The organism is Paenibacillus anaericanus (assembly GCF_003994475.1).
Taxonomy (GTDB): domain Bacteria; phylum Bacillota; class Bacilli; order Paenibacillales; family Paenibacillaceae; genus Fontibacillus; species Fontibacillus anaericanus.
In genome coordinates, this window is record NZ_RZNY01000009.1 from 1 (window position 1) to 115,343 (window position 115,343).

Sequence of the window (115,343 nt, forward strand, 5' to 3'; positions counted from 1 at the left end):
TTATATACCATGGTGGCGATCATCTCAAGATGCGCGAATTCCTCTGTGCCTATGTCGTTAAGTAGTCCGATAACTTTGTCCGGAATTGTATACCTTTGATTGAGATACCGCAATGCCGCAGCTAACTCCCCATCGGCACCGCCATACTGCTCAAGCAATAATTTGGCCATTGGGATGTCACATTTACCTACACGAACTGGATATTGTAGCTTCTTCTCATAGACCCACATTACTTTACGTTCCCCTCCTTTGGCTTGCTTGGAAAATTACAAACAAACACTACACCTGCCAAGGCCACGGGACTTTTGACCATTCCCACGGAAACTTCGAATAGGCACGGCCGAAGTTCTGCAGGGGACCATACAGTTGTTGAAAATGATTGGCAAGATTGGTCCGTTCAAAAGTTAACTGATTGAATTGTTCAATGGCTTGTAAATCATCCGGGTGAGTGTCGAGATAAAGATTAAGTTCAACTAGAACAAAGTCCAGGGCCTGCAATTTCTCAAGCATTTCATAAAACTCTGGATCACACTGCGGTTTCGATGTCATTTCATCACCGTCCTTTTCCCCATCTGGATTCATAGGGACTGTATAGAGCCGGCCATAACGTGCCATGTCTCAAGGCTTCCTGCGGACTGAACTGCGGTAAATTCATCGGTTGAAAACACATAAACAACTGCGGAGGTGTACTGTACGTCTTGCATAGTATCGGTGGGCAGGGATCGAACGGGCCGATATATGGGGCCCATGATTGCTCTTGGGGATGACTCAAACCAAGTTCCTCCTTTTTATCATCTGACAATTTCCTCATCATTAACATATGACGTTCGCCCAGAAAATGAACCTAAAATCTGGGCAAAATAAAGACGATATATCCCCTACCTGTACCAAAGGGACCTATCGTCTTTGTCCATAAAATGGAGCTCAACTCACTATTTTGACTCTCTCACACCTTGATCGCGGATCTTCTGCAAATTAGCATTAATACCTTTTCGCATAAACGTATTGAATATCCACATTTTAAGCTTTAATCTGTTATTCGAATATTGCTGAAACAATTCATCCGGCGAATTAAAGGTTCCTAAATGATCCACTACCGATGCAACTTGTATAAATGTAGACTTTCCGTTGAAGCAGGTATTGAATCCATCTCCTTTTTTGACGGAAACGCCATACCCAATTAATTTATCTCCTTGATCACTTAGATGATTCTTGGTTTGGGCAAGTAATTTATCGTCAATAATGACTCCCTCTAGTGCAAGCCATTCATGATTAACCCATATTTCCGTATAGGCGTGGATAATTTTTTGGGGTGCCAAGGTATATGTGATCCCAGTCAATGCACCTTTTTGCATTTTTTTATCAATAGTGAATCCCTGAACTCTGCAAGGTACGCCGACACCTCTTAATAGAGCCATAAGCAGTATACTTTTCGTATTACATTGCCCTAAGCCATCCTCCAGAATTTCACTTGCAGTCAGGTCATCTCCCCGGTTATAACCAAATTTGATCTCATTTCTGACAAAATTATAGACTGCTGAAATTTGCTCTTGCAGTGAATCTATCTCTCTCCATTGATGCGATTCAATCAACTCTTCAATCATCCGATGTCTGTAATTTAGTAATTGAGTTTCATTTAGATATACATCCATATTCTCAACTCCTTTAACTACAGCTTAACGTTACTTAGAGTCGATGACTTTCAAATTTATGCTATCTTTCGTTATTTGCGTTAGCGACATGCCCAGAGTCTTCTTGGCAACTGCCGCCAAATGGGCAGAATGACTGAAGCCCGCTTCATGAGCAGAACGAGTTAGTGAATATCCCTTATGTATAAAGATAAAGGCACTTCTCAATTTAAGTAAAATGATATAACTACTATAAGCAACACCATACTTTTCTGAGAACAATCGGGAGAAATGGCTCGGTGAATAGTTTAAACGGGAAGCCATCTCGGTTTGGGAATAAAACTTGCCTGTGCGACGCATTTCAGTTATAGCTTCATCCATATGTTCACCTTGCTCCAGGGACATGAGCTCAACGCTCTTCGACTTTATGTTTACTAATCCTTGAATAACTTCATATAGTTGATCGGAAGATTCAATATTATAATTGGACCAGTCGGAATCTATACAAACATGCCGCTGTTGCTTTAACAAGTCAGTATAAATATATGTATATAAAACGGAGCTGGGATCAACCAGCACATTGTGCGTAGCTGTTCCATATGAGTTTACCTTATGTACAACATTAGTATCGATAATAACAAACTTTGTATGGAAGCTACCCTCTCCAATCGTTATTTCAATAGGCTCTACCACCGCATAAATGATTTGCAGCATATGATGACGGTGTTCTTCAGCATTTAGAGAATCTATGGAGAATAATACCGCTTCTTCTTTAAATAATATATTTAGCATCGCTGTTTTTCCCTTCCAAGAAACTCTGGTTAATACATAAATGACCCACAAAAGGGCAACTTTTTGCAAAGTGTCCTTCTTGTGGGTCACATTATAGTTAGCTCCGGACAGGAGTCCCTATCTTCAATAGATAAATTAATTAGTTCTCTTGCTCAACCTCTTCAAGCACTTTGACTTTCCGTTTGGTAATTTTCACACGTGTAATACGTAATCTTGCCGATTCAGCGACTTCAAATAGAGCACCACCGAACTCTTTCTTCCTTCCTTTAACCGGAGCACCTTCTAGCTCTTTAAACAGCCAGCCTCCGATGGAGTCCACCTCATCATCTTCAATGCTAATTCCGATTAAATCATTAACCTCTTCAATCAATAAACGGCCGTCTACAGAATAAACTCCGTCTGCAAGCTTTTCTACTTCAGGAAGTTCATCCTCAAATTCATCATGCAAATCGCCAACGATCTCTTCGATAATTTCCTCAGCAGTTAATAATCCCGCCGTTCCACCGTACTCATCAACCACGAGCGTCATTTGCACATGTTTCTTCTGCATATTTCGTAACACTTGGCTAACTTCCATCGATTCCGGTACATTTAGAATAGGACGTACCATTTGAGTCAAGTCAAGGTCTTTGCCTGGTTCAGGCAATAAAAGATCAGTGATATGCACAAATCCAATAATCTGATCCTTATCCTCCACAGCTACTGGATAGCGTGAATGCTTCGTTTCACTAACAATCTTCATGTTCTCTTCCCATGATAAATGAGTATATAAGCAATCCATATCCGTACGTGGAAGCATAACTTCTCTTGCTAGCATATCGGAAAAGTCAAAAAGATTATCCATCAGTTTCATTTCATCTTTATCAATAACCCCACTCTTCGCGCTTTGATTCATCAGAATACGAATCTCTTCTTCCGAATGCGCTGCTTCTCCTTCACCTGCTGGTTCAATACCGACAAGACGAAGCATCCCATTGGCAGCTGAATTCAAAAGCCATATCACGGGTAAAAAGAGTCTGTAAAAGTAAAGAAGTGGCGCCGACAACCACAGAGATGTTTCCTCGGACTTCTGGATCGCCAGTGATTTCGGAGCAAGCTCTCCAATGACAATATGCAAAAATGTAATAATCGCAAACCCGATCGCTACTGATACCGTTGAAATCAATGTTGTATCCGTAACACCCATTTTGTACATGATTGGCTCAATCAAGAGTTCCGAAATGGCTGGCTCACCTACCCAACCTAGTCCAAGAGATGCCAAGGTAATTCCCAACTGAGTTGCAGATAGATAAGAATCTAACTTCTTATTCACCTTAAGCGCAAACGTCGCACGTTTGTTCCCTTCACTAACTAGCTGAGTCAGCCTAGACTGGCGAACCTTAACGAGTGAGAATTCGGCAGCAACGAAGAATCCATTCAATATCACGAGAATAAAGACAAGCAATAAATTAAAAGCAAGCTTACTAAATTCTATATGTCCGTCGGGCATGTTAGCGCCTCTTTCCTATGAAATGATAGCTTTGCGGGATTTGAAATCAATGTCTTTATAGTACATATCTGCCACGAGCAAATTCGGTCCGCAGCAACTTGCATAATCACAATGACAATTCACCTTTTGATTCAATGGATGGCCATTCAGCCATTTCCCAAAAATATCGTCCAGTTTTCCTTTATTTATATTACCAAATGCCGGAATAGCTGCAAAGTCTGTCACATAGACATCTCCTGTGAACATATTGACATTCACACGATTCCTACCGTCTGGATCATTTCGTACGGTGACATTTGGCTCTTGACGAAGACGACGTAACAACTTAGCGTCTTCTTCACTGCTATTACAAGCAAAGAACGGAAGTGTTCCAAACAACATCCATAAGTCCTGATCACGTTGATCAAGTAAAGAATGAATGGCCATTCGCATATCTTCCAATGATAATACAGGTAAACCCTCTGCGAAGTCAGCCGCATACATCGGATGAACTTCATGACGACGGCAGCCCATTTCCACGATCATCTTATGAATCTCTGGTAATTTATCAAATGTGCGGTAATTAATCATGGTTTCCGCCGAGACGAACATTCCCGCTTCACTAAGTCGCTTCGTATTTTCAATCATCTTATGATACATCTTGAAGGCAACTTCTGGTTTAACAGAATGTCCACTACGGGCGAATCCAACCTCATGAAAGTCTGTCTCATCTGTATAGTTAAACGATATATGCATAACGTCGAGATAAGGTAGTAATTTCTCGTAACGTTCATAGTCCAGCGTTAAGTTCGAATTAATTTGAGTGCGAATACCACGCTCTTTAGCATATTTAAGCAGTGGTACGATTTTCTCATCCACCGTTTGGCGTCTAAATGTTGGTTCTCCTCCAGTTATACTAATCGTACGAAGATGCTCCACTTCATCTAAAGCCTTTAGCATAAGAGAAAGCGGTATTTGTTCTGGTTCCTTCATCACTAGGCTATCGCCGACAGCACAGTGCTCACAGCGCATATTACACAAATTGGTAACTGTCATTTCTACACTAGTCAGTACATGACGACCAAATTCCCGAAGCGAAACAATCGGATCCCAGGGATCATAACTCGGACTTATAGTAGAAATTCTGTCTGTGTCTGTATTGTTGTTCATTATCATTATGTTTACTCACCTTATCTTTATAATTATCTAAGTTTGCTTGGTCCATATTAACTTCACCTGACTAACCAACGTTCCCATTAAGCCCCATACCATCTACTTCAGTAACAACAACGGATAATTGCGTAGACAAATCCACATCATACGGAGACTTTACTTCCACACCGAATTCATCGTTTAATATGCGAATAACAGGACGATTTGGAATGAGACCGTGAATCTTGGCGACAACTCCTCGCTCCCCTGTACTAAGTTTCACCATCATCCCTAATGGATAAATCGCAACTCGGTCCCTAAATACCTCCAGCTTCGATTTATCGTACCAGTGGCCGCATCCGGTATACAATACTTCCAAAGCTTGATGAGGAAGCATCGCTGATCGATATACCCGGTGGGTCGTCATGGCATCGAACGCATCAGCAATGGCAATCCATTGGGCGAATTCATGAATCTCATTCCCTTTAATTCCTCGAGGATAACCGTTACCATCCAAACGCTCGTGATGTTGATAAGCACAGTGAGCTGCGATAAGAGGGATTCCTGGCTCATCCTTAAGTATTTTGAATCCTATATCCGTATGGGTCTTCATTAGTTTGTATTCCTCATCACTCAAACTCGCAGGTTTATTGAGCAGAGAAAGAGGTATTTTAGTCTTTCCTATATCATGCAGCAATGCACCTAGGCCCAGCGTTGTCAGTTCATCTTTACTATATCCATGGATTTGGCCCAATAGGACTGTATAGATACACACGTTCAACGAATGACGGTAGAGATATTGATCCATGCTGTTTATGTTCATAAGCATAATCATCGCGTCTTCCCTTGCAGCAAGGTCATCCATAATGGTCTCAACTAGATTAGAGAACACTTTACCCAAATATGGGTAGACTAAACCTTTCGTTACTGGAGCCATCAATTGATGGTAATTTGCCCGGATCTCACCAAGTGCACGTAGACGAGTCTCGTCTTCTATCATATCATGGATCACGATATCATCAGTCCGAGGGTCGGAAATATACACCAATTCCAGACCATGTAACTTTAATCGTCGGATAATCGTATCGTTCAATTCCGCATTCTCAGATAGTAAGACTATACCGTCCTCACTATATATTTTCTTACCAAGTTTCATTCCAGGTAACAAGGAGTCAATAGATACTAACCGCATAACTCCACTCCGTCCCAAATAAAAATAAATAATGTGTTGTCTAACATAAAACTCATCCTATCCATTTATAGAAGTTACGATATATATCGGGAAAAATATAAAAACATTATAACTTTGTTTCCTTATTCCATCTGGAAAGAAAACAATTTGCTACTGCCCCGGGCGTCTGTAACTCTATTCTAAGCAGATCACGTAAAAAGTCAGGAAGCATAAACTCCTTATCCCTTCCACACTTCAATCGTTCATAACCGATACCGAATGTAAACATATCCAGCGTTCCAACAACATAAATTTTATCACGAGCAATCGGCACACCACTAACACTGGCCTGAAGAATTTTATTATAAGGCAATCCCACCTTATTGTATATAATTTCCATGCCATCCACACAAATCCCACCTAGTACCTTCCCCCGAAATCCGAAGCCATAAATAACTCGGTCACTTTCTTCAGGAAGTAACGATTGCTCCAAGGTATAGAGAATATCTTCCCCCGTAAGACTCATCCTGCACGGATTAATAGGGGATGGACACCGTTCATGCAGCATTCCTTCAGTAATCTCACCAGCCGGAAGATCAGCTAATAATTGTCCGCTATTCACTATCGATAGATCGCTATCGGTATATCTCCTAACCGCTTGCGCAAGTAAATTACCAAACGGTGATTCAGAGCGGTAGTCTATAGTTATATCCTCTTCAATAACTGCAACGGTTCGCTGCATTCGGATTTCGGCTTGCTCTTTGTGAATCGCAATTGCATTCAGAATCCTGTGATCCTCTGGACCATCTTCAACTGGAAGGCATCTCGCTTCCCTCACAACAAGCTTCCCTAGCTCACGATCTCGCTCAAACACGAATTTCCCGAGATAACGTCCGAATTTCCCAGCCGCAGTAATCGCTGTTCTACCTATATATAGCGGTTCCTCAAGTAAATGATGTGTATGCCCTCCAATGATCAGATCGATATCAGGGACCACTTCGGCAAGTTCTTTATCAAAAGGAAGCCCGAGATGAGACATCACAACAATGAGATCAACCTGAGGACGTAGCCGCTCTACGGATTTCATGATGGTCGTCTTCGGATCCAGAGCCTCTAGTCCAAGTAATTCATAGAAATCAGCATATGCCACCGTCGCACCAACAAGTCCAATCGTGAATGGACCCTTATGAACAATCAGATCCTCCTTCATCCATACTGGAGGCTTTCCTTGGCCTATCTCCAAGATATTACCGCATACAACGGGGCAGACCAATCCTGCATAAGCTTGATTTAACAATTCTGGAGTAAATGTTAGACCTTCATTGTTACCGATCGTGATGGCATCATATCCCGTCAAATTAAGAACATCTACGTTAGCTTGTCCCATTGTCCCTTCCGTTTCCGGCGCTGCCCGGTCCATATGATCTCCGATATCAAGGAGGAGCGTACAAGCTTCATTTTGACCCCTCTGCTCCTTCACCATGGCGGAAATACGTCCCATGGCACCAAAGTGGCTGTGTAAATCATTAGTATACAGTATCGTTAATATATCCTGATCCGTATCCTGCAAGATGGCATTCCCTCCTTGGTTTATCCTTGTATATCTGGCCTTACCTAGCTCATTATCCTTATAATATTATATACCTCATTTTAAATCATTGTCTCCTCATATATGATATATTATAGGTGTCTACCAACCATACCGAGGTGAATATATATGGAAATAATAATCGCTCTATTTGCCGGGCTGGCCGATCGAATTGGCACATCTCGACTTACATTCACAACAACAGAAGCTAGTGTAACAGTTGATCAGTTAAAAGAAATTCTTACTGAGAACTACCCTGCAGCAGCTTCCTTGATTGCTGTTTCTTTTGTAGCCGTTAACCAAGAATATGCACGTGGGGAAGTCCTCATCACATCAACAGATGAAGTTGCTTTGATACCACCTGTTTCGGGAGGCTAGCATGAAGCCGAAAAATACAACTATTCCCTCCGATGACGACAGGTATACCATTACTGAAAAACCTTTATGTATTGAATCCATTACACAAAAGGTTATTACCGCCAACCATGGTGCAACGCTAACTTTCATTGGTACGACCCGGGAGATGACTGGAGAACAACGTACCCTTCACTTAGAATATGAAGCTTATATCCCTATGGCGTTGACTAAATTACGTCAAATCGGGAGCGAAGTGGAGCAACAGTGGCCTGGAACTCTTTGCGCCATTAGTCACCGAATCGGTACAGTAGAAATAACTGAGAGCAGTGTCGTTATCGCTGTATCTTCGCCGCATCGTGCTCATTGTTACGAGTCTAGTCGTTATGCAATTGAAAGACTCAAACAAATTGTACCTATATGGAAGAAAGAGATCTGGGACGATGGAACCGAGTGGAAAGGTCATGGACAAGGACCTTGGGACCCCACTGCACCGGGACAACTCTCTTAAACTAGCAACTAAAGGCACAAATCATGATTGTCAATCCATATATTACCTGATATTATTAAGGAAAAATCGCATTTATAATGAGGTGCCAATATCCTTGAAAATACATATTATGGATCTAAGTCCAGGTGATCGTCTTAAAGGTGACGTCTTTAACAATTATGGCGTATTGGTTCTCCAAAAAGAATCGTCTTTATCCAGTGATGCGATTGTGAAACTCATGCAACATGGTATTGATTACGTAGAAATCGAACCTCACACAGTTGAACATTATTTCCAGCCAAACAATTCAACCTCAGATACCATCCAAAAGATAAAACCGTTCTTCGACGAAGCTGTTGATGGATTTGAGGACATTTTTCTGTCAGCACTATCAAATGGTACATACGACGATGCTAAAGTCGATGATCTGCTACAACCTATGGTTAACAATTTGGGCGGCCAGAAGGATGTTGTCTCTCTCCTTCTGTTACTGTCTGATAGTGGCAATGACAATTACACGTACAATCACTCCTTACAAGTTGGAATGCTCTCCTATTATATCGCTTCTTGGCTCGGTTATTCAAAGCTAGAGGCTTATGAGGTCAGTAAAGCTGGTTATTTAATCGATATCGGTAAATGTAAGCTGGATCAGGATGTTCTATCCAAGCCCGGTAAACTTACGCCTGAGGAATTTGAAGAAGTGAAACGTCATACTATCTATGGCCATGACATCATCCTCAATTCCACGGACGATGAGATTTCAGCAATAGTCGCTTTACAGCATCATGAACGTGATGATGGAAGCGGATATCCGCAAGGCCTGCTGGACAAGCAGATCCATCCTTATGCCAAGATCACGGCCGTAGCTGATGTATATACCGCTATGACTTCAAATCGGGTATATCAGTCCAAGCATGAATTCCTGGCTGTACTTCGCGAATTGAATTCCCTTAGTTTTGGTAAGCTTAGCCCCGAGCCTACTCAGGCCCTCATCAAACATTTACTACCTAACTTTATCGGTAAGAACGTGCTTCTCTCTTCCGGTGAAATCGGCTCCATCATCATGACGAATCAGACCGATTTCTTTCGCCCTTTAGTACGAACTGACTCTGGATTCGTGGACTTATCCAAGGAGCGAGAGATATCTATATCCGAAGTGTATATGTAGTACATAAATAGTAAGACTCCCGCGGTCTGATTATTAGGAGCTGTTCATTTTGGAAATTGTCAGTAAGATCGAAATTCTCCGGTTGGAATTGAATAAACTATGTGCCAATAAACGCCTTGCCGACCAAGAAGTTATCGAGACAAGTCAACAACTTGACGCCGTACTTAACGAATACAATCTATTGCGAATGCAGAGACGCGTCCCATTTTTAAAGAAGGCCTAGCCCTAACAGGTTAGGTCTAATTTTATACCCTCTAATTGGAGTGCTAACGCAAATTAAAATACGTGTCCGTGAGACTTGAACACAGGGAGTGTACAAGTCACAACGGGACACGTATTTTTACGTATGGCGAGATTTATGATTAATCAAATTAACCAATGGAACCTTCCATTTCGAACTTGATAAGTCTATTCATCTCAACCGCGTATTCCATTGGAAGTTCTTTAGTGAACGGTTCAATGAAACCCATTACGATCATTTGTGTTGCTTCCGCTTCAGTAAGGCCGCGGCTCATCAGATAGAACAGCTGCTCTTCCGATACCTTCGACACCGTCGCTTCGTGCTCAAGCATAATGTTATCGTTCATGATTTCATTGTAAGGGATTGTATCTGAAGTGGATTCGTTATCCATAATCAAAGTATCACACTTAATGTTGGATTTCGCACCTTCCGCATTACGACCAAAGGAAGCCAACCCACGATAGGTTACTTTACCTCCATGCTTACTGATCGATTTCGAAATGATGGTGGACGTTGTATCTGGAGCCAGATGGATCATTTTGGCACCAGCATCCTGATGTTGGCCTTTACCCGCAACAGCGATGGAAAGTACGCTCCCCTTCGCCCCACGTCCTTTAAGAATAACAGCTGGATATTTCATCGTCAGTTTGGAACCAATGTTTCCATCGACCCATTCCATCGTTGCATTCTCTTCAGCTACCGCACGTTTGGTTACGAGATTATAGATATTTGGTGCCCAGTTCTGAATCGTCGTATAACGTACACGTGCGTTCTTCTTGCAGACGATTTCTACAACAGCACTGTGTAGGGAGTTCGTACTGTAGATTGGAGCCGTACATCCTTCTACATAGTGCACAAAGCTGTCTTCATCGGCAATAATGAGCGTACGTTCAAACTGTCCCATGTTCTCCGAATTGATTCGGAAGTAGGCTTGTAATGGAACTTCACATTTTACGCCCTTCGGCACATAAATGAAGCTACCCCCAGACCATACCGCACTATTCAATGCTGCAAACTTATTATCTGCTGGAGGGATTACAGTTGCAAAGTACTCACGCAAAAGCTCTGGGTACTCACGTAACGCCGTATCCGTATCTGTAAAGATAACACCTTGATCTTCCAGTTCTTTTTGCATGCTATGATAAACTACCTCGGATTCATACTGTGCCGACACACCCGCTAGAAACTTCTGTTCCGCTTCTGGAATTCCAAGCTTATCAAATGTTTCTTTGATTTCAGTAGGAACCTCTTCCCACGTCTTCCCTTGTTTCTCCGATGGTCTTACGTAGTATTGGATATCCTCGAAATCAAGTCCTTCGAGCTCTCCGCCCCATGTAGGAAGAGGCATCTTCTCGAATTGTGCTAGTGACTTCAGACGGAAGTCCAGCATCCACTCAGGTTCATTCTTAATCTTGGAGATTTCCATGACAACTTCACGGGTTAATCCTTTGCCCGTTTGGAAAATTGATTTATGTTCATCTCTAAAGCCATATTGGTACTCTTCCATATCAGGCGCTTTCTTAGCCATAGCTGATACCCCCTTATTGTTTGGACTCTTCGTTAATACCCTTCTTCAGCGCGTTCCACGCAAGCGTGGCACACTTGATTCGGGCAGGAAATTTATTAACTCCAGATAAAGCTTCTATATCTTCATAATCATCAAATTCCGCCGGTTCACCTTTCATCAGACAGGAGAATCGGTCAGCCAAATCCATTGCTTCAGCAAAAGTACGACCTTTAACTGCCTCTGTCATCATGGACGCAGAAGACATACTGATGGAACAACCATCACCCGTAAAACGGGCATCTTTCACAATATCGTCCTCAATAACAAGATGAAGGGAAATACGATCCCCACAGGTAGGGTTATTCAACTCCACCGTCAAAGTCTCGTTATCAAATTTACCACGATTTCGTGGAGTTTTATAATGATCCATAATTACGCGGCGGTACAAATCGTCAAGTTGCATTATCCAAAATACTCCTTTGTTTGGATTAAAGCCTTCGCCAGTGCATCGATGTCTTGCTCTGTATTGTATAAATACAAGCTGGCTCTCACCGTAGAGTTAACTTGAAGCCAACGCATCAAAGGTTGGCAGCAATGATGCCCCGCCCGAACGGCAATGCCAGATGCATCCAGTACAGTCGCTACATCATGCGGATGAACGTCCATCAAATTGAATGTGATCAACCCAACCTCGCGATCGCGGGGTCCATACAGTGTAATCCCTTCAATTTCAGACAAGCGATCCATCGCATACATGGCCAGCTTCGTTTCATGCCGATGAATTTCATCCATGCCGATAGCTTCTAAGAAATCAATCGCAGCCCCTAGTCCAACGGCTCCAGCAATGATCGGAGTACCTCCTTCAAACTTATAAGGAAGCTCCTTCCACGTGGATTCATAAAGACCAACGTCATTGATCATTTCTCCGCCGAATTCTACCGGTTCCATGGACTCTAATAAATGCTTCTTACCATATAATACTCCAATACCTGTCGGTGCACACATTTTATGACCAGAAAAAGTATAGAAATCACAATCCAAATCTTGCATATTCACTTTCATATGCGGTGTACTTTGTGCACCGTCTACTACGATGACCGCTCCGTGCCGGTGTGCGATTTCGGCAATTTGTTTCACCGGATTCACTACACCGAGCACATTCGATACATAAGCGATTGCTACAATTTTGGTTCGACTTGTAATTGTCTTCTCAACATCCTGGGGTGCGACATTTCCATCAGACTGAAGAGGGATATATTTCAGTACGGCCTTAGTTCTCAGTGCAAGTTGTTGCCAAGGAATCAGATTACTATGATGTTCCATCTGTGTTATGACGATTTCATCGCCTTCTTGTAGAACCGCAGGACCATATGATGAAGCCACGATGTTCAGAGCTGTCGTCGTTCCTCTTGTGAAAATGATCTCCTCCGTGTGGGATGCCCCGATAAACCGAGCCACCTTCTCACGTGCACCTTCATAATCATCCGTTGCCCGGCTACCGAGCGTATGAACACCACGATGCACATTAGCGTTATCCCACTCGTAATAATGCTTCAGAGCATCTAATACGACTTTGGGCTTTTGAGAACTCGCCGCACTGTCTAGATAGACAAGAGGATGACCGTTAATCTCCTGATGTAGAATAGGAAATTGCTCTTTGATCAGTTCGGCATTCATTGACCCAACTTCCTTTCGATCAATTCCTGCAGTTGATGTTGCAATTGCTCAAGTGGAATATCTGACACAACTGGAGCCAAAAATCCGTAAATAACCAAACGTTCTGCTACTTCACGAGAAATTCCCCGAGACATCAAATAATAGATCTGCTCTGGATTGACTTGACCTACTGATGCAGCGTGACCTGCTGTTACATCATCTTCATCAATCAGAAGAATCGGATTTGCATCCCCACGGGCTTTAGGACTAAGCATTAATACTTTTTCCGTCTGTTCTCCGTTTGCCTTGGTAGCGCCCTTTTCAATCTTTGTGATCCCATTAATAATGGCCGTTGATTTTTCGCGCATAACAGCACGGGTAATCATCTGGCTATCTGAACTCTTGCCGAAATGAACGGCTTTTGTTGTAAGATTTAATTTCTGTGATCCAGAACCTACAGCGATGACTTTAGCATCAGATAGAGATCCATTACCTTTAAGCACAGACAAAGTCTCACTCATGGAATCGCCATTGTTCATTTCTCCGATGATCCATTCAATGCTACCATCGTTCTCTACCACCGAACGGCGATAAATTAAGTCCGTCGTGTTTTCGTTCAATTCATGAATCGTAGCAAATTGTACTTTAGCCCCAGACTTCACGAACACTTCAGCAGCACCATTATGCACGATCTTATCGCTAAACTCTCCAGATATATAGTTATCAACGTATGTCACACGGCTATTGGATTCTGCCACAATGAGTACGTGAGGTGAGAATACAGTTGTTGTATCGTCCAGCAGGAAAATACTTTGCAGAGGTGTTTCAATTACTACATTCTTTGGAACGTAGAGGAACACGCCTCCATTCCAAAGTGCTGCATGTAGCGCTGTAAGTCGGTTTTCATCCGATTTTACTGCTGTGTGCAAGTAAGACTTCACTAGATCCGCATGATCCCGAACCGCAGTTTCCAGATCAGTGAAAATCACACCTTTAGCAGCTAATTCAGGGGATATACGAGAAAATACAACATCACCATTTCGTTGTACAATCAGGTTACTTTGATCTCCAAGTTCAACAAGCGATGCAACACTCTCTGGAAGTTGCTGCGATATTTCTTGTCGATTTTGACGTAAGGCACCGAAATCTTGAATATTCCAGCGTTCAATTTTCATTTTTTCCAGTTTCGGCAGATCCAGTTCAGCAGCAAGCCCAAGTGCATTCACACGGCTCTCAGTCAACCAAGCTGGCTCTCCATTGCTTAGTGAAGCTTTCTTAAGCTGGTCTGATTCCACCGGAAGAAGTATTTGTGTAGTCATCTCTATTCCTCCTTCCAATTAGGCTTCTTGACCGACAGTCTCGTCCTCAATACCAAGTTCCTCTTTGATCCAATCGTAACCGTCTTGTTCTAGACGTTCTGCCAATTCTGGACCACCAGATTTAACGATACGTCCTTGCATCATAACGTGTACGAAATCCGGCTTAACATAGTTAAGCAAGCGTTGATAGTGGGTAATAATTAGGAAGCCACGCTCTTCGCTACGCATAGCATTCACACCATTTGCTACGATCCGTAGGGCATCGATATCAAGACCCGAATCGATCTCGTCCAACACAACGATCTTTGGATCTAGCAACATCATTTGTAGAATTTCATTACGTTTCTTCTCTCCACCAGAGAAGCCCTCATTTAAATAACGGTGTGCAAACTCAGGATTCATTTCGAGTTCCTTCATTTTGCCTTCCATTTGACGAATGAATTTGATTAGTGATACTTCATTACCTTCGCCACGACGCGAGTTGATTGCACTGCGAAGAAAGTCGGAGTTGGTTACTCCTGCAATTTCACTTGGATACTGCATCGCCAAAAATAGACCTGCGCGAGCGCGTTCATCGACTGCCATTTCCAGAACATCTTCCCCGTCCAGGGTTACGTTACCTTCAGTCACTTCATATTTAGGATGGCCCATCAGTGCGGAAGCAAGTGTACTTTTACCTGTTCCGTTTGGACCCATAATCGCGTGAATTTCGCCGCCCTTTATTTCAATATCGATCCCCTTGAGAATTTGTTTCCCCTCAATTGTCGCTTTAAGACCTTCAATCACGAAATGTGTAGCCATATTTATAGCTCCTTCCAATTGTCGTCAATTATTTGATATTACGTGTATTATTACAGGGACACCTCCCTGAAGTTAAACTGATTATACCATAATCATTCTCAGTTGAGAATTATTATTACTGATTATCATTGATTCTCATTCCATTCTATCGCACTTGTATAGCTTAATCAATGCCTCTTAGCTTAACTACGGCTTCTGTACTATATAATTCCTCATAGTAAATTCCTCCACCTTAGAATTTGTCGAAAACAAACGGACTTAGCCTTATTTCTCGGCTAAGTCCGCAATAATTAAACAGATTTTAGATTAGCTTTCATCCCAAAAAGGAACGAAGCATCCACATGTGTTTCTCAAGGTCACCTTGTAAACCTGTAAGTAGATCCCCAGTTACTTGGTCGTTGTCCTTCTCAGCGAGTTCGATACCTACCTGGAAGGATTCACAAAGTGTAGCGAAATCTTCAATCAGAGTTTGAACCATCCTCTGACTCTCTTCCTTACCCGATGCTTCCTGGATCGTAGCTAGCTTCAAATATTCTTTCATTGTTGCCGCCGGACTGCCTTGAAGCGTAATTAGACGCTCAGCAATCGCATCCATCATTAATGTAACCTCGTTGTATAGTTCTTCAAATTTAACATGTAGAGTGTAAAAATTCTCACCCTTAACATACCAATGATAATGATGAAGTTTCACATACAATACATTCAAGTTGGCCACCTGTTCGCCTAATACCTTATCCAGATTTGATGCAACCACTTTATTTGAAGTACTCGAATCTGTTTTTGCCATGATGAAATCCCTCATTTCTGATTATTATGTCAAATTGACTAACGTTCTTATATTTCTATTTACCCAAGACTTGGATTAATAAATCAGGTATAAGGATTTAAAATCACTACCTTTTCCGATATACTAACTCTATATTTTAACACCATTTGGTTTGCAACGACTTTTGTAACATCATATATTCGTGGAGGTGTCTAAATCGTGTCGCAATATTATCCTTTATCCCTTGAGAATGCCATCGTCTATGCACGTTCCATTCCTGATTTCTTTACTGCTGACGCCAATCTTAGTTGTGAAGAAATCGGTGATGGTAACTTAAATCTAGTCTTCAAAATTGAAGACCCAATCTCCGCAAAGAGTCTTATTGTTAAGCAGGCCTTGCCCTACGCCAAAGTTGTAGGTGAATCATGGCCACTAAGCCTAGATCGTGCGCGCATCGAACGTGAGGCACTGGTAATCCAGCACACCTTATGCCCCGATCTCGTACCTATCGTTTACGGTGGCAACCAAGAACTAGCGATAACAGTTATGGAGGATCTCTCCGATCACACCATCATGAGAAAAGGTCTGATTGACGGTAACACTTATCCACGATTTCCCGAACATATCGGTAGATTTATCGCCCACACCCTTTTCTACACCTCTGATCTTGGCATGAATCAGCAGCGTAAGAAGGAGCAAGCGGCCCGTTTCGTAAATCCTGATTTGTGCAAAATCACCGAGGATCTCATTTTCGAAGACCCTTATCGCGATGTGCCTAATAATGATTTTTCTGAAGATATTATTCTAGAGGTCAAACAACTATGGGAGGATACTGAACTTCACTTGGAGGTTGCACTTCTACGCGAGAAATTTCTTACGCACGGAGAAGCACTTCTTCACGGAGATTTACACACGGGGAGTATCTTTGTTACAGCGCAGTCAACCAAGGTAATTGACCCCGAGTTTGCTTTTTATGGTCCTATGGGTTTCGATCTTGGGGCAATCATAGCCAATTTACTATTGAATTTCACTGCTCAACCAGGTTGGAGTGACAATACTGAGCTTCTAGAGGAACGTAGACAATGGCTCCTTACATCCATTAAAAATGTTTGGGATCAATTCGAGAACCATTTCCGCAGGTTGTGGAACGATTATGGGATCGACCCCATCTCCAAAACACCCGGTTATCAAAATTTATATATTCAAAAAGTACTACGGGATGCTGTTGGGTTCGCTGGATGTAAAATGATTCGCCGGATCGTAGGTCTCTCGCACGTAGCCGACATTGAGACGATCCAAGATGATGAACTCCGTCACCAGGCAAAGGTCACGGCATTACAAATAGGCAAAGCGCTCCTGAAATACGGACGATCCACTTCATCCATCGATGAAATCATCGATTTAACAAAGCAAATTGTCCAAACAGAAGGAGTTAGTCTTTAAAGCTCCGTATAATACCAATTTATTCTTTTTTTTAAAATGAACTTTTGACCTATTTAATTATATTGATGCATAGAACTTTTGAACTAAATTTATAAGTCGGATATATTTTGATGAAAAATGATTGATCACAAAGGACTTTGGGACTATGATTGTACATCCAGCGGTGCTATTATTAGAAGGAGAATTCGTATTGAATAGTAAATCACCTATTCTAATAATTGTAGATTGAACTAAAGTTTATCCTGATTTATTTTTTTCTTTAGTTCCTACTTTCTACATCAGCAAATTGATTTTTTTGGGGGAAATATGGATAATCATAATCAAAACAACCATGAGGAATTGGGGTATTTGTTCAATATTGAAATTTTGGTAAAGGACAAATCCAATGCACTGGCACTGCAAGCGCTGCTACAGTTGCTAAACAACGCTGAGAATATAATTGATTACCGTATTAACTCAGGAATCGAATTAGGTTCAATCATAGAATCCCTTTTGGTCGCGAAGAAGCAAACCTTCATCTCAAACTCTTACAAACGACTAACAGCTACTGCTCAAGACAAGAAGAAAGTATCACAAGCTCCCCCTTCTCCACCAGCAAAAGAAAAAAACAAACCCACTAAACCCCTAAGCGACAACTTCGCTAGTATGGCTAACAACGGGGATTTTGGAGCTTGGATTCAAAAACATATTTCTGAGAATCGACTCATCCGTCTATCAGTTATACGTAATGGCGTGCGTACAAGTATCCCTTGCCGAATTTTGAACTTTATACCAGAAACGTATGCTATGAATGTGTACCATGTAGACGAGAAGCAAGTGTATACGTTTAACCTAAGCGAAATTATTGATTTTATTGAGACTTAACTATATTTTGTGACAGTGTAAAAAAGAGGCTGCACCCAAGTAGATATATCAATACTTGTGGGGCAACCTCTTTGTTTGAAATTTCATGTTCATCCATAAACTTTTACTTCGATTGGTTAGTCCATGCGGCCGATGCTAAGAGTAACCAGCCGACAATAAAGGATATGCCCCCGAGTGGAGTAATTGGACCTAGCCATTTCCATCCAGTAATAGCCATCAAATATAAACTTCCAGAGAACAGAACAATACCTATGACGAATAATCGATTCGCCCAAAGCCATTTACGAGACTCCCCCAGCTTCCCGGCTAACAGTGCAGTAATGAGAATCCCTAAAGCATGAATCATATGATAGTGAACTCCGGTCTCATAAGTTCCAGTCGCTTTCTCACCGATTATGGGCTCCAAAATGTGAGCACCAAAAGCGCCGAGAGCCACCGCAAGAGACATCAAAACGGCACCAATCCTTACATATTTACGCTGCATTATTTCGCCTCCTCGCCATCACTTTGCCAGAATGAGGCATAAAATGCAAACGAAAACTTGAATTTCAGCTTAGATTATGGAAAATTAAGTAGTAGTGAAACGAATGACTATGTTCCCAAAGGAGATTAAAGAATGGATCATATTAACCTAACTGAATCAAACGCTCCATATAACACAATCCAGCCAAACAATACGGTGGCAGTCCGCAAACATTCTGGTCCAGGCATCGCGTCTTTTATCATCAGTTTGCTAGCTATTATAGGTTATATCGCAGCGATTGGAATTATTGCCACGGGCGTAAATGACATTGTACTCCTATCAGGTGAAATGTCCGGAGAGGAACTAGTTCAGCAATCCGGCGTCATTGTTGGCTTCCTAATATTTGTCGTGGCTGGGGTATTGAATATGGTTTCGTTAATTTTGGGAATTGTCGGGCTCGTAATCAAAAACCGAAAAAAAGTATTTGTAATCCTCGGATTAGTACTCTCTTGCATTTCAATATTACTTATGATTATCTTATTCGTTATAGGTAGCATGATTAGCTAGTAGATCCATTCTCGGAAGTTCTACAAGAAGTATTTCCTACACAGGTATTTCGATAGTAATGTATTGATGATGTTAAACCCTCTCTCTTTTAGCTATAATAGATTTATATGAAATGAACTTAAGGAGATACTTATGTCAAAAGTCAAAGTTTTTGCGGATAGCACTTCAGATCTACCTGCAGCTTGGATTAGCCAATATCACATTGGGATCATTCCACTTTATGTTGTGTTTGATGAAGAGAGCTACAAGGATGGGACAGAAATTACACCAGCTGATCTTTATCAGCAGGTAGAGAAATCAGACAAGTTACCTAAGACAACAGCACCCTCGCCTAAAGACTTTATGGACGCTTTCGGCCCCCATATTGAACGCGGGGAGGATATCTTATATATCAGCCTATCTTCAGAGCTTTCATCCACTTATCAGAATGCTCGCATTGCCGCCGCTGAATTTCCGGAGGATCGTATACGTATTGTCGACTCCCTCAACTTATGTAGTGGAATCGGCCTTTTAGTTATGAAGGCAGTTCGAGCAGCGGAAAGTGGCAGCAGTCTGAATGAAATCGTGTCTCTAGTAGAGACCTATCGGCCACTGGTTGAAACGGAGTTTGTTATCGATACGCTGGAGTATTTATATAAGGGGGGCCGCTGCTCAGGCATGCAAAATTTCATCGGCAGTTTGCTGCAAATTCGGCCCGTACTGAAGGTTGTAGATGGAGGAATCATTCCAGCTTATAGAGTTCGTGGTAGAAAAGAAAAAGCTGTCCAACAAATGTTGGACAACACGTTAGCGAACCGAGACTTGATGGACAATGATTTGATTATCGTTGCCCATTCATTCGCGGAAGAGGAAGCCCTTCGATTGGCTGCGATCCTAAGAGAACAAACCGGAGCACGTGAAGTAGCAGTAACTGAAGCCGGTTGTGTTATCTCGAGTCATTGCGGCAAACATACGATTGGGATCATGTATACAAAAAAACCATCTGTCTCAGAAATTCTTTAATCATGTTCCTCCGCAATTAAGCGGCGATATCTTTCACCAAATTCTTGATCCATTTTTTAGAGTGAATCCGGGCTAATCCAAATCCGAAGCGAACTACTTCTTCTAACGAGAGAACCAAATAGACGAGATAGATCGGTTGCTTCCAGACAAAAGATAGCAATAGCCCGGAGGGAACTCCTATCAACCACGTAGCCGTGGATTCCATGGCAAATACGAATTTGCTGTCTCCCCCACTGTTTAGTATCCCCCCAGCCATGATCATGTTCGCTACCTTCACCCATAGGAACGCAGCAAATACCCAAACGAGGTATATCCCCAATTGATGAGCATCTTCAGAGACATTAAATGCTGACACATATAAAGGAGCTGCTAATGCAATGATTACACCTACACCCAAAGAGATCATTATTCCTAAATTAATAAATCGCTTGGCGTACTGTAGTGCCAAACTTTCCTCTCCAGCGCCCAATTTATTCCCTACCATGACTCCTCCAGCACTGGCCAAGCCTGATAACAACCCGACGCTTAACCCTTGAAGCGGAAAGGTAATCGTCATGGCAGTCATCTCAGCGGTTCCCATCCTACTATAAATAACTGCATAAACAGTTTCTCCAAGTACCCATATGAGCTCGGTCAAAATGATTGGATACGTTGTTTGAAAAAATTTGGACACCAATGGCTTGCGCGCTCCAAACAAATTTGAGAAGTCTACGGAACCCGGAAGCCGAAATTTGTATACTGCACCGATGATTACGATACATTCCACGAGCCGAGAAATTAGTGTTGCTACCGCCGAACCCTTCAATCCCCATTCTGGAAAACCAAACTTTCCATAGATCAACAGATAGTTCAATATAATATTCAGACATACCGTGAACAGACTTACAAACATCGGTAGCTTTACATGAGTCGTACTGCGAAGAATTGCTGAATACATCATCGTGAGCATGGTTGGAACATAGCTAAGTGCCATTATCTCCAGAAAAATGTATCCATCTCCGATGACACGTTCGTCAGTTGTGAACATACTTAAGCACATCTCAGGTTTGAAATACACCAGCAAAGTGAATAAGAACGACAAGATAAATCCGCAGAACAGGCCAATACCGAGGATCTGAGAAATACTCTTTCGATCTTGTTTGCCCCAGAACTGTGCCGCATAGACGGAGACACCCATCGCCAAACCCGCTAGAACAACGGAAATGATTCCGTATATTTTGGTGGACATCCCTACTGAAGCGATCGCCACATCTCCAAGTTGACCCACCATTAACTGATCCGTTAAGGCAAGTAACGCCATGATGAGGCTCTGAAGCGTTACGGGAACCGCAATTTTATATACATTTGCATAGAAATCTCTCTTGATATGATCTTGCATATCATTTCCTCCTAGTTATATAGCCTTTAGATATCGTAGTAAAGTGTAGTTATCCTGCGGTAAAACTTCTGCTACTTTGAATCTTTTAGCAAACTCTAACTCGTTGTATCCCGCACCATCTACGAGTGTAATATTAGATGCTCCTCCAATGATAATCGGCAGTTGCATCAGAATAATCTCATCTACCAAATCCTGTTTGAATACATGCCAGTTCAAGAAGCCCCCACCTTCAACCATCAAACTTGTGATGCCAAATTCAGTTTCCAACCGATAGTTTAAGAGTGAGAAATCGACTTCATCTTTACCACAGATCAAGCACTCTACATTTCGTTCACGCAACATGTTAATTTTGTATTCGTCCTGACCATTTTCCGTCGTAACGATAATGGTTCTTCCCTCATCATTTAATACATGACTATCCATTGGGATGTCCATTCTCCGGGTAGGAATAATGCGAATCGGGTTCTTATTCTCTTCGAACCGGTTAGTAAGGTAAGGATCATCAGTACTAATTGTATTCTTCCCGACCATAATTCCATCGACCTTACCACGAAATTTATGAATATATTCAATATCTTGATTATTAAATAGACTAAACAAGGGTTTGCTTGATTGTCCTGCACCTAAGGTTAATTTCCCATCGATTGAGATTTGACTGAATATACTCGTTTTCATTGTTCAACCTTCTCTCTTAAGGAATTATCTTGCTTTAATTCGTTCCAGTATGTTTGCTCCATAGTATGGAAGGCAATGCTAACTCCTTGCTGAAGTAATAGCTGAAGTCCGGCTTGAATACTCTTCCAAACGGCATTCATGTAAGGACTGATTGGAATGTAGCGGCTACCCTTCTGTAGCGATATCAGTTCCCTTCTTGTGTATGAGACCGTGTCCATAAGCTGCTCCAGAACTACAGGGTGAATAGGAATTCGCTGTACTTGAGTTCCCCATGCCCACTGACTTGCCTCACTTAACATAAATGATGTGAATGATAGAATGTCTTCCCTGAGTTCTGATTCTAGTGAATCATTGGGATACACTAATCCGATCGCAGAAGACATGGAGATCGACGTTCTGCCTTGAACAGAAGGTAGACTACCGACACCTAACTTTTGACCCAATTGACCATCCAAATAATTAAATATCCATTCCCCACACACTATGGCCCCAACTTCTCCAGCGATGAACCGCTCCAATAATTCAATTGAACCATTCATACTTTCTAAAAGCCCAGCTTCTGCTTGATCATACACAAACTGCAATGCCAGCTTCATTTCGTCATTCAAAAAATTAGGTCTTCCCTCTTTCAAAGGCCAGCCTCCAAATGCTGTAAGAAACGGAATAAACCAATAGGGCTGTTCAAAGTCACCTGCAATTGGAGTAATCCCTTTACTTATCAACTCAGTACCACTTTCCCTGATTTCCTCCCATGACGCAGGGGCTTCTGGGTAAATTTCATTATTATAATAAAGTACTAGATGGTTACCCTTGAGGACTGGAACTCCATATTGCTGTCCTTCTAACTGCATCGATACTAATGACTCTGAACCAAAAGACTCTACGAGATTGCAAATTTCGGTTGGAACAATAGAGTACCGTGATCGCATACCAAATCCAGTCATATCTGCTGGAACAAAAGCCATATGTGGGCCGTCTCCAGTACTAGCTACATCATAAAGTCTGGACTCCAATTCGCTTATGTTCATCACTTTTGGTGTAACTTGAATACCATGACTCTGAGAATATTCCCGACATAGCTGCTCCAGAACTTCAATCGATGTATCTCCTGGACCATCAAACTCGTGCCAAATAACCAATTCTCTACTCACATCAGTCTGCTCTCTCATCTCCTATGCACTCCCTACTTTCAATTGGTTAATCCTATCATGATATAGAATCATTGCTTGATTGGGTTGCATCACAAATTGTTTAAGATTCTTCTTCAAATCATCAGATCGATCTTCACTGTCAATGAGTACATCGAATCCCCCCACAACCGGAAATATACTGTCGGTATTTACTGACTGCGGCTTTTCATCATTTAAATTAAAGCACCCAATCAACAATTCATTTCCTTTAAGGTAGGCATAAATCAGCACATCATTTTGATGATCAGGTAGGAAAAAGTGGCTTGGCTGGACCAGATTAAGATGCTCTTTCTTACAGAGGTTCAACTGCTGCAGAAGTGGAATCATCGGCTTAGGGTTACTCCAATTCAATTTCAGCTTGTTAAAGAAAGCTCTTGGAATTTCTGCACCGCCTGTATTATCACCCAAGCCGCAGTTCAAAGGTTGTATTTCGTTCACTTCGATCCCTGTAGTTAGATAAGGAATGGCATTAGGTAAGAAATGATTAAAGACGCTCATCATGCGCGCTAGACTAGTTCCACCACGACTCATAATTCTTGGTGTGTCCGCTGTCTCTGAGCAAGCAAATACATGGATTTGAAGTTCTGGCAATTCCTTTACGTACATCATCAAAGTATTAATAGATATATCTGTCATTACATTCCAACCGCTGCCCAGCATAACGTTGTAACCCGTCTTTACTGCCTTATGATGATTACGATTGAATAAATCTTCACTTATGAGAATGGCTTGGGGGCGGATTTCTTTGATTTTCTTGAACATCTCTTCTAATAGCGGAACCGGTAAAACATGTCCGATATCAATTCGAAATCCATCGATTCTATACGTATCCAAATTAAAGATAATAGCTTCGATCAACTTATCCCATAATTCTTGATTCGGCTCATCCCCAGGATATAAATTACATTTGATCGTATCAAACAGTACATATGGGGGTTGTCCCTCCTGTAAATATGACCTTACTTGGGGTGAGAAATCTTTATACAATCTATAAAAAGTAATATCTGTCCAAATCGGCTGCACATCATTAATCCAATCAGAATGCGCTGGGGCTGTTGTAATCCCCATCTCTGCTTCAACTAATTGTAGAAGCTCTTCTCCTGTTTGCTCCGAACGAAGCTTAAGCCGCTGCCACAATACTGGATTTAGCTCATTGGGTGGCTGAGCAAATTTCTTCAGGAAGGAAGATGTTTCCACACTTCGATACACCGTCTCTAGCTTATCAGGTCGGCATTCCTCGAAGAATCCTAGCTCAGGAATATTCGGCGGAGCAAATCCCTCCAGCGCATCATTCCAAATCCAATACACCCAATCAGGATATTCTTTAATAAATTCACTATTGCGCGCTGTTACTCTGGGAATGAAATCGACAACCACTTTGATATCAAGGAGATGACATGCCTCTACAAGAGCGGTCAATTCATCATGAATTGTAAAACCTACCATATCGTTTAATAAAGGATCATGCAGTTGATCATCTAATTCAAAGAGGCTCTGTACCGCATATGGGGACCCGATATCCCCTTTTAAATGCAGATTGCTGTACCGAGTAACTGGAAGTAGATACAGAATATTTACACCCATTTTCTTGAGTAAGGGTAGCAAAATCATAAATCGAAGAAATGTCCCCGATTGAATCTCCCCATCATGTAGATAATCCCAAGCGGCAGAGTAGCGGACAAGCGCTGAATAAATGACACTGTCGTCCAAGTTTTTATTTTCGGTGTAATAATAATGACTAGATAGATCAAATACGTACTGAAGATGATGAAGCATAAATGGTTGGAACTGTACTTTAATTTCTCCATCCTTCGTATCAAGCACTTCCGAATAGCCACATTCATTCCATATCGATGGTATCCATACAGGTTCGTCCTCGATATGCTTGTTGTGTGCTAAGAAGTGATAGACTTGTTTCAACCGACTCTGGCTAGACATGAACAATCATCTCCCTTTAGTAATAAGCAAAATATGAGAGCATAACTGACAATTTCTATTTCTCAAATACAAACACCGTTTTCAAAGTATTCGTCTCATAGGTCTCTCCAGTTCGAAGATCATAACCCACCAATTCCTGAATGGCTGTCTCATAATCATGCAAAGAATATTTCTTCGTAACTAAAGCAGCTAATATTGAATGATCCTCGGCAAATTGTAGTGCTTCCCCAAATGTGTTTAGATACTCTCCTGCTCCTACAATTTTGATAGCCTGCTGAGTATAGTGAGTAGGTGTAATCGTATATTGATATTTTCCATTAATGCCAAACGGGATAATCCGTCCTCCACGCTCAACCCATCTCTCCGCAGTCTCCATCTGATTTCCTACAGTATCAATCACAACATCAAATTTACGATCATGAAGTAAAGGTTTCACTCTATCTTCCTGTAATTGCTCAGGTTTGCAGGCATCATCTGAAAATTGAGCTGCATACGATAAGCGATATAGATTCTTCTCTGTTGCAATAGTCACACAGCCAATATACTTACTTACCAACTGACAAAGTATCCCCATTGGCCCTGAGCCAAGAATTAATACCGTATCGTCTCTAGTCACCCCTGCTTCTCGAAAGTTATGGAGAACACAAGCTAATGGTTCCACCAAAACAGCCGCTTCCCAGCTTATAGAAGGAGAAAGTGGGTGAATAAACTGAACATCGGTTACAAAGAACGGGGCAAATGTTCCAGCATCATTTAATCCAGAAATCCTCATTCCTTGCCCGTCCAAGCCTATGCAGAGGTGCTGCTTGTCCTGCTTGCAAAAACGACATTGGTTACAACTTCGATTAGGATCAATCACGACACGGTCACCTACCTGAACCTTATCTACAGTTGTTCCAACTTCTACAACAGTTCCCACTGCTTCATGACCACGTATAACATTCTGAATTCCAGGCTCTTTGCCAGTAATCACTGCCAGATCCGTACCACAGATCCCTGTCATATGGATCTTTACCTTCACATCGGTAGGTCGTAATAGCTGAGGTTCATCTCTAAGGCATAACTCCAATTGCCCTTGCTCACTCCATACCAACGCCTCCATACTTCGTGTCTTCAGCGATAAATCATGTTCTAGCTTCATTTACTTCTCTCCTTCCCCAATCTGTTCAAACGTTTGCGCAATATATAAAAACCATATTAACACTTGAGGAATGTAGAAGTAAGGGGAATAATGTCGAATGTAAAATATTTCTGAAAATTACTGAATATGTACTGAAAATGAATTATTGAGTTGGAACTACCTCTTAAAATCAACGTTCATAACAGATTCTTCACATATCGTCCCCTTCCATGAATATACTTTATTTACATCCACTCTCACCGTTCTCTGTAATGCATATAGGGAGGTGCCCACCATGCCGTCTTCACCTGAACCATATAATTTCGTTGTCTCGAAGGAAGATTGGTCGCTGCACCGCAAAGGATATCAGGATCAGCAGCGCCATCAAGAGAAAGTGCGGGAAGTTATCAGACAGAATCTCCCGGATCTCGTCACCGAGGAAAATATCATCATGTCTGACGGGAAGAAGATCATAAAGATACCACTTCGCAATTTGGAGGAGTACCGCTTTATTCATAATTATCAGAAGCATAAGCATGTCGGACAGGGTAATGGAGACAGCCAGGTTGGCGACGTACTCGCCCAAGATAATCCCAAGGACTCAGGGAAGGGTGGTAAAGCCGGAGATCAACCCGGTCACGACTTTATGGAGGCCGAAGTCAACATTGAAGACTTGGAAGAAATGCTGTTTAACGATTTAGAGTTGCCCTTCATTCAAGAGAAGGAAAAGGATGAGCTTGAGACTGTATCTTATCGCTTTAATGACATTCGAAAAAAAGGCCTCATGTCCAACATCGACAAGAAGCGGACGATACTAGAGAATCTTCGACGTAATGCCCGCGAAGGCACTCCCGGGATCCACGGGATCTCCCCAGACGACCTACGCTACAAAACCTGGGAGGATATCATCATACCGAAATCTAACGCGGTTATCCTTGCCATGATGGATACTTCAGGATCGATGGGTGCATTCGAGAAATATTGCGCACGTAGTTTCTTCTTCTGGATGACTAGATTTTTGCGCCAGCAATATGAGAAGGTCGAGATTGTGTTTCTGGCCCATCATACGGAGGCTCGTGAAGTCAGTGAAGAAGATTTCTTCAACCGCGGGGAGAGTGGCGGAACGATCTGCTCCTCTGTATACCAGAAAGCGTTGGAAATTATCGATACACGTTACCCCCCTATCGCTTACAACATCTACCCTTTCCATTTCTCCGACGGGGATAACCTAACTTCCGACAACGAGCGCTGTATCAAATTAATCGATGAGCTATTAAAACGTTGTAATATGTTTGGTTACGGGGAAGTCAATCAATACAACCGAGGTAGTACACTCATGTCCGCTTATCGAAATATTAAGCAAGAACGATTTATATATTATGTTATCAAAGAAAAAGGTGAAGTTTATAAAGCGCTGAGGCAGTTTTTCCATAAGCGGGAAGGAGACACGGCACTGTGAAAGGTGAACTGGAGCAACTGGAATATGCCATAGCGGAAATTATGGAAATCGCCAATGGGTTTGGTCTAGATTATTACCCCATGCGATACGAGATTTGTCCGGCAGACATCATCTATACCTTTGGAGCTTATGGTATGCCAACGCGATTTAGCCATTGGAGCTTTGGAAAAACCTTTAATAAAATGAAGATGCAATACGATTTTGGGCTGAGCAAAATTTATGAACTCGTTATTAATTCCAATCCATGTTATGCCTTTCTACTGGAAGGAAACTCCTTAATCCAGAACAAGTTGATCGTCGCTCACGTATTGGCACACTGTGATTTCTTTAAGAATAATCTGCGATTCTCTGCCACCAATCGGGATATGGTCGAAAGTATGTCCGCTACGGCTGAACGGATCAGCCAATATGAGCTGCTCTATGGAGCAAACACAGTTGAAACCTTCATAGATGCCGTGCTGGCCATCCAAGAGCATGTTGATCCAAGGCTAATCAAGCCTGGGCGGCATGATAAACGGAGACAAACGGAAGAAAAACTTAATCAGGCTAAAGAAGGGGGACCACGTAAACCCCCGAATAGTGAGTATGATGACTTATGGTCCCTCGACGAGTCTAAGAACCCTTCTATCAATAAAGAGACTCAGGCAAAGCCCCCTACCTTTCCACCGGAGCCCGAGAAAGATATCGTCTGGTTCATCCAGGAATACTCGGAGATTCTGGAAGACTGGCAGCGGGATATCATGAGCATGCTTCGCGAAGAAATGCTATACTTCTGGCCACAGATGGAGACGAAGATCATGAACGAAGGCTGGGCTTCCTACTGGCATCAGCGTATCCTGCGCGAGCTAGATCTGACCAGTGAAGAAACGATAGAATTCGCCAAGCTCAATTCTTCTGTCGTTCAACCTTCTCAGCAAAGTCTTAATCCATATTATCTGGGGCTCAAAATATTTGAAGATATCGAGCGACGTTGGGATAATCCTACAGAGGAAGAAAAACGTCGTCTAGGACGTGAACCAGGACTTGGGAGAGAGAAGATATTCGAGGTACGAGAGATGGATTGTGACACCTCATTTCTGCGCAGTTACCTAACGAAGAAATTAGTTGCTGATCTCGATCTCTATGTATTTGAGAAACAGGGTCCCGAATGGAAGATCACCGATAAATCATGGGAGAATATTCGCGACCAGCTTGTTGCATCACGCGTCAACGGAGGTTCTCCTTATATCGTAGTCCAGGATGGAGACCATCTCCGAAGCGGAGAATTGGTCCTCAAACATCAATACGAAGGAATCGAGCTTGATTTAAAATACTTGGAACGCACTCTTCCTCATGTATATCGTCTCTGGGGTAAGACAGTTCATTTAGAGACGATTGTCGAAAAAAAGAAAGCACTGTTCAGTTACGATGGTGAAAAGCATTATCGCAAGATCATGTAAAGGACTTCATATTAAGATCCCGGTTTTCAAGTCTATGACTAGAGTCCGGGATCTTTACTGTTCACTACTTCCAATTCGGGACAATCTCCAGTTATAATAAACTAAGACACATTCATTAGTTTCATAATCTACAACTAACGGAGGCATATCAAATGAAACCGATTCCATTACAGAGTCGTGGCATTCAAGCAAGCCCACTCGTGCTCGGATGTATGAGACTAGGCGGAGACTGGGATAGTCAAACTCCCATTACGGAGCAGCATTACAAGGAAGGCCAAGAAGCGCTCGAAACAGCACTTGAGATTGGGATCAATATGTTTGATCATGCCGATATTTATACAAGAGGCAAAGCAGAACGTGTCTTCGGCCATGTTTTGAAAGAAAAACCTAGCTTGCGTGAGCAAATCATCCTCCAATCCAAATGCGGGATTCGCTTTGCAGACGACAACAACCCACATCAATTTGATTTTTCAGAAGGATATATCTTACGTAGTGTTGATGGTATTCTCGAACGTCTCGGTACGGAATATCTCGACATTCTACTCTTGCATCGTCCTGATCCTCTTGTTGATCCTGAAGAAGTAGCTAGCGCCTTTCAACAGCTCAAGGCATCTGGTAAAGTACGTAACTTCGGTGTATCCAACATGAGTCAGGGTCAAATTAAGCTACTACAAGCTTACTGTGATGAGCCTATCATCGCCAATCAATTAGAGATGAGTCTACTCAAGACGGGCTTCGTAGATACCGCTATATCTGTCAATCAAGAAGCCGCAAGAGACAATGTATTTCCTGAAGGCACAATGGAATATTGCCGAATGGAGAATATTCAACTTCAGTCTTGGGGTCCACTTGCCCAAGGGTTATTCTCTGGTCGCTCCCTAGAAGGACAACCTGAGCATGTCGTCAATACGGCCAAGCTTGTTGAGAAGATTGCTCAAGAGAAAGGCACGACTACCGAAGCCGTTGTACTCTCTTGGCTAATGACCCATCCAGCTGGTATTCAACCTGTTATTGGGACGATTAACCCTTCACGTATTCGTGCTTGTAAAGATGCGACTACACTACGTCTAACTCGTAGCGAATGGTATTCGCTCTATACCAGTTCCTTAGGTAGAAACTTGCCATAAGGAGTATTATTTCATACCCTATTAACAATCCAAACAGGCCCTTCCCCACGGTATCTAATCGTAAGGAAGGACCTGTTTTTAATTCCATTATAGGATTGATGTCAATTAACGGTTCAACAAGCTACCCACATACCGTAATAACTCATTTGCACACACAGGGCAATAACCATGTTCATCCATAAGACGTTTACTGACCTCATTAATGCGTTTTAACTGATTCTCATCCGGTGTTTTGGTTGAGGTTGTGATTTTGACAATATCCTTCAGATCAGCGAATAACTTCTTCTCGATCGCTTCTCGCAACCGATCATGATGATCGTACTGAAACTTACGACCTTTCCGTGAATAAGCGGATATACGAATCAGAATCTCTTCACGGAACGCCTTCTTTGCATTCTCCGATACGCCAATCTGCTCTTCGATGGATCTCATAAGGCGTTCATCTGGATCTAGTTCCTCATCACTAAGCGGATCGCGAATCTTAGTCCAATTGCAGAATGCTTCAATATTATCAAGATAGTTCTCAAATAACGTTCTTGCTGATTCTTCAAAAGAGTAAACAAACGCCTTTTGTACTTCCTTCTTCGCTAGATCATCGTATTCCTTACGGGCAATACTGATAAAGTTTAGATAACGTTCCCGCTCTTCCTTCGTAATCGAAGCGTGTTGATCTAGACCGTCCTTAATCGCCCGAAGAATATCGAGCCCCCCCATGCATTTAAGATCCTGCTTAATTAACGCACTAGATATCCGGTTAATGACATAACGAGGATCAACACCCGACATACCTTCATCCAAATACTCATTCTGTAATTCCTTCAAATCTGCATCCTTGTAACCTTCGACTTCCTCACCATCATATAACCGCATCTTCTTAACCAAATCCATTCCCTGCTTCTTCGTTTCCTTAAGCCGAGTCAAGATCGAGAAGATAGCTGCAGCACGTAACGCATGTGGAGCGATGTGGATATGGTCCATGTCACTTTGGCCGATCAGTTTAGCGTAAATTTTTTCTTCTTCGGATACTTTAAGATTATATGGAATGGGCATAACGATCATCCGGGATTGCAAAGCTTCATTCTTCTTGTTCGCGATAAAGGATTTGTATTCCGATTCATTCGTGTGAGCTATGATCAATTCGTCCGCACTAATTAAGGCAAATCTGCCTGCTTTAAAATTCCCCTCCTGCGTCAAAGATAGCAGGTTCCACAGAAATTTCTCATCGCATTTCAGCATCTCCTGAAACTCCATAAGCCCACGGTTTGCTTTGTTTAGCTCCCCATCAAAACGATAGGCCCTAGGATCGGATTCTGAGCCGAATTCTGTGATCGTAGAGAAATCGATACTTCCTGTCAGATCAGCGATATCTTGCGACTTGGGATCTGAAGGACTAAAAGTCCCGATACCTACACGGCTAACTTCGGATAACAGCACTCTTTCTACCATGACATTCTCGATATTCCCATCATGTTCATTTTTCAATCTCATTTGGCATACAGGACATAAATTACCTTCAATTCGCACACCTAGAGATGCTTCTACTTCAGGACGAAGCTCATGTGGAACTAGATGAAGTGGATCCTCATGCATGGGGCAATTGGCAATCGCATACACGGCACCTTTTTCCGTTCGGGAGAACTTTTCCAGACCTCGCTTAAGTAATGTAACCAAAGTCGACTTACCGCCACTTACAGGTCCCATCAACAACAAAATTCGTTTGCGTACATCTAATCGCCGAGCAGCCGAATGGAAATATTCCTCGACTAACTTTTCAATCGCCCGATCCAGACCAAATATTTCTTGCTCAAAAAATTTATACCTCTTCCGGCCATTCACTTCCTCGACGCCATAAGACTCGATCATTTCGTACACCCGGGCATGGGCAGTCATAGCCGGTGAAGGGTCTTTGGTCAACAAGTTAAGGTAATCCTTGAAAGTGCCGTTCCACACCAATGAATCGCTTTCCGCCCGATAAGCCGCTATACGATCAAAAATGTCCATATTAGGTACCTCCTTTACTCCTGCTTGGATAAGCATATCGCGGCTCCCCGAATGATGAGATCCGTGCTAAACTGATGGAGCTTAAATTGAAGTGAAAAGTGTATTACATAACTATGCGGCTTGACGAGAGAAGTTGACCATTTTTTCAGATCCTTAGGTTGTCTCATTGGATTAATTGGATTTGATTTCGACTCACAACCAAAATCAGCTGTTGCAGACCCTACAGTGGGAAGCATGATATAATTTGAGATAAGAAAGAATAAAAGGAGATTCTCATGGCTGTACAGCATGAAACAGAATTATATGCCCCACTTAAAACTTTTTTTGAGGAACGGGGTTATACGATCAAAGCTGAAATCACACACTGCGATCTGGTCGGAACTCGCCCAGGCAATCCTTACCCCCTCATTGTTGAGATGAAGAAGACATTTAACCTTCCCTTGTTGCTTCAAGGTCTCGAGAGACAGAAGCTAAGCGAAGAGGTGTATCTCGCAGTTGAACGTAATAGGTCGAAAAAGGGAGCTCACAACCAACGCTGGGGTGAAATCACAGGACTATGCCGCCGGCTCGGGTTAGGGCTGATTGCCATTACCCTGTTCAAGACAAAGAAACCCTTTGTCGATGTTTTGTGCTCGCCTGGTGAAATCACCTATGGACAGTCGCAAAAGGTGAGCAAGAAGAAGTCAGATCGTGTAGTACGTGAATTTAACGAACGCAGCGGTGATTACAACGTTGGGGGTAGCTATGGTGCCAAGCTCATGACGGCATACCGTGAGAAAGCGTTGCGTGTAGCTCTGGCCCTTGAGGTTGGTGTAGAGATGAGTCCGCGCGAGATTCGTGATCAGAGCGGGATCGGTACTGCTGCTGCTATTCTGCAGCATAATTACTACGATTGGTTCCGCCGCATCGCCCGCGGGCGCTACGTCTTAACGCCAGCAGGCGTGAAGGCGCTCTCGCAATACGCGGACGTCGTAGTGGGATGGCAGCGGATAGCAACCGCCGCCGAAGTGCAGGGGCCGCCGAAGGCTTGACGGCGGCTCTTAGGGTTAGCACCCGCGGCGCCCGCCTATTCGGCGGCTCGCAGGTGCGATTATAGCGCCGTCCGCGAATAGCGCGGCGCTAGGATCTAGAGCGCGCCTTAATCGGCGGCGCGCGCAGTGAACGCCGTGATGGCTTCGCCGATCACGGCCATGCCTTGGCGCAGGCGCGCCTCGCCGTGCGCTGCAAATGTAAGCCGGATCGCATTGCTATCCGGCTCTCCTGCGTAGCAGCGGCCTCCCGGCACAAATGCTACGCCTTCCAGCAGCGTTGCGCGTAGCAACGCCTCAGGGCACAATCCCTCTGGCAGGTGCACCCAGAGGAAGAGCCCGCCCCCCGGATCGCTTACCTCGGTTCCCTCCCAAGGTGGCTCACTCATCAATTCCAGCGTCAGTCGACGCCTGACCGCATATTCCTTCTGCACCTTCACCGCATGCTCACGCCAAGAGAAAGACGGTAATTCCAACAGCGTATGAAGTAGACGCTGCCTATCGAAGAACTCTTGAGAAGCTGGCAACATGAGACTCTCATCCAATAAACTCCAGATCCATTGCCGCTCTCCGCGAATCCAAGCTAACGGTAAAACAGGAAACGTCGTGCCTTCAAACGACCCGACACCTATCACTTGCCTCCCGATTCCACCTTCATGCGCCTGCTGTAGCTCATATAATGACTGTGTAGTAGTTCCTTTAACCTTCTTATCAGAGACACCCTGAGATGATATAAAAGGAATAACACCTAACGTATTGTCTTCAATAATACACAGCTCGTTCCTTTCGCATATCTCTAGTAATGAAACTTTACGCTCCAAACTCCATACGGAACCGGAAGGATTTGAGTAATACGGTGTTACGTACAAAAGTACTGGCTTGTGTACACTTATTTGCTTGCGTAATTCCTTTAACAACATACCAGCCCCATCACATGCTACATGGACTACTGTAGCTCCATAGTAGCTTAGCAGTGCCAAAGCTTCTGGCGAAGCAGGTGTTTCTACCAACACCACGTCACCTGGATTCATCAGAGTGCGAAATAATAAACTTAGTGCTTCCCCTGCGTCTTCTACCAGCAGCAAATGGTCTGGATCATTTCGTCCCTCCCCCTGTCCTCCCTCCGCTTCAGCATATGTCTTAGATAACCATTCCCTTAAAGGAAGATATCCCCGTGAGAATCTCTCAAGCTCTATTGCCTCCTGCTCGCTGCTCCCTCTTCCTTTTTGCCCTAACATCGATTCTCTTGCCTCAGTTTCCAGCTCAATCCAAGAGGTCGTTCCTCCATCTCCTCGGCTCGCTGCAAATGAAATGAAGTCTCCGTCATCAAGAAATGTATTAACCTCTAATCTAAACTCTGGTGGTAATTTCCGTACAACCTCCCTTAACCATGCCTCCACGATGTTCACACCCACTTCCGATTACTTCATTTATGGCGATTGTACAGCAGGACAAATATCCACAGCAAACATATCTCTCTACCATATTTTTAGAGGTTGTTCAAAAAGTCATCTTTTGATCACGAAGTAAATCAAGGAGTATATTCGACAGCGAATCTTGAATTCAGCCGGGACCTTCGGTGCTCACGGAGGTTTTGCCTACGCTCCGCTCCTCTGTCCCTAGCTTTATTCAACCTTCTGAAGCGTTTTGAAAAAAAGCAGCATCGTAAGCATAAGCTCTTGGTGCTGAAAACCTGACTTTTTGAACACGTACTTTTAGTAGAATAAGGAATAATTCTGCATTTTTTGATAATAGACTACAAAATCTCTCATTTTTTTGCGTTACAAATATCCTCATGTTAAAATATTAGTTCGAAATAAATACTAGAGGTGATTTCATGTCTTACAATACGGAACCTACGATGGCTTCCGAATCAACCCGCAGCAAAAAAACAAAAAAGGCCCCCGTAAAACTTGTATTACTCATTTGGATTCTATTGATCGGTGCTGGTATAGCCGCTACCCTCCTATATAGCAATCACTTAAAAAAATCGATGATAGAGGAATTAGATGCCAAGTGGCAAGCACAGACACAAATTATGAAGGCAGATTACGCTGCCCAATTGTCAGCCTTGTCTGGAGAGATTGGAGCACTACAAAGTAAGGTTGAAGCCTTTAATGAACTCCTCACATTTACCAAAGATAATACAAGCGATAAAACGGATAATAGCAACAAGTTGTATTCCCAATTAAGCGATGTAAAACAACAGCTTTCCAAGCTGCAAAAACAAATGGATTTACTTAAATGAATACGCCAGTCAAACAAATTAACCGTTTTTTCCTGTTAGCAAGTGCCCCTTTACTGGGACTTCTCATTGCTCTGCTTATTAGTAGTTCCATAATTAATTGGGACCATCAGCAGGAAGTCATTACACCTAAAAGTGACATCTTGACTACAACAGGAACTATCGCAGAAAGTCTAAGTCAAGCTGAGGTTATGGCCCAATCGACTATTTCTTCGATTCAAACAACAGCTGAACTGTACCATAAGACCACGTCAACCATGACTTCAATCGTCAAACTGACGCAGCAGGCCGCAGATCGTCCCGGGAATATTTATAATGACCGAATCTCTTCGAAACTAGGTACTCCTTTTCAAACTATCGATAGTGATAAAATTAGGATTGAGTTATATAAGGTGAATCCAGGTACTTATAAAGGATACGCTATGAAAATAAAGCTTAAATCACCGAAGGCTATGAAAATGACACTTGGCAATGACAAATTAGGTGGATCTGAAACAACGCTGAAAGCGGTGAATCGGTACGGAGCCGTTGCGGGAATCAATGCAGGAGGGTTTGCAGATGCTGGTGGCAAACGTTATCCACTTAGCACTACCGTAATGAACGGCAAGTATTTAACTGGATTTGAGCCGACGTACAAGGATTTATTCTTTGTTGGTATGAATTCATCGGGGAAGTTAATCGGTGGTAAATTTCAGCAGCAGGCGGACCTAGATAAACTTGATCCCTCCTTTGGAGCATCTTTCGTTCCCATTTTACTTAAAGACGGCAAGAAAACCACCATCCCTCTTAAGTGGCAGACTTCTCCGCTTCGTGCACCACGTGTGGCCATCGGGAACTACAAAGATGATCAATTACTAGTTCTCGTCGTAGATGGCTACAATGAGAGTGGGAGTTCTGGAGCCACATTGGAGGAGCTTCAAGGCAGATTATCGAAGCTTGGCGTTAAAGATGCGTATAACCTTGATGGGGGCGGTTCCGCATCGCTAGTAGTGAATGGACGGATAATCAACAACCCTTCCGATGGCGCACTACGTCCGGTTCCCACTCATTTTCTATTTTTCAAGTAACATAGGTAATTTAAATTGTCTACGAAAAATATCATAATGGGATTTGTTTTTTATGAAGAGAAAGGTATACTATAGGGGAACAAATCCTGGAGGTGTTCAGCTTTGTCCTTCTCATTAACGTTTTGGATCATTGCGCTGGTATTTGTCTTGTTTCTGTGTGGCATCTTGACTTCGTCCTATAATGACGATAAAACAAAAGGTCTATGAAAATAAGCTTCCCGCCTAGGGAAGCTTATTTCTTGTACGCCCATCTTATTATGCATAAGAACGTAAAAAAAGCACCCGACAGTAACTTCGGATACTTCTCCCACTCTCCCATCAATTTACCTCTAGACTAACTGTGTCATATCAGCAAGACATTGACTGCAAATGGAGCGTTCTTTAAACTCACTAACGCCTTCCATTGAGCCGCAGAACACGCATTTAGGACGGTATCTTTCCAGGATGATATGATCACCCTGCACCAAAATTTCGACAGGATCCCCTTCGTTCATTTGGTATCTTTTGCGCAATGATTTGGGTAAGACGATTCTTCCCAGTTGATCCACTTTGCGGACCACACCAGCTGGCTTCATAATAAACGTACACCTCTTCTGATAAATATAATGATATTACTTAAAATACACGAAACCATATCACTATAACATTTCGCTATTTTTTGTGATATTCCTGCTACAATTCGACAAATTTTATTTTTTCACAAGATTATCTACCATTAAAAATGTAGATTCTCATGCAAATCGTCTTACAATCACTGCATTTCCGGAAAATCTAACTGTCTTAAAGCTTCATATACGATAATCGCCGCAGAATTCGACAAATTTAGCGAACGAACCTTATCCGTCATCGGTAATCGTATAAGGGTCTCCGGGTGAGCGTCTAAAATTTCCATTGGCAGACCTTTCGTCTCTTTACCGAAGACAAAGAAGTCTCCGTCCTTGAACTCAAAATCAGAATATTGCTTCTCCGCTTTAGTTGATGCAAAGAAAAATCGGCTATCCTTATATTTCTCTTCAACTTCGGCAAAAGAATCATGGTATTCAATTTGCACCGCATACCAATAATCAAGTCCAGCTCTTTTTAAAGTTGCATCGTCCGTACGAAAACCAAGTGGACGAACAAGATGTAAGTGTACTCCAGTTGCAGCACACGTTCTTGCAATATTTCCAGTATTCGCCGGGATCTCCGGTTCTACTAGCACAATGTGTAATGTCATGATGATGGGCACCTCACCTTAATAAATAGATTATGCTTCCTACGAAGCAAAAGCCCCCCGCTGTCAAGCAGCGAAAGGCTCCTGAATTCCACAGAAGAGGAAATAGTCCTCTTATCCGTGCGACTTTTGGAACTGACTCATGAAATCAACTAACGCTTTGATACTTTCGTATGGAACCGCGTTGTAGATGGAAGCACGAAGCCCACCAACACTGCGATGACCTTTCAATCCGACAAATCCTTCTTTTTCCGATTCCTTAATGAATTGTTTCTCTAACTCCTCGGAACCAAGACGGAATGTAACATTCATTGTCGAGCGACTTGTAGCATCTACGCAGCCGCGGAAAAATCCGGAGCTCTCATCAATTGCATTATATAGAAGATTTGCTTTCTCACGATTCTTCTTCTCAATGCCATCTAGAGATCCTTGCTCTTCAATCCATTTCAATACTTGGTTTACCATATAAATTGCGAAAGAAGGTGGAGTATTATACAGGGAATTATTCTCGGCATGCGTATCATACCGTAGAACTGTTGGAATATGACTTGGAGAGTTTTGCAACAATTCTTCCCGAGCAAGCACAACCGTTACGCCCGATGGACCGAGGTTTTTCTGTGCTCCTGCATAAACAAGACCAAACTTAGTCAAATCAAACGGACGACACAAAATGTCACTCGACATATCGGCAATCAGTGGAATGTTACCCGTGTCCGGAAACTCATGGAACTGAGTTCCTTCAATTGTTTCGTTAGAAGTTAAATGCAAGTATGCTGTGTTCTCAGGAAGCACAAGATTACTTACGTCAGGCATCGACATATATTTGTTCTCTTCAGAGGATGCAGCGATAAAAGTGTTACCAATTAGTTTGGCTTCTTTGATGGCTTTACTAGCCCAGCTTCCCGATTTCACATAACCTGCAGTCTTACCTTCGGTCAAGAAATTCATTGGAGCCATAGCAAATTGAGTTGACGCTCCACCTTGTAGGAACAATACCTTGTAACCTTCAGGATTACCAAGTAGATTCAATAGACGACTTGAAGCTTCGTTATGAACTCCTTCATAAACAGCACCACGGTGAGACATCTCCATGATTGACATTCCTGTACCTTGATAATCAACGAATTCAGCTTGAGCACGTTCCAGTACCTCAAGTGGCAGGGCAGCCGGTCCGGCATTAAAGTTATAAGCTCTCTTACTCATAATCTCCCATCCTCTCTCCAATTGTATTATATAGTTCGAAGTTACAATAAGCATAATCATAGCAACTATTCTTTTTTCCAGCAAGCGCATATTGCATCAAAAAAACACAGTTTGCAGAATTGACACATTAACGCATCATCTCGTCAAAGTATTTTCGTTTTATTCCGTGAAAAATTCATATACGCGTGACCAACTCTTCTTCTCCCCTGGAGCAAGATTCAACTCGATGAACATTTCCGGAGATACAACATGTCTACTCCCCCATACCGCAACGGAAGAAACTGTAAATTTACTAAGTTCACGCACTCCAGTACGGCTAGGTTCATGAAGTAATTCCCATATCCAAGGATAACTCGCTGCCTCAAAGCCCTTTATACGGAAATAAAACTCCTTTTCAGGTTCTAGTTTCCATCGCACTTCCTTTTCGTGAAAAGAAAGAACATCCATCGTCTCTTCATCATCACTCCACGGACTCAGTTCAATTGGAAATTTCAATACATAGTCCGGACCCATTAGATGGTCGTCAATACCAAAGAAATTATGCGCATACTCATCGGTTCGAATAATTCTTGTCCCCATATTATGGAGGCAATAATCTATCGTCAACCTGTTTCCTTCTATTGAAATGGTCTTAACCAGCATAACAGCAAATCCCCGGCAATCCTTGGGTAATACCGTAAAAGTGATACTCTGGGAATCCTTTTGCAGAGCAGAAATGTCAAATGGATCCAATGGGTAATTTTCGGAAAAATCATATTTCTCATTGTTAGTTTTTGAAAGGAGACCTACTCCAACCTTCGGAAATTTCTCTTCTACTTCTGTCTCGTCGTAGCCAATAGCTTTTGACAATCCGAATTCATTGCATATACCAACTCCCCCAGTCCCCTGCGCCGGATTTAAACTCTCCGGCACACAGAAGCTATGATTTCCCTCAAGAAGAGTGGTTCTCGTAATAAATCCACTATGATCAAAACGGCTTCCCTTATAATCTCCAGGTTCCGCAATATCAATTACCAATTGTTTATTCTTTAGTTGATATGCCATAGCAAGCTTCCCTCTCGATCTCTCTGCATTAATCATGTATAAATTCACAGAAGAAACCCTGGCCTTCAGATTCAAAGTACCAGGGTCCTCGTATGTCTCGATATCAACCAGACACCGTTAAGCAATTAACAGTAGATTAAATATCAAGAATAATATGGATAGAATGGGTGCCATCTTTCGGAAGTGACTCCAGTATCGAACGTTCGATAAGACTGCCACGGCCATACTCTTCATAAGAGATCGGCTGTCCATTCATAGTAATAGAAGATACTCGGTATTGCCCATAATCAGCACGCTGAGCATTATGGTATACAATACGTAGTTTCCGGTCTGCAAACAACGTTTCGACGTGAGCATTGCCTTCTTGATCGAACTGTTCCTTAGTAAGCTTCGGTTCCAGATGTAAATCACCGAAATGCCCCTTTACTCCATATACTTCAGTGAGTTGAGTAAGCAGAAGCCAACTCGCAGAGCCTGTAAGGTATGTGTACATACCGCGGCCCTTCTCATTAATATATTCCGGAACACCTGGATACATCCGGCTGGTTTCAAAATCTGCAGAAAGACGGTAGATAGAGTCAAGAACATCATAACCTTCTTTAACAAAACCACGTTTGTATAGAGCGTTAGCATACATTACCGTCATATGACTAAACATAGCGCCATTCTCTTTATGACCGAAAGCAAAACCAAAAGCCCGACCTAAGTTTTGTTGAGTACCACCAAATTGCGAATTCAAACGGTATCCAATCTGGTCGTCCTTCAAGTAACGATCCACAGCGTTAGAAATTTGGCCAACCTGTTCATCAGTAGCAATTCCGCCCATAATACTGAACACTTGACCTGTGAGCGTCATCCTTACACCATTCGGATGGTCTCCTTCTACACGTTCTGCATCATTATTGTAGTATCCGTTAAACCACTCATAACCTTCTTTGTTTGCAATCCACTCGTTTTTACGCAGATGATCAATAACCCATTCACCTTTGCGTTTCAAATCCTCAGCGACTTTTAGAACATCCAGTTTGAGCTTCTTACCACTAATTGATGGAACAATGGAATCGTAATATCGATCCAACAAGGCATGCTTCTCAGCAATACTATCATATGACACCGCACTCGACAGTGTATCAAATAATACAATCATCTCTTCCGCTAATTCGATGGTCTTCATATTTGAAGACTTCTCCAAGTGGACAAGGAGTTCCGACAATTCGATCAAATTGCTAGCATAGAAAGCAGTAAATGCAACGCTCTCTCCCCGATCTGGAGCAAGGTCAAGACCATCATTCCAATCGGCGCCTTCCAATTTGATATTGTTATGTTCGCCAACGTTAAAGAACGGAACTATATTTTGTAACAAAATATGCTCGAGAATACTTCCCTCATAAAGTTCTCCGTCTCGCGATACGAGCTTGTTACCAAGTTCCGGCGTCCAAGTGAGATCTCTTTCATGACAACGTTTAACGAAGGAATCGCGGAAATAAACTTGTGGTTGCAGCAAGAAATCTATGTCACCGCTTTGATGAACATATAGAAGTGTAGTCAATAACGGCCAAGCACCATGGTCCATCCAAACCCGTGGAATATTATTTCGATCTGCAACAAACTCACCTGGTTTCGACCCAATGATCGTTGCATTACTTCCATCAATACGGACACCCGCATAGTTATTGTGAAGGAGATATCTTACCTCAGCTGGTTCCATTACCATTAATGCAAGACAATCCTGCCATAAATCGCGCCATCCCCGTCCACCACGGCCGTAGTCATGATAAGGAAGGAACGAATTACCATACATACGTCTCAAGATTGGCTGTAATGTCACCCATTTCATCCACAAATCCTGCTCTTGATCTCCAGAATGGAATGAGATTGTCTCTAACTTGTCTTGCCAATAAGATTTGTTCTCTTCCAAAAGAGCATCAAAACAAGCTTCAGACAAATAATCCTTGGTATAACGTTCCGTCTCAAGTCGATCATCAGAAATAATCATCGCAATAACGTAAGAAGTTGATTCCCCGGGTAATAATTGAGTACTTGCGAAGCGAAGACCTCCGACTGCCTCATAACCTTCAATCGCAGCCCCTGATTTCGTAACGGATTCCAAATTGGTTACCACAGCTTCCGGCCAATCAAATGAACCACCTTCGCCGATAAACTCCTCTGCGACTGGGAAAAATCCAGTAGGTGCGTTTCCACTAGCTTCAGAACCCAGCACACTGTATGTTACCTTATTTATACGGTGCCCTCTCTCATCGAAAGAAAGTGCTGGTTGTACTTCGATCCCATGCTCTGATGTAAAAATCCGATGGAGCAATGAGGTCACATGCCTATGGTCTCTCAGATCATCTGCTGAACGTCCGTAAAGTGGAACCGCTGCGGTAGGTGTCAATTGAATTGGTGAATTCCCCGTATTGGTTAATCTCACTTTCATTAATTCCACCTGATCACCGCCAACAGGAACAAAGTTGACAGTTTCAGCTTTCAATCCGATTTCACTGTTTTCACGAGTTAATTTATGCCAAAGGAATCCAGCTTCCATGTAGCTTTGCTCTTTGACATTCGAGAACTGCTGCGCATTTTGTCTTGCCGAATTACCACTGGCCGACCATGCTCCGTATCCCTCGATATGAACCCAGAAATTACGTGAAGCCTTTGAATTGTGTAAGCTTTCCACAGAAACAGGTTCCATCAGAAAAGTATTGTGACTTGTTGTAATCTCACCGTGTAAATTCGGTGTGATGGCGGACATCATTCCCGCCTCATTCACTAAGGGGAAGTATAAATAGCTGTAATTCTCAGGATGCAACAACTTAAATTCACCTTGGTCCCCTTGAAATTTCCAGCCTTGCTGCGTCATATGGCTTCTTCCTCTCACTTTTTATCAAGATTAAATTTTACTTTTAATTTAAGATTTCACGGCTCCTGCCAGTGCACCATCCACGAGATATTTCTGGATGAAGGAATATAACACCATAAGCGGCGCAGCAACAAGAGTAATACCACAGGCTAGAAGTGGCCAGTTATTACCGTATTGACCTTTGAACTCCTTCAACCCGAATGTGATTGGGTAATTCACCTTACTTGGCAAATACATAATCGGGCCAACAAAGTCATTCCAAATTCCGATCGCTGTCAGAATAACACCTGTCGCAATAACAGGCTTCATCAATGGCATAATCATTTGGAATAGGTAGCGCATGTAACCTGATCCATCCATACCAGCGGCTTCATCCAAGTCACGGCTAATCGATTTGATATAACCAACAAACAACATAAACACGACACCCGTACCGCTCGTTTTCAAAATAATGTAACCTAGTTTCGTATCATAGCCGAAGAAATCTAAATTTTCCCGGAGTGATAACATCAGCTTATATTGAGAAACCATTGGATTCGGAAGAAATTGAGATAGCAAGAAGAACAGATAAATAAATCCGCTCCACTTTACATAGCCACGAGCAACGGGGAATGCACCCAGCACGGATACAATTATTGTCAATACAGTAGCAACCACTGTATAAATCATACTGTTAATAAAGTAGTTGGCGAAGTTCCCTTCTGTCCAAGCATCCACGTAGTTGCTCCACTGGATTTCTTTAACGAGACCGATTGGGTTCATCAAATACTCTGGGTATGATTTAAGAGAAACATTTAGAACCAAGATCAGAGGTGCGATATACAAAATCAATAACACGAAAATTACAGCGTAAGAAAGAATAGTAAATGACTTAGACTTCTTCATTTTAATATTCCACCTCTCTCTTACGCATTTGCTTAACTGCTACTACAACAAAGACGAGGATCATCAGGAACTGCACAACAGAAAGGGCCGAAGGAAGTCCCATCTCCAGGCTACCACGGAATGTTTCTTTATAAACGTCGTATGCCATTGTTCTAGTATTGAATCGTCCATCTGTTGTAGCCAAAATAATATCAAACGTCGACATCGCTCCGATAATGGAAAGCAACATGTTGACGGTAAATGACGATGCAATTAATGGAAATGTAATATGGCGGAATGACTGCCATTTTGTAGTTCCATCGATATATCCTGCCTCATACAAATCCTTAGGCACGGATTGAAGTCCCGAAAGAAAAATCAACATGGAGTAACCCATGTACATCCAGATCTGCACAAAGATAATGTAACCAAATGCATGCGTAAAGCTTGCAAAGAACATATCCTTATACCCGAATAACCACTCATATAACATATTTACCGGACCACTTAATGGATCAAACATCATCCCCCAAATAAGTGAAACTACCGAAACACCAAGAACAACCGGCATGAAGAACACGGCACGGTAGAAATTGTCCCCACGCAATCTTTGATTGATCAAAACAGCAATAAACAAAGCAGCCCCGTTCTGAACGATCGTTACAACGACCATAAAGATTAGAGTGTTTGTAATTGAGCGCCAACGTTCTCCAGAGTTCCCAGAGAAGAATACATCATAGTAATTATCAAGACCTACAAATTTAACAGGGCTTCCAGGAATATTTTTAACATCCGTAAAGGAGTAAATAACCGTTAATACAGAAGGACCAAAATAGAACACTACGTACAATGCGAACGGTATCAATAACAACAAAAGCGGTACGTAACGGGCCATTCCTTTTCCAAATGGATACATCTCTCTCACCTCGCCAATCCCGAGTCATAAATGATCGGGGCCTGTGCATCAGACCCCGAAATTTTTATATTTTTATTTAAATCAACTTATTACTTTTGGATCAAAATCATTTAGGAGCCGCAGCTTCCCATTCTTTCTGTTGTACATCAGCCAATTCTTTAGCTGTTTTAAATTCTCCACCTGGAGCTAGATACTCAGTGTGAACACCTTCAGCAGCGATATGCTCGCCAACGTTCTGACGGTTGATCATCATAATTTCATATGCTAGTTCAAAGTCACCCAAGTAAGGAGTAAGTTCTTTGTCGATAAATTCGCTGTCTGTAGCGATGTTGTCTTGAGTTGGAATAAATCCAGCAGCCTTAACATATTTGGTGTAGTTCTCTGATTCAGAGAAGAATTCCAGCCATTTCAATGCGCCTTCTTTGTTCGGGCCTTTCTCTGCTGCATACCAAGTTACATCGTATTTACCAACGAAAGATGCATTCTTCGCAGCATCTTCAGTAGCTGGAACTGGGAAATAACCAAATTTCAAATCAGGATTTGCAGTAGCGATTGTTGGTGCATCCCATGAACCATCAGCAAGCATGGCCACTTTTCCAGTTGCGAAAATGGAAGGTGCAGATGCATAGTCAATCCCCATAAATCCATCAATCATGTAATTGTCTTGAAGAGTTTTCATTTTATCTAGAACTTCAACGGCTTCCGCATCATTAAATGCAGTTTCGCCTTTCCAAACGCCTTCAATCCATTTTTGTTGATCTCCACCACCTAAAATTTTCGCTTGTAATGCGAATACAGGCAATTTCAAAGGCCATACATCTTTACCAGCTACGCCGATAGGTGTAATACCCTTTGCTTTCAAATCTTCACATAATTTAAGGAACTCAGTCCAAGTAGTAGGTACTTTCAGTCCGTTATCTTCGAAGATTTGTTTGTTGTAGAACAAACCGGACATTGCTACTTTACCTGTTGGGATTGCGTAAACTTTATCGTTGTAAGTACCAGCTTTTTCAATATCATTAGCATTCCAGTTCTTTACGAATTCTTGATCGGACAGATCAGCGATAAGTCCTGAATCAATCCATTGTTGCCAGTCAGGTACTTTAGCTCCTGGGGTCCAATCTTTCGGAGACAATCTCATACCTGAAAGATCAGCAAGAACGTCAACGTCGTTAGCCGTAATTCTTGCTCTTTGTGCTTGTTTGTACTCGTCATCAGGACCTGTTGTCGTGTACTCAACTTTATATTCTGGATATTTAGCTTCAAATGCCTTATTAATTTCTTCCATTGCTGCGTTAACGTTACCTTGTTTCCAGTGAAGGATTTTGACTACCTTCTTCTCTCCCGATGGTTTGCTACCAGTATTGCCTTCAGTAGCAGTATTGCCTCCGTTGTTGCTTCCACACGCCGCCAAGCTAAGTGTTAAAGCACTTGCTAGCACTACAGCAGAAATTCTCTTAACCATTCTTAATGACCCCCTATTTGTTGATGATTCCTTTTTGAGAAATCCATTTTCGTAAGTTTTCGTTGATGATTAAACTTCTGAGGATAAACTAACGAAAGCGGTTTCGTTGATGTCATTATTACATTGATTTTTTCGTTTGTAAAGATATATTTTTTGACAATTTATATCCATCGATTTTTCAAGACACAACGCCACCCTTCCCCTGATATATCAAGGGTTTATTTGATTTTAACTCTCTAATGTAATTGACTATCACTTAAAAACCAGTTACACTATTTACGAAAAACGTTTTCGTAGACATGGCGCGGCTTCAGCAGATTTTACGACTCCACAAACCATGATCAACCTTACTCGAGAAAGATGATTATTTGTTTCATATTGATTCAATATAGGAGGTCTTGATCTTGTCGTTAAATATTAAAACCATTGCTGAAATGGCCGGAGTATCCGTATCCACTGTCTCCAAGATCATTAACAACTACAGTGATATTTCCGAAGAAACAAAGACAAAAGTTCTTGAAATCATGAGACAGACAGGTTATGTGCCTTCTAATTCAGCGAAAACACTAGCAACCAAGAAGTCCAATCTCATCGGAGTTATTTTTGCTGGGAAACTAAACATCGACTTTACACATCCATTTTTCGTCGAGGTACTCAACTCATTCAAGAAGCAGATGGGCGTCCTTGGATATGATCTGTTGTTTTTCTCCAACGAAAAGTTTTACTCCATTGATGGAGACTACGTAGCACGTTGCTTACATTTTCATGTAGATGGTTGTATTATCGTTACGGGTCAACAATTAGAACAGTCCATTAACGAGCTCGATCTTAGTGATATTCCATGTATTGGCGTTGATATCCAACTACAAGGCAAAAACTCCAGTTTTATTATGTCCGATAACTACAAAATGTCATACAAAGTTGTCGAACATTTTTATCTACAGGGCTACCGTGAATTGGGTTACATTGGAAGCACCTTAGAATCCGATATTTCGAATATGCGCGAGAATGGTTATAAGGATGCTATCGAAAGTTTCGGACTCCCCACTAACGAAAAATGGTTCGTTAACGGAGATAATTTCTTTGAATCAAGTGGTTATGAAGCCATGAGTAAGATGATTCAGGCAGGTAGTCTCCCAAGAGCCATCTTTGCAGCCTCCGATCTTATTGCTATCGGCGCTATGCGAGCACTCAAAGAAAATAAACTTAGTGTACCAGAGGATGTAGCCATTATTGGCTGTGATGATATTGAGGCTTGTAAATATACTAGCCCTGCTATTACTACAATTAAGCAAAATAAAGATAAAATCGGCAAACTTGCCTCTCTCATGTTGTATGATCTGATAAACAATCAATCCGTGACCGGTAATGTTGTAGTAGAACCTGAACTGGTTATACGCGAATCATGTGGTAGTGGCATGAACAAAAGAGCTTACTAAAAAAAGAACAACAAAGAGCAGATCAAGGGGGTTATCCTTGATCTGCTCTTTGTTGTTTTCGGTATATTGCGTTTAGTTGCCCAAACACACATAAATTTACGCTCGAAGTAGCGCAGAGAACGGAATGATTTCGAATAATTCAATTCATTTACATATAGATTTCTACAATGTTTATAGCCGATGAACGCACACGTTCGAACTCATTCCGAATAATCTTTAATCCCCCAGTACGGTAACGATTTGTCGTCTCATCCGTGATTACATCCTGACCATTTATTCTCACACGACGTACCTCACTGCCGTTCAAGTGATACACAAATCGAACTGAAGCACCCGCATATTCGAAGTCAAAATGTAGCCCATCTAAACTTTGCGGCAACACAGGATCAAGAATCAAATTACCTTCTTCCTGGCGGATACCAAGCGCATTAGAGATCAACTGGTTCATATAGATTCCAGGTCCACTAGAATAAATTTTCCAGCCCCCCTTCACCGAAACCTTTCCGCTGCGCAATTCATCAAATCTCTCCTGAGCTTCGTACCTGGTGTTGAATTTACCATCAGAGCTACTGAAGTACGCATTACTTTGTCGTAGCTCGGCATTAGGAACAACATCTTTTATACCAATAGGATTAATTCGCGCAAGTCCACTCCACACTTCATCCTTTTTACCAACCTTAGCCATGGCTTCAACATACCGAATGTGGGCATGAACATATTGCAGCCCAATCTCACGCCCGAAGTTAGCAGCTTGCTCCGCTCGTTTAAAATGGGTACTTACACCTCCAGCGTATTGTGCAGGTCGGTTCATTAACCGTACACCGTCTGGACAGAACAGTTGCTCACGAATAATTGCATAATGTGTATTAACTTGTTCAAGTGTCAACAATTCACTAATCATACTACGGGTCATCGGTAATAACCGATACTGAATTCCTGTTTCTGTGTCACTTGGATGAACCATCAATTTCGTTTGTTCTGGATTCTCCATATACAAAAAGCCCGGAATAACTTTACTTTGTAGCATGTAATGGTGGAAATCAGTCTGGATTCCATCAGCGAGACTCCGCAAGCTTGCCGCTGAGGCAGGATCAACCCTTTCCATTACATGCGAAAATTGGTTCAGCGACTGATAAGTTAGAGCTACAGTCCAGCTACTGACCATAAACTGCTTCAATTGACCATTAGCTGGTTGAAGGGTATCGTCCCAATCTCCGTCTCCATAGGCAGACAAATGGGTACCATGCAGGAAATGATTTTTGATATATTCGATTTCCTTATGTGCATGATCTAATATTGTCGCTGTCTCTGTTGTAAAATCAAACCCTTGCTTGCTTGTATAGGGAACTTGCTCATCCAAAATGCTATAGTCGCTTGTTACCTTCAAATAATCGCCAAGTACTTTCAGCGGCCAAACAATAATATCGCCATGGCTCTCTTCCTGTTGAACCCTCGTATATTTATCGAACATGAACCACTGTGGCCAATTGCCATTATCCTCGAATTGATGAGAATATATCATTAGTATTATAGCTCGTACCTGATCATATTTCTGAGTTGCCATGAAGTATTCGACAGGTCCTTGGCAGACATCGCGTGTTCCCCAAGCCGCACCGCCATATTGCTCCAGACCGTGTGGAACTGAGTAATGGACTAGCATATTATGCGTATACCACCATGCGATTCCGTTCACCTTAAACAGTTCAGCTTCAGTTCCGCTCCCTGCTGACAAATGAAATCCATTCATTACAGACCGGAAATATTCTCGATAACGCTCAATTTCTTCATCTTGCTGTCTCGTCACTAATGGTAGATCCCCACCATTAATCAATCCTTGAATAGTCATCATCCATTCACTGCTGGCAGATAACTCCATTACAGTAATTGATGCCTCACCTGGATTGACGTAGCTTACAAGTTTTCGTTCATCTGCAATCTTCATATTCGCACCCGTCAGATGAATTCGATACTCTAACTCTGGATAAACTTCTGCACTTAATGTTGCAGAGTCGGCATGAAATGATAGATATTCACCATGATCACACATGTGATATGGAGTATCATATTCATTAACATTCATTATTACCTGATTCGTCACTAGGAATCTATATGCTTTATTTTGCTCCGAGCGTACAATTAACCGTATTTCTGGTGAATCTACTGTCGTGAAGTTAGTAATAATCAAAAGGTCATCCTGCGTTTTATAATACCATCGCACGTAGTTGAAACCCATTTCAAAAAGAGATGGCATCGTCAATAGTCGATAAGTTCCCTCTATTTCCACATAGATCCGTTGGCCCGATGTTTTGGGCACGTTAAGCGCATTTCTCGCATTGGTTGTCATTTTATTGAAATTGGTATTCCCAACAACAATCTGAGAGTTAAAGATACCGTACATATATGAAGTTGTTGTTATGACAGGGTTATTCAGGCTCACATTTTCGCCGCTCATTAAAATATGTCCATGAGGACGCTCAACGCATAGCTCTTTTTCTTTTAGAACGACATGTTCATAGCGATCCGTAAAGAAAGCAAGTAACTTGCCCCCTTCCACTTCCTCTTGATTACGTTTAGGGAACAAACGGTTGATTTCAACTTCAGTCAAATCTTCTGTTTGCAGGGGAGCACCTATTGAAGGTAATGAAGCAACCTTTTCTAGAAGCGTTCCTCCTTCGAAACTAAGTTTTTCGATAGCTTTATAGGCCTGAAGCACTTCATCATTGAACTCAAGTGAAGATATATTCGTAGAATGGTCATTCTTATATAGTCCGTAGAATACGAACCTAGCTTCTCCATCAAGTTGGATACGTTCTGACTGTAATGCCGTATATGCAAATTCATACTGATAGATTTCATTAGCGAGTGAATCTTGAGTTAAGCACTCCGGTTTATTTGTTTCTTTATACGACAAACCATAGAATTGAAAGCCATCTGTCGAATATCCTACAGCTCTAGTTAAAGATCCTTGTTGAATGTATGGGAATATTCCGCCTTGTGGCTGATTTTGCCGGGAGCAAACGACGTATCCAATGCGCTGATCTTCAAAAACACTATGATCTATATATTGAGATAAATAAGCTTCGTTACTACGAACAGCACTTACATTAGCGATCCCGATATCTTGTCCATAAATTAAGTCAACCTGTCTTTGACGCCCCTCAACTCTAACATCCCAGAACCACGCACCCTGCTCTACCAGCGTGAACATGACTTGATAACGGATCGTTGCTACTTCTCCTTCAAATACAAGTCGGTTATCTAGCTTACGTACTCTGCTTTGAGAGTTCACCCCAAGCAATGGAAAGGCTTTAATTCCCTCTATATCATGTATTCTTAGATAAATATTATTTAGAGATCCATCTATTGAATTCGATAACCATTGATTGATCATCGTTCCACCATAATTAGCTTGATACAAATCTCCACTTGGTAGAAATTCAAAAGTTAGACTTCCTGCTTCCAATGTAAGCAAATCGTCATTTTTTGTTGCCATTGTTCTCTCACTCCATTCTCTGTAGGAATCATTCTGTTCTATGTTGTTAAATTTAATTTACTTTATAAGACGAAATCTACGCTCTACCACGTCTCGACTATTCGCTCCTACAAACACTACAAACTCGCCATCATCACTACTGAAACTCAAATCTGAATGATGGTAACGAAGCTGCTCCTCTGTCAATATGAAGCTGACCTCCCTGCACTCCCCAGGTTGTAGCATGATTTTGATGAAGGCCTTTAACTCCTTCATTGGTCTAACGACCTCTCCTGTGATGTCACGAATATAGAGTTGTACCACTTCTTCTCCTGTCATTTTCCCTGTGTTCGTAACCGTAACCGTGACCTGCAATGGTTGTTCTGGCTTCATTACCTTCGCTGACAACTCGATCTCACCATATTCGAATTCTGTGTAGCTTAATCCATAACCAAATGGAAATAGAGGCTCATTCGGAATATCTAAGTACTGCGATGCATAACGATTATCTGGTTCGGACTCTTTCTTTGGACGACCCGTATTATAGTGGTTATAATATACAGGAATTTGTCCTACCGCATGCGGGAATGACATCGATAACCTTCCTGATGGATTGACCTCACCATATAAAATATCTGTGATTGCACTTGCCCCTTCACCTCCAGGGAACCAAGCTTCGAGAACTGCATCTACTTGATCATGTACACCATGAAGATCTAGCGGGCGTCCGTTAAACAAGATAGCCACCATGGGCTTATCCAACGTTTTTAGGTGAGTGATCAACTTAAGCTGTGCCGCCGGTAAAGTAATGTCAGCACGACTTCCCCCTTCCCCGCTCATATGTGTGCTCTCACCCAACGCAAGAACGATTACATCCGATTGATATGCGACTTTTATTGCCTCTTGAATTTGTACGTCTGTAATCGTATCGATCCCCGAACCTTCCGCCAAGACTACATTCGAGGCTGAAATCTTCTCCTGAATTGCCTGATTCAGTGGCGTAACATTACATCCAGCACCTATCCAAGACCATGGACCGAGAATATCCGTGCTCTGCGCGAATGGACCAATTAAAGCGATTTTTAGTTCTGCTTGAAGTGGAAGAACACCTGTATTTTTAAGAAGAACACAAGATTTTGATGCAAGTTCACGTGAGATTGCTCTATGTTCATCGCAATATACGACCTCTCGTTCTGCTTCTGGATCAGCTCCACGTAACGGATTCTCGAATAGTCCCAACTTATTTTTCAAGTTCAATATACGAAGTACTGCTTCGTTTATTAAACACTCATCTACTTTACCGCTTCTTATCAGTTCCGGCAGATGCTTCACATAACAAGAGGTCATCATCTCAACATCTATACCTGCTTGGACCGCTAAATAAGCCGCTTCCCCTTCATCCTCGGCAACTCCGTGAGCAATGAGTTCAATCACTGCTCCCCAATCGGAGATGATTACCCCATCAAATTCCCACTCTGTTCGTAACAGGTCTCGCATGAGAGCTCGATTCCCTGTAGCTGGAGAACCATGGACGGTATTAAATGAGGTCATCACTAACTCACAGCCTTCATCCAAGGCAGCTTTATATGCAGGTAAGTAATACTCTCTCAATCGTCGCTCCGATAGATCGACCGTATTATATTCACGTCCACCTTCACCAGCACCATAAGCTGCAAAATGCTTCACACATGCAGCCACGCGGTTGACATCATTCTTTAAATCTTCTCCTTGGAATCCACGCACAAATGCACGAGCAAATATACTATTCAAATAGGTGTCTTCTCCCGTTGATTCCATCACGCGTCCCCATCGCGGATCACGAACAAGATCAACCATCGGCGCAAATGTAACATGTAGTCCAGATACCGCGGCTTCCTTGGCAGCAACAGCAGCACTTTGTTCAGCAAGGTCCAGATCCCATGAACAACCGATAGCTAGAGGGATGGGAAAAATAGTCTTATAGCCATGTATGATATCCGCCATAAAGATCATGGGAATACCTAATCTGTCATTCTTTAGATGAGTTTGTTGTACCTGAATCACTTTTGCTGCCCCGCTAAGTCCTAGTACAGAACCAACTTGATTCACCGTTTCTGCCGTGATCCCAAGCGACTTCATCGGTCCTGTAATCTGACCATCCTCTTCTGACCCTTCAAAAAAGGTCACTACCAGTTGCAGCATTTGTGCTATTTTTTCTTCCAGCGTCATCTGTTCTAGTAATTCTGTTAATTGTTTATGCTCCACTAATATCATCCTCTGTTCATGTCATCTACTTCTCATCATCCATCCATAAAACTTCGTAAATCACGACTTTACGAAACGTTTCGCAACATCACTATAAATTAGTTTCGATGGGTAGCCAATTTAATACACTTTGTATCTTTGGCTCCCAATAATTCCAATCATGTTCACCGCGCCCATCTTCATAAGCCACTTCTATTCCTAGATCAATCGCGCGCTTTCTGAACGCCTGATTATCTTGGTATAAGAAGTCTTCTGTGCCACAGCACTGATAAAACATCGGTTTATTTCCCTCATATGCTTTCAATTTATCCATTAAATAAAATAGGTCATTCGTGCTTCCTTCCAATTCAGACACATCACCAAAAATCGCAATCAATTCATGTGGCTGGAAATTATTAAGCCCATTCATACGACTAACAATATCCAATCCTCCTGATAGACTTGCCGCTGCTGCATAACGTTCTGGGAAGGAGAGCCCTAACTTAAAGGCCCCATATCCGCCCATGGACATTCCTGCTACAAACGTATCTTCCCTACGGTCAGAGATAGGAAATAAGGCGCGTACAATCTGGGGTAATTCTTCACTTAGAAAAGTGAAATAGGGTGATCCAAACTTCATATCTGTATAATAGCTGCGACCTACACTAGGCATAACCACAGCAATTCCCTTTTCTTCAGCATAGCGTTCTATACTAGAATGTCTGATCCAATCGGTATGATCCGCACTTAAGCCATGCAGCAGATATAGGACTGGTAGTTTACCCGATCCACTTATCTGTAGCGCAGAATGCTGGGGAATCAAAGCGTTTATACCTATAGATAAACTTAGTGTTTCTGAGTAGAACTGACATTGAATCAAAGCCAACCCTTTCATCTCCTATACAAATACATTCAGTGTATTATTTTATTTTCTGGTTATCATTCTTTTACAGCTCCAACAACAACACCCGTGACAAAATAACGCTGTAGAAAAGGATATACAATGAGTATAGGCAAGGCACTAATAAAAATTTGTGATGCCCGAATGGTTCGCTGAGATTTGTTAGCAATGGCATCCGGATCTATCTTGGTTATATCTCCTTGAACGATTATCGTTTGCATGAAACTAGCCAGTGGAAGCTTCGCAGCATCTTTGATATAAATAATTCCGTCAAAATATGCATTCCAATGCCCTACCATTAAAAATAAAGAAACGGTTGCAACAACCGGTAATGAGACTGGTAAGTAAATACTAACGAAAGTTCGGAAATGACCCGCTCCGTCAATAAAAGCTGCTTCCTCAAGGTCTTTAGGCACAGTACGGAAAAAGTTTAGCAGAAGAATAATATTAAAGACGGCAATGACTCCCGGAAGAATGAGCGCCATCAAGGTATTCATCAATCCAAGCTTCAAAACAAGTAAATATCCAGGTATTAACCCCCCGCTGAACAGCATCGTAACGACAAAATACCAAAGATAAATATTACGAGCCCGAAAAACATGGGTTTCTTTAGAGAGTGCATAAGCGGCAACCGTATTCAATACCAGTGCTAGTGCCGTACCCAGCACGGTTCGTTCTACCGATACCCATAGAGAGGATACAAAGTTGGCATTCTTAAGTGTTTTGGCATAGGCTTGCCAAGTAAAGTCGACCGGCCAAAACGATACTAATCCTGCATTAGCAGGTGCAGATGCACTTAACGAAACCATTAAAAGGTGATACATAGGAAGTAAACACAGTATAGCTATCAGCATCAAAAACACATTGTTAAATATACTGAATATTCGATAAGGCAGTGTTTTGTGGTACATAAGTGATCATCCTTTCTAGAAGATTCGGTATCCGGCAAATTTATAAGCGAGTCGATACGATACAACGATTAAAATTAAACTAATCATAGATTTGAACAGATTGACTGCGGTGGCAAAGCTGAATTGTCCACTAAGCAAGCCTTCTCTGTACACGAAGGTATCAATAATATCTCCTTGCTGATAAATCAAAGGACTATATAAGTTAAATATTTGGTCAAAATTGGCATTCAACACATTTCCGAGTGCTAGGGTTGCAATGACGATTGCGATCGGTATAAGTGAAGGGATGGTAATATACATCGTTTGCTTGAAGCGGCCCCCACCATCGACTTCCGCAGCCTCGTATAGTGCTGGGTTAATCCCGGAAAGTGCTGCTAGAAAGATGATCGTATTAAACCCAAATTCCTTCCACACATCACTGACAATGATCGTAAATCGGAACCAATTCCCATCTCCTAAGAAGAAAATAGGTTTAATACCAAACACACCCGATATAAATTGATTGACGAGACCCGTTTGGGCAAGCATATCAATCAAAATTCCTGAAAGAGTTACCCATGATAGAAAGTGGGGCAAATAAACAAGCGTTTGGATGGATCTTTTAAGTCCCATGATCCGTACTTCGTTCAGCAATAATGCAAAAATGAAAGGAATGATTAAGTTCATAATCATCTTGGTACAGGCAAAGAACAGGGTATTCCATGTAATCTGTATGAAATAATCATTTTCCAACATGTAGCGAAAATGCTTCAAGCCAACCCATGGAGAACCAGTCATCCCCAATGCGGGCTTGTAATCTTGAAACGCCATAATGACCCCTGTCATAGGAATATAAGAAAAAATAAAAACAAGTATAGCCGCTGGCAGCACCATGAAATGCAGAATCCATGGTTGCTTATAATTTCTTTTTCTCTTTATGCGTTTGGTAGTTACTAAGTCTACCTGTTCTACAGCATTTGCTTCCATAGCCCTCTCCCCGTTCAAAAAATTTATTTTGTGAGTATCAAGTATCTCTGCTATATATAGTATCAAGCAGTTCTAAACGCTGATATATAACATTGTTAGGATTGATATGGTTTTATTAGGGTACATTGACCGGAGGAGACAACTATGAAAATTTGGAGAGGGATTACATCTAGCAGAGGAAAACCTCGAAAGAGGTTTAGCCTATTTGCCAAAATGAATATTTTGATCATCGTATTATTTGTACCGATTATTATCTTATACACGTACTCTAACGACGTCACATTCGATGTTGTAAGTAAAGAACTGCAGACATCTAACACCAAACAACTCACTTTTCTATCCAGTCAAATTGATTCACGAATTAATCAGATGATGGATTTTAGTCTCATCTTCTCAAAGGATCCGAACGTTAGGAAATTCAACGGATTAAACATCTGGGAAGATCGGTATGATCGGATGCAGACAAGATATGTGATTCAGGAAAAGATGATGCTTCAGGCTGGAGTTGCGGATATTTGGCCTGCCAGATATGCTGTACATTCTCAACAGAACAAAGATGTCCTTTCCAACTACAATAGACCAGCGGGATATGATGAGGATTACTTAAGAGGAAATATGAGTGGAAAATGGACGTACGGTGACGGTGGAAACGAGTCTACAGATAAACTAAAAGCCTTTTATTGGTTCTATACTGATTCTTTAGACCAACAAGGTATGTTAACAGGAAGCAATCTAGTCATTGAAGCTAGCTTTAGTTATGAGAATATTCAAAATATGTTAGATTCATATAAGGCTGGAGGGCAAGGGGATCCGTTATTTTACCATAAGGGCGACACTCCAATCTTGAACCGCAGTGCCAACAAAGAGCTATCAAGTGAGCTAATCCATTATTTGGATGAGCAATCCCCGGGCAACACGACACAACACGTGGTAAACTTAGATGGCAAAAATTATTTAGTAAGCTCTGTTAAGTCCTCCTATCTGGATTGGCATCTAGTTGATATTGTTCCACTTGATCAAATATTGGGACCTATATCATTCAGCCGTGACTTATTCTATTTATCTATGTTTCTACTCTTTGTTGTTGGTATTTCTGCATCGATATTGCTATACCGAAACGTTCAACGTCCAATCAAAAAGCTAATCAAAGGCTTACGACGCGTACAACGTGGAGATTATTCTGTAAGGCTCGATACCAAAGATCACAATGAGTTTTCATTTCTATTTCATCGGTTTAACGATATGTCCCACCAAATTCAAGATCTAATTGAAAACGTATTCAATGAGAAAATCAGGGCACGTGAAGCTACACTAAAGCAGCTTCAGGCGCAAATTAACCCACATTTTCTATATAACTGCCTTGGCTATATTATTAATATGGCCCAAATGAAAGATGAGGAAGCCGTTGTATCGATGGCTTATAACTTAAGCGCTTACTATCGATATACAACCCGAATGGAACGGGAAACAGCTACCTTGAAAGAAGAAATCCAACTACTAGTCAACTACTTAGATATCCAAAAACTTCGTAATGGTAGGATTGAATATATTATCGATATTCCCATGGAAATGTTCACCCAGAATGTACCACGCTTGATGCTACAACCTATTGTCGAGAACTCCGTCATTCATGGGGTAGGCAAATCTTATACATCAGGAGAAATTCGAATTACGGGTGAGGTATCCGATGGTTGTTGCAGAGTGTTCATCGATGACGATGGACCCGGACTTAATCCAGATCAATTATTAGTATTAAATCATAAGATGCGCGAGTCTTTGCAAGAGGAGATGGGTTGTGGCCTCTGGAATACGAATCAACGTATCATTCACCAATTCGGAAATAACTCTTATCTATTTTTTAAAGAATCACCTATGGGAGGATTTCGTACAGAGATCGTATGGGAAATACCCACAGGTACACAATAAACTAAATATCTAAGGGAGACACACAACAATGCAAATGATCATAGTAGACGATGAAGCTCACTGGGTAGACAACTTATCTATGAACAAACCCTGGCATACGCTCGGAATCGAACACGTGCATAAAGCTTATTCAGCTCATGAAGCACTGCAGATTATTGATACGCATCCTATCGATATTGTGATATCAGATATTCTAATGCCTGAAATGACGGGCATAGAGTTGATAGAGCGAATTAGAATACGCGATAAGAAGATAAAATGTATTATATTATCTGGACACTCAGATTTTGAATTTGCCAAACAAGCGCTCCAGCATAATGCTGTTGATTATTTACTTAAGCCACCAACGGACAAAGAATTGTTGGATGCAGTCAAGACTGCGATCGATCAATTGAACGCGGAATGGGAAACCATAAGTTCATTTGAACGTACCCAATACGCTTTACGGGAGAACCTACCTCTTCTTCGTGGTCAGCTACTCCTTGAAGCATTACACGGTCAGAGGATGCCTTCCGACGAATGGATCCGAAAACTTGAGAATTACGGATTGCCGTTCGAGCAAGGGGAATGCGCATTACTACTTGTACGGATGGAGGAAGAATTCGGCCAATATTTAAGCAATAGGCAACCCTTGATCGAATATGCGATCATCAATATTGCCGAAGAGATTATTGGAGAATTCATGGAAGTCTGGAGCGTTAAAGAAGAGCATGGGTATCTGGTATTCTTGCTCCAACTAAAAGAAAATAAGGATGACATAGGTGAAGAAACCATTCTTGAAAAGCTTTCTTCGCAACTGCAGTACAAAGTAAAACAATTCCTGAAAGGATCTCTGTCCATTGTCATTACAGAATGGTTTAACTTCCCAGAGCAATTATCAGATCGCTTCAGACAGGCTACCACTTATTTCCGACAAATTGTAGGAGACGAACGAGAATTTGTTATGCGGGTAAGTGATTTAGAACAGAACACTGCGCAAAGACCTTTGAGCTCCCTGTATGTCCCTCCTACCTTGGTTAATCTACTTGAGGCTGGACGTTGGGATGAAGCGAATCAAAAGCTGAAGGCTATATTCGCAGAACTAGATGATCAATGGTCTGAATCCTGGGAACATTGTATGGAGGCAGGATGCTTAATCTCTGCTTCATTCACTCATCTTGCACACCGAAATGGTCATACTTTGGTTAAATTGCTTGGTAATGAAATAGAACCTTTACAGAGTGGAGAAGCCTTTACCTCTATCAGTAAACTCAGAAAGTGGTCTCTCGGTGCACTTGATAAACTGAAAGAGGGGACCTCTGATGAGATCAAAGATATACGTACTCAGTATGTGAAGAAAGTCCAAGAATTCACAGATAAAAATTTACATCTTGATGTTTCATTACGGGCACTAGCAGACCATGTAAATTTACACCCGACACATTTATCCAAAATTTATAAGCTTGAAACGGGTGAAGGAATTAGCGATTATGTGTTCCATCTACGGATGGAGCGTGCTTGTTATAAGCTCAAATCCACCAACAAAAAGGTTTATGAAATCAGCATGGAGATTGGATATACGGATCCTGCATACTTTATTAAAGTGTTCAAGCGTCAGTATGGAGTAACCCCTCAGGAATATAGGGACGGAAATAAATAGCATGACAGAGTACTATGAAAACTAACAATCTCATATAGATCCCCTCCCCATTAGGTTGATAAAGTAACACTTGTAAGGATCATACACAGTAGGGGGAATTGAAAAATGGGTAGATTCAAAAAATCATTGATGTTGCTCGTGATCATAGCACTCGTTACAATCACAGCCTGTAACGGTAAGTCCGGTGAGAATGTAGAGAAAGATAATACCGCATCAAATGGCGTAAGTGGATCTGAAGCAGATGCTGCTTTTGCCAAAGGTAAATATGAGCCAGCCATCGAAATCAGCACCGTAATGATGCCAAGAGAGTACACACAAGGTGACACTAAAGAAAATAATATCCACGATCGTTGGATGTTGGAGACTTTAGGTATCAAGCATAAAGATACTTGGTACCCGGCTAGCGACGATCAATATAGACAAAAGCTTCAACTTGCTATTGCATCAGGTGAAAAAATGCCTGATTTCGTAACTGTACCAACGAATGCGGTATTAACCAACCAACTTATTGATTCCGGTCAATTTATAGCAATCGATGAGTTATTTGATAAATATGCCAACCAAATTCTAAAGGACCATGTAACAGCGAATCCAGAAGTATGGTATCCCTTCACGAGAGACGGCAAGAAATACAACTTACCGATCCTTGAATATACCGATAACGATGATACACTACTATGGTTACGTGAAGATTGGATGGAGAAACTGAATCTTCAGGCTCCTAAAACTATTGCCGATCTAGAAAATATCATGGACAAATTCAAGAATGAAAATCCTGATGGATTAGCTCCAAAGGACGTTTTCCCACTTGCAATTTCTTTGAAAAATAATACCAATACTTGGATGGGTGGTCTGGATTGGTTATTCGGAGCTTATGGTACAATCCAAGAACAATGGAATAAAGATGCCGATGGTAATCTCGAGTATGGTTCGATTAATCCCGGAGCAAAACAAGCGCTTGCTAAACTGCAAGAATGGATGGATAAAGGTTATATTCATGCAGACTCCGCTTTGTGGGATGAAGGTAAATCAGCGGAAAGCTGGACGAAGGGCGCTGCAGGTATTCTACCAGGTGCAAACTGGGTTCCAGATTGGCCAGCTCCAGATTTATTGAAGAACGTACCAGGATCTAAGTATAAAGCTTATCCCGTTCCTGCAGGTCCAGATGGACTCATCGGAACAAAATGGCAGAACTCAGGTGTAAACGCCAGTATCATGATTAATAAGGATGCTGAGCATCCTGAAGCTATCTTCCTGTATTACAACTATCTGCTAGATAATTTGGCTAACCCACCTGTAGGCGGCGAATTTGAATTCGGATTTGCTCAAGGATATGATTGGGATATGATTGATGGTCAACCAACTAGCGATAAAGATAAAATTAAAGGATTTTTCGATAAATTCCCTTACTTAACTGGCCCAGCTCGGATACCAAATCTTTATATGAAGACACTGGTTAAGCTTGCGGACGGGGAAGAACCGGTAACACCTTATGAAAAGCAAATGGCACAGTTCCGTAAACCAGAAAACTGGTATGCTGGAAAAGTAGTCATGTCACAACTAGACATTCGCAAACAAAATTACTTCACTGGCGCTGCGACGTCAACGATGATTTCGAAATGGAACCTTCTTCGCCAATCTGAGATGGAGACATTCAACAAAATCATATACGGCCAACTGCCGGTAGATGCTTTTGATCAATTTGTCACCAACTGGAACTCCAATGGTGGCGAGCAAATCACAAAGGAAGTTAACGAATGGTTCAAGGCTGTATCTGCGAAATAACTATATATAAAACTGAACGGGAAGTAGATCCTTGACTACCGCATAATAAAAACAGGGTGTGGATCGCAATATGATCCACACCCTGTTTTGTATGCATACTATTAATCTTACAAGTCGTAATAAAGTCCAAATTCATAAGGATGAACACGAATCGCAACCGATCTTGCCTCAGCGCGCTTCAGATCAACGAAGTTATCAATGAACTCTTTAGTGAACACGCCGCCTTCAGTCAAGAATTCATAATCAGCCTCAAGAGCATTCAATGCTTCATCAAGTGATCCTGGAACGCTACGAATTTCTCCTTTTTCTGCATCGGATAGTTCATAAATATTTTTATCAAAAGGTCCATAACCTTCTTTTGTGGGATCAATCTTACGTTTGATTCCGTCCAAACCTGCCATCAGCATAGCTGAGAACGCTAGGTAAGGATTTGCCGTAGAATCCGGTGTACGGAACTCGATCCGACATCCCTTAGGTGTAACTGCTGCAACCGGAATACGGACAGCTGCAGAACGATTACCTTTAGAATAAACCAAGTTTACTGGTGCTTCGTATCCAGGTACCAGACGCTTGAACGAATTCGTACTAGGATTCGTGAACGCGATTAATGCTGGTGCATGGTACAAAATACCACCAATATAATGTAGAGCCATTTCACTCAAATTCGCATAAGCGCCTTTTTCGTAGAACAACGGAGTGTCACCATTAAAGATCGATTGGTGAACATGCATCCCGCTACCATTGTCGCCAAATAACGGTTTTGGCATGAACGTCGCCGTTTTACCATATTGAGCAGCTGTATTGTGTACAATATACTTATAGATCATCAAATTATCAGCCGTTTTAGTCAGTGTATCAAATCGGAAATTGATCTCTGCTTGACCAGCAGTAGCAACTTCATGATGATGACGTTCAACTCGAATCCCCGCTTCTTCTAACAAACGGCACATTTCACTACGTATATCCTGTTGTTTATCCATCGGAGCTACCGGAACATAGCCACCTTTGACAGGAATTTTGAAGCCCGAGTTTCCACCTTCTTCACTCCGTCCCGTATTCCAATTCGCTTCTTCAGAATCTACCGAATAATACGTTTTGTTCATTCCACTCTCATAACGTACATCGTCAAAAATAAAGAACTCTGATTCAGGAGCAAAAAATGCTGCTGTTCCAATTCCGCTTTCTTTCAAGTACTCTTCAGCCCGAACCGCGATACTACGTGGATCTCTTTCATAACGCTCACCATCTGGCGTGAAAATGTCACAAAATACATTTAGCGTCTTGTGAGCCGTGAAAGGATCCACATATATTGAGCCATGATCCGGCATCATTACCATGTCAGATTCTTCAATACCACGGAATCCCGGAATAGATGATCCATCAAATGCAACACCATTTACGAAAGTATCTTCGTCAACCTCTTTTGCAGGCAAAGTGATGTGATGCGCACGGCCAGATAAATCTGCAAAACGGAAATCCACCCATTCGATTTGTTTCTCTTTAATTGTTTTCAAAACTAGCTCTGCTGACATATGATTTCCTCCCCAATCACGAACATTAAATCAAAAAATTGATGTTAACGTTCATCCTTTTCATCATTATGTCGTCATTATAAAACCAGAATTTTCTGTCGTCAATACTCATGTCAGGTATTTTTGTGCTCAATGTGAGGTATTATAACATTCAGTACAAACTTGTCGACAAATAGTATAAAAGACCTTAATCTATTAAATTTAAGGCACTTTTACGGAGGCAATAAACCATCGGAAAAAGTCGATTTTGTACAAACAAAAAACATTACAAAAATAGGCTATCTCCCAAGTTATATGGATCCACTCGAGAAACAACCTATCTATAATTTTGTTAACTAAATATAGTCATTCTATTGTTTAGAGCATGATTGGTGACTTCGGTGTATCAAAGCTTTTGCCAACAAGTGGTGCTAGCTTCTCCAAATCACGAAGTAGATCAGCAAACTGATCCGGGAATAATGATTGCACGCCGTCTCCAGTCATAGAATTATCTGGATCTGTATGCATTTCAATGATAAGGCCATCTGCTCCAGCCGCTACCGATGCTTTTGTCATTGGCACAACCAACTCACGACGTCCCGTGCCATGGCTAGGATCAGAAATCACAGGCAAGTGGCTGAGACTTTGGAGAACTGGAATGGCAGATAAGTCTAATGTATTTCGTGTGTATGTCTCAAATGTACGAATTCCACGTTCACATAACATAACATTCGGGTTTCCGCCTGCCAAAATGTATTCTGCTGCATTCAAAAGTTCATCATAAGTTGCACTAAATCCCCGTTTCAACAGCACTGGCTTGCCACATGTTCCTAGTTTCCGCAATAAATCGAAGTTCTGCATATTACGCGTTCCTATTTGCAAAATATCAGCATATTCAGCGCAAATATCCACATATTCCGGTGTCATGACCTCTGTAATTGTCAGCAAATCATGTTTCTTACCTGCTTCCGCCATCATAATGAGACCTTCAACGCCAACTCCTTGGAAGCTATATGGACCTGTACGCGGCTTAAATGCCCCTCCACGAAGCACTTGCCCACCAGCTGCCTTAACTAGACCAGCGATTTCATCAATCTGCTCTGGAGATTCTACTGCACAAGGACCGCCCATAACTACAAGCTCTCCTCCACCGATTTTGACATCCCCGATCGTGATTACTGTATTCTCAGGATGGAAGTCACGGCTAGCCAGTTTATATGATTTGGAGATCTTGATTACACTCTCCACATCTTTCATCTGACGCAGATGTTCAGCAAGTTTAGGCTCAATAGTACCGATTAGTCCAATTACAGTACGATCACTTCCACGTGATACGTGAGTCTGTAGTCCTTCTTTTTCAATCACAGCAATAATTTCTTGAATACGGCCCTCAGGGGTTTGATTGGAGGTAATTACGATCATTTTAATCCATCCTTTCATATTTAACGGACAAGTGCTAGTTTAGTTCATATGACACATTTATAATTTGATGCTTGAACGCTTGTTCGCTTCTACGCTTTTAATTACTAAAGTAATGATACTGCATAAAGCTATCCCCGTCAAGGCCATACTAACCTCCTCACAACTTGCCTAGACAAGAAAAACCCCGATAATCTTCTGATACAGCGCTACTTTAGCACATTGTACGAGATTAACGGGGTTTTCAATTTAGAAAAGCAATTTAGAAAAATAATATCATGTGGTTGTTTTAGTTTTTGCCCCCGCTTTAACAGGAGGCAATAACTTCTGCATATTTACTGTACGAATAATTTCCCATGTATCCGGATTATTAGGGTCATACTGTTCTAAATAAGCAATGACTTCTCGGGTAATCGGAGTCGGCGTAGAAGCACCAGATGTCACTGCTACTTTGTTTATTCCCTTAAGCCATTCCCGGTTCAATTCAGTCACATCCGAGATCCGGTAGGCCGTCACACCCGAAATCTCCTCTGATACCTGGGCAAGGCGGTTTGAATTATTGCTTCGTGGGTCACCAACGACAATGACTAAATCTGCCTGACCTGCTTGCTCCGCTACAGCTTCTTGGCGGACTTGTGTAGCCAAACAAATCTCATTGTGCACTTCAGCCCCCGGAAACTTCCGAAGTAATTCCTTCATGATATGTTTAATATCCCACTGACTCATCGTAGTCTGATTTGTAATCACAATCTTATCTGAATGAATGCTTAAATTTTCGATTTCTTCCTCTTTCTCAATCAAATGTACACGGTCAGGTGCGACGCCAATAGCTCCTTCTGGTTCTGGGTGCCCTCTCTTACCGATATAGACCACATCATAACCTTCAGCTACCTTCTCCTTGATTAGCACATGTGTCTTCGTCACATCAGGGCAAGTAGCATCTACCGTTGTTAGCCCCTTCTCACGGGCAATTTTACGTACCTCTGGTGACACACCATGTGCAGTGAAAATAATAGTGCCACTTTCCACCTGACTCAATATTTCGAGACGATTCGGTCCGTCCAGTGTAATAATTCCTTCATCCTCGAAAGAATTTGTGACATGACTATTATGAACAATCATGCCCAATATATAAATCGGCCGCGGCAAATCGAGGTTCTTAGCAGCCTGTCTGGCAAGCACCATCGCATCTACAACACCATAACAATAACCTCGTGGTGAAATTTTAATAACTTCCATAGTTTGGACAAACCTCACTTTCTCGTTTCAACATTTCCTTACGGAAGAAACAACTCTATTATATCCTATTCCTCCGAAGCGTCAAAGATAGTGGGAAGCCAAATCACAAACGTCGTACCTTCTCCTAGTTTCGTTTTTACTTCAACAGATCCATCATGCTCATCTATGATCCATTTAGCTATTGATAATCCTAGACCCGTTCCCTGAATAATCCCTCTAGACGGATCAGCACGATAGAATCGCTCAAAAATATGTGGTACTTCCTCACGGTCCATTCCAATTCCAGAATCAGCGATCCTAATTCCAATTTGATTATCTGCAGCAATGGCATCTATTGTCACACTGCCTTCTTGTGTATATTTGAATGCATTCTCTATGAAGATAAATAACATCTGCTGCAAATAATCTCTGCTACCCATGATATAAGTATTTTCGACTGCACTCAAATCACCCTGGAGCCACAACGCCTTGCGAGGAAGAAATTGCGCACGCCGAACCACTTCCTCCACTAATGGAGCGAGCGGTATTTGTTCTTTAACTACTGTCTGCCCCGCATCTGCCCTGGCAAGCGACAGCATGTCATTCACCAGTCTGCTCATGCGTTCAGACTCATCTGAAATATCACTCATAGCTTCCAAAGAAATATTCCGTAACTCCTCTTCGTCAAAAGCTACTGTACCATCCTTATCCTGAGACCACATTTTCTTCAAAAGATCGACATTGCCGCGAATAGTCGTAAGGGGGGTACGAAGTTCATGCGAAGCGTCCGAGACAAAACGCCGTTGAGTCGCATAAGCTTCATCCAGTTCTCTATAAAATACCTCTGTACGCTCCAGCATGTTATTCACTGTCCCGATCAGTTGACCTATCTCATCGTTTGGACCCTCATAATCAATTCTTACACTGAGATCATTTCCCGTCTGAATACCACTTGCGGCCTCGATCACTTTGCCAATCGGTGCCATAGATTTTCTTGCAAGAAACAGCCCGAACGTACTCGCAACCACAATCGAAACGAATGAACCTACGATCAGCATATTCTTCAATCGAACCATTAAACGATGTTCTGTATTGGTATCTGCTGCAAGCTGTAGCGAGCCTACGATAATATTCTCAATAACAAGGGGGCGTTCATACAATATATATGAATTACCGTTAATCGACACATTTTGGAATTCGCCCTTCATACCTATATCTTCAATGGATGGAACCGGAAATACCATCTCTCGGTCGAGCATCCCTTGTGATCTTTCTAAAGTACCTTTAACATAATTATTGAGTTGCCAGAAAATACGTGCATCTTCAAGCCGAATCCTTTGACTCAGCTCCAACCTGAGGTCTAATCCCTGTGAAAAACCAACCGTTTTTTCCTTAGCAATCTGTGCTCCTTGTTCTTCAACGCGATTCTTCACTTCATGAAAAGTATTATACCAAACAAGCCCATAAATCGATGCTCCAAACAGAATTAACACAACGCCCAATATACCTGTGTACCAAGCAGTCAGCCGAAGTCTTATCGACACCTCAAGAATCTCCTCTCAGGATGTAACCAGCTCCACGAATAGTTTGTATAATTCGCTTGCCGCCATACTCTTCCGTTTTTTGTCGTAACATCGCTATATAAACTTCCAGTACATTAGACTCGCCACTATAGTCATATCCCCATATTTTATCCATGATTAAATCCCTTGTCAGAAGTCTCTTAGGATTCTGCATGAATAAATATAACAACTCGAATTCTTTGGCAGTTAGTTCAAGGCGCTGCCCCGCCCGTAGAACCTCACGTGAATCAAGATCGAGTATAATATCCTCGAAGGAAAGTCTTTGCCCCGCTGTTTCTCCCGCTGGTTCTTTACGCCGCAACAAGGCACGAACTCTAGCCAACAATTCTTCAAGTGCAAACGGCTTGACCAAATAATCATCAGCTCCCATATCAAGCCCCTTCACTCGGTTCTCCACCTCGTCCTTAGCCGTCAGCATCAAGACAGGAACCGTACTCCCCCCCTCACGCAATCTTCGGCACACCTCAAAGCCATCAATCATTGGCATCATGACATCCAGAATGATCAAGTCCGGATCAACCGCCAATACCTTTGACAGTCCTTCTGTCCCATTGTTCGCTATATGTACATCATATCCTTCGAAGGCCAATCCTCTTCGCAACATGGATGTGATTTTTTCATCGTCATCAATAACTAATATTCCGGATCTCATCGTAAACTCTCCTCTACTAAGGCGATAACAATTGGGTACAGTTCGCCCACATCTTCATTATTCCTATTTTATCAAAAAAAATGATTACAAACGAATAAGAGGCGGTAGGACATAAAGCCCTGCCGCCTCTTGCAACACTTTAGGCCAGAACAATCACATTATTCCAAATTGGAAAAATCGTTCTTATCACCAATGGTTACTTTAAGATCGATGGTTTTGCCATCACGAACTACATTGAAAGTCACTTCAGTACCAACCTCTTGTTTCTGGATGTATTCGATCAAATCTTCCTTGGTAGCATGCTTCTTGCCATCAGCACCTGTAATAATATCGTAAGGTCGAAGATCTGCATTATACGCAGGCGACTTGTAGACAATTTCTGAAATAACGGATCCTTCTTCCACATCCGTACCCATTTGCTTAGCAACTTCACTCGTCATCGTCATTAGGGATGCACCGATAAATGGAACTGGTTTTTGTGGAATCTTCTCATTGTTCTTTAACTTATCGAGTACTTCATTGATTGTAGACGTTGGAATAGCAAAGCCAATACCTTGAGCATCCGAGCTAACTGCTACGTTAATCCCAACTACTTCCCCACTCAAGTTAAGCAGCGGTCCTCCAGAGTTACCCGGGTTGATGGAAGCATCTGTTTGTAGTAAATGCTCGTACTCCCGATCTTTCTCTCCATTCTCACCAGCAATTGTAATACCGCCCCGCTCTTTGGCACTTAGTACACCCGCTGTTACGGTATGATCAAATCCTTGTGGATTTCCAATCGCAACCAACCATTCACCAACTTCTGTGCTATCAGAATCGCCCAAAGGAATGGAAGGGAAATCGTTGTTTCCTTCTATCTTAAGCACTGCTAGATCAAGTTCATAACTTGTACCGAGCACCTTAGCTTCATATGGCTTCTCTGAGTCTTGCAATGTGACTTGAACAACGTCAGCATCATGTACCACATGCTCATTCGTCAGTATATATCCTTCTTTTTCAAAGATAAAACCGGAACCAATTCCCGTCGGAACCAGCTGGTCTGTGCCAGATGAAGTACCTCCATTGTTGTTGTCGGTGCTACCACCACCTGACGAGCCTCCACCGAAGAAATATTGGTAGAACGGATCAGTGCTATAAGGACTTTGGCTACTGCTTTGCTTACTTTGTTTCACCAAAGTTTCGATTTTGACAACCGCTGCTGAAGCCTGTTGTACTACACTCGTAACGTCTCCAGGATTTGTCATTGGGAATAAGACGTTAGAAGCCGACGACCCCGAACTATTACTTTGCGACCCGGATACAGAAGATGATACTGCCGGTGCTACAGCCGCCTCATTACCTGTGAACAGATTTTGCGTATCGGCATAAACCATGCCTCCGAGAAGAATTAGCATACCTGCCAAACCTCCGGCAATCACGCTCTTGAATGACACTTTTTTGGGCTGCTTCTGATTATATTGCCAATTACCAGTTCCCTTTCCCGGTGGTGTTCCAGCACCACCTGATGATGCTCTAGTTCCTTCCGAAGAAGAAGGTCGAATATCATAGGCTGAGGAAATCGGTTTAATCGGTTGTGGTCTCACGACTTCAACCTCTTCTGGTTGTTGGCGCTCGTAAGATAATTCATCACGTGATTCCTCTCGATCTCTACTATAAGATTGGAAAGGCCCGTAGGAATAATAATATGAGTTGTCTGATCCAGTTGACTCTTGAGGTTTATTATCTCCGTTCTCTCCCAAGGTTGGTTCAGGTTTGTTTTTGTTATCATCCATTGTAGTTATACCTCCTTCCCCTGTTTAGCAGGGGTTGTTGTTTATTTATGTTCTTATTGTGTACCATAAACCTTAAGAGCACCTTAAAAACAATTAAAAAGGAGATAAAAGCCTACCTTTTACACAAAAAATATGTTTATGTTTAGTCTACGAACGGGTGACCCAGCCTTGTCGATGCGCATAAATCGCGAGTTGTGTACGATCTTCAAGCTCACACTTCATCAATAGGTTACTGACATGGGTTTTTACCGTTTTGATGCTAATATGTAATTCCTCCGCTATATCTTTATTACTCTTTCCTTCTGCGATCAATAGGAGAACTTCTTTCTCACGTCCGGTCATACCCGAATGATCACCTTGAACCGAGCGTTGTCGCAATCCTCGGGTTAGGGCTTGGGCAACATCGCCCGTCATAACGGGCATTCCCCTATAAGCCCCTTGCAGTGCATAGATAAGTTCCTCCGCCGATACCGTCTTCAGCACATAACTGACAGCCCCCGCCTCTATAGCCTGTACAACAAGGTCGTCCTCTAAAAAACTTGTAAGAATCACAATTTTCAAGCCAGGATGACGATGAAGTACTTCCTTAGTGGCTTCTGCTCCATTCATGATCGGCATCATAAGGTCCATTAGAATAATATCAGGTAGCCCTTCTGGAATCCCATTGTCTAACATTTCGACTACTTCCTTGCCGTCAGTAGCCTCAGCAATCACTTCGAATCCAGGATCTAACATCAAATACGTTTTGAGTCCCATACGCACCATATCATGGTCGTCAACGATCATGATCTTAATCTTCTCGCTCATCCTCTTCTCCCCTTTTCCCTTCCTCAAACTTCGGTATATGTACACGTATTGTTGTTCCAGCACCCGGTTTGCTAATAATCTCAACATGGCCACCTAACTTCTCCGCTCGTTCTCTCATCGTCGATAAGCCATAAGAACCTTGCTTCTGATATGAACTGCTAAATCCCTGTCCATCATCACTAATACTAAGCACAACCTGACGGGGCCCTTCACGAAGTGAAAGGCTGACAAGTTTTGCACCGGCATGTTTAACGATATTAGCCATTGCTTCCTGAGTTATCAAGAATAATTGATGTTCTTTGGCTTCTGACAAATCTCCTTGAAGGTCCATATCCTTCATGCCCTTCAGACCATTCTGCCTGCAGTAGTCTGGGAACCATTGATCCAGGGCTTCTGCTAATGTCTTGCCAACAAGTTCCATTGGACGAAGTTGGGCAATCAAGGCACGCATCTGTCGCTGTGCAGAATTTGACATTTGAATCAACTGATCCAGCACGATTTTTGCTTGCGCTTCATTAGTCACCAGTACCTTAGGTAATGAGGAAGCCGCCATATGAATAGCGAACAACTGCTGGCTTACCGTATCGTGTAAATCTCTAGCGAGCCGTCGTCTTTCTTCAAGTACAGCGGTCTCAGCAGCCTGCTCCTTTTCCACTACTTCTTGTTCACCAAGCTGCTGTAATAACTGCATTTTCTTCTCAACCGTAGCCGTCATATTGTTGAATTCCTGGTATACACTGGAGAAGGATTGATCCACTGTATCTGGCATTCTGACCGAAAGGTTTCCTTTCGCCACTTGAAGCATATTTAAGTGTAACAAATCAATTCGTCGTTGAATGCGTTGTCCAGCAATATATCCAATAACAAACGTTACAATGACACTCCCTACCATACCGTAAATCCACACACGAGCATCATTCACCACAATAATCTTCGAGATGGACCCGATGTAAAGGGCAGCTGCTGTAATGCTGCCCGTAAGTAAAAAGTAAAACAGAAGCTCCCATTTTGTGTTTTTTAAAATACGCTGCACCATCATGATATCAACCTACCATATTAGCTTTAACATCGCCAATAAATACGCTCACAACTAGCTTGATTTTCTTACCTGCTTCACCATAATAAGGGGACTGGGCTTGAACGCTACTCATGAAGCCGCCTTGTTTCTGTGTCAATACTTTTAAATCGCCAATAAAGGCACTAGAAGTCACTGTAATCCCAATATCCATATCATCAGGAATGAACACCTTAACATCACCTATAAAGGCAGACACATTGATCTTAGTCTCACCATATGGTATTTGCGCTTTAGTTAAATCAATAATCGTATCCCCAATAAAATGAGAAATGTTCATCGGTTGCAATTGAAAGTACTCTTGACCAAAGTGTACATCTCCAATAAATCCGGATTTATTAAGCACTTCTACATTTCCTGAAGATGAAGATGATCCCATTCCATATTGACTCTGTGAGAATTTCTCCCGCTTCATCTGCTCTTTCTTCTTAGGATCTTCTATACCTGCATCATCAAAGATCGAGTCTAGTGGAGATTCCATCTCCGGATGAAACCTTGGATTGATCGGTGGATCAAGCGGTCCAGGAGGTGGGAATTCATTATTCCAATTTTGTTTGCGATCTCGTTTGCGATCACGACGATCACGTTTACTCTCACTACGATCATGAGAACGAGGTTTAAACAATACACTAATTCCTCCGATAATCAGCAGAACTGGGAAGAAATATCGAAAGAATTCACCTGGTGACAAATAAAGGTATCCTGTATTTCTACCCAGAAAATAAAGACCAATAATGATCAAAATAGCACTACCAACAAAATTGGAACCCATTCGGTTTCCATTTAATAAATGAGATAAGCCTCCTAATATCAAAAATACCGGCCAATACGTAGAAAATAAGTAACCGATACTGACATCTGTAATTCCCATTTGGTTGAGCAGGAACAAAGCACCTATTCCTATCAGAACCATTCCGCCTATAAATCTTCCGTCCCTCATTATATATCCCTCCATGTATTACAACGTAATCTTTATTAATTTCAGTTTACATCATTCTAATGTAGGACAACAGCGACGAGAGATGGAATCTTCCTCAGTCTGTAGACCGAGGTTCGCTCCAATAATTTACATAAAAATAAAGAGCGCCTGCAAAGGCGCTCTTAGTTACTCTATTTCATTATTTTTGTTTTTGGGAATTCTGATTAGAAACAGCGTTACGGGAAGCCTTTGCTTTCTGAGCTATTGTTGCATTTGTTTCCTCAGCGAATTCAGCGTTATACTTCTCATTCGGTGTTTTGTATCCCGGAGAAGCAGCCTTATTGTTATTGTTGTTTTGATTCGGCATATATTTCACCTCCACCTTTATAATACAGTGTTCCCTTTGCGTCTAATGATGACGTGTCAGAAAGCACTACAAACCGTATTATGCGAATTTTGAGGTTAAAATATGCAGATTACAACATCAAATGACTTTGTCCCATAAGTCCTCAGGAATTTCCTTACTGACTTCCATTACATTCCCTAGTTCCTTAAGCATGGCCTCCGTCAGTTTACCGCTACCCTTACGTATTACCTGTACTTCAACTTCTTTCTTCCCCCACTCCTTATATACCTGTTTAGTAGTGGAGAAGTACAGATCGATTTTCTTACCCTTAATGGCCGAGCCTTTGTCAGCTACTACCCCATAACCGTATCCTGGAATATACAGAATCGTTCCTAAAGGAAACACTTTCAAGTCAGCAGCGATGGTAGAAACCGTGTTTTTGTCCCTGCGAACCTTAACCCCAGAATATGTAATACCGTATTGTGGATGGCTAGGTCGTTTTCCGGTTGATTCAATACCTGCTGTGTATCCTGTAGCCATTACTTTTACTGTCTTAACCACTTTTTTCTCGACGATCGGTTCTTCTTTTGTCTCAATCGACAACACATCAAGCTCATGACGTTCCGTCATCCTATTCGGTCTTACTATCGTCCAATTCGATTTGAACCCTTTGCCGGACTCATAATGTCCAGCGTATGAATATATGGATGGATTGTTATTAGCTTGGATTATGTTGTCAGAAGTCAGCAAAATAGTGAGCAGAAAAGTCAAGATAACTCCTACACCAATTTTGTACCACATAACAGTTTGACGCATATGAAAATCTCCCCCTTATTACGAAGGATTTCCATATGCGTCAAATTTCATACATTATTTAAGTGAATGGTATGTGGTGAACTAATCGTAACTACGAGAAAATTTGGGATTTCGATCGCTGTTATCCGCAGATTTCTTGTTTTTATTCCGCTTTAGCGGATGAAATCCGAGGATAAAGGCGAACGCGTTCGCTTCTTAAGCTCCAAATTTCCTCAACGTTACTTTCTTCACCCAATCGGTGAATCAAATTAAAAATCACTAACGCTTCTCCAGATTCAAACTGGTTTCACTTGTCCCGCAATTTAAACATAGCTCAATTTGTTCTAGATGGTATGGTTAGCAATTTCGCTGCGGAGCATTTCGATGACTTCATCCAACGGTTTAGCGCCGAGGTCGCCCTCGCCCCGTTTACGGACGGAGACACTACCGCTGCTTTGTTCACTCTCACCAATAACGAACATGTAAGGTAGTTTTTCTAACTGAGCTTCACGGATTTTATATCCAAGTTTCTCGTTGCGCAGATCACTCTCTGCCCGAATACCACTTGCCTGAAGTTTCTCTTGAACCTCACGTGCATAACCCTCAAAAGCACCCGAAACAGGAATCACCTTCGCTTGAACCGGCGCTAACCATAAAGGTAGGTTACCTGCAAAGTTCTCAAGCAAGAATGCTGAGAAACGCTCCATCGTTCCGAGAATACCCCGGTGTAATACGACTGGACGATGTTTCGCACCGTCGTCGCCGACATATTCTAATTCGAATCGTTCTGGGAGTAAGAAGTCGATCTGTACGGTCGAAAGTGTCTCTTCCTTGCCAAGAGCTGTTTTGATCTGTACGTCGAGCTTCGGTCCGTAGAAAGCAGCTTCACCTTCAGCTTCAAAGAAAGGTAGTCCCGCTTCTTCAACAACCTCACGTAACATCCGTTGCGCTGTATCCCACATTTCATCGTTTGCGAAATACTTCTCCGTATCTTTCGGATCACGGTAAGACAAGCGGAAGCGATAATCATTGATCCCAAAGTCGCTGTATACTTGTTTGATTAGATCAAGTACGCGTGTAAATTCGTCCTTGATTTGATCTAAGCGGCAGAAAATATGAGCATCGTTGAGTGTCATCGCCCGAACCCGGTGTAGCCCTGTCAGAGCTCCTGACATCTCATAACGGTGTTGCATACCAAGCTCAGCAATACGGATCGGTAGATCTCTGTAGCTACGCATATCGCTCTTATATACCATCATATGATGTGGACAGTTCATCGGACGAAGGACTAATTCTTCGTTATCAAGAACCATTTTAGGGAACATATCTTCCTGGTAATGTTCCCAGTGTCCGGATGTTTTATAAAGTTCAACATTACCTAGGACAGGTGTATAAACATGTTGATATCCCAAACGTTCTTCCATATCAACAATATAACGTTCAAGTGTGCGGCGCAGTGTAGCTCCCTTTGGAAGCCAGATCGGCAACCCTTGACCAACGAGATTAGAGAAAGTAAAGATATTCAACTCTTTACCCAATTTCCGGTGATCCCGCTTTTTAGCTTCCTCAAGCAAGTGCAAATGCTCGTCCAACTCGGCTTTTTTAACAAAAGCTGTACCGTAAATGCGCTGAAGCATTACGTTGTCACTATTACCGCGCCAGTAGGCACCAGCAACGCTAAGCAACTTAAATACTTTGATCTTACCTGTGGACGGTACATGAGGCCCCCGACATAGGTCAAAAAATTCACCTTGATCGTAAATGGAAATAATGCTGTCCTCTGGAAGGTCACGAATCAATTCCAGTTTGTATGGATCCTCAAGCTCAGCAAAGATAGCAAGCGCTTCTTCCCGGCTCACATTTCTACGTGTAATCGGTAAATTTTCACCAATAATACGTTCCATTTCTTTCTCGATTTTTTGCAAATCCTCTGGATTAAGGGAATGCTCCAAATCCATATCGTAATAAAAACCATCTTCGATAACCGGTCCGATACCAAGTTTAACTTCCTTGTTACCAAACAGTCTTTTCACCGCTTGAGCTAGCAAATGAGCACAACTATGACGCATCATTTCCAAACCATCTTTGGAATCAAACGTTATTAACTCAACAGACGCACCATCCTCAAGTTTGGTGTTCAGGTCAACTACGACTCCATTTATCTTTCCACCTACCGCATTTTTACGTAATCCACTACTAATTGAAGCCGCTACATCCTCCAAAGTGCTACCTTCTGCATACTCCCGGACCGAACCGTCCGGCAAAGAAATTGATACTGCCATTTTGTTTTCCTCCTATAAAATGATATCTGATCGCCCGAAGCGGACAATACAAAAAGCCCGTCCCGGAAAGGGACGAGCGTTATATACCCGTGGTTCCACCCTCATTCGACTTCTCCACTAACTAGTGGCAAGCCCTTATTCGGCATCGTATAACGGCAATGACCCGGCCTTCCTTAATTGCGTATAGAGTTAGGTAACAGCTCAACTCCATCCGTGTTCAGAAAAGCAGCTACAAAGTGGTAAACCAAAACCGAATCTCAAGGGAATTCCAGCCAAATGTTCCCTCTCTCTGTACAGTTCAATGTCATTGGTCCATATCTTCGTCAACGCTATTAAAGTTTGTTCAAAAAGTCACTATGCATGTAATTATAATGCTATCGTATTCTACCGTCAAGATAAGCTGTCAGTATGTATTAATCCACACACATAAGCTTCCCTATTTAGCTAGCTATACCACTTAATCGCTATGTCTAGCTCCTTGATGTATTAAATTGCACTGTGGACAGAGTAAGCAAAGTTCCACCCTATCGCCAAAAATCCGCCGTATGGTGGAAATAATTACAACCTCCGGGTCACGAGTATGAATCACAATACGGCTAGGTGACAGAGAAATAAGTGTGCTAACAACAATATCTTCCATCTCAAGTTCCTGATCAGCTATTCTTGCCACCACACCACTTACAGCAGAGACGCTTACTGTTGCGAACTCTTGATTTAGAATACTGAATTCACTACCGCGTATATGCATTAGGTGAACCAAGGGTGTCAGTGGTTCTTGGAAGTAAACGAAGTATTGGAGCAATCCAATAAATTCCTCGTACTGTTTATCAAGTAGGTACTCGTCAACAGCAAAGTCTACGGTTTCCTTTAACTTTGACTTATAATCCTTCAAGCGAAAAGTAATAAATCCATCCACATGAAAAGACTTACTTTCCTTTAGATACATGAAACAGGACTCCTTGATCCCCATAATCCGTAGATTTCGTGCCTCTAGACTGTCCTTCCCTGTACCGAGTAGTCTGCTGCTTAACTCTTTGACTGCCTTCAATTGCTCTGGAGAAGATAAGGAGTACTCTGTTGCAATGACCTCCGCGACAATTTTCGCTTCTCTAACATCCACAATATATTTTGCAAGTGCCTGAGCTAATCCCTGTAGCAGCATCACGTTCCATTCTTTCCTCGGGATATCACCTTCACCTATATCATGAACAGCTATTGCAGCTCTAATCAGCTTTCCATCCTGTGTATATGAAGTATCCGTTCGCTCTTTTCCCTTATATAACTCATCTATAGCTCCGTCAATGTATCCGGGTAACAAATTTCCCGACTCCGCAGAATCTAATTTTGCACATATCACAAAAAAATCCATGCACTCGCCCCCTTCCACTTCCTTCTCCAAAGTATATGGTGCGGAGGAAACGGATATACGGGGCGATTCATGGAAAGAAATGCAGTACGTAAAAGTGAAACTCTACGAATAATTATTGTTAATTTTGCATAGTAAAGTCGCGTTCAATCAAACTTCCCTTATCGAATACGCGCAGGATTTCATACCGAGTATTACGCTGTGCAGGAATTTTGCCCGCTTCACGAATGAGTTCGGTAATCGACTCGATGTTAACCTTATAAGTTGCACCTGCAGACGAGACCACGTTCTCCTCAATCATTGTACTACCAAAGTCATTACAACCATATTGCAAAGACAATTTCCCGACCTCTGGGCCCATTGTTACCCAAGAAGATTGAATATTCTTGATATTATCGAGAACGATCCGGCTAATCGCTACTGTTTTCAAATATTCCTCAGGTGTTTGTCTCTCTTGTTTGAGATTTGTATTGTCTGGTTGGAAGGTCCACGGGATAAATGCTAGAAAACCTTCGGAATCATATCCGTTCTGTATACATTCATCTTGGGCATCCCGGACACGCATTAAATGAAGCGCCCGTTCCTCCATCGATTCGCCTAATCCGATCACCATCGTCGCTGTTGTATTCATACCAATACGATGCGCGGTTTTCATTACGTCCATCCAGTCTGTCCAGGAGCCTTTCAGGCGACTGATCTTACGACGTGTACGATCATCCAGAATCTCTGCTCCACCACCAGGCAGTGAGTCCAACCCCGCTGCATGAATTTGACGTACAACCTCTTCAAGAGTGAGACCATCCGAGACTTCCTTCATCTTCATAATCTCCGCAGGAGAGAAAGAATGCATTGTAATGTCTGGGAAACGAACCTTAATGGCCTTGAGCAGATCTGTATAGTAACTGAATGACAGATTTGGATTCGTACCACCTTGCATCAAAATTTCCGTTCCATCTACATCTATTGTTTCCTGAATTTTCTGGAAAATAACCTCATCTGGAAGGACATATCCTTCCTCTGAACCAGGTCTACGATAGAATGCACAGAACCGACAGTAAACATCACATACGTTCGTATAGTTAATATTACGGCCTATGACAAATGTTGTCACTGGCTCAGGATGCTTCCGCTCCATCAATATATTAGCAGTATGTCCCATTTTTTCAACTTCGTTGGATTCGAATAATTGTATCGTATCCTCAAGGGTCAAACGCTGTCCTTGAATCGCCTTATCTAATATATTATCAATTGCAGTCACACGGCCTGCCTCCTTTGTTTCTATATAATGTAAGTATATTGAAAGAAATAATAGTTTATGGCTAATATCGTAACATAATATACACAGAAAAACAGCACCCGAGTCCTAGATCGGGTGCCTGCTATGAAACGAAAATCTCCGAAATACTCAGTTAGTTATTGTCCAATGCATGTTCCAAATCAGCAATCAGATCATCAATATCTTCAAGACCGACAGAGAAACGGAGTAAGCCATCGGTAATTCCCCGATCACTCCGAACCTCCTTCGGCATGGAAGCATGGGACATCATCGCTGGATAAGACAGTATACTCTCAACTGCACCAAGACTAACCGCAACAATCGGAAGTTTTACTGCATTAAGTACCTGCTTCGCACGCTCACCAGAACCAACATCAAAAGAAATCACCGCACCGTATCCAGTAGACTGTTTCTCGTGAATCTCGCGACCCGGATGATTTGGCAATCCAGGATAGAACACCGCATCTATATCACTACGAGAACATAACCAATCAGCAAGTTTACGAGCGCTGATTTCACTGTGTGCCATCCTAGCAGACAATGTTTTCATCCCACGCATTAGTAGCCATGAATCTTGTGCTCCCAATACTGTTCCAAGACCGTTCTGCATGTATTTCAAGTTCCGTCCAAGTGACTCTGTACGCACTACCGCAAGACCGGCAAGCACGTCGCTGTGTCCACCAAGAAACTTGGTTGCACTGTGCAATACAATATCAACCCCGAGCTCAATCGGACGTTGATAGTAGGGTGTCATAAAAGTATTGTCCACAATGCTAAGTAAATTATGTTCCTTACACCAAGTCGCAATTTCCGTAATATCTGTAATTTTCAGCGTTGGATTAGATGGAGTCTCCATATATACGGCTTTCGTATTTGGTTTAAGCGCCGCTTTTACTTGATCTACTTCCGTCATATCAACAAACGTAGATTCAATCCCCATTCGGCTCAGTATCGTTGTCAGTAGTCGATATGTACCGCCGTAGACATCTTCCGTTACAATGATGTGATCTCCGGCAGAGAGCAGCATAAATGTAGTCGAAATGGCTGACATACCACTGGAAAAGGCAAATCCGCGCTTGCCACCTTCTAACACAGCGATATAATCTTCTAATGCTTGGCGCGTCGGATTTCCCGAGCGACTGTAATCATATTCCGGTGGATTGAAAATATCATGGTGATGGAATGTCGAAGCCTGATAGATCGGTACACTAGATGCACCAGTGGTACTATCCACTTCATTACCAAAATGAATCAGTTTCGTATCAAATTTCTTAGCCGATCCTACTGAATTCCCATTGTGCCCCGAACCATCACTCATGAACTAATCCTCCCTCAACCTCGACCCGTGCAGCTTCGAGCGCCCGTCCTAGATCCTCTATCAAATCATCTATATGCTCAATACCAACCGAGAACCGAAGCAAGCGATCATCCACTCCAACTGCTTCACGAATCTCAAGCGGAATATCAGCATGTGTCTGGATTGCAGGGTATGTCATAAGCGATTCAACTCCACCCAGGCTTTCCGCAAAGGCAATCAACTTCAGATGACGAAGCACCGGCTCAACATAACGAGAATCAGTCACTTTAAATGAGAAAATACCGGTGTTTCCGCTCGATTGTTTATTTTGAATTTCATATCCTGGATGTTGTGGAAGCCCTGGATGAAACACTTCTGCAATCTGCGGATGCTTCTCCAGATAATGAGCCATAGCTAGTGCGTTGCTCTCATGACGCTCCATCCGAAGCGCAAGTGTCTTCATGCCGCGCATTAGCTGGTAAGAGTCAGTCGGCCCGAGTACTGCGCCAATAGAATTGTGCAGAAAGGCAATCTCCTCGGAGAGCTTCTCGCCTTTTGTCACGATCAATCCCGCTAGCACATCATTGTGTCCACCCAAGTATTTCGTAGCACTATGAACGACAATGTCCGCACCAAGCTCAAGCGGCCGCTGAAAATATGGCGTGAGTAGCGTATTATCAACAATCGTAAGGATCTCGTGTTTACGAGCCCAAAGCGATACCGCTTCGATATCCGTCACCATCATCAGGGGATTAGTTGGAGTCTCAATAAACACTGCCTTTGTATTAGGTTTACGAACGGTTTCAATGGCATCTAGGTCATTAGTGTCAACATAAGAGGCGGTTACACCATACTTAGACAGAATCTTCTCCAATAAACGGTAAGTCCCTCCATACAAATCGAGCGATACAATCAAATGATCTCCCTGTGAGAATAAGGTGAAAACGGTTTGTAGTGCCGCCATACCGGAACTACAGGCAAATCCTGCATCTCCCGATTCTAATAACGCAGAAGCATCTTCCAACACCTTGCGGGTCGGACTCTTTGTTCTCGCATAATCGAAACCCGTACTCTGTCCCAGCCGAGGATGGCGAAACGCAGTCGCTTGATAGATCGGATAATTCACTGCCCCTGTTACCGGCTCCTCTACTGAACCAATTTGTGCTAACCTGCTCTCGATACGCAACTCTTTATCCGACACTAACTATCCCTCCAGATTAAATGTGATAAATAAATTCGACCTGTTGATCTATATCATAGGGTGTTTCCTGATACACATAGTAATTGAGCCAATTGGAAAATAATAAGTTAGCATGAGCACGCCATGTCGAAGGTGGGGCTAGTGAAGGGTCGTTGCTCGGATAATAATTGACTGGCAGGTCAACTTCAAGTCCTTTCGCGATGTCACGGTCATACTCCCACTTCAGGGAATTAGGATCATATTCTGAATGACCCGTCACGAAAATCTGCTTACCGTCTTTGGTTGCAACAAGATAGATGCCTGCGCCATCCGATTCTGCTAATATTTCAAGTTCAGTAACCGCCTCAATATCCTTGCGGTCAACATCTGTATGACGAGAGTGAGGTACATTAAACATTTCATCAAATCCGAACAACAATTTAACATTAGGAATGTTAATACGATGTTGAAATACACCAAAACACTTCTTCGGTAAGTCAACTTTACGAACACCGAAGTGATGATAAAGTCCCGCTTGGGCAGCCCAACAAATGTGCAATGTGGAAGTGACGTGAGTCTTGCTCCATTCAAAGATTTCCTGTAGTTCTTCCCAATAATTCACTTCTTCGAATTCCATTGTTTCAACCGGAGCTCCCGTCACAATCATGCCATCAAAACGCCGATGCTGAATCTCTTCAAACGTTTTGTAGAACATCTCCAGATGTTCTGCCGATGTGTTTCTCGAAGTGTGAGAACGAGGGTGAAGCAGTACAATCTCCACTTGTAGCGGCGTATTTCCAAGCAGTCGTAAAATTTGAGATTCCGTTGTTTCCTTCGTTGGCATCAGATTCAGAATCGCAATCCGCAAGGGACGGATATCTTGCTTATACGCCCGACTCTCATCCATAACGAAGATATTTTCATTCACGAGCACTTCTTTCGCTGGCAAATGATCTGGTACTTTAATAGGCATAATTTCTTCACTCCTTTTTGACGGTTAGTTGTTGATCCGATTTGGAGAGTATCCGGGTAACAAAAAAAGACCTATCTCGTTAAAGAAAGGTCGTCATCTATTTCCTGAATGCGCCTCTCTCATCTCTCAGAAACCGAGGACCGTAGTGGTCACAAAGAGTTCGGTTCTGCAAGAATTAGCACCGTACGATAAATCGCCGGTTGCCGGGTGTCATCGGGCCTGTCCCTCCACCTGCTCTTGATAAGATTTCGCTTATTAAATTATGACTCAGGGATAAATATCACATTAAAATCCCTTTAAATCACTTTAATGTATAATGCCACTTCCCGTCAAGAACTCTTAACAAAAATATAACACCTCTACTTATTCTCGACCATATACTGGGGGGAAGGAAATAAGATACTTTAAAGCTTGTAACATTTCATCTGGCGGCGTTATACTAGACAAGTGTTTCAAATTCTTAAGGTAAAGAGGTGAACCAGAAAATGGAAGGCGACCCGAGTCCGCAGAGAACTACTTCAGAACAATTGCATAGGAAAGAAACCAGCAGGGCGCTCACGGATAGAATGGGGCTCTTCATTTTCCGGTCACTATTATAGATAGCCTCTTTTTGAGGATGCGACTGGACTGCTGTGTTCTTTCCCTTGCTCTAATCAAGCGTATCCCCGAACTAAACCAACGGGGAAAGGGAGGAAATCAAATGAAAATTCGTCACGTACAAGCAGGCGTATTCACCACTGTCGAAGATATAGAAATTACGACAGTCGCTCCAGAAGAAGGGTTTTACTGGATTGACGCAGACGTAGAAGATTTGGCATTATTGCAGCCGCTCTTCTCGTTGCATGATTTGGCCGTGGAGGACTGTCTTACAGAAGAAGAACAACGTCCTAAGATTGAAACGTATGACAACCATTATTTTATTGTAGTTAATAGCATTCGTTATGACGACGAGGAGATTTTTCTACGTTCGCTGAACCTTTTCCTGGGACGACATTACATCATTACTGTAACGAAGCAGAAGATTAACGAGCTTCGGGCGGTGAAACCCATTCTTTGGGATCAGGAAGTAAACGAACCCGACCGTTTCCTGTATTATCTTATTGACCTTGTTGTTGATAACTATTTTACTGTGGGTGACCGGATTGAGTACAAAATTGAGAAGCTTGAGGAAGATATCCTCATGCATACCAAACGCTCACATCTGAGTGAAATCATCGGACTTCGAAGCGAGATTCTTTGGCTCAAAAAGGTACTCGGCCCACAAAAAGAAGTCATTAATATTTTAAATAAAAAAGATTTGCGTCTAATCGATGACCAATTGCAGAAGTATTTCAGTGACATTTATGAGAATGCTGTAAAAATATCTGAAAACTTTGATACGTTCCGAGAATTGGTGGGCAACTTACGTGAAGCCTATCAGTCAGCCATCGCCAATCGAGCGAATGAAATCATGCGTGTCTTTACAGCCATCACGACGATATTTATTCCCCTTACTTTGATTACTGGTATATATGGAATGAACTTTGATAATATGCCTGAACTCCATGGAAAATATAGTTATTTTATCGTGCTTGGCATTATGATATCTCTCGGTGCAGGAATGTTCTACCTGTTCCGCAAACGTGACTGGATATGAAGGAACCCGATATACCACTCAGGATATACTAAAGGACGAAAGAGCTCCCGAACCTCGGAGATTCTTTCGTCCTTTTTTGCTCATCTAGTTACCTGTACTCACGAATGATCTTAGTCCCCTCTTCCAGAACAACAACGCTATGCTTAGCGTGACAATGGCAACAACCGGTGTCCATATCCCAATACTCCGAAATCCAGAACCATCTAGAAACAATGCCGCGGGATAAAATGCCGTAAAACCGTAAGGAATAATCCATGTCAGTACAAAACGTACCCCTTTTCCATAAATCTGCATCGGATAACGTGCAAAATCATTCATCCCCTGCACGGCATACATAACCGGTAGACTATCGACCATCCAGAAGGATAATGTAGCAAAAAACAAGTTTACTGCTAGGAATATGGCCGCACTTGATATAATCATGACGATAAGTAACATCACTTCTGCTATTCCCCAGTGTAACTCCAAATGTGGGATAGCCGTAAACAACACAATTATTCCCACTAAGAAACTGCCAACTCCGTCCTGTTGAACTCGCTCAGCTATAATTTGAAAGAGTGGATTGACCGGACGTACTAATAATCTATCAAAATTTCCAGGCCGTATATATTGCCAGCCTAACGTCCATAAATTATCGAAGAATGTATGCTCCAGTGACCGACCTAGCATAGCCACCGCAAAAATAAACAATAATTGATAGAATGTCCAGCCGTGAATGGTATCCACATTATGAAATACTAATGCAATGAACAAAATAGATGTTCCCTGCACAAATAAGACAGACATCACTCCGATCAGAAAATCGACCCGGTACTCCATCATCACTTTTATCCGAGCTTTAAAGTATTGCCAATAGAGCTTCGAGTATCTCCGCACGATGATCCTCCCCTTGCGTTTTGTACATATGTGTTAGGTTAGCCCCCGAAAATCGTAACCTTCCGTATCGCGAAAGACCAAGCCAGCCGTATGCCTACAATAATGACAACCAGCCATACTAGCTGTATCGCTATAGCCTGAAGTGCAGCAATCCCCTCAATTTGACCAGTATAGATTGCGACCGGCACATAAACCATCGATTGAAAAGGTAGAAAATTACTGACCATTTGTAACCATGAAGGAAACATAGTAATTGGAACAAGAACCCCAGAAAAGAAAGCCAAAATTGCGTCGCGAAGTACTCTGAGCCCCCATACATAATGCAACCAGAATGCTAAAATTCCTATGATGAGATCGAGCTGTGTTCCAATGAAGATGCCTAATAATGCACTGATAATAAACAATAAGAGCGATAACCATGATGTGGGTGAGTTAATATGTAGGAATAGGAAAGCTACAAGTAATAGCGGAAATGTTTCGCGGATGGTTCCTGATATCTTACTACCTAAATCTAGTGCGACCAATTTGTCGAGCAGATTGTATGGACGCATCAGCTCAATGGCGACACTTCCATCTCGAACTTGGTTGGCAAGTTGTCCACCAACTCCTGACACATAATTTCCTAATAATGTCGCGAGCACAATATAAGTAATCATCGTATCCAAAGGCATATCACTAATTGTAGTGCGGTTCTCATACACTGCATGCCAGAATGCATAGATAATGAGCATTCTCATGATTATCGAAGCACTTCTTGCCCAATACCAAGCTGTGTATGCGGTATCTAGTTGAATTTGCGACTTCGCCATTTCCCAATATTTACGCATCTTCTAAATCCCCCGCTCGTAAATATCCTGCACAATACTTTCGATCCTAGAATCTGCAATCGTTAAATCTCTAATGTGATAAAATCTCAACATCTCAGAAATAACTTCTGCTGCGGTGATGATAAGATTGCTGAATGATAAGCTAACCACTCCCGCTTCATGGGCGGTGAATTCAGCTTTGCCTAATAGAGATTCAGGTAGCGTAAATTCACCTTCTTGCTCCATTTCAAAATGAATGATCCGCTTATGTCCATATCGGTCCTTAATCGATTGGATACTGCCATCGTAAAGGATTTTCCCTTCATCAATGATGATAATTCGCTTACAAATCTCCTCAATATCCTGCATGTCGTGTGTGGTCAAAATGACGGTCGTATTCATACTTCGATTCATTTCCTTAATGAATTGACGGATCTTCACCTTTACTGCTACATCCAACCCAATGGTCGGCTCATCAAGATAAACAATAGAAGGACTATGTAAAAATGCTGCCGCCAACTCGCACCGCATCTTTTGCCCCAGAGACAGTTGACGTACTGGGATTCCGAGCAACGGCCCCAGATCTAACACTTCAGTAAATAGATCCATAGTCTTCTCATATTGATGCTGTGGAATTTCATAAATATGCTTCAGTAAGTCATACGATTCACGAACAGCAATATCCCAGAACAATTGAGTCCGTTGCCCAAATACTGCACCGATATTGGATGCATTGCGCTTTCTTTCTTTGTAAGGGACAATACCACTAACGGTAATTTCACCTGAAGAGGGAGTTAAGATTCCACACAACATTTTAATTGTGGTTGACTTACCTGCACCATTAGCCCCTATGTATCCAACCATCTCACCTTGGTCGATCACAAAACTGATATCATCCACCGCTTTTTTGATCGAATATTTTCGTGCAAATAATCCCTGTACCGCTCCTGATAAACCCGGTTTCTTCTCCACAAGTTTATAATACTTAGATAACCCTTTGACTTCGATCAATACTAGTCCCCCTTAAACCTTCGTGCAAACGATTGCATTTTAAGGCACAAAAAATACTTTTCCTAATCACATTTTCACTCATATTTTACACCTAAGTCATAAAAATACAATGTGAATTTTTATACAAAAAGAGCCAAGCAAGCACAGGGAAATCTCCCGGAACTAGCTTGGCTCTGAGGTCGAGGATAACCTACCCCGCGCTACGGATTGATTCTCTTTGACGGCGATAACGTATGCGAATCAAGCGAAGTTGTTCATATAACTTTTCCAAATTAACTCCTTCTGCCATCTCCTGTCCATATACCCGTTGCAATACAGGTTTCAAAAAAGTATCTCCTATTTCTTCGTACGCCTTCCAGACGGCTGTACGTTCCCCCTCTGGCATCTCCATTAATTCTGTCTCTATTAAATTATCCGTGTTATATCCGTCCTTCTCTAATTCCTCTAGAAGTTCCACGGCTTCTCTTCGTTCAATACCCGCACGTAAAGAAATTTGTTCCACACCAAGACCTTCGTTAATACATTCCAGTACGTTTCTACGAGTAGTGAATTTCTCCATCTCTACTCGGAACTTGGCTTCCTTCTGCTTGTAAAGCCAGGAACGAAATATTTCCTCATCAAGCTCAAGGTCAACCCAACTCAGTGGAAAGGACGTTGATCGCTCAGAAACTAGAGTCAGCTCCAGTAGTTCAGGGCCATATTCTTTCGCCTTATTCTCTCCTACACCAGGCAACTGGAGTAATTCTTCTACTGTCTGCGGGCGGAATACACTGATCATTCGTAGCAACCGGTTACTCGCAATCAGATACGGGGCTTTACGCTCCGAAGAAGCCTTCTTTCTCCGCCATGAGCATAGTTCTAGATATAACGGTTCATTACCATTCATTTCGCTATAGCAAACTAACTTCTGAGCGGCCATACCTCGTCCACGTAGTTCCTCTCTCTCATCCCAAATCCCTTCAACAATCGGTCGAAAGCCTTCACTCATCTTCATAACAAGATGATGGCGATACACATGTAGCATCTCTGACCAAGACACACCTTCGTACCAAATATACTCCTGTTCCTCCCCCTCCATTATTTCATTCCACCCGATCCGCCAGGATCCGTCTTCCTCTCCGATCCACACCTGCGCTGCAACTGAAACGCCTACATTGTCCTTCTTCTCCAAGCTGTTTAAGAACATCACTCGCATAATCCTTTCGCCTCCTTACATGCTTCAGTAACGAATAAGAAGTCAGGTATACGCGTCTTATAAACACGCAAAAAAGCACCCGCTTGCAAATTCGCAAGAGAAGGTGCTTCCTCCGTCTGTATACTGTTATTCCTAATAATAACATTTTTTACTGCGCTGTCAATAATCATGAACATTCCCCACAAGACATGCTTTTCCGTTATAATGACTACAAACCTAACTTTCTCTAGGAGGTATATGAAATGACTGATCCACAGAAAGATTTAGATTTTTTATCCGATAGTACGGAGAGTACCTCCACAAGGTTCGTAACTTTTATCGGTCACTCACTGAAACGATTCGATCTGGCTGTCACCACCACAGGACGTTTCTATGGAAAGAAGCTCGTAGCCGATCTACAGAACGGTAAGACCGCTATCCTTGGTAGCGATGATTTGGATGAAGAAGGATATATAGAGCATGTATTCGGGATCAATGAGGAAGAAGCTAACGAGTTGCGTATTTTTCTATATCAAGTCGTTGGTGAGCCCTATTTTACCGATTAAATGTTACACTTCATCTTGTTCTGAACGAGGACCAAAGAATGCTAGTAAACCAAACGATATCAATACCATTAACCCTGCCCAAACCCATGCTAACTTCATATCACCAGATTCTACCGCCATGTAAATGGCGGTAGGTAATGTCTGAGTTCTGCCAGGGATATTACCTGCCAACATCAAAGTAGCCCCAAACTCACCTAAAGCTCTAGTAAATGCCAATACAAATCCCGTTATTAGCGCGCGACGAGCTAAAGGAATGATAACCCACAATAACAACTGCCATTCGGAAGCGCCCATGGAACGGCCAGCCGCTGCTAAATCACGATCGATTGAGGCAAAACCAGCTTTGGCCGACTGATATGCCAATGGAAAAGCTACCACGCTCGCAGCTATGACCGCTGCCCCCCACGTAAAAACAATAGGAAGTCCCGACATTTGTTCAAATAATCTTCCTATGACACCTCTACGGCCAAACGCTACAAGCAATAGAAAGCCAACTACGGTCGGGGGTAAGACCATCGGTAACATAATCAGTGTTTCAATAACCAACTTACCTCTAAATCTTCTCCCTGTCATTTTCCATGCAACATACCCCGCCAAGATAAAAGCAATCAGACCTGCTAACGAAGAAACTTTCAGGGATAATACTACAGGTGACCAAAACTCATTGGGATACATATTTCATTCCTCATTCCGGTATGGTAAACCCATACTTTACAAATACATCTTGGGCTTCTTTACTTTGCAGAAATTGCAGTAATTGCTCTGCCTCACCGTTGTGTTTAGTCTCTGCGATAATGCCGGCAGGATAAAGAATGGATTTATGTTTAGATGCATCTATTTGAAATGCCATCTTAACTTTGTCTGATAACAAAGCATCCGTGAGGTAGACAAAACCCGCATCCGCATTACCAGACTCTACATAAGTCAGCACTTGACTTACATCCTTAGTAAACACCATTTTGGGTTGTAATTCTTCCCATAACCCCTCACTCTCCAAGGTTTCACGAGCATAAGTACCTGCTGGTACAACCTCCGGTTCACCAACCGCTATATTATGAATAGCAACGTCTTTTAGGTTTTCCAATTGATCTGGTATCCCCTCTGCGTCACTCTTTACGATAAGGACAAGACTATTCAATAACAAAGATATACTCTGATCCGCCAGAACTAACTTTTTATCAATCAACGCATCCATTTGTTTCTTTCCTGCGGATAGGAAAAGATCGACTGGTGCCCCTTGTTCGATCTGCTTCTGCAACGACCCGGAGGCTCCAAAGTTATAAACTAACTTAATACTGGGATTCAGGTCTTCAAATATCGGAGTAAGCTCCTCCAAGCTGTCTTTCAAGCTTGCAGCTGCCGATACCGTCAAAGTAATAGTATTCTGCTCGGTAGGCTCGACTGTACTATTTACTGTTGCTTCTTCACTTTTACCACAAGCGGTAATTAACAGCCCAAACATAAGTATAAGAATAATAGCAAACCTCATTTTTTTACTGTATATTGAATCTTGAAGCATGTCTCCACCCTCTTTTGGTATAATTTCTCATTATTATATTATATCTAGTATGGTTTGTATATAATTAGATATAACTAGTTAAACAGGAGGAGCCTATGAACGATATCACCTATACAACTGAAGAAGTTGCCAAACTACTCAAAGTATCCAAATTAACCGTATATGACCTAATTAAAAAAGGCGAGCTCCCTGCCTACCGCGTTGGCAAGCAAATGAGAATTGATGCTCTTGACTTGGAGCAGTACAAATCAAATACAAAGAACGACGGACTCTCCCGCCAGAGTATATCTAACGATGTTACGATGGGCGTAATCCCACCAAATTCTGCGCTCGATCCAACAAGTGGAGTAGCACAGTCCCAAAGAACTCTAGTTATCACGGGTCAAGATCTCAGTTTGGATTTGCTGGCAAGACATCTGGAAAAGATGGCCCCGACTTACCGATCGTTACGCTCCCATGACGGGAGCCTCGACAGTCTGATCTCCATGTACCGTGGACAAAGTGACATCGTAAGCTCCCATTTACTAGATGGTGACAGCGGTGAGTATAACATTCCCTATGTCACCAAAATATTAGCCGGTCATTCTTATATGGTCGTAAATCTCCTACAAAGGATTGCCGGATTATATGTCCGTAAAGGGAATCCACACAACTTACAAGAATGGAGTGATCTGAGTAAGCCGGGGATCACTTTGATCAATCGCGAGAAAGGATCTGGAGCAAGGGTACTGCTTGATGAGCAGCTTCGGATACATGGAATTGACCGCAATCTGATTAAAGGATATGTACAAGAAGAAACCGGTCATATGGGAGTAGCTGGACGGGTTTCTGCAGGAACCGCCGATGTCGGGGTAGGCATACAGAATGCAGTTTCATTGTTCAACGAAGTGGAATTCATACCACTTATAAAAGAACGGTACGATCTTATCGTATTAAAGAAGCCGCAAAATATAGAATGGATTGCTCAACTACTGCAGATATTACGCTCTTCTGAATTCCGTCAGGAACTTCTGTCCATTCAAGGCTACGATTTGTCTCTGACTGGACAGGTCCTATACGAAACCTAACAACAAAGGGTGTCCCAGTGCAGATCATTCTGCACTTGGGACACCCTTTTTATTACTTCGAAACTTGAGCACCAAAAATGAGTGTATTGCTTAACAATCGACCTGCAGGAGTCAATACTTTGCCACCACCATAAAGGGCTGATGAGGCACCACCATCTAGATTCATGGCCTGCTTCGCTCCCAGTGACTTCATAATTTCAGCCCACTGCTTCATAGTTGCACCTGAGACGGTGGCTAAAAGTGTAGATCCGTCCGGCATGATCGCGATACCACTACGTGCAGCCGAGCCCGTTAATATTTTCGGATCCTTGAATCCTTCATTAGCGGCATCAAGCGATACTTTGCCATCCTTCACTAGACGCGGGCCTGCACCAACAGCTGCTATAACCTCTTCCCAAGGAATTAGATTTCCCAAAGCATCCTTGTACGTAAAGGTCCGCTCAACTTCACTATCTATGACAAAACGTTCAGCACTACTCTGTTCTGTTCCACTAAATACAATTACATAACCATTCGCAGGAATTGATGCATTATTATTATTCTCGTTCTTCGTTACCTTGCCTTCAACAATAGTGACAGCAATACCACCAGAGAATCCTACTTTGGTTCCTCGATCAGGTGTGTACATGATGCTAACATTACTTCCTTTGGCTGGTTCGCGATTCAAGAAAGTCACATACCAACCAAGCGTTTTACCATCAGGTTTCTTAACTTTTCCTTTGATCGAAGTACGCAGTGTGTCCATTAATGCTGTACCGTCTGCCAGATATCCAATGACCGTACCGTATCCACCATTATGCATAAAGCGGCCACCCGCAATTAAGGTACCATAAGGATCTGGTGGACCACCATAAGCTTCGAAGAATGCTCCGTTTATTGCGGCTTCACCCTTATATCTAGAAATGATTCCCTCAAATTTCTCTGTACTGCCTACCTGCCCTTTAGCCAGTCCGACGGTAACGGGTGTACCCTTTGGAATCTGAACCGTTTGAACAGTGAAATTCTTGTTGCCTACCTTCACTTTCTTAGTTGCGCTTTTTATCCCCGAGTTGGATGCTGCTAGAGTAATATTGCCACTCTCAAACAACTGTCCTAAGAAAACCAGGAGTATCAAAGCAATTAGAGTTTTTCTAAATCTTCCAGATTTACTTGTCAAACTACTGCAACTCCCATCCATGAACATACGCTTGCCATCTCTAATTCTTCAAACTTAGAGACCACTTGAACCGGGTTAAGCTCGAATCGACAGGTATCTGCATGACATACAAGTTCAACATCACACCGAATCCGGGCAAGCCCTCTACAAAGCTCCAGCATCTCAAGATCAACTTCAATTTTGGTGCGGACTGATTTGGTCAGCTTATCCAAGTTATCGAGAATCCCCTCAACTGATCCGTACTCCTGTATCAACTTCATCGCTGTCTTTCCTTTAAATTTCTTCTCGAAATCCAAAGGGAAATAAACCACTTCGGCAGGACGGTTTAACTTCAACAGAGTCGGTCTCTCTTCCCTTTAACGGAATTGGTGTAGATCAAAATTAGTTCCGTCTTAAGGTTCATTTTCTGTAATACCCTTTCCTTTCAAGCGCGAGGTTCATCGCCGCGTTTTTCTTCTGCTTCGAATTCGGCTTGTGATGCTTGTTACGAGGAAATAACGCTTGCCACCCACTGCTTTCATGCCATTTTTCTCGCAGAATGAGATTAGTCTATCTACGCCATGTTCACAAGCCTCAAGGACGAATAAATAGATATGAACATCTTCAATGCTTCTTAGCTTAGTTTTCGGAAAATGATCCATAAATTTAATCAGGAACTTCTCCATCGTCTCTCCGGTTCCAATCATATCGTCTACAAAAATGTAATTATTAACTTGCAACAAATCAAAATCTTCTTGCACCTCATAGCTCTTGCGTTTGACTCCAAGAAGCCGTTTCTCTTGCTTCACAATCCGTTTATTTATGTCTTTAGCAACTTCCGGTTTGTCTTTGATTGACTCTCCTAAGGCTTTTATTTCATTCTGAATCTTACCTTATTCATCGACTAACACCTCAAAATTCGGTACACATTTCCCCTGCCTTTTTAAATAAAACACGGCATTATCCAGGCAGACGTGCTTACTCAACATTCCGACGAATTTCCCTTAGTACATCTCATGGGAACTCGTCTTCCGATTATCCTTTGTAATGGGAAAAAACCTGGAATCATCGAAGAGCTCCTTATTCGAAGCATAATGGTTTAACAATCTTTGCTCGTAAAGGTACTTCAATTGCCCGCCAACTCTCGCCTCGCTATAATATTCGAAATGTTCGAGTAGATGGAGCAATATATTTTTGACTTCATCAGAAGGCATTTGCATTAACCATCGTGCAATTCTTTCCTCCATCTCATTACGTTTCTGAGGGTCCAATATTCACCATTTATCACACAGTCGATTGTTTAAAGCAACAATATCCATTAATAAGCCCACTTTGTGTTAAAATCGATTCTATTGGATATTATTCGACATTTTCCATCCAATTCCTCCAACCCTGTTTTTGGTGACACAAAATTAATTTTGAGCACGCATGGAGATGCATATTTTAAAAGAGATCCTACATAATAAGATGATTCCCAACGTCCCACCCACTTAAGGCTGCGCCAGCAGTCCGGCCGCGATGTGGTTAGTCGGTGCGGATGTGTCCGCTGAATGTTGACTGCCAAATGCCTCGATCGAATCCGCTTCTAACTGATTCGGCCTGACGGAGGGGCGGATGCTCCGAAGCCGGAATATAGTGTTAGTTGTTGTCCTTAGCAGGGCTTCTTCGATTGTACTTGCAGCTTAATGAACCAGTCTGTTCCCAGGCAAGGAACGTTCCATTGCATCTTTGATTCTACTTGCCACCTTGTGTTCATGTTAGTTGCCGTAGGAAACGATCCACCTTCTTGACCCAGCCGCGCCCAACTTATTCTAGAATCCGTAGAGGATTCTTCCGCTTCTGATCTGCCTTTAATCTTGACTTGTTATTGATCTTCCCCGCTGTACTTAACGTCATTTTAGCAAATTCCGCGCCAGAAACATCTATTGGTTTGCATGAATCTCATTTTTTCATTTTACAATCCATTTCCTCAGTCAAATATCATATTGAAACTCCTCATTTCTAAATAGTGTAATATGTATTCATCCATTATTGCAATTAATAGTATACGGAACAGGGAGATCTACAACGAAGAAATTAAATCAGCAGCTAGCGCCCTAGATCCACTCATACCCTTTATGAATTTAAAAGCTCCCTCAGAAGACCAATCGATGAACCTTAACCTTTTAACATCTTTGAAAATACGCTGATAATTTTTATGTTTGAATTCCGAGGAGGGTATTCTCAATATTATTTCAGCCCCTAGAATAGCTAGGGCATTTAAACAAACTATATGAGTAATGCGAAAAGCCTTATAATCTAACCATTCAGTATTATATTGCTCTTTTACTGCATTAAAGTAGGTTAACGAAAGCAGTTGTTCTGGCTTAAACAATAGTTTTAATACTTTATATAAATTTTGAAGTGTAACATGCCTTCCAGAATTACGTTTCCCAGTTAATGTTCCAATGAAATGAAACGGGCTATCTCCTCTAATAATAAGCTGAATAGCCACCCAGCTAATGTCATCTGAGTTTCTTTTTAAATACTTACTTAACGATGCGCCAATCCCTTTTGCTTATGTAGATGCCTCATCAAAAGTGATCTCATCGATAAAATAAATACTATTTTTCTGAATTTTACTAAAAATGAGTTAAAGACAGTTTCAAGTATAATAAAAGATATACATTCACTAGCTAATAGCAAATAACGCCATCCTAGGGATGGCGCTGGGCGCTATTTACACTTGGAAACAATATATTAACTTATCAACTTTAGTAATGAGGTCATTTTATACTTTTCAAACAAATCCGAAGCTGTCTCTAAATTAACTCCCCATAAACATTCATCAAGGGAACAATCAATAGGTACTTCTGTATTTATTCGAGCAAGAGTTCTTGAAAGATGAAGCATTTCCAGATCCGCTTCAATTTTTTCCTTAACACTTTTCGGCAAATTTTCTAAATTTTCAAGAATGCCATCTATTGAGTTATATTCCGTTAATAGCTTTAATGCTGTCTTTTCTCCAATGCCCTTGACCCCTGGATAATTATCGCTTGTATCTCCGGTGAGTCCTTTCATCTCAATAACCTGAAACGGTTGAACACCCTTATCATGTTTTAAGAAGTCCAGATCATATATTGCATAATTTGATCTGCCCTTCTTCATAATAACAACATGAATTCGTTCGTCAACTAACTGCAGCATATCCTGGTCCCCTGTAAGGATATACACTTGACCTAAACCACTGATTTTTTGTGAGATTGTACCAATGCAATCGTCTGCCTCGAATCCTTCCAGTCCTATATTAGGGATTTTTAGAGCTGCCACAATATCCTTCACTAGAGAAAATTGAGGGATTAAATCTTCTGGAGCATCTGGTCGATTTGATTTATAATCCGCAAATAACTCCGTTCGAAATGTCTTTCTTCCCATATCCCAACAGCAAACAACATGAGTAGGACTAAACTGGTTTACCGCATCAAAAAGATACTGTAAGAATCCATAAATCGCATTAGTAGGTGTACCATCTTCAAGACGCCGGGGACTGTAAGACTGTGCGAAGTAAGCTCTAAATAATAAAGCCATACCATCGACTACAAGTATTTTATTATCGTTCATAAAGTCGCTCATCCTTTAGTTTATTATCTAACCTCTATTCTAATACGCTTAGTATATAGTGGCAATGTTAATAAATGCGAATAATCAAACGCTTCATGTCTCTATTTAAAATGATATATTGTTCATCATAAGGATATTACTTAATCGTTGACACTCTCCTGTAACTATTTTTATTTGGTGGTCTAACTCTTGTTTTTCTTCATGATGAGAATCTCTAAATACCTTCAATCTAATTTTAAATTCTTCATTTTTCTCAGATAAGATATTATTCGCATGTTTAAGCTTCTCTAATTGTAATTCTAATTTGCTATTTTCTTGAGCCAGACGGTCATTCTCTTCCTGCTTTAATTTTGTAAGGGTCTGTTTCTCAATCTCATTCTTATTATAACGAGTACTACATAATAACTATACAAAGCCTTTTAACATTGTTTGTTCATAGAAGTAACTTCTGTAATTCTATTAGGAAATGACCTCATTAACCAATACATAACTCTAATTTCAAGTGGTATGCAATTCGAGCCATCCTTCATTACCCGATCGAATTGTTTTACAATGTGTAAAGGAATCAATTTTTCAGCTTTCTTTCTTGTTTTATGCGGAAATGGGTTGATTCGTTTAACCTGTGACTTGTCAGGAAATTCAGGGAATTCAGTCATTTTTGCAAAAAAATCTATAATCCCGTAATAATATTCACGACAAGTCTTTAATGATTTCGTATCATCTTGACGCAAATATTCTTCATATGAATTCATAATTTTTTTATTGACATTTTTCATTATGCTCGCAACATGGCCATTTCGAGTGATGAGGATTTTAACGAACTACAGGTTCCGGTCCCTCTCTGTTAGCTGAAATAATGCTTGTTCCAGCACTTCATGCTGTGTGTGAATTCATTTCCTGTTGCCTTCAAAACCGAGGCTATATCTTCTGTAGCACCCAAGAACATATGCTTAAATCATCGGCTTTTTTTACGGATGTAGTCCAAGCACACATGCCTCAACGTATACACGATATACGAAGTTATTTGGTAATCGTTCAATGTCCATAACAGGGGAATTTTCGGAATGAGTTTCGAAAAAGCGTCCTGAATCAGGTCATCGACCATTCCATAATCCCAGATGATACTGTGAGCTTGTTTTTTCAACAACGGGTTATATTTTTCATACAGGTGTGCGATATACGCTTTGTCATCTTGATCTTCTATAATCGTCAAGAAAAAAGAAGCAATGAATCGTCCCCTTGATTTCCCGCTCATGCCGTTTGGTGTGCAGGTTTATGAACGTGTATTTGCTCCTGTGCATGAAAAAAGAAGCACTACCCGGAGGCAGTGCGCGGCTGCATCAATATTTATTTCCGCCCAATCCAATCCCCTCTTATCAATGGCCATTCGGAATTGCATTTGCCTTCTTAATTTAGCAATGTCTCTTTGCTTTAAATGCCTCTACACATTCCAACCCCAGACTTTGCGAACCAAGCGGAGATGGCTTGTCCCCGTAGAAACCGTGAAAATACGAGTCGCCAGTCTTGATCAACCCGTACTCGTGCTCCAGGGCTCGCGCTTTTAGCCTTGTCCAATGGAGAGTGATCCGGATGACTGACCTCAATGCCCTGCAACCCAGTCTCTGCCCACTCTGGCACCGCCGCATAATTGTTGTCCATCTGGACCGGGATGCGCCAGTACAGGAACCACTCCGGCGGTTAATACTGCAATCTCGAACCATAAGTCCAGCGCATAATGCAGATAAGGATTCGCAAAAATCGGCGAAATCAATGCTCCCTGAAGAGTATCGGATTCTGTCGGTTCCCACGTGCCCTGTTCCATAACCACGGCTTTCAGAAAGCGCCAGATTAACCCCAAGGAATTATGAGCCATTCGTGATTGACATTCTTGAAGATAATATACCATTATATTCTATTTTTATATTTTTTGTACTTTTAGCCTACTCCTGTGTGTAGAAAATGTGTCCTTCTATTAACCAACTTTGATAAAATCAGCAGTAGCACAAACAAAACCACAACGGAAATGAAAGGAACGGTGAGCATTTTGGAAATACCCCCGTAGGATTCATAACTCGAGTAATAGCTGCTGAACTCGGCCATCTGCACGGGTAGAAAATTACCCAGGTAATGCTTCAGGAAGAAAAGCTCAGTCATCTGAATGGCGTAAGATACGGCCATGATGAATAACAATACGGCGTAGCTAGTATAAACCTGTGTGACTAATACGCTGACCAATAAGGTAATCCCTGTCATCAGTGAGATTGCCACATATCCAATGACTAGGTTGATCAAAAACTGCTCTAAATAATTCACCTCAACCATTGATAAAAAAAATTGTGGACTACTTTGTATAGGCAAATCCGCTCCTTGTAAACCGTACATAAAGAATATTGGCGTAATGTAAATCGCCACCGCCGCCAGATAAAGCAATGAAGAGAGTTGGAAGGCGTTGATGATCCGTATCCTACTCAGCTTAAGTTTCCCAAACCTCGTGGATTTCACCAGTCCGTCCACGCCCAAGGTCTCGTCTTCATTAAAAATTGGGACCAGTACAATGGAAATGAGAACCAGGACAATTAAAACACACTGGCTCATCCCTGAGTTAACGTTCTTCCAGCCCTCAGCATAACCCATCCGGATAGGTTCGGAGAGAGAAGCCGCTGCAAAAGTCCCGTTGCTGTTTCCTTCCCTAGAACTCCCCTCTTCCTCCTGTACACTTCTGATGATGCCTGCCCTGTCCTGATAGAATTGTTCTACTGAGACATCCCGTATTCCAGTCCAGTCCCAGCCATACACTTGGATAATCATATCCAAGGCTGGCAAATCTGCAACATCCGCTGTATTCCTGTCTTCTGGTAGGCTAAGTTCTCTGTATTTTTCCAAAATTTTGTTAATCTCATCTTCATCCAATACCTCCGGCTGATAGAAATACCGGTATTCCGTCCCATCTGTTACCTCATATCTTGCCTGATTTAAATAACCTGTTTTGATCGTGTCTAAGTTGTAAAAGGTAAGGATCAGAAACAATGCCAACAAAAAACCGAATACGTTTATGTTTAGGATTTTACTCCTGTTTAATTTTGATAAGTAGCTCATGATTTCACCTACCTTCCTCTACTGTAAATAATATCTTCTCATCCATATAGAGATACCGATTCGAGATAAGAGAATGTACACAGTACCCAGAAACAGGGCGACAAAAACATAAGGAAACACGGTATTACCCACAAAATATAATTTCTCTATGGCTATAAGATTATTGATAAAGTTCTGGGGCATGAAGACCATCACTTTTTCAATCAGCGCCCCCCTTCCCATCTGATAAGTATTGACGAGATAAAAATAAATCAGTGAAATTGCTAATACCAGTTTCCCTCTTTTAAAAATCACGGACAAAAACAGGATAAGATGAGTCACGACGAGGGTGGAATAGTATCCCATGGCAATATAGAGTAACGCCTCTTGAAGCTGATTCATGGAATAAAATGTAATCGTTCCGATTTGAACCGAAGAGTCCCAGCCGTGCAGCGTATAGACTACAGCAACAAACAGCAGTACGATCGCAATATACGCAAAATAGGCTATCGTAGAAAAGACACAGGCGGCACCAAGCTTATAGCTGAGCAGCTTCCTCCGGCTCTCCTTGGTGGATAAGGTCACCTTGTCAATTCCTTTGCTTCTGTTTTTGGAGAATCCCTCGCATAGGATAAAGGCTAAGAACATAAAGAAAAGGTAGATCGTATTTAATAAACCTATTTTCAGGTACTCCCAGCCGCTATCGTATTTGAATACAAATGGGGTGGATACTTTTTGCATCTTCTGGGATATGATTTCGATTTGTTCCTCTGTATAAGGAAATAGATTTTGTTCATTGGATAAATATTCGGTAAAGCTGCCCTTCCAATCCTCATAAAAGCTGGCGAGCTGCTCATTGGTTAAATTTAAGCTGTTATCGAGCACACGGTACTTTTCATATGGAAAATTCAGTTCCCAGTTCAGCATATCGTGAGGAAACATCAATTTTTTGCCCAGCTTGCGGTCTGTATCCACTTCCCCCTCAATATAAGGTTTGTCCACACTGTTTTCGTAGTTCTGTTTCATTTGTAATAAATAATCTGTCGTCATCGTGCCCTCAACCGTTCGCTCCCTTAAAATATCCCAGCCCCCAATGCCGCTATGTATGGTTCCCTCATCATCCAAGACATCGATACTCCGGGCGGTTTGAACCAAAGGGATCAGAATAATTGTGAGAAAGAGTAGGCTGATAATCGCCGTATTTTTATTTAGTATTTTTTTCAGTTCCAGTGAAATGAAATTACGCATGGCTCCCACTCCCTAAGTAGATGTAGTAATCTTCCAGCGTGGGCTCGCATTCGATTGCGCCTGATTCCTGTTCTCCCAAGTACCGTACACTAACAGCGTTTTCTTCCTGCCGAATTCGTACGATCAGGTGTTCCTTCTTAAAGGAGGCAAGCCGCTCTCTGTCCATCTCCTCGGTGAACACTTTTCCTTTAATCCCGGATAACATCTTTTGCACATTACCTTGCTCTTTAATTTTGCCCTGATTTAGGATGATCACATTGGTGGTGATTGCTTCGATATCCGAAATAATGTGGGTAGAAAACAAGATGATCTTGTCCTGTCCCATTTCGCTTATGATGTTTGAAAAACGGATTCGCTCATGGGGGTCAAGCCCAGCGGTGGGCTCGTCAAAAATTAATATCTTTGGATCGTTAATGATGGCTTGGGCAATGCCCACCCGCCTTTTCATCCCTCCGGAAAAGGTTTTGACCTTTTTATTAGCAACTTTCTCCAGGTTGACAAACTGTAATACCTCTGGAACTTTGTGCTTCAGTTCCTTTTTTGACAACCCCTTCAGTGCTCCCATATATTCCAGATATTCTGTTGCCGTAAACGCGGGATACACCTCGAAATCCTGGGGAATATATCCCACAAGACTCCGGTAGTCGTCGTTCATATGGAAGATATCCTTGCCGTTAAAGGTAACCTTGCCACTGGTTTGATGGTCGATTGCCACAAGAATTCTCATCAAGGTGCTTTTCCCTGCCCCATTATCTCCCAAAAGTCCGTACACGCCTTCAGGCAATGTAAAATTCAGTTCATCGATTGCCCGTTTCGTTCCAAATGTTCTTGTTACATTTTCCGCTTTAATTTCCATCGCTAATTTCCTTTCTCAACTGATATACGTCTCCTTCTGAGAGAACTTGCCAGTCCTCTCCCGCAGACGTTCTCCCTAGCAAGAGGTTGGTATATGCTCCGTCCAGCTTTTTCACTGCCCATGCCACCAGGTTTTCATCTTCAAATCCTGCTATGATACCTGATTTTTCTTCTGCATATAGAATATTTTGGATTCTCGGATCAGAAGTGCTTCCTCTGGTGCCATTGTCTGCCGGCTCGGGAAACCGATCCGAATTTTCTCTCATGTATGCATCAACAGTTTTGTAGATACCTATATAATCATCGATAGACAAAGTCGGAATTTCTATCGTTGGCCTAATTGATGACCCTGTCCTTCCTTCCTCCCGATAAGTTCTTTCATTACTTTTTCTATCTGCATCAAGTCGTTTGTCCAAGGCAATATCCTCAAAAGTCCTCTCATCATCTAGCGTTGCATCCTCTGGGGGTTCCTCATTGCCCGGATTCTCATTCTCTGTCTTTACATCCTTCGGATTATTATCTACAGTAATTAATTCCTTTGAGATGGTTTTGTTTTCCTGCATGCTTACATATTCTGAGTAGCTACTTTGATTTTGGAAGTAGAGGCTTCCTCCAATTAAAATGGATATAGTTAATGCAATCATGAAGATTTTTCTCACTGAAATACCTCCGTTTTCATATAGGTTTAGCTTTTTTGACGCAGCAAACATGTCCGGCGCGACAGCTTCATCATATCGGAACCGAACAGTTATTTTGAAATTTGTCCTTTTATCAAAACCTTGATCAAAACGAAGGAAGCCTTATAGGGATTCGGCCATCTTGATCAATTGTTCGTCCTGGATTTCGGAATCACGGGAGTTGAACATATACATGACCCCGTTGATTTCCACAGAAACCGCGCCTTTGCCTACAACTGCCTCATAGCCGTTAATCTTTATTTCCTCGGCATCGTCAAGGTCTGCTTCAAAGGCGGTTGCTTCGTTCATCAGCCTGAGCTGCAAAGAAATATCTTTGACCCGGTCAGTTGCTGAAATAAACACTCGCATACTCGCTACCTTTTGCCAACTTTCCCTGCTCGTCGTTGAACAACCTAATCCGGTCAAAGGCATAGCCTTCCGGTAGATAAGAGGGCAGTAATAAATCAAGGGCCAGATAGAATTGGGCTTCCTCCAAATCCGGTAATAGGCTTCGTATATTTCCTGAAACTCGCCGGCATCAATCACGGATTTTCTTTTTTCCTTTTCAGCCATACTTTCTGCTGTCCATAGAGGACTCCATAGATATCTCCTTTTGCAAAATGAAATCAACACTGCGCAATGTAATCATCCACTTAAGTAATACGAAAAAAAGTTCATTCCATTACAGACTTTTTCAAATTTTTTTTTCGTACGCTTCTCTTTACATAGGCTCCAAAGAATCCAGGAAAAGGGCGGCAGACACCATATGAGTATAAAAGATTGCAGTTGCACTAGTTCACCTAGAGATATTTTAAGCGCAAAGTGCTTTCCCTCTTGTAGGTCCACTAGAAGGGTTTAGCTATCGTGACATTGGAGAAGGGAATAAATCGAAAGAGAGCGTCAAATAGCCCCCACCTAGCGATGAGAGCGCGCTTCAAGTATGCTATGGTTGTATCTTCTTCATGCGGCAATCCACTGGGAGTAAGGCCGACCAAGGCATGAACGGCTCGAGCTAATATTGAACACACGATTCAGAATCACTGCAAACTCAGCGCGTGTGATAGGAATGTTTGGTCTAAACGTACCATCTTTGTAGCCATTAATCAGTTGCAATTAATAGAAAATACCGATCGTCTTTTCAGCCCAGTGCCCTTTAATGTCAGCAAAATCTATCGTAACATTTGCTTCCTTTGCTTCCGTTACTTTGGATTCAATCGTATTTATTAAATTGACTCCATTAACAATACTGCTGTTAAATACACCTACCTTAGGCTGTAGAGAAACAGGTGTCTGTTCCGGATCAGGTGTCGTAGTAGATGTCGCAGCCGTTGAAGATGGCGTCGATGGATTACTGCCATTGGACGGGTTGCTCGGCGTCACAGAATTAGAGGCGTCGGAAGCCACGTTGCTGCCCGCGCTATTGACGGCTTGCACCGTAAACGAATACGTAACTCCGTTGGATAGACCTGTTACCGTGATCGGGCTCCCCATCCCAGTTACGGTAATATTCCCCGGCATAGCAGTTACCTCGTAGTAAGTAATGTCGCTTCCGCCATTCGCCGGGGTAGTGAAGCTTACTTTTGCTTGTTCATTGCCAGCTACTGCGGTTACGCCCGTTGGAGCCGATGGAGGCTCATTTGATTATATCGATAAAAATGGTATCGTAACGAATAGAACAGTCGAACCCTATGTGCTTCATTTCAGCGAAACGAGCTGATAAAAATAAAGCATTTAATTGTACAAAAAAATCACACAGCGACAGACTAAGACTTTTATTTTCAAGTCTTAGTCTGTTGCTGTTTTCATTGAACTAAACGTCCAAGTTTATATATCTTAACCTATAAGAAACGATGAAGGGAGCTGGTTTAAAACATACCATATTGAATGGCTAAGCTCCGAGTCAACGATCACAACTTCTTTTGCCTTTAGCCTACCAGTGGTTGTTACAGACCAATAAGTAATGTTTGTGCGTTACTTCCCAGCCCGTTATCATCTCAATTCCACTTGTAGACAGAATTAATAGTTAGTCCTCATCAAAAATCCCCGTAATGAATTAACATTCCGGGGATTAATTTTCCTTAAATTTCAGTAGAAAACTTTTATAATAATCCCATTTAAACTTGGGATTATTATAAATACAAGCCATTTCACTAATTATTTTAATTATCCCATTAATTCGAGGGTACATAATCTCTGAACTGCCCACTACGGAAGGTCTTGCCACCCAAATCCCAACAACATGCTATATGGGTAGGATTAAATTTTTGTACAGCGTCCCAGAAATAGCGCATGAATCCATAGACAGCATTCGTAGGGATCCCTGCTTTTGTACGTCGAATGTACCCTGTTGCAGCCGAGGCATAGTACGCACGAAACATAAGCGCCATTCCATCCACCAACAGGATTTTCTCTTGATTGTTTTGCTCGAAAGTCACTTCAATCGCTCCTTGATTATAAGTTCAATACTACTTCCATACCTGCTCATATTCTGCTTCTTTGAAACCTACGGTAACGGTCTTCCCATCACTTACGATGGGACGTTTAATAAGCATACCATTACTAGCTAGCAGTGCTATTTGTTCCTCACGAGACATCACAGGTAGCTTGTCCTTTAGACCTAATTGTTTGTATACTTCACCATTTGTATTGAAGAACTTCTTCAGTTCAAATCCACTAAGATCTATCATTTTCGAAAGTTCTATTTCTGTGGGAGGTGTCTCCATGATATGCCGGGAATCCAATTTATGTCCCTTAGCCTCCAACCATTTCATAGCATTACGACAAGTGCTGCATTTCGGATATTGATACACAATAAGTTGACTCATATAAGTAATTCCTCCTATTGTTATAGCTGATAAGCACGAACTAAGCTTCATCCGCCAGTATTATTCTCATTTGTTCCATATCATTAGGAAGTGGAGCCTGAAACAGAAGAGGTTCCCCCGTAATCGGATGCCGAAACCCTAGCTCACAAGCGTGCAAGGCCTGACGGGGAATTAAATTATCTAATGTTAGTACAGCCTCTCTCTCCAGAACATCCTTCGATTCCAGTTCAAGCATTCGATACATCTTATCGCCAATCAATGGGTGCCCTATTGAAGTCATGTGTACACGGATTTGATGAGTTCTTCCTGTACCCAATATGAGTTCTACTAGTGCTCCCCGCTTATAGCTGGCCATCGTTTTGTACCATGTTAGTGCCGGGTATCCTGTTTCGATCACTATTCTCCGATGTGGTTCTGCTGGATCTCGGTCAATCGGGCCATCAATGGCACCTTCCTCTGGTTCCGGACAACCATGAACTAGTGCCACATACTTCTTCGTCACCTGACCTGCTATCAATTGCTCCGAGATATGTTGATGTACATAGGCGTTCTTGGCAATGGCAATAAGACCACTCGTGTCCTGATCCAAGCGATGCACGGGGCGGAAGCGAAACATTTCGCCTTTTTCCTGCCAATAATAAACAATCCCATTAGCTAATGTCCCCGTGTAGTGTCCATTAGTCGGATGAACGATGATACCAGGATCTTTATTTACGATCAACAAAGAGTAGTCTTCAAATACTATATTAAAAGGAATGGGCTGCGGTAAGATATCCTCCGAAATTTCTTTTTCTAACGAAATAGCGACAACATCCCCTGCATTCACGTTCACACTAATATGGACCCTTTCACCATTCAAGGTAATACCACGTTCCGTCAGCTTAATTCTGGATAGTAGTTTACGGGACACTCCTAATCTCTTTTGCAATACGGTCTTGAGTAACATCCCATTATCCTGTTCTGTTACTTCATATGTTATCGGTTCGTAATAAGCTGTCATAATTAGTTACGGAACACCTTCCCGCTCCGCACGTATTCAATATCTTGAACTTCCATACGTGCATTTGCAGTTCTTGCAACCGCAAAGAAGAAATCAGAAAGTCTATTTAAATATTTGAGCACTGCCGAGTTAATCTCCCTCTGTTGACTCAAAGTAACGGTTCTTCGCTCCGCGCGTCGACATACCGTCCTACAAACATGCAAGATAGAAGCAAGCTGTGTACCACCAGGCAGAATGAACTTCGCAAGCGGTGGATTCTCCGCTTCATAACGATCAATCCATAACTCTAATCGTCCTACCAGCTCTTCACCTACTTTATAGGGTCCGTTTTTGACTTGTACATAGGCAAGATCAGATCCGCAGTCGAATAACTCCTGTTGTATCTGGAGTAGATTCTCTCTCAGATCAGCAAAACCAACTGGATCGGTTAAACTCACCGCCTGGCCAACAAAACAATTCAACTCGTCGATCGTGCCATAAGCCTCAACTCGATCATCATCTTTAAGTACTCTTCCTCCGATCACAGAGGTCTTTCCTTCGTCACCAGTTCGTGTATAAATTGACACTGTAAATTCCCCCTATATTAAGAGTTTCTCTTATCATTATTTCGGTCAGAACTATTATTTGCACTATATTCTAGTTCAACTATACCATAAAAATCCCCCAAAGCAGGGATCATAGACGAGAATGAAGGTATCCAAATGACTCCACCTGCATCTAACAACGAAGATAAATCTTCATACAAAAAGGGCTCCCTTGAAGAATCTCAACCGATCCCCATAAGAGCCCCGAAATATAAAATTCGTATTGACTTATCAATTTATGCTAAGTTCTGTGTTTCCTCTTATTTGTAATCCATCCTGCCACATAGGCTATGATTGCATATAATATTCCCCATAAAAACCACGCTTCTAAATTCACCTTAAATGAATTCCAATCAGTCGTAATATAAAGAAGGGGAAGTAGGAACCCAGCTAAAGGAGCAATTACTTGTTTCCATCTCAATTGAGCAAATACAATTCCCAGGATAATCGCAATTATCGGGCAAAAGATAAATACTAACTGAAATGGATCAGGACTTATAAAATGATAAATCAAAATGCTACACCTGTCCTTATCTGTTCTTCCGGCTTCTCATAAATTCATTAATCTTCAAATCAAGCAAACTGCTGATTTCAATTACGATATCTGAAGTGAAGGATTTTTCCTGTGAAAAAAGTAGCTCCATTTTACTCCGAAGTAATTGAATTTCATCCTCTAGAGAAACAACTTGTGTTGAATTCACTTCGCAATTATTATTACACCATTGTCCTGAATCATTACCTTCAGCAATATAACATCCCATATCAAATGGTAGATTGTAATCAACATAGCACAAAGGTATTCCCTCCCTGAGAAACAGAATGTTGTCTCTTCCAAAATAAAATTATATCATGTCCACGAGACATCGATCAATTAAAAAATGAAAGAAATGTTAAATAGCTCCATCTCTCCGTTTGGAAACCTACTTATCCTTGTTTTACCTTGTGAATAAACTGACCCATTCGATGAAGAGCCTCACTAAGCTGGCCCACACCAGTAGCATACGAGCAACGTAAGAAGCCTTCTCCGCCTGCTCCAAATACATTACCTGGAACAGCTGCTACTTTACCTTCAACAAGAAGGCGCTGGGAGAACTCGTCAGAAGTCAGCCCCGTGCTTTGTATACTAGGGAAGGCATAAAATGCCCCCTCTGGTTCATGACAAGTCAAGCCTATATCCCGTAGTCCCTGAACAACCAATCTTCTACGTTGGTTATAGGATTCAACCATATGATCTTTCTCGCTTAACCCATTCTTCAAAGCTTCAAGTGCAGCCACTTGGCCCATTACTGGGGCACACATCACTGTATATTGGTGAATTTTGAGCATGGCATAGATCAGTTCAGGATGACCACAAGCATATCCCATACGCCATCCGGTCATAGCGAACGCTTTAGAGAACCCATTTACTAAGATCGTTCGATCCTTCATACCTGGTAGGGAAGCAAAGCTAACGTGTTTTTGACCATATGTTAATTCGGAATAAATTTCGTCTGAAATAACGATCAAATCATTCTTTTCCACCAACTTGGCAATAGGTAGCCAATCCTCGTAAGTCATGATCCCCCCTGTTGGATTATTGGGGTAATTCAATATCAGCACTTTCGATTTCGGTGTAATCTTCTCAGAAAGTTGTTCCGCCTTCAGTTTAAAACTGTTCTCTGCATTGGTCTCAATCTCAATAGGTACCCCGCCCCCAATGGAAGCGATCGGAGAATAGGAGATATAACAAGGCACTGGAATCAGAATTTCATCTCCTGGTTCGATCAGTGCCCGTAGCGCTAGGTCTATTGCTTCGCTACCTCCGACGGTAACGAGGATTTCATCCTTCGGATCGTATTTCACATCATAGCTGATGTACAAATACTCTGCAATTGCTTCCCGAAGTTCAGGCGTACCCGCATTTGAGGTATAACTGGTATATCCTCTTTCAAGAGAATACACACAGGCTTCGCGCACATGCCATGGTGTAATGAAATCTGGCTCACCTACACCAAGTGTAATAATATCCTTGCTTCCACTAACTAGATCAAAGAACCGTCTTATGCCCGAAGGTTGGATTTCTCTAACGAGCGGAGCTAAATAAGAGGTCATAGAACGATCCGACAGTTCGGACGATTGCTGTGAATTTATACTCATACTATTACTTCCTTTACGGAGATATCAACAGACGGCGGTCTTCTTCAGGATCTTCGAAGATGATTCCGTCTTGTTTGTATTTTTTAAGAATAAAGTGCGTTTTCGTTGATAACACGGATTCCAATGGGGACAGTTTATCAGATACAAAACTAGCGACTTCTTTCAAGTTGCGCCCTTCCACTTCCACAAGTAGATCATAGGCACCTGACATGAGATAAACCGACATTACTTGTGGGAACAAATAAATTCGTTCCGCGATCGCTTCAAACCCACGCCCACGCTCAGGAGTAATTTGTACCTCGATTAAAGCGGTCACCTTCTCATCATCCAATTTACTTGAATTGATAACCGTCGCGTACTTCACAATTACATGATCTTCTTCTAACTCTTTGATAACCTCTGTCACTTCTTCTGTAGTTGCCCCAAGCAGGGTTGCAAGAAGAGAAGGATCCCTACGCGCATCCTCTTTCAAAAGATCCAGCACTTTCAGCTTCAATTCACTCAATTGTTTCATGCTTCAATCCTCCAGCGCTGTTCCGATGACCTACACTTAGTTTATAGCCCTCGGAATCTAAATTTATTACTATTTTACATGAATTCAAGGTTGATGCAAAGAAAAACCGTCCGCTAGGGAGTGCATTCCCTAGAAACGGACGGTGATCATCAACAATTGATTCATTCTACACCTAAAGGGGTTACATATAATTCGATTGCTGCGAAGAGACATTGGACTGAGGTTGATACGATGTATTCGTATTCGCTACTCTTTGTTGTACGAATTGTTGAGCTTTTTGTATCGTTTGTTGAGCTGATTGTAGCTGCTTGCTTACTTCTGTCCGTGGGGCCGGCGTAGGTGCGGTATACATATTGTTTTGTGACATGAGTTGATAAAGATCACCTTGGAGCTTCAAGGTACTGTTGGTCATCTCAGTGAATAGCTGACGGATACTTGGACAATTTGATTCAGTAGTTGCCGTTGTATATTCCCGAACCGAACGTTTTAAGTCACAAAGAATCGTATTAAGTAAATCCTCCAGTGGAAGTATATCCATATTTTGCAATTGTGAATTCACAGTTTTTGTCCTCCCATATTTTTATTATTACCTGCAGTAATTGTCTTCTGAATTAATGAGCTTGAGTCGGGGCTAAATGCTGATGTTGTTGTAAAGCATCAGTCAGTTTCGTCAAATGCTGTTCATGAGTACGGATATGCTCCGAAAGGGCTTGGCTAATCGTTGGATTGTGACAAACTACGGCTGCCGCTGCACATTGCTTAACCAGTAAATCTTCATTTGAAATGCAATCGGAGATGTAATCCAATTCTTTGTTTGAAATCGGCTGCATTTGCGATACGTTCATGGTTGTGTTCCCTCCTGATTTTAGTTGCACTCAGGCATATTATGTCCCGTAACTTGCCTGATATGTGTTTTAAGAAAAGTCATAATAATGAACACGACTTGTAGAACGTTATCTCATGGAGATAATGACTATATCCTGATAACCGATGGAGGGATAATGATATGAGGCTGCATAGTGGAATATATTTATGGCCGGAAACAGTGCCAAACCGACCTCAATATCCAGCACTATCCGAAGATATTTCCTGCGACTGCCTGATTGTTGGCGGAGGTATAGGAGGCGCACTTTGTGCAAATTTACTCTCTAAAAAGGGTGTAAAGACTGTACTGATAGATAAGCGAGAGATAGCCAGCGGGAGTACTTTAACTAATACTGGCTTATTGCAATATTCCAGTGATAAAACACTGTCTTCCTTTATACAAACTTTCGGTGAGGAAACCGCCGTTCATTTCTATAGACTATCCCAAAGGGCGCTGGTCAAGCTTCAGGAGATCAGTTCACAATTTGAACCTAATGCACGACTCATTCCACGAAGCAGCTTATATTTAGCAAGCACCTTAGATGATGTCGACGTGCTCCGCGAAGAGTTTGAAACGCAGCGACGATTTCAATTCCCTGCAGAATGGTGGGATGAAGAAATGATACGCGAGCGATTCCCCTTTACAAGACCAGCAGCTATCTATACATATGGTGATGCAGAGGTTAACCCATTAATGCTGGTTCATGAATTAATTCAGGAGGCTTCATCCAACGGAGTTCGAGTTTACGAGCACAGTAACGTAAATGGATTCCAATTTCATGAAAATGATGTGAAGTGCCGATCAGGTAAGTGGGAAATCACAGCAAAGCACATCATTTTTGCAACAGGTTACGAAACCCAACAATTCAAAAAAGATCAAGGAGCTAACTTAACGAGTTCTTATGTAACAGTGACCGAACCAGTGCAAGATTTCAACGATTGGTATCAACGTTGCCTCATTTGGGAGACCGCAAGACCCTATTCATATTTGAGAACAACTCCAGATGGTCGGATTATATCCGGAGGACTCGATGAACATTTACCTGGGGGAGTGCTGGAAGATAACCGTTATATCCATCAGAGTAAAAAGCTTTTAAACGTCATTCACACCATGTTTCCGCGCAAAGCTGCTCTGAAATCGGAATATGCTTGGGGAGCGGTGTTTGGAGGAACACGTGATGGCCTGCCCTACATTGGACCCCATCCAGACTATCCTCATTGTTATTTTCTAGAGGGATATGGGGGAAATGGAACCGTGTGCAGTATGATCGCCGCCGAGATGATCACAGATGTGTTAACCGGTATCCATCGGCCTGATATGGAGATATTCTCCTTAATACGAACATCTAAACCTAACCGAAGATGATCCAAAATATCGTAGAATAAGACAAATGGCAGGACTAAGGATCACTCCCTTGTCCTGCCATTTGTCACCCAATAAATTGATAAATTAACAGAGTTATTACTTGTCGTTTTCTCCACTAATCGTCTGAATCAAAGCATTTCTATCTTCTTCCGAGAGGAAACGACTAACATGGAAACAGGCTGAACAAACATATACATTCAGTTTTGCGTTGTCCAGTACTAAAGGATTTTTCAGCCCTTCTGGTACAACTCCTTCGAAGTCACCATGTGCAAGGGATTGCTTACCTGTGAATAACATGTATTCCCTGCAATGCGGGCACTCTGGAACTTCATCTTGTCCATTTAGCAATGTCTCAACACCAGATTCATAAACAAGTGGATTTCTGCCACCCGCTGCAAAAACATCCAAGCGGCGGCTAGACTCCAACTGTTCCTCATTCTCCTCTTCCCAGAATGGTTGTCCTCCTTTGTTACCTTCTTCTTCATCCTCTATGTCAGAATCAAGATCAATATTCAAAGTGCGATATCCTTTTAATTCATTGTGGCAATAAGGACATTCTTCCTCAGGACCTAGTTCCTCATCCCATACAATTTCCGTCTGACACCATGGGCAAATCGTTGTTTCCATGCAGTCCATCCTTTCCATAACTTAATTTAAGCGTTCCAAAGATAATAGATGCCCGCAGCCATGAAAAGCACAGCAGCTACGAACAAAATTCTTGCTAAATTCCGCATAAAATTCTTCAAACTATACTCCCCCTAACCTATACAAGCTCCAATTAGATACGATACCGATATCGAAACGGTCATGGCAATAAATCCAACCGCCACATTACCGGCAGCAATTTCTTTATCGACTTGAAAAACCGATGTTAAAAATTGAAACAATACATAGGCTACAAAGAGCATTCCAATGCCTAGAGAAGACCAAAGTATGAAATCATAGATCGACGACTCATTAGCCACACTACGAATAATATGACTAATCCCGAATATCTTCCCACCCGTAGCAAGTGACACGGCTAGATTCCCACGTTTAATCTCTTGCCAGCAACTATATCTCGTTACAAGTTCAAAGAAGGAAAGAAACACGACTAATTCCATAACTGCTACAGAAAGATAACCGACCACAAACCCAAATGGCTGTTCAAGCAGTGGATCAATGTTTCCCACGGTCTCCCCTCTTCTCCCCTGTTACTTAAGTTCTGCTACTGTTACTCCTGTACCGCCTTCACCATAATTCCCAAGACGGTAGCTTTTTACATGTTTATGTTTACGAAGGTAATCCGATATCCCTGTACGCAAAATTCCAGTACCTTTGCCGTGAATAATATTGATCTGACCTAAGTTTCCTAGGTATGCTTCATCAATAAAACGATCAACCTCAATGAGAGCTTCCTCTAAGTTGGCACCACGAAGATCCAATTCACTACGCACGTGTTCATCTCGTGTCCGCTTCACGTTAGCTAATGTACGCCCCGCCGGCTTGCTTTCAGGAGCAGAGCCAATCAACTCCAAATCATCCAAGCGAACTTTCATCTTCATGATCCCAAGCTGAACAACAGCTTCTTTTCCTCCAGCTAGTTCTACCACAAGCCCTCGTTGGTTCAAGCTATATACCATCACTTCATCACCAGGGCCTATGGAACGTGCTGCTTTGACCGCTTTAGGCTTAGCCCCTACCTTTTTCCGGCGTTGCGGTTCAGCTTCATCCAACTGTTTGCGAGCGGCAATAAGTTTATGCTCCTTGACCGAAGCACCTTCCTCTTGGGCGAGTTTCCGTAGATCCCTGATAATTTCCTCGGCTTCATTTCGTGCCTTAGCAATGATCGCAGATGCCTCTTCTTTAGCCTTGTCCAAGCGTCTGTCTCGCTGCTCTTCAAGTTTCTGTAGTTCCGCCTCATGACGACTCCGTAAAACTTCCAGCTCACTACGCAGCTTCGCTGCAGTCTCGCGTTCCTGTTCAGCCCCAAGGCGATTCTCTTCGAGTGAAGCAATCATATTCTCGACACGAAGATCTTCTTCTTTGACCTCTCCTCGAGCGAAATCTAAAATATCATCTTGCAGTCCAAGACGGCTCGCTATAGCAAACGCATTACTTCGTCCGGGAACACCAACTAATAGTCGATAGGTCGGGCTGAGTGTATTTACATCAAACTCCATGCTCGCATTAATAACACCCTTACGCTCATATGCATAGGCTTTCAACTCACTATAGTGTGTCGTAGCTACCATACGACTGCCCAGAGAATGAATATGCTCGAGAATTGCTATAGCAAGTGCCGATCCTTCCGCCGGGTCAGTTCCTGCCCCAACCTCATCAAGTAACACTAGGCTTTTGGGTGTCATTACGTTGAGTATCGAAATGATATTGGTCATATGGCTGGAGAAGGTACTGAGACTCTGTTCAATACTCTGTTCATCACCGATATCAGCATAAATGGCATCAAACACACATAATTGAACCCCATCTTCAGCAGGTACAAATAGTCCTGACATGGCCATCAGACTAAGTAAACCAATGGTCTTTAACGTTACCGTCTTTCCGCCCGTATTGGGTCCAGTTACGATAATGGAGGTATACTCATTGCCTAGCTCCACATCGATAGGAACAACTTGATCAGCAGGAATAAGCGGATGCCGGCCTTTTTTCAGCTTCAAAAATCCTCGATCATTCATTCTCGGCATCGCAGCTTTCATCTCACGAGCCAAACGCGCTTTGGCAAACAAGAAATCCAATTGAGCAAGTATATCACTGTCATACAACAGTAGTTCCGTCTGATCTCCAACTAGGGCAGTCAGCTTCTGGAGGATAACTTCGATTTCACGTTCTTCCCGTAGACGCGTCTCGCGCAGCTTGTTATTCATAGCTACAATTGATTCGGGTTCAATAAACAACGTTGCTCCCGATCCCGACTGATCGTGTACTATGCCCCCGAAATGAGCCCGATACTCCGCCTTCACAGGAATAACGAACCGGTCTCCCCTGATTGTAATCAGCTGATCCTGCAGCATCTTGGAAATAGAGGAAGAACGAATCATCGCATCCAGTTTCTCACGGATTCGGACTTCACCGCCTCGTAGTTCCCGGCGGATTTGTGCCAACTCAGCACTAGCAGAGTCTAGAACTTCAGCGCTGTCATTAATACAGCGTTTAATTGCCTCTTCTAGCGACTTCTGCTCGCTAAGTGCATCACTGAGTGTAAATAGCAACTCAATAGGCTCTTCGTCATGAATAGCGGAGATATACCTTCTGATGCGCCGCGCTCCCTCGAGTGTCGTTGCCACACCAAAAAGTTCATGTGGATTCAACGTTCCCCCGATGCGGGCACGCTTCGCGGCTGGAGTAATATCAACAATTCCCCCAAAAGGTGGAGAGCCTTTTAGACGATCGACTTTAAACGCTTCGTCCGTCCCCTGCAGTAGTCGTTTCACTTCCTCCAGTTCAGAAACAGGGTGAAGTTGCTCTGCAGCAAGCTTACCTAGCGGGGTCTGACAATATTTATAAAGTTTATCTATAATCTTACTATATTCCATGGTTCTTAATATTTTCTGATCCAAGAACTTTCACAACTCCCCTCGTGCTATGAGTCCATTATAACGAAATGACTCATTTTTTGCCATTTCGGATAGTTCGGTACATAAGAAGTGCAATTATGGAACAATATAATCATGTGCAGGATCAAATATAAGGAGGCCATATACCATGCATTTTTTGGGACATGTCGTACGTTTTATCGTCTCTGCGGTGGTTCTGTTAGTTGTGGGATGGCTCGTTCCGCAATTCAGTATCGGTGGTTTTGGCAGCGCCCTACTACTGGCTCTCGTCATAGCCTTGTTGGGTTGGGCTGTTGAAGGCATCTTCGGAAAAAGAGTCTCCCCTTTTGGACGCGGAATCGTCGGATTTCTAGTCAGTGCACTTGTGATCTGGTTGGCTCAGTTCATCGTGTCTGGTGTAACTGTATCCATTATCGGAGCATTGCTTGCAGCACTGGTGATTGGGATTATTGATCTATTCATCCCAGTGTCTACACCGTTTAACGCAGCCAAGGAGAAATCTTCCCGCTGACATCTATTTCATGCATTGAACTCCTTGTTCTTGAACAAGGAGTTTTTTGCAGCAAATAAATACGCCAATATTCCAAATAAATGAAATTGTTCATGAATTTATCATACTCATTATGATCACCCTCCCACTTTTCACTGTATGATCTTCTTATAATTGTCACAATTTATTTACATTCAGGAGGGTATCTATGAGAAAAACACTTGCTTTTATGATTGGACTCACTTTTTTGTTCATTATTTCTGCTTGTAATGGCAATGGATCACAGGCTAGTAATAACACCTCTGAGAGCAATGTAATACCTGAAGCAGAACTGGTTATCACCGCTACCGATTA

At 42.1% G+C, this 115,343-nt stretch carries 107 protein-coding genes, 4 pseudogenes and 1 riboswitch (1 of these 112 running past the window's edge); of the genes and pseudogenes, 24 read left to right on the forward strand and 87 right to left on the reverse strand.

What is annotated here, in order from left to right; genetic code table 11:
* The 9 genes from EJP82_RS12180 to EJP82_RS12220 form a co-directional block, all read right to left on the reverse strand.
* Positions 1-230, reverse strand: a 230-nt coding sequence (locus tag EJP82_RS12180; protein ID WP_211350094.1) for a manganese catalase family protein, incomplete at its 3' end; no start/stop codon positions are given.
* A gap of 49 nt (positions 231-279) precedes the next feature.
* Positions 280-615, reverse strand: a complete 336-nt coding sequence (locus tag EJP82_RS12185) for a spore coat protein CotJB (protein ID WP_281278193.1) — start codon at positions 613-615, stop codon at positions 280-282.
* Entirely contained in the window at positions 554-772 is a 219-nt protein-coding gene (locus EJP82_RS12190) for a spore coat associated protein CotJA (protein WP_127192343.1), read from the reverse strand. Before EJP82_RS12190 ends, EJP82_RS12185 begins: the two co-directional genes overlap by 62 nt.
* Before the next feature lie 160 nt (positions 773-932).
* Positions 933-1,652, reverse strand: a complete 720-nt coding sequence (locus EJP82_RS12195; protein WP_127192344.1) for a transglutaminase-like domain-containing protein — start codon at positions 1,650-1,652, stop codon at positions 933-935.
* 30 nt (positions 1,653-1,682) lie between these two features.
* Positions 1,683-2,420 (reverse strand): helix-turn-helix transcriptional regulator, encoded by a 738-nt coding sequence (locus tag EJP82_RS12200; protein WP_127192345.1) that lies wholly within the window; start codon positions 2,418-2,420, stop codon positions 1,683-1,685.
* 139 nt (positions 2,421-2,559) lie between these two features.
* Entirely contained in the window at positions 2,560-3,909 is a 1,350-nt protein-coding gene (locus tag EJP82_RS12205; protein ID WP_127192346.1) for a hemolysin family protein, read from the reverse strand.
* 15 nt (positions 3,910-3,924) lie between these two features.
* Positions 3,925-5,058: a radical SAM/CxCxxxxC motif protein YfkAB gene (yfkAB, locus tag EJP82_RS12210; RefSeq protein ID WP_127192510.1), complete on the reverse strand. Its 1,134-nt coding sequence runs from the start codon at positions 5,056-5,058 to the stop codon at positions 3,925-3,927.
* Positions 5,059-5,128: 70 nt separating this feature from the next.
* The gene (locus tag EJP82_RS12215; protein WP_127192347.1) at positions 5,129-6,232 is read right to left on the reverse strand and encodes an HD-GYP domain-containing protein; all 1,104 of its coding nucleotides are present in this window, start codon (positions 6,230-6,232) and stop codon (positions 5,129-5,131) included.
* A 106-nt stretch (positions 6,233-6,338) separates the two neighbouring features.
* A complete protein-coding gene (locus EJP82_RS12220) occupies positions 6,339-7,781 on the reverse strand; it encodes a bifunctional metallophosphatase/5'-nucleotidase (RefSeq protein ID WP_127192348.1) in 1,443 nt (480 codons plus the stop codon).
* A gap of 147 nt (positions 7,782-7,928) precedes the next feature.
* Here EJP82_RS12220 and moaD point away from each other — a divergent pair.
* The 3 genes and pseudogenes from moaD to EJP82_RS12240 all read left to right on the forward strand — a co-directional run bounded on the left by moaD (position 7,929) and on the right by EJP82_RS12240 (position 10,034).
* A pseudogene (gene moaD / locus EJP82_RS12230) lies at positions 7,929-8,664 on the forward strand (molybdopterin converting factor subunit 1).
* Between the two features lie 94 nt (positions 8,665-8,758).
* On the forward strand, positions 8,759-9,811 hold the full coding sequence (locus tag EJP82_RS12235; protein WP_127192351.1) for an HD-GYP domain-containing protein: 1,053 nt from the start codon (positions 8,759-8,761) through the stop codon (positions 9,809-9,811).
* A 49-nt stretch (positions 9,812-9,860) separates the two neighbouring features.
* Positions 9,861-10,034, forward strand: a complete 174-nt coding sequence (locus tag EJP82_RS12240; protein ID WP_127192352.1) for an aspartyl-phosphate phosphatase Spo0E family protein — start codon at positions 9,861-9,863, stop codon at positions 10,032-10,034.
* A 148-nt stretch (positions 10,035-10,182) separates the two neighbouring features.
* Here EJP82_RS12240 and sufB read toward each other — a convergent pair whose 3' ends face one another.
* From sufB to EJP82_RS12270, 6 genes are all read right to left on the reverse strand, one after another.
* Positions 10,183-11,580 (reverse strand): Fe-S cluster assembly protein SufB, encoded by a 1,398-nt coding sequence (sufB, locus tag EJP82_RS12245; protein WP_127192353.1) that lies wholly within the window; start codon positions 11,578-11,580, stop codon positions 10,183-10,185.
* Positions 11,581-11,593: 13 nt separating this feature from the next.
* Positions 11,594-12,022, reverse strand: coding sequence for a Fe-S cluster assembly sulfur transfer protein SufU (gene sufU / locus EJP82_RS12250; protein WP_127192354.1), 429 nt, complete (start codon positions 12,020-12,022; stop codon positions 11,594-11,596).
* A complete protein-coding gene (locus tag EJP82_RS12255; RefSeq protein ID WP_127192355.1) occupies positions 12,022-13,236 on the reverse strand; it encodes a cysteine desulfurase in 1,215 nt (404 codons plus the stop codon). Before EJP82_RS12255 ends, sufU begins: the two co-directional genes overlap by 1 nt.
* Complete coding sequence (gene sufD / locus EJP82_RS12260) at positions 13,233-14,534, reverse strand: Fe-S cluster assembly protein SufD (protein WP_127192356.1); 1,302 nt, start codon at positions 14,532-14,534, stop codon at positions 13,233-13,235. The genes EJP82_RS12255 and sufD overlap by 4 nt, the downstream gene beginning before the upstream one ends.
* Before the next feature lie 18 nt (positions 14,535-14,552).
* Entirely contained in the window at positions 14,553-15,335 is a 783-nt protein-coding gene (gene sufC / locus EJP82_RS12265) for a Fe-S cluster assembly ATPase SufC (protein WP_127192357.1), read from the reverse strand.
* A 313-nt stretch (positions 15,336-15,648) separates the two neighbouring features.
* Positions 15,649-16,122 carry a Dps family protein gene (locus EJP82_RS12270; RefSeq protein ID WP_127192358.1) on the reverse strand — a complete coding sequence of 158 codons (474 nt, stop codon included), beginning with the start codon at positions 16,120-16,122 and terminating at the stop codon, positions 15,649-15,651.
* A 198-nt stretch (positions 16,123-16,320) separates the two neighbouring features.
* Here EJP82_RS12270 and mtnK point away from each other — a divergent pair, with 198 nt between their 5' ends.
* Positions 16,321-17,544: an S-methyl-5-thioribose kinase gene (mtnK, locus tag EJP82_RS12275; protein WP_127192359.1), complete on the forward strand. Its 1,224-nt coding sequence runs from the start codon at positions 16,321-16,323 to the stop codon at positions 17,542-17,544.
* Positions 17,545-17,850: 306 nt separating this feature from the next.
* Positions 17,851-18,408, forward strand: coding sequence for a hypothetical protein (locus tag EJP82_RS12280; protein WP_127192360.1), 558 nt, complete (start codon positions 17,851-17,853; stop codon positions 18,406-18,408).
* 103 nt (positions 18,409-18,511) lie between these two features.
* Here the strand turns inward: EJP82_RS12280 and EJP82_RS12285 are convergent, their stop codons facing one another.
* Complete coding sequence (locus EJP82_RS12285) at positions 18,512-18,892, reverse strand: DUF423 domain-containing protein (protein ID WP_127192361.1); 381 nt, start codon at positions 18,890-18,892, stop codon at positions 18,512-18,514.
* Positions 18,893-19,024: 132 nt separating this feature from the next.
* Between EJP82_RS12285 and EJP82_RS12290 the strand changes: the two genes are divergently transcribed.
* On the forward strand, positions 19,025-19,438 hold the full coding sequence (locus EJP82_RS12290) for a hypothetical protein (RefSeq protein ID WP_127192362.1): 414 nt from the start codon (positions 19,025-19,027) through the stop codon (positions 19,436-19,438).
* A gap of 132 nt (positions 19,439-19,570) precedes the next feature.
* Complete coding sequence (locus EJP82_RS12295) at positions 19,571-20,440, forward strand: DegV family protein (protein ID WP_127192363.1); 870 nt, start codon at positions 19,571-19,573, stop codon at positions 20,438-20,440.
* A gap of 16 nt (positions 20,441-20,456) precedes the next feature.
* Here the strand turns inward: EJP82_RS12295 and EJP82_RS12300 are convergent, their stop codons facing one another.
* The 5 genes from EJP82_RS12300 to EJP82_RS12320 are packed head-to-tail and all read right to left on the reverse strand — an operon-like array spanning position 20,457 to position 26,762.
* Entirely contained in the window at positions 20,457-21,818 is a 1,362-nt protein-coding gene (locus EJP82_RS12300) for an MATE family efflux transporter (protein ID WP_127192364.1), read from the reverse strand.
* A 15-nt stretch (positions 21,819-21,833) separates the two neighbouring features.
* Positions 21,834-22,493: a dihydrofolate reductase family protein gene (locus tag EJP82_RS12305; RefSeq protein WP_127192365.1), complete on the reverse strand. Its 660-nt coding sequence runs from the start codon at positions 22,491-22,493 to the stop codon at positions 21,834-21,836.
* Entirely contained in the window at positions 22,490-23,662 is a 1,173-nt protein-coding gene (locus EJP82_RS12310) for a sugar ABC transporter substrate-binding protein (RefSeq protein ID WP_127192366.1), read from the reverse strand. The genes EJP82_RS12305 and EJP82_RS12310 overlap by 4 nt, the downstream gene beginning before the upstream one ends.
* 3 nt (positions 23,663-23,665) lie before the next feature.
* Positions 23,666-25,621 carry an alpha-amylase family protein gene (locus EJP82_RS12315; protein WP_127192367.1) on the reverse strand — a complete coding sequence of 652 codons (1,956 nt, stop codon included), beginning with the start codon at positions 25,619-25,621 and terminating at the stop codon, positions 23,666-23,668.
* Between the two features lie 55 nt (positions 25,622-25,676).
* Positions 25,677-26,762, reverse strand: a complete 1,086-nt coding sequence (locus EJP82_RS12320; protein ID WP_246054076.1) for a zinc-dependent alcohol dehydrogenase — start codon at positions 26,760-26,762, stop codon at positions 25,677-25,679.
* A gap of 274 nt (positions 26,763-27,036) precedes the next feature.
* On the opposite strand from EJP82_RS12320, the gene yhbH reads away from it, so the two are divergent.
* The 3 genes from yhbH to EJP82_RS12335 all read left to right on the forward strand — a co-directional run bounded on the left by yhbH (position 27,037) and on the right by EJP82_RS12335 (position 30,766).
* On the forward strand, positions 27,037-28,200 hold the full coding sequence (gene yhbH, locus EJP82_RS12325) for a sporulation protein YhbH (protein WP_127192368.1): 1,164 nt from the start codon (positions 27,037-27,039) through the stop codon (positions 28,198-28,200).
* Positions 28,197-29,639, forward strand: a complete 1,443-nt coding sequence (locus EJP82_RS12330; protein ID WP_127192369.1) for a SpoVR family protein — start codon at positions 28,197-28,199, stop codon at positions 29,637-29,639. The genes yhbH and EJP82_RS12330 overlap by 4 nt, the downstream gene beginning before the upstream one ends.
* Before the next feature lie 152 nt (positions 29,640-29,791).
* The gene (locus EJP82_RS12335; RefSeq protein ID WP_127192370.1) at positions 29,792-30,766 is read left to right on the forward strand and encodes an aldo/keto reductase; all 975 of its coding nucleotides are present in this window, start codon (positions 29,792-29,794) and stop codon (positions 30,764-30,766) included.
* A gap of 105 nt (positions 30,767-30,871) precedes the next feature.
* On the opposite strand, the gene EJP82_RS12340 is transcribed toward EJP82_RS12335, so the two are convergent.
* Positions 30,872-32,767: a PrkA family serine protein kinase gene (locus EJP82_RS12340; RefSeq protein WP_127192371.1), complete on the reverse strand. Its 1,896-nt coding sequence runs from the start codon at positions 32,765-32,767 to the stop codon at positions 30,872-30,874.
* 275 nt (positions 32,768-33,042) lie between these two features.
* Here EJP82_RS12340 and EJP82_RS12345 point away from each other — a divergent pair, with 275 nt between their 5' ends.
* Positions 33,043-33,798, forward strand: coding sequence for a DUF2161 family putative PD-(D/E)XK-type phosphodiesterase (locus EJP82_RS12345; protein WP_127192372.1), 756 nt, complete (start codon positions 33,043-33,045; stop codon positions 33,796-33,798).
* A gap of 107 nt (positions 33,799-33,905) precedes the next feature.
* Here EJP82_RS12345 and EJP82_RS12350 read toward each other — a convergent pair whose 3' ends face one another.
* Complete coding sequence (locus EJP82_RS12350) at positions 33,906-35,195, reverse strand: aminotransferase-like domain-containing protein (protein ID WP_127192373.1); 1,290 nt, start codon at positions 35,193-35,195, stop codon at positions 33,906-33,908.
* Positions 35,196-35,632: 437 nt separating this feature from the next.
* Between EJP82_RS12350 and EJP82_RS12355 the strand changes: the two genes are divergently transcribed.
* Together EJP82_RS12355 and EJP82_RS12360 are read left to right on the forward strand one after the other, a co-directional pair.
* On the forward strand, positions 35,633-36,043 hold the full coding sequence (locus tag EJP82_RS12355) for a hypothetical protein (protein ID WP_127192374.1): 411 nt from the start codon (positions 35,633-35,635) through the stop codon (positions 36,041-36,043).
* The gene (locus EJP82_RS12360) at positions 36,040-37,107 is read left to right on the forward strand and encodes a phosphodiester glycosidase family protein (RefSeq protein ID WP_127192375.1); all 1,068 of its coding nucleotides are present in this window, start codon (positions 36,040-36,042) and stop codon (positions 37,105-37,107) included. The genes EJP82_RS12355 and EJP82_RS12360 overlap by 4 nt, the downstream gene beginning before the upstream one ends.
* Before the next feature lie 329 nt (positions 37,108-37,436).
* On the opposite strand, the gene EJP82_RS12365 is transcribed toward EJP82_RS12360, so the two are convergent.
* The 8 genes from EJP82_RS12365 to EJP82_RS12400 all read right to left on the reverse strand — a co-directional run bounded on the left by EJP82_RS12365 (position 37,437) and on the right by EJP82_RS12400 (position 46,675).
* A complete protein-coding gene (locus EJP82_RS12365) occupies positions 37,437-37,682 on the reverse strand; it encodes an AbrB/MazE/SpoVT family DNA-binding domain-containing protein (protein ID WP_127192376.1) in 246 nt (81 codons plus the stop codon).
* Between the two features lie 176 nt (positions 37,683-37,858).
* Positions 37,859-38,323: a tRNA (uridine(34)/cytosine(34)/5-carboxymethylaminomethyluridine(34)-2'-O)-methyltransferase TrmL gene (gene trmL, locus EJP82_RS12370; RefSeq protein ID WP_127192377.1), complete on the reverse strand. Its 465-nt coding sequence runs from the start codon at positions 38,321-38,323 to the stop codon at positions 37,859-37,861.
* 111 nt (positions 38,324-38,434) lie between these two features.
* Positions 38,435-39,523 (reverse strand): 3-phosphoserine/phosphohydroxythreonine transaminase, encoded by a 1,089-nt coding sequence (gene serC / locus EJP82_RS12375; protein ID WP_127192378.1) that lies wholly within the window; start codon positions 39,521-39,523, stop codon positions 38,435-38,437.
* A 159-nt stretch (positions 39,524-39,682) separates the two neighbouring features.
* A complete protein-coding gene (locus tag EJP82_RS12380) occupies positions 39,683-40,567 on the reverse strand; it encodes a hypothetical protein (RefSeq protein ID WP_127192379.1) in 885 nt (294 codons plus the stop codon).
* A 136-nt stretch (positions 40,568-40,703) separates the two neighbouring features.
* The gene (locus EJP82_RS12385; protein WP_127192380.1) at positions 40,704-43,430 is read right to left on the reverse strand and encodes a GH36-type glycosyl hydrolase domain-containing protein; all 2,727 of its coding nucleotides are present in this window, start codon (positions 43,428-43,430) and stop codon (positions 40,704-40,706) included.
* Positions 43,431-43,478: 48 nt separating this feature from the next.
* Positions 43,479-44,315: a carbohydrate ABC transporter permease gene (locus tag EJP82_RS12390; RefSeq protein ID WP_127192381.1), complete on the reverse strand. Its 837-nt coding sequence runs from the start codon at positions 44,313-44,315 to the stop codon at positions 43,479-43,481.
* A gap of 1 nt (position 44,316) precedes the next feature.
* Positions 44,317-45,210, reverse strand: a complete 894-nt coding sequence (locus tag EJP82_RS12395; RefSeq protein ID WP_127192382.1) for a carbohydrate ABC transporter permease — start codon at positions 45,208-45,210, stop codon at positions 44,317-44,319.
* A gap of 106 nt (positions 45,211-45,316) precedes the next feature.
* Entirely contained in the window at positions 45,317-46,675 is a 1,359-nt protein-coding gene (locus EJP82_RS12400) for an ABC transporter substrate-binding protein (RefSeq protein ID WP_127192383.1), read from the reverse strand.
* 434 nt (positions 46,676-47,109) lie between these two features.
* Between EJP82_RS12400 and EJP82_RS12405 the strand changes: the two genes are divergently transcribed.
* Positions 47,110-48,114, forward strand: a complete 1,005-nt coding sequence (locus EJP82_RS12405) for a LacI family DNA-binding transcriptional regulator (RefSeq protein WP_246054102.1) — start codon at positions 47,110-47,112, stop codon at positions 48,112-48,114.
* A gap of 148 nt (positions 48,115-48,262) precedes the next feature.
* Here EJP82_RS12405 and EJP82_RS12410 read toward each other — a convergent pair whose 3' ends face one another.
* The 5 genes from EJP82_RS12410 to EJP82_RS12430 form a co-directional block, all read right to left on the reverse strand.
* Positions 48,263-51,607: a GH36-type glycosyl hydrolase domain-containing protein gene (locus tag EJP82_RS12410; protein ID WP_127192385.1), complete on the reverse strand. Its 3,345-nt coding sequence runs from the start codon at positions 51,605-51,607 to the stop codon at positions 48,263-48,265.
* Between the two features lie 57 nt (positions 51,608-51,664).
* Complete coding sequence (locus EJP82_RS12415) at positions 51,665-53,839, reverse strand: glycoside hydrolase family 3 N-terminal domain-containing protein (protein ID WP_211350095.1); 2,175 nt, start codon at positions 53,837-53,839, stop codon at positions 51,665-51,667.
* Between the two features lie 82 nt (positions 53,840-53,921).
* Complete coding sequence (locus EJP82_RS12420; RefSeq protein ID WP_127192387.1) at positions 53,922-54,695, reverse strand: alpha/beta hydrolase; 774 nt, start codon at positions 54,693-54,695, stop codon at positions 53,922-53,924.
* Positions 54,696-54,748: 53 nt separating this feature from the next.
* Positions 54,749-55,621 (reverse strand): carbohydrate ABC transporter permease, encoded by an 873-nt coding sequence (locus EJP82_RS12425; RefSeq protein WP_127192388.1) that lies wholly within the window; start codon positions 55,619-55,621, stop codon positions 54,749-54,751.
* 15 nt (positions 55,622-55,636) lie between these two features.
* Positions 55,637-56,587: an ABC transporter permease gene (locus tag EJP82_RS12430; RefSeq protein ID WP_127192389.1), complete on the reverse strand. Its 951-nt coding sequence runs from the start codon at positions 56,585-56,587 to the stop codon at positions 55,637-55,639.
* Positions 56,588-56,731: 144 nt separating this feature from the next.
* Between EJP82_RS12430 and EJP82_RS12435 the strand changes: the two genes are divergently transcribed.
* From EJP82_RS12435 to EJP82_RS12445, 3 genes are all read left to right on the forward strand, one after another.
* A complete protein-coding gene (locus EJP82_RS12435; protein WP_127192390.1) occupies positions 56,732-58,513 on the forward strand; it encodes a sensor histidine kinase in 1,782 nt (593 codons plus the stop codon).
* Between the two features lie 28 nt (positions 58,514-58,541).
* Positions 58,542-60,152: a response regulator transcription factor gene (locus EJP82_RS12440; protein ID WP_127192391.1), complete on the forward strand. Its 1,611-nt coding sequence runs from the start codon at positions 58,542-58,544 to the stop codon at positions 60,150-60,152.
* Between the two features lie 105 nt (positions 60,153-60,257).
* A complete protein-coding gene (locus tag EJP82_RS12445) occupies positions 60,258-61,937 on the forward strand; it encodes a type 2 periplasmic-binding domain-containing protein (protein ID WP_127192392.1) in 1,680 nt (559 codons plus the stop codon).
* 107 nt (positions 61,938-62,044) lie between these two features.
* Here EJP82_RS12445 and glnA read toward each other — a convergent pair whose 3' ends face one another.
* The 17 genes from glnA to metA all read right to left on the reverse strand — a co-directional run bounded on the left by glnA (position 62,045) and on the right by metA (position 82,408).
* The gene (glnA, locus tag EJP82_RS12450; protein ID WP_127192393.1) at positions 62,045-63,469 is read right to left on the reverse strand and encodes a type I glutamate--ammonia ligase; all 1,425 of its coding nucleotides are present in this window, start codon (positions 63,467-63,469) and stop codon (positions 62,045-62,047) included.
* A gap of 357 nt (positions 63,470-63,826) precedes the next feature.
* Positions 63,827-64,870: a 3-deoxy-7-phosphoheptulonate synthase gene (aroF, locus tag EJP82_RS12455; protein WP_127192394.1), complete on the reverse strand. Its 1,044-nt coding sequence runs from the start codon at positions 64,868-64,870 to the stop codon at positions 63,827-63,829.
* A gap of 273 nt (positions 64,871-65,143) precedes the next feature.
* Positions 65,144-66,106, reverse strand: a complete 963-nt coding sequence (locus EJP82_RS12460; protein ID WP_127192395.1) for a 4-hydroxy-3-methylbut-2-enyl diphosphate reductase — start codon at positions 66,104-66,106, stop codon at positions 65,144-65,146.
* 65 nt (positions 66,107-66,171) lie between these two features.
* Positions 66,172-67,629, reverse strand: a complete 1,458-nt coding sequence (locus EJP82_RS12465) for a sensor histidine kinase (protein WP_127192396.1) — start codon at positions 67,627-67,629, stop codon at positions 66,172-66,174.
* Between the two features lies 1 nt (position 67,630).
* Positions 67,631-68,320, reverse strand: coding sequence for a response regulator transcription factor (locus EJP82_RS12470; RefSeq protein ID WP_127192397.1), 690 nt, complete (start codon positions 68,318-68,320; stop codon positions 67,631-67,633).
* Positions 68,321-68,478: 158 nt separating this feature from the next.
* Positions 68,479-70,092: a S1C family serine protease gene (locus EJP82_RS12475; RefSeq protein WP_127192398.1), complete on the reverse strand. Its 1,614-nt coding sequence runs from the start codon at positions 70,090-70,092 to the stop codon at positions 68,479-68,481.
* Positions 70,093-70,239: 147 nt separating this feature from the next.
* Positions 70,240-70,899, reverse strand: a complete 660-nt coding sequence (locus tag EJP82_RS12480) for a response regulator (protein ID WP_127192399.1) — start codon at positions 70,897-70,899, stop codon at positions 70,240-70,242.
* A complete protein-coding gene (locus EJP82_RS12485; RefSeq protein ID WP_211350096.1) occupies positions 70,883-71,938 on the reverse strand; it encodes a sensor histidine kinase in 1,056 nt (351 codons plus the stop codon). The genes EJP82_RS12480 and EJP82_RS12485 overlap by 17 nt, the downstream gene beginning before the upstream one ends.
* Positions 71,939-71,942: 4 nt before the next feature.
* Positions 71,943-72,914 (reverse strand): cell wall-active antibiotics response protein LiaF, encoded by a 972-nt coding sequence (gene liaF / locus EJP82_RS12490; RefSeq protein WP_127192400.1) that lies wholly within the window; start codon positions 72,912-72,914, stop codon positions 71,943-71,945.
* A 178-nt stretch (positions 72,915-73,092) separates the two neighbouring features.
* Positions 73,093-73,260: a hypothetical protein gene (locus EJP82_RS27955; RefSeq protein WP_170220181.1), complete on the reverse strand. Its 168-nt coding sequence runs from the start codon at positions 73,258-73,260 to the stop codon at positions 73,093-73,095.
* A 117-nt stretch (positions 73,261-73,377) separates the two neighbouring features.
* A complete protein-coding gene (locus EJP82_RS12495; protein WP_281278194.1) occupies positions 73,378-74,055 on the reverse strand; it encodes a 3D domain-containing protein in 678 nt (225 codons plus the stop codon).
* Between the two features lie 323 nt (positions 74,056-74,378).
* The gene (gene thrS, locus EJP82_RS12500) at positions 74,379-76,316 is read right to left on the reverse strand and encodes a threonine--tRNA ligase (RefSeq protein ID WP_127192401.1); all 1,938 of its coding nucleotides are present in this window, start codon (positions 76,314-76,316) and stop codon (positions 74,379-74,381) included.
* 457 nt (positions 76,317-76,773) lie between these two features.
* Positions 76,774-77,685 carry a putative sporulation protein YtxC gene (locus EJP82_RS12505; protein ID WP_127192402.1) on the reverse strand — a complete coding sequence of 304 codons (912 nt, stop codon included), beginning with the start codon at positions 77,683-77,685 and terminating at the stop codon, positions 76,774-76,776.
* Between the two features lie 118 nt (positions 77,686-77,803).
* Positions 77,804-78,940 (reverse strand): cyclic dehypoxanthinyl futalosine synthase, encoded by a 1,137-nt coding sequence (mqnC, locus tag EJP82_RS12510; protein WP_127192403.1) that lies wholly within the window; start codon positions 78,938-78,940, stop codon positions 77,804-77,806.
* Positions 78,941-79,091: 151 nt separating this feature from the next.
* The gene (locus EJP82_RS12515) at positions 79,092-80,276 is read right to left on the reverse strand and encodes a trans-sulfuration enzyme family protein (protein ID WP_127192404.1); all 1,185 of its coding nucleotides are present in this window, start codon (positions 80,274-80,276) and stop codon (positions 79,092-79,094) included.
* Positions 80,269-81,456, reverse strand: a complete 1,188-nt coding sequence (locus EJP82_RS12520; protein ID WP_127192405.1) for an aminotransferase class I/II-fold pyridoxal phosphate-dependent enzyme — start codon at positions 81,454-81,456, stop codon at positions 80,269-80,271. The genes EJP82_RS12515 and EJP82_RS12520 overlap by 8 nt, the downstream gene beginning before the upstream one ends.
* Before the next feature lie 16 nt (positions 81,457-81,472).
* Positions 81,473-82,408, reverse strand: coding sequence for a homoserine O-acetyltransferase MetA (gene metA, locus EJP82_RS12525; protein ID WP_127192406.1), 936 nt, complete (start codon positions 82,406-82,408; stop codon positions 81,473-81,475).
* A 116-nt stretch (positions 82,409-82,524) separates the two neighbouring features.
* Positions 82,525-82,655: riboswitch (SAM riboswitch) on the reverse strand.
* Positions 82,656-83,108: 453 nt separating this feature from the next.
* Here metA and corA point away from each other — a divergent pair.
* On the forward strand, positions 83,109-84,044 hold the full coding sequence (gene corA / locus EJP82_RS12530) for a magnesium/cobalt transporter CorA (RefSeq protein WP_127192407.1): 936 nt from the start codon (positions 83,109-83,111) through the stop codon (positions 84,042-84,044).
* Positions 84,045-84,128: 84 nt separating this feature from the next.
* On the opposite strand, the gene EJP82_RS12535 is transcribed toward corA, so the two are convergent.
* The 5 genes from EJP82_RS12535 to EJP82_RS12555 form a co-directional block, all read right to left on the reverse strand.
* Positions 84,129-84,920 carry an ABC transporter permease gene (locus tag EJP82_RS12535; RefSeq protein WP_246054078.1) on the reverse strand — a complete coding sequence of 264 codons (792 nt, stop codon included), beginning with the start codon at positions 84,918-84,920 and terminating at the stop codon, positions 84,129-84,131.
* A 38-nt stretch (positions 84,921-84,958) separates the two neighbouring features.
* Complete coding sequence (locus EJP82_RS12540; protein WP_127192408.1) at positions 84,959-85,747, reverse strand: ABC transporter permease; 789 nt, start codon at positions 85,745-85,747, stop codon at positions 84,959-84,961.
* Between the two features lie 3 nt (positions 85,748-85,750).
* A complete protein-coding gene (locus EJP82_RS12545; protein ID WP_127192409.1) occupies positions 85,751-86,737 on the reverse strand; it encodes an ABC transporter ATP-binding protein in 987 nt (328 codons plus the stop codon).
* A gap of 190 nt (positions 86,738-86,927) precedes the next feature.
* Positions 86,928-87,932, reverse strand: a complete 1,005-nt coding sequence (locus EJP82_RS12550; protein WP_127192410.1) for an HRDC domain-containing protein — start codon at positions 87,930-87,932, stop codon at positions 86,928-86,930.
* On the reverse strand, positions 87,923-88,102 hold the full coding sequence (locus tag EJP82_RS12555) for a hypothetical protein (RefSeq protein ID WP_127192411.1): 180 nt from the start codon (positions 88,100-88,102) through the stop codon (positions 87,923-87,925). The genes EJP82_RS12550 and EJP82_RS12555 overlap by 10 nt, the downstream gene beginning before the upstream one ends.
* 72 nt (positions 88,103-88,174) lie before the next feature.
* Here EJP82_RS12555 and EJP82_RS12560 point away from each other — a divergent pair, with 72 nt between their 5' ends.
* Positions 88,175-88,477 carry a DUF3055 domain-containing protein gene (locus EJP82_RS12560; RefSeq protein ID WP_127192412.1) on the forward strand — a complete coding sequence of 101 codons (303 nt, stop codon included), beginning with the start codon at positions 88,175-88,177 and terminating at the stop codon, positions 88,475-88,477.
* Positions 88,478-88,480: 3 nt separating this feature from the next.
* Here the strand turns inward: EJP82_RS12560 and modB are convergent, their stop codons facing one another.
* Both modB and modA read right to left on the reverse strand, forming a co-directional pair.
* Positions 88,481-89,152 carry a molybdate ABC transporter permease subunit gene (gene modB, locus EJP82_RS12565; RefSeq protein WP_127192413.1) on the reverse strand — a complete coding sequence of 224 codons (672 nt, stop codon included), beginning with the start codon at positions 89,150-89,152 and terminating at the stop codon, positions 88,481-88,483.
* A gap of 10 nt (positions 89,153-89,162) precedes the next feature.
* Entirely contained in the window at positions 89,163-89,996 is an 834-nt protein-coding gene (gene modA, locus EJP82_RS12570; protein ID WP_211350097.1) for a molybdate ABC transporter substrate-binding protein, read from the reverse strand.
* A gap of 95 nt (positions 89,997-90,091) precedes the next feature.
* Between modA and EJP82_RS12575 the strand changes: the two genes are divergently transcribed.
* Positions 90,092-91,063: a substrate-binding domain-containing protein gene (locus EJP82_RS12575; protein WP_127192414.1), complete on the forward strand. Its 972-nt coding sequence runs from the start codon at positions 90,092-90,094 to the stop codon at positions 91,061-91,063.
* A gap of 52 nt (positions 91,064-91,115) precedes the next feature.
* Here the strand turns inward: EJP82_RS12575 and EJP82_RS12580 are convergent, their stop codons facing one another.
* The 15 genes and pseudogenes from EJP82_RS12580 to EJP82_RS12655 form a co-directional block, all read right to left on the reverse strand.
* Entirely contained in the window at positions 91,116-92,219 is a 1,104-nt protein-coding gene (locus EJP82_RS12580; protein ID WP_246054080.1) for a phosphodiester glycosidase family protein, read from the reverse strand.
* A pseudogene (locus EJP82_RS12585) lies at positions 92,216-92,488 on the reverse strand (5'-3' exonuclease H3TH domain-containing protein); the annotation flags it as partial. The gene EJP82_RS12580 and the pseudogene EJP82_RS12585, both read right to left, overlap by 4 nt.
* Positions 92,489-92,656: 168 nt before the next feature.
* On the reverse strand, positions 92,657-93,007 hold the full coding sequence (locus tag EJP82_RS12590; RefSeq protein WP_127192415.1) for a phosphoribosyltransferase-like protein: 351 nt from the start codon (positions 93,005-93,007) through the stop codon (positions 92,657-92,659).
* A 1,253-nt stretch (positions 93,008-94,260) separates the two neighbouring features.
* Positions 94,261-94,692, reverse strand: coding sequence for a ParB N-terminal domain-containing protein (locus EJP82_RS12595; protein WP_127192416.1), 432 nt, complete (start codon positions 94,690-94,692; stop codon positions 94,261-94,263).
* 245 nt (positions 94,693-94,937) lie between these two features.
* On the reverse strand, positions 94,938-95,798 hold the full coding sequence (locus EJP82_RS12600; protein WP_127192417.1) for a 5'-3' exonuclease: 861 nt from the start codon (positions 95,796-95,798) through the stop codon (positions 94,938-94,940).
* Between the two features lie 419 nt (positions 95,799-96,217).
* Complete coding sequence (locus EJP82_RS12605) at positions 96,218-96,574, reverse strand: hypothetical protein (RefSeq protein WP_127192418.1); 357 nt, start codon at positions 96,572-96,574, stop codon at positions 96,218-96,220.
* Between the two features lie 179 nt (positions 96,575-96,753).
* Complete coding sequence (locus EJP82_RS28850; protein WP_127192419.1) at positions 96,754-97,053, reverse strand: RNA polymerase sigma factor; 300 nt, start codon at positions 97,051-97,053, stop codon at positions 96,754-96,756.
* Between the two features lie 176 nt (positions 97,054-97,229).
* Positions 97,230-97,457: a PHP domain-containing protein gene (locus EJP82_RS12615; RefSeq protein ID WP_127192420.1), complete on the reverse strand. Its 228-nt coding sequence runs from the start codon at positions 97,455-97,457 to the stop codon at positions 97,230-97,232.
* 276 nt (positions 97,458-97,733) lie between these two features.
* Positions 97,734-98,894 (reverse strand): hypothetical protein, encoded by a 1,161-nt coding sequence (locus EJP82_RS12625; RefSeq protein WP_127192421.1) that lies wholly within the window; start codon positions 98,892-98,894, stop codon positions 97,734-97,736.
* Between the two features lie 18 nt (positions 98,895-98,912).
* Positions 98,913-100,121: a hypothetical protein gene (locus EJP82_RS12630; protein ID WP_127192422.1), complete on the reverse strand. Its 1,209-nt coding sequence runs from the start codon at positions 100,119-100,121 to the stop codon at positions 98,913-98,915.
* Positions 100,114-100,977, reverse strand: a complete 864-nt coding sequence (locus tag EJP82_RS12635; RefSeq protein WP_127192423.1) for an ABC transporter ATP-binding protein — start codon at positions 100,975-100,977, stop codon at positions 100,114-100,116. Before EJP82_RS12635 ends, EJP82_RS12630 begins: the two co-directional genes overlap by 8 nt.
* On the reverse strand, positions 100,967-101,635 hold the full coding sequence (locus EJP82_RS12640; RefSeq protein ID WP_127192424.1) for a hypothetical protein: 669 nt from the start codon (positions 101,633-101,635) through the stop codon (positions 100,967-100,969). The genes EJP82_RS12635 and EJP82_RS12640 overlap by 11 nt, the downstream gene beginning before the upstream one ends.
* A gap of 141 nt (positions 101,636-101,776) precedes the next feature.
* Positions 101,777-102,226, reverse strand: coding sequence for a DUF4367 domain-containing protein (locus EJP82_RS12645; RefSeq protein WP_127192425.1), 450 nt, complete (start codon positions 102,224-102,226; stop codon positions 101,777-101,779).
* 387 nt (positions 102,227-102,613) lie between these two features.
* Positions 102,614-102,766 (reverse strand): S-layer homology domain-containing protein, encoded by a 153-nt coding sequence (locus tag EJP82_RS28855; protein WP_127192426.1) that lies wholly within the window; start codon positions 102,764-102,766, stop codon positions 102,614-102,616.
* Positions 102,767-103,219 (reverse strand): annotated as a pseudogene (locus EJP82_RS12655) (fibronectin type III domain-containing protein); the annotation flags it as partial.
* Position 103,220: 1 nt separating this feature from the next.
* Between EJP82_RS12655 and EJP82_RS27960 the strand changes: the two are divergent.
* Positions 103,221-103,370, forward strand: a complete 150-nt coding sequence (locus tag EJP82_RS27960) for a hypothetical protein (protein ID WP_170220179.1) — start codon at positions 103,221-103,223, stop codon at positions 103,368-103,370.
* Between the two features lie 469 nt (positions 103,371-103,839).
* Here the strand turns inward: EJP82_RS27960 and EJP82_RS12660 are convergent.
* The 9 genes and pseudogenes from EJP82_RS12660 to EJP82_RS12700 all read right to left on the reverse strand — a co-directional run.
* Positions 103,840-104,088 (reverse strand): annotated as a pseudogene (locus tag EJP82_RS12660) (5'-3' exonuclease); the annotation flags it as partial.
* Between the two features lie 30 nt (positions 104,089-104,118).
* A complete protein-coding gene (locus EJP82_RS12665) occupies positions 104,119-104,478 on the reverse strand; it encodes an arsenate reductase family protein (RefSeq protein ID WP_127192427.1) in 360 nt (119 codons plus the stop codon).
* A gap of 40 nt (positions 104,479-104,518) precedes the next feature.
* Positions 104,519-105,478 carry an RluA family pseudouridine synthase gene (locus EJP82_RS12670; RefSeq protein WP_127192428.1) on the reverse strand — a complete coding sequence of 320 codons (960 nt, stop codon included), beginning with the start codon at positions 105,476-105,478 and terminating at the stop codon, positions 104,519-104,521.
* A gap of 2 nt (positions 105,479-105,480) precedes the next feature.
* Positions 105,481-106,044 (reverse strand): cob(I)yrinic acid a,c-diamide adenosyltransferase, encoded by a 564-nt coding sequence (locus EJP82_RS12675; protein WP_127192429.1) that lies wholly within the window; start codon positions 106,042-106,044, stop codon positions 105,481-105,483.
* 548 nt (positions 106,045-106,592) lie between these two features.
* Positions 106,593-106,823: an aspartyl-phosphate phosphatase Spo0E family protein gene (locus EJP82_RS12680; protein ID WP_127192518.1), complete on the reverse strand. Its 231-nt coding sequence runs from the start codon at positions 106,821-106,823 to the stop codon at positions 106,593-106,595.
* 163 nt (positions 106,824-106,986) lie between these two features.
* The gene (locus tag EJP82_RS12685) at positions 106,987-108,198 is read right to left on the reverse strand and encodes an aminotransferase class I/II-fold pyridoxal phosphate-dependent enzyme (RefSeq protein WP_127192430.1); all 1,212 of its coding nucleotides are present in this window, start codon (positions 108,196-108,198) and stop codon (positions 106,987-106,989) included.
* A gap of 13 nt (positions 108,199-108,211) precedes the next feature.
* Positions 108,212-108,712 (reverse strand): Lrp/AsnC family transcriptional regulator, encoded by a 501-nt coding sequence (locus EJP82_RS12690; RefSeq protein ID WP_127192431.1) that lies wholly within the window; start codon positions 108,710-108,712, stop codon positions 108,212-108,214.
* A 181-nt stretch (positions 108,713-108,893) separates the two neighbouring features.
* Positions 108,894-109,250, reverse strand: a complete 357-nt coding sequence (locus tag EJP82_RS12695) for a spore coat protein (protein ID WP_211350101.1) — start codon at positions 109,248-109,250, stop codon at positions 108,894-108,896.
* A 73-nt stretch (positions 109,251-109,323) separates the two neighbouring features.
* Positions 109,324-109,557, reverse strand: coding sequence for a hypothetical protein (locus tag EJP82_RS12700; protein WP_127192433.1), 234 nt, complete (start codon positions 109,555-109,557; stop codon positions 109,324-109,326).
* A 161-nt stretch (positions 109,558-109,718) separates the two neighbouring features.
* Between EJP82_RS12700 and EJP82_RS12705 the strand changes: the two genes are divergently transcribed.
* Complete coding sequence (locus tag EJP82_RS12705) at positions 109,719-110,942, forward strand: NAD(P)/FAD-dependent oxidoreductase (protein ID WP_127192434.1); 1,224 nt, start codon at positions 109,719-109,721, stop codon at positions 110,940-110,942.
* Between the two features lie 96 nt (positions 110,943-111,038).
* Here EJP82_RS12705 and EJP82_RS12710 read toward each other — a convergent pair whose 3' ends face one another.
* From EJP82_RS12710 to EJP82_RS12720, 3 genes are all read right to left on the reverse strand, one after another.
* The gene (locus EJP82_RS12710; RefSeq protein WP_127192435.1) at positions 111,039-111,569 is read right to left on the reverse strand and encodes a hypothetical protein; all 531 of its coding nucleotides are present in this window, start codon (positions 111,567-111,569) and stop codon (positions 111,039-111,041) included.
* A gap of 131 nt (positions 111,570-111,700) precedes the next feature.
* The gene (locus tag EJP82_RS12715) at positions 111,701-112,114 is read right to left on the reverse strand and encodes a DUF350 domain-containing protein (protein WP_246054083.1); all 414 of its coding nucleotides are present in this window, start codon (positions 112,112-112,114) and stop codon (positions 111,701-111,703) included.
* 21 nt (positions 112,115-112,135) lie between these two features.
* On the reverse strand, positions 112,136-114,502 hold the full coding sequence (locus EJP82_RS12720) for an endonuclease MutS2 (protein WP_127192436.1): 2,367 nt from the start codon (positions 114,500-114,502) through the stop codon (positions 112,136-112,138).
* A 145-nt stretch (positions 114,503-114,647) separates the two neighbouring features.
* On the opposite strand from EJP82_RS12720, the gene EJP82_RS12725 reads away from it, so the two are divergent.
* Together EJP82_RS12725 and EJP82_RS12730 are read left to right on the forward strand one after the other, a co-directional pair.
* Positions 114,648-115,010 (forward strand): phage holin family protein, encoded by a 363-nt coding sequence (locus EJP82_RS12725; RefSeq protein WP_127192437.1) that lies wholly within the window; start codon positions 114,648-114,650, stop codon positions 115,008-115,010.
* 187 nt (positions 115,011-115,197) lie between these two features.
* A protein-coding gene (locus EJP82_RS12730; RefSeq protein WP_127192438.1) for a cupredoxin domain-containing protein crosses the window boundary here: on the forward strand, positions 115,198-115,343 show its 5' portion. Its footprint extends 232 nt past the window's final position; the window shows 146 of its 378 coding nt (coding positions 1-146); it begins with the start codon at positions 115,198-115,200; its stop codon lies beyond the right edge, outside the window.

Excerpts from the sequence above, each read along its gene's own strand:
- EJP82_RS12185 (WP_281278193.1), bottom strand. The coding sequence starts at position 615 with ATGGCACGTTATGGCCGGCTCTATACAGTCCCTATGAATCCAGATGGG.
- EJP82_RS12195 (WP_127192344.1), bottom strand. The coding sequence starts at position 1,652 with ATGGATGTATATCTAAATGAAACTCAATTACTAAATTACAGACATCGG.
- EJP82_RS12200 (WP_127192345.1), bottom strand. The coding sequence starts at position 2,420 with ATGCTAAATATATTATTTAAAGAAGAAGCGGTATTATTCTCCATAGAT.
- EJP82_RS12205 (WP_127192346.1), bottom strand. The coding sequence starts at position 3,909 with ATGCCCGACGGACATATAGAATTTAGTAAGCTTGCTTTTAATTTATTG.
- yfkAB (WP_127192510.1), bottom strand. The coding sequence starts at position 5,058 with ATGAACAACAATACAGACACAGACAGAATTTCTACTATAAGTCCGAGT.
- EJP82_RS12215 (WP_127192347.1), bottom strand. The coding sequence starts at position 6,232 with ATGCGGTTAGTATCTATTGACTCCTTGTTACCTGGAATGAAACTTGGT.
- sufB (WP_127192353.1), bottom strand. The coding sequence starts at position 11,580 with ATGGCTAAGAAAGCGCCTGATATGGAAGAGTACCAATATGGCTTTAGA.
- sufU (WP_127192354.1), bottom strand. The coding sequence starts at position 12,022 with ATGCAACTTGACGATTTGTACCGCCGCGTAATTATGGATCATTATAAA.
- EJP82_RS12255 (WP_127192355.1), bottom strand. The coding sequence starts at position 13,236 with ATGAATGCCGAACTGATCAAAGAGCAATTTCCTATTCTACATCAGGAG.
- sufD (WP_127192356.1), bottom strand. The coding sequence starts at position 14,534 with ATGACTACACAAATACTTCTTCCGGTGGAATCAGACCAGCTTAAGAAA.
- sufC (WP_127192357.1), bottom strand. The coding sequence starts at position 15,335 with ATGGCTACACATTTCGTGATTGAAGGTCTTAAAGCGACAATTGAGGGG.
- EJP82_RS12270 (WP_127192358.1), bottom strand. The coding sequence starts at position 16,122 with ATGGCAAAAACAGATTCGAGTACTTCAAATAAAGTGGTTGCATCAAAT.
- EJP82_RS12280 (WP_127192360.1), top strand. The coding sequence starts at position 17,851 with ATGGATAATCATAATCAAAACAACCATGAGGAATTGGGGTATTTGTTC.
- EJP82_RS12285 (WP_127192361.1), bottom strand. The coding sequence starts at position 18,892 with ATGCAGCGTAAATATGTAAGGATTGGTGCCGTTTTGATGTCTCTTGCG.
- EJP82_RS12290 (WP_127192362.1), top strand. The coding sequence starts at position 19,025 with ATGGATCATATTAACCTAACTGAATCAAACGCTCCATATAACACAATC.
- EJP82_RS12295 (WP_127192363.1), top strand. The coding sequence starts at position 19,571 with ATGTCAAAAGTCAAAGTTTTTGCGGATAGCACTTCAGATCTACCTGCA.
- EJP82_RS12300 (WP_127192364.1), bottom strand. The coding sequence starts at position 21,818 with ATGCAAGATCATATCAAGAGAGATTTCTATGCAAATGTATATAAAATT.
- EJP82_RS12305 (WP_127192365.1), bottom strand. The coding sequence starts at position 22,493 with ATGAAAACGAGTATATTCAGTCAAATCTCAATCGATGGGAAATTAACC.
- EJP82_RS12310 (WP_127192366.1), bottom strand. The coding sequence starts at position 23,662 with ATGAGAGAGCAGACTGATGTGAGTAGAGAATTGGTTATTTGGCACGAG.
- EJP82_RS12315 (WP_127192367.1), bottom strand. The coding sequence starts at position 25,621 with ATGTCTAGCCAGAGTCGGTTGAAACAAGTCTATCACTTCTTAGCACAC.
- EJP82_RS12320 (WP_246054076.1), bottom strand. The coding sequence starts at position 26,762 with ATGAAGCTAGAACATGATTTATCGCTGAAGACACGAAGTATGGAGGCG.
- yhbH (WP_127192368.1), top strand. The coding sequence starts at position 27,037 with ATGCCGTCTTCACCTGAACCATATAATTTCGTTGTCTCGAAGGAAGAT.
- EJP82_RS12335 (WP_127192370.1), top strand. The coding sequence starts at position 29,792 with ATGAAACCGATTCCATTACAGAGTCGTGGCATTCAAGCAAGCCCACTC.
- EJP82_RS12340 (WP_127192371.1), bottom strand. The coding sequence starts at position 32,767 with ATGGACATTTTTGATCGTATAGCGGCTTATCGGGCGGAAAGCGATTCA.
- EJP82_RS12345 (WP_127192372.1), top strand. The coding sequence starts at position 33,043 with ATGGCTGTACAGCATGAAACAGAATTATATGCCCCACTTAAAACTTTT.
- EJP82_RS12355 (WP_127192374.1), top strand. The coding sequence starts at position 35,633 with ATGTCTTACAATACGGAACCTACGATGGCTTCCGAATCAACCCGCAGC.
- EJP82_RS12360 (WP_127192375.1), top strand. The coding sequence starts at position 36,040 with ATGAATACGCCAGTCAAACAAATTAACCGTTTTTTCCTGTTAGCAAGT.
- EJP82_RS12365 (WP_127192376.1), bottom strand. The coding sequence starts at position 37,682 with ATGAAGCCAGCTGGTGTGGTCCGCAAAGTGGATCAACTGGGAAGAATC.
- trmL (WP_127192377.1), bottom strand. The coding sequence starts at position 38,323 with ATGACATTACACATTGTGCTAGTAGAACCGGAGATCCCGGCGAATACT.
- serC (WP_127192378.1), bottom strand. The coding sequence starts at position 39,523 with ATGAGTAAGAGAGCTTATAACTTTAATGCCGGACCGGCTGCCCTGCCA.
- EJP82_RS12380 (WP_127192379.1), bottom strand. The coding sequence starts at position 40,567 with ATGGCATATCAACTAAAGAATAAACAATTGGTAATTGATATTGCGGAA.
- EJP82_RS12385 (WP_127192380.1), bottom strand. The coding sequence starts at position 43,430 with ATGACGCAGCAAGGCTGGAAATTTCAAGGGGACCAAGGTGAATTTAAG.
- EJP82_RS12390 (WP_127192381.1), bottom strand. The coding sequence starts at position 44,315 with ATGAAGAAGTCTAAGTCATTTACTATTCTTTCTTACGCTGTAATTTTC.
- EJP82_RS12395 (WP_127192382.1), bottom strand. The coding sequence starts at position 45,210 with ATGTATCCATTTGGAAAAGGAATGGCCCGTTACGTACCGCTTTTGTTG.
- EJP82_RS12400 (WP_127192383.1), bottom strand. The coding sequence starts at position 46,675 with ATGGTTAAGAGAATTTCTGCTGTAGTGCTAGCAAGTGCTTTAACACTT.
- EJP82_RS12405 (WP_246054102.1), top strand. The coding sequence starts at position 47,110 with ATGGCCGGAGTATCCGTATCCACTGTCTCCAAGATCATTAACAACTAC.
- EJP82_RS12410 (WP_127192385.1), bottom strand. The coding sequence starts at position 51,607 with ATGGCAACAAAAAATGACGATTTGCTTACATTGGAAGCAGGAAGTCTA.
- EJP82_RS12415 (WP_211350095.1), bottom strand. The coding sequence starts at position 53,839 with ATGATATTAGTGGAGCATAAACAATTAACAGAATTACTAGAACAGATG.
- EJP82_RS12425 (WP_127192388.1), bottom strand. The coding sequence starts at position 55,621 with ATGTACCACAAAACACTGCCTTATCGAATATTCAGTATATTTAACAAT.
- EJP82_RS12430 (WP_127192389.1), bottom strand. The coding sequence starts at position 56,587 with ATGGAAGCAAATGCTGTAGAACAGGTAGACTTAGTAACTACCAAACGC.
- EJP82_RS12435 (WP_127192390.1), top strand. The coding sequence starts at position 56,732 with ATGAAAATTTGGAGAGGGATTACATCTAGCAGAGGAAAACCTCGAAAG.
- EJP82_RS12440 (WP_127192391.1), top strand. The coding sequence starts at position 58,542 with ATGCAAATGATCATAGTAGACGATGAAGCTCACTGGGTAGACAACTTA.
- EJP82_RS12445 (WP_127192392.1), top strand. The coding sequence starts at position 60,258 with ATGGGTAGATTCAAAAAATCATTGATGTTGCTCGTGATCATAGCACTC.
- glnA (WP_127192393.1), bottom strand. The coding sequence starts at position 63,469 with ATGTCAGCAGAGCTAGTTTTGAAAACAATTAAAGAGAAACAAATCGAA.
- aroF (WP_127192394.1), bottom strand. The coding sequence starts at position 64,870 with ATGATCGTAATTACCTCCAATCAAACCCCTGAGGGCCGTATTCAAGAA.
- EJP82_RS12460 (WP_127192395.1), bottom strand. The coding sequence starts at position 66,106 with ATGGAAGTTATTAAAATTTCACCACGAGGTTATTGTTATGGTGTTGTA.
- EJP82_RS12470 (WP_127192397.1), bottom strand. The coding sequence starts at position 68,320 with ATGAGATCCGGAATATTAGTTATTGATGACGATGAAAAAATCACATCC.
- EJP82_RS12475 (WP_127192398.1), bottom strand. The coding sequence starts at position 70,092 with ATGGATGATAACAAAAACAAACCTGAACCAACCTTGGGAGAGAACGGA.
- EJP82_RS12480 (WP_127192399.1), bottom strand. The coding sequence starts at position 70,899 with ATGAGCGAGAAGATTAAGATCATGATCGTTGACGACCATGATATGGTG.
- EJP82_RS12485 (WP_211350096.1), bottom strand. The coding sequence starts at position 71,938 with ATGATGGTGCAGCGTATTTTAAAAAACACAAAATGGGAGCTTCTGTTT.
- liaF (WP_127192400.1), bottom strand. The coding sequence starts at position 72,914 with ATGAGGGACGGAAGATTTATAGGCGGAATGGTTCTGATAGGAATAGGT.
- EJP82_RS27955 (WP_170220181.1), bottom strand. The coding sequence starts at position 73,260 with ATGCCGAATCAAAACAACAATAACAATAAGGCTGCTTCTCCGGGATAC.
- EJP82_RS12495 (WP_281278194.1), bottom strand. The coding sequence starts at position 74,055 with ATGCGTCAAACTGTTATGTGGTACAAAATTGGTGTAGGAGTTATCTTG.
- thrS (WP_127192401.1), bottom strand. The coding sequence starts at position 76,316 with ATGGCAGTATCAATTTCTTTGCCGGACGGTTCGGTCCGGGAGTATGCA.
- EJP82_RS12505 (WP_127192402.1), bottom strand. The coding sequence starts at position 77,685 with ATGGATTTTTTTGTGATATGTGCAAAATTAGATTCTGCGGAGTCGGGA.
- EJP82_RS12515 (WP_127192404.1), bottom strand. The coding sequence starts at position 80,276 with ATGAGTGATGGTTCGGGGCACAATGGGAATTCAGTAGGATCGGCTAAG.
- metA (WP_127192406.1), bottom strand. The coding sequence starts at position 82,408 with ATGCCTATTAAAGTACCAGATCATTTGCCAGCGAAAGAAGTGCTCGTG.
- corA (WP_127192407.1), top strand. The coding sequence starts at position 83,109 with ATGAAAATTCGTCACGTACAAGCAGGCGTATTCACCACTGTCGAAGAT.
- EJP82_RS12540 (WP_127192408.1), bottom strand. The coding sequence starts at position 85,747 with ATGCGTAAATATTGGGAAATGGCGAAGTCGCAAATTCAACTAGATACC.
- EJP82_RS12550 (WP_127192410.1), bottom strand. The coding sequence starts at position 87,932 with ATGCGAGTGATGTTCTTAAACAGCTTGGAGAAGAAGGACAATGTAGGC.
- EJP82_RS12555 (WP_127192411.1), bottom strand. The coding sequence starts at position 88,102 with ATGATTATTGACAGCGCAGTAAAAAATGTTATTATTAGGAATAACAGT.
- EJP82_RS12560 (WP_127192412.1), top strand. The coding sequence starts at position 88,175 with ATGACTGATCCACAGAAAGATTTAGATTTTTTATCCGATAGTACGGAG.
- modB (WP_127192413.1), bottom strand. The coding sequence starts at position 89,152 with ATGTATCCCAATGAGTTTTGGTCACCTGTAGTATTATCCCTGAAAGTT.
- modA (WP_211350097.1), bottom strand. The coding sequence starts at position 89,996 with ATGCTTCAAGATTCAATATACAGTAAAAAAATGAGGTTTGCTATTATT.
- EJP82_RS12575 (WP_127192414.1), top strand. The coding sequence starts at position 90,092 with ATGAACGATATCACCTATACAACTGAAGAAGTTGCCAAACTACTCAAA.
- EJP82_RS12600 (WP_127192417.1), bottom strand. The coding sequence starts at position 95,798 with ATGAACGATAATAAAATACTTGTAGTCGATGGTATGGCTTTATTATTT.
- EJP82_RS12605 (WP_127192418.1), bottom strand. The coding sequence starts at position 96,574 with ATGAAAAATGTCAATAAAAAAATTATGAATTCATATGAAGAATATTTG.
- EJP82_RS28850 (WP_127192419.1), bottom strand. The coding sequence starts at position 97,053 with ATGAGCGGGAAATCAAGGGGACGATTCATTGCTTCTTTTTTCTTGACG.
- EJP82_RS12615 (WP_127192420.1), bottom strand. The coding sequence starts at position 97,457 with ATGGACAACAATTATGCGGCGGTGCCAGAGTGGGCAGAGACTGGGTTG.
- EJP82_RS12625 (WP_127192421.1), bottom strand. The coding sequence starts at position 98,894 with ATGAGCTACTTATCAAAATTAAACAGGAGTAAAATCCTAAACATAAAC.
- EJP82_RS12630 (WP_127192422.1), bottom strand. The coding sequence starts at position 100,121 with ATGCGTAATTTCATTTCACTGGAACTGAAAAAAATACTAAATAAAAAT.
- EJP82_RS12635 (WP_127192423.1), bottom strand. The coding sequence starts at position 100,977 with ATGGAAATTAAAGCGGAAAATGTAACAAGAACATTTGGAACGAAACGG.
- EJP82_RS12645 (WP_127192425.1), bottom strand. The coding sequence starts at position 102,226 with ATGGCTGAAAAGGAAAAAAGAAAATCCGTGATTGATGCCGGCGAGTTT.
- EJP82_RS12665 (WP_127192427.1), bottom strand. The coding sequence starts at position 104,478 with ATGAGTCAACTTATTGTGTATCAATATCCGAAATGCAGCACTTGTCGT.
- EJP82_RS12670 (WP_127192428.1), bottom strand. The coding sequence starts at position 105,478 with ATGACAGCTTATTACGAACCGATAACATATGAAGTAACAGAACAGGAT.
- EJP82_RS12680 (WP_127192518.1), bottom strand. The coding sequence starts at position 106,823 with ATGGGATGTTATATTGCTGAAGGTAATGATTCAGGACAATGGTGTAAT.
- EJP82_RS12685 (WP_127192430.1), bottom strand. The coding sequence starts at position 108,198 with ATGAGTATAAATTCACAGCAATCGTCCGAACTGTCGGATCGTTCTATG.
- EJP82_RS12690 (WP_127192431.1), bottom strand. The coding sequence starts at position 108,712 with ATGAAACAATTGAGTGAATTGAAGCTGAAAGTGCTGGATCTTTTGAAA.
- EJP82_RS12695 (WP_211350101.1), bottom strand. The coding sequence starts at position 109,250 with ATGGATATACTTCCACTGGAGGATTTACTTAATACGATTCTTTGTGAC.
- EJP82_RS12700 (WP_127192433.1), bottom strand. The coding sequence starts at position 109,557 with ATGAACGTATCGCAAATGCAGCCGATTTCAAACAAAGAATTGGATTAC.
- EJP82_RS12705 (WP_127192434.1), top strand. The coding sequence starts at position 109,719 with ATGAGGCTGCATAGTGGAATATATTTATGGCCGGAAACAGTGCCAAAC.
- EJP82_RS12710 (WP_127192435.1), bottom strand. The coding sequence starts at position 111,569 with ATGGAAACAACGATTTGCCCATGGTGTCAGACGGAAATTGTATGGGAT.
- EJP82_RS12725 (WP_127192437.1), top strand. The coding sequence starts at position 114,648 with ATGCATTTTTTGGGACATGTCGTACGTTTTATCGTCTCTGCGGTGGTT.